The 112,608-nt window shown below is 75.3% G+C and carries 92 protein-coding genes and 1 pseudogene (1 of these 93 only partly in view); 44 read left to right on the top strand and 49 right to left on the bottom strand.

Annotation, left to right across the window (positions count from 1 at the left end):
- Positions 1 to 231, bottom strand: the start of a protein-coding gene (locus ACZ6Y7_RS22865) for a GNAT family N-acetyltransferase (protein ID WP_465759768.1). The gene continues 516 nt to the left of window position 1, outside the view; the window shows 231 of its 747 coding nt (coding positions 1-231); the start codon lies at positions 229 to 231; its stop codon lies off the left edge, out of view.
- Between the two features lie 291 nt (positions 232 to 522).
- Here ACZ6Y7_RS22865 and ACZ6Y7_RS22860 point away from each other — a divergent pair, with 291 nt between their 5' ends.
- From ACZ6Y7_RS22860 to ACZ6Y7_RS22850, 3 genes are all read left to right on the top strand, one after another.
- On the top strand, positions 523 to 4,533 hold the full coding sequence (locus tag ACZ6Y7_RS22860; RefSeq protein WP_465759767.1) for an amino acid adenylation domain-containing protein: 4,011 nt from the start codon (positions 523 to 525) through the stop codon (positions 4,531 to 4,533).
- Between the two features lie 107 nt (positions 4,534 to 4,640).
- Positions 4,641 to 4,880, top strand: a complete 240-nt coding sequence (locus ACZ6Y7_RS22855) for a hypothetical protein (RefSeq protein ID WP_465759766.1) — start codon at positions 4,641 to 4,643, stop codon at positions 4,878 to 4,880.
- A 77-nt stretch (positions 4,881 to 4,957) separates the two neighbouring features.
- Positions 4,958 to 5,626, top strand: coding sequence for a hypothetical protein (locus tag ACZ6Y7_RS22850; RefSeq protein ID WP_465759765.1), 669 nt, complete (start codon positions 4,958 to 4,960; stop codon positions 5,624 to 5,626).
- Positions 5,627 to 5,645: 19 nt separating this feature from the next.
- Here the strand turns inward: ACZ6Y7_RS22850 and ACZ6Y7_RS22845 are convergent, their stop codons facing one another.
- From ACZ6Y7_RS22845 to asnB, 4 genes are all read right to left on the bottom strand, one after another.
- Positions 5,646 to 6,059: a hypothetical protein gene (locus ACZ6Y7_RS22845; RefSeq protein ID WP_465759764.1), complete on the bottom strand. Its 414-nt coding sequence runs from the start codon at positions 6,057 to 6,059 to the stop codon at positions 5,646 to 5,648.
- Between the two features lie 77 nt (positions 6,060 to 6,136).
- Positions 6,137 to 7,588: a pyridoxal phosphate-dependent decarboxylase family protein gene (locus tag ACZ6Y7_RS22840; protein ID WP_465759763.1), complete on the bottom strand. Its 1,452-nt coding sequence runs from the start codon at positions 7,586 to 7,588 to the stop codon at positions 6,137 to 6,139.
- Positions 7,589 to 7,705: 117 nt separating this feature from the next.
- On the bottom strand, positions 7,706 to 8,815 hold the full coding sequence (locus ACZ6Y7_RS22835) for a hypothetical protein (RefSeq protein ID WP_465759762.1): 1,110 nt from the start codon (positions 8,813 to 8,815) through the stop codon (positions 7,706 to 7,708).
- 236 nt (positions 8,816 to 9,051) lie between these two features.
- The gene (gene asnB, locus ACZ6Y7_RS22830) at positions 9,052 to 10,911 is read right to left on the bottom strand and encodes an asparagine synthase (glutamine-hydrolyzing) (protein WP_465759761.1); all 1,860 of its coding nucleotides are present in this window, start codon (positions 10,909 to 10,911) and stop codon (positions 9,052 to 9,054) included.
- A 202-nt stretch (positions 10,912 to 11,113) separates the two neighbouring features.
- On the opposite strand from asnB, the gene ACZ6Y7_RS22825 reads away from it, so the two are divergent.
- Together ACZ6Y7_RS22825 and glmS are read left to right on the top strand one after the other, a co-directional pair.
- Complete coding sequence (locus ACZ6Y7_RS22825) at positions 11,114 to 11,389, top strand: hypothetical protein (RefSeq protein WP_465759760.1); 276 nt, start codon at positions 11,114 to 11,116, stop codon at positions 11,387 to 11,389.
- Between the two features lie 139 nt (positions 11,390 to 11,528).
- Entirely contained in the window at positions 11,529 to 13,355 is a 1,827-nt protein-coding gene (gene glmS, locus ACZ6Y7_RS22820; RefSeq protein ID WP_465759759.1) for a glutamine--fructose-6-phosphate transaminase (isomerizing), read from the top strand.
- Between the two features lie 151 nt (positions 13,356 to 13,506).
- Here glmS and ACZ6Y7_RS22815 read toward each other — a convergent pair whose 3' ends face one another.
- Positions 13,507 to 14,418 carry a glutaminase gene (locus ACZ6Y7_RS22815; RefSeq protein ID WP_465759891.1) on the bottom strand — a complete coding sequence of 304 codons (912 nt, stop codon included), beginning with the start codon at positions 14,416 to 14,418 and terminating at the stop codon, positions 13,507 to 13,509.
- A 295-nt stretch (positions 14,419 to 14,713) separates the two neighbouring features.
- Positions 14,714 to 15,496: a DUF3152 domain-containing protein gene (locus tag ACZ6Y7_RS22810; RefSeq protein ID WP_465759758.1), complete on the bottom strand. Its 783-nt coding sequence runs from the start codon at positions 15,494 to 15,496 to the stop codon at positions 14,714 to 14,716.
- 350 nt (positions 15,497 to 15,846) lie between these two features.
- Here ACZ6Y7_RS22810 and ACZ6Y7_RS22805 point away from each other — a divergent pair, with 350 nt between their 5' ends.
- On the top strand, positions 15,847 to 16,062 hold the full coding sequence (locus ACZ6Y7_RS22805) for a heavy-metal-associated domain-containing protein (RefSeq protein WP_465759757.1): 216 nt from the start codon (positions 15,847 to 15,849) through the stop codon (positions 16,060 to 16,062).
- A 71-nt stretch (positions 16,063 to 16,133) separates the two neighbouring features.
- Here ACZ6Y7_RS22805 and ACZ6Y7_RS22800 read toward each other — a convergent pair whose 3' ends face one another.
- Entirely contained in the window at positions 16,134 to 16,682 is a 549-nt protein-coding gene (locus ACZ6Y7_RS22800) for a DinB family protein (protein ID WP_465759756.1), read from the bottom strand.
- 100 nt (positions 16,683 to 16,782) lie between these two features.
- Between ACZ6Y7_RS22800 and ACZ6Y7_RS22795 the strand changes: the two genes are divergently transcribed.
- Positions 16,783 to 17,781, top strand: coding sequence for a helix-turn-helix transcriptional regulator (locus ACZ6Y7_RS22795; RefSeq protein ID WP_465759755.1), 999 nt, complete (start codon positions 16,783 to 16,785; stop codon positions 17,779 to 17,781).
- 130 nt (positions 17,782 to 17,911) lie between these two features.
- Here the strand turns inward: ACZ6Y7_RS22795 and ACZ6Y7_RS22790 are convergent, their stop codons facing one another.
- The gene (locus tag ACZ6Y7_RS22790; RefSeq protein ID WP_465759754.1) at positions 17,912 to 19,246 is read right to left on the bottom strand and encodes an aminotransferase-like domain-containing protein; all 1,335 of its coding nucleotides are present in this window, start codon (positions 19,244 to 19,246) and stop codon (positions 17,912 to 17,914) included.
- A 275-nt stretch (positions 19,247 to 19,521) separates the two neighbouring features.
- On the opposite strand from ACZ6Y7_RS22790, the gene ACZ6Y7_RS22785 reads away from it, so the two are divergent.
- A complete protein-coding gene (locus tag ACZ6Y7_RS22785; RefSeq protein ID WP_465759753.1) occupies positions 19,522 to 20,298 on the top strand; it encodes a crotonase/enoyl-CoA hydratase family protein in 777 nt (258 codons plus the stop codon).
- A 37-nt stretch (positions 20,299 to 20,335) separates the two neighbouring features.
- Here the strand turns inward: ACZ6Y7_RS22785 and ACZ6Y7_RS22780 are convergent, their stop codons facing one another.
- Complete coding sequence (locus ACZ6Y7_RS22780; protein ID WP_465759752.1) at positions 20,336 to 21,238, bottom strand: LysR family transcriptional regulator; 903 nt, start codon at positions 21,236 to 21,238, stop codon at positions 20,336 to 20,338.
- A gap of 151 nt (positions 21,239 to 21,389) precedes the next feature.
- Between ACZ6Y7_RS22780 and ACZ6Y7_RS22775 the strand changes: the two genes are divergently transcribed.
- Both ACZ6Y7_RS22775 and ACZ6Y7_RS22770 read left to right on the top strand, forming a co-directional pair.
- Positions 21,390 to 22,100: an SRPBCC family protein gene (locus tag ACZ6Y7_RS22775; protein ID WP_465759751.1), complete on the top strand. Its 711-nt coding sequence runs from the start codon at positions 21,390 to 21,392 to the stop codon at positions 22,098 to 22,100.
- Positions 22,101 to 22,138: 38 nt separating this feature from the next.
- A pseudogene (locus tag ACZ6Y7_RS22770) lies at positions 22,139 to 22,573 on the top strand (response regulator transcription factor); the annotation flags it as partial.
- Positions 22,574 to 22,680: 107 nt separating this feature from the next.
- Here ACZ6Y7_RS22770 and ACZ6Y7_RS22765 read toward each other — a convergent pair.
- Both ACZ6Y7_RS22765 and ACZ6Y7_RS22760 read right to left on the bottom strand, forming a co-directional pair.
- On the bottom strand, positions 22,681 to 23,172 hold the full coding sequence (locus ACZ6Y7_RS22765) for an HPP family protein (RefSeq protein ID WP_465759750.1): 492 nt from the start codon (positions 23,170 to 23,172) through the stop codon (positions 22,681 to 22,683).
- A 338-nt stretch (positions 23,173 to 23,510) separates the two neighbouring features.
- Positions 23,511 to 24,050, bottom strand: coding sequence for a GNAT family N-acetyltransferase (locus ACZ6Y7_RS22760; protein WP_465759749.1), 540 nt, complete (start codon positions 24,048 to 24,050; stop codon positions 23,511 to 23,513).
- Between the two features lie 396 nt (positions 24,051 to 24,446).
- On the opposite strand from ACZ6Y7_RS22760, the gene ACZ6Y7_RS22755 reads away from it, so the two are divergent.
- The 7 genes from ACZ6Y7_RS22755 (at position 24,447) to ACZ6Y7_RS22725 (ending at position 34,353) form a co-directional block, all read left to right on the top strand.
- Positions 24,447 to 25,682 carry a glycosyltransferase gene (locus ACZ6Y7_RS22755; RefSeq protein ID WP_465759748.1) on the top strand — a complete coding sequence of 412 codons (1,236 nt, stop codon included), beginning with the start codon at positions 24,447 to 24,449 and terminating at the stop codon, positions 25,680 to 25,682.
- A 298-nt stretch (positions 25,683 to 25,980) separates the two neighbouring features.
- On the top strand, positions 25,981 to 26,691 hold the full coding sequence (locus tag ACZ6Y7_RS22750) for a DUF6461 domain-containing protein (RefSeq protein ID WP_465759747.1): 711 nt from the start codon (positions 25,981 to 25,983) through the stop codon (positions 26,689 to 26,691).
- A gap of 995 nt (positions 26,692 to 27,686) precedes the next feature.
- Positions 27,687 to 29,264 carry an alpha/beta hydrolase gene (locus ACZ6Y7_RS22745; RefSeq protein WP_465759746.1) on the top strand — a complete coding sequence of 526 codons (1,578 nt, stop codon included), beginning with the start codon at positions 27,687 to 27,689 and terminating at the stop codon, positions 29,262 to 29,264.
- A gap of 99 nt (positions 29,265 to 29,363) precedes the next feature.
- Positions 29,364 to 29,999 carry a mycothiol-dependent nitroreductase Rv2466c family protein gene (locus tag ACZ6Y7_RS22740; protein WP_465759745.1) on the top strand — a complete coding sequence of 212 codons (636 nt, stop codon included), beginning with the start codon at positions 29,364 to 29,366 and terminating at the stop codon, positions 29,997 to 29,999.
- 210 nt (positions 30,000 to 30,209) lie between these two features.
- Positions 30,210 to 32,348 carry an ATP-dependent zinc metalloprotease FtsH gene (ftsH, locus tag ACZ6Y7_RS22735; protein ID WP_465759744.1) on the top strand — a complete coding sequence of 713 codons (2,139 nt, stop codon included), beginning with the start codon at positions 30,210 to 30,212 and terminating at the stop codon, positions 32,346 to 32,348.
- 170 nt (positions 32,349 to 32,518) lie between these two features.
- Positions 32,519 to 33,361, top strand: coding sequence for an ammonia-dependent NAD(+) synthetase (nadE, locus tag ACZ6Y7_RS22730; protein WP_465759743.1), 843 nt, complete (start codon positions 32,519 to 32,521; stop codon positions 33,359 to 33,361).
- Positions 33,358 to 34,353 carry an ADP-ribosylglycohydrolase family protein gene (locus ACZ6Y7_RS22725; protein ID WP_465759742.1) on the top strand — a complete coding sequence of 332 codons (996 nt, stop codon included), beginning with the start codon at positions 33,358 to 33,360 and terminating at the stop codon, positions 34,351 to 34,353. Before nadE ends, ACZ6Y7_RS22725 begins: the two co-directional genes overlap by 4 nt.
- Before the next feature lie 80 nt (positions 34,354 to 34,433).
- On the opposite strand, the gene ACZ6Y7_RS22720 is transcribed toward ACZ6Y7_RS22725, so the two are convergent.
- A complete protein-coding gene (locus ACZ6Y7_RS22720) occupies positions 34,434 to 34,961 on the bottom strand; it encodes an STM3941 family protein (protein WP_465759741.1) in 528 nt (175 codons plus the stop codon).
- A gap of 440 nt (positions 34,962 to 35,401) precedes the next feature.
- Here ACZ6Y7_RS22720 and ACZ6Y7_RS22715 point away from each other — a divergent pair, with 440 nt between their 5' ends.
- A complete protein-coding gene (locus tag ACZ6Y7_RS22715; RefSeq protein WP_465759740.1) occupies positions 35,402 to 36,760 on the top strand; it encodes a glycosyltransferase in 1,359 nt (452 codons plus the stop codon).
- Positions 36,761 to 36,911: 151 nt separating this feature from the next.
- On the opposite strand, the gene ACZ6Y7_RS22710 is transcribed toward ACZ6Y7_RS22715, so the two are convergent.
- The 3 genes from ACZ6Y7_RS22710 to ACZ6Y7_RS22700 form a co-directional block, all read right to left on the bottom strand.
- On the bottom strand, positions 36,912 to 37,646 hold the full coding sequence (locus tag ACZ6Y7_RS22710) for a hypothetical protein (protein ID WP_465759739.1): 735 nt from the start codon (positions 37,644 to 37,646) through the stop codon (positions 36,912 to 36,914).
- Positions 37,647 to 37,849: 203 nt separating this feature from the next.
- Complete coding sequence (locus ACZ6Y7_RS22705; protein ID WP_465759738.1) at positions 37,850 to 39,523, bottom strand: DUF885 domain-containing protein; 1,674 nt, start codon at positions 39,521 to 39,523, stop codon at positions 37,850 to 37,852.
- 398 nt (positions 39,524 to 39,921) lie between these two features.
- Positions 39,922 to 40,350 carry a DUF5997 family protein gene (locus ACZ6Y7_RS22700; protein ID WP_465759737.1) on the bottom strand — a complete coding sequence of 143 codons (429 nt, stop codon included), beginning with the start codon at positions 40,348 to 40,350 and terminating at the stop codon, positions 39,922 to 39,924.
- Between the two features lie 57 nt (positions 40,351 to 40,407).
- Between ACZ6Y7_RS22700 and ACZ6Y7_RS22695 the strand changes: the two genes are divergently transcribed.
- On the top strand, positions 40,408 to 41,244 hold the full coding sequence (locus ACZ6Y7_RS22695; RefSeq protein ID WP_465759736.1) for a LysR family substrate-binding domain-containing protein: 837 nt from the start codon (positions 40,408 to 40,410) through the stop codon (positions 41,242 to 41,244).
- A gap of 59 nt (positions 41,245 to 41,303) precedes the next feature.
- Positions 41,304 to 41,885, top strand: coding sequence for a DUF421 domain-containing protein (locus ACZ6Y7_RS22690; RefSeq protein WP_465759735.1), 582 nt, complete (start codon positions 41,304 to 41,306; stop codon positions 41,883 to 41,885).
- A 62-nt stretch (positions 41,886 to 41,947) separates the two neighbouring features.
- Here ACZ6Y7_RS22690 and ACZ6Y7_RS22685 read toward each other — a convergent pair whose 3' ends face one another.
- Together ACZ6Y7_RS22685 and ACZ6Y7_RS22680 are read right to left on the bottom strand one after the other, a co-directional pair.
- Positions 41,948 to 42,685 carry a rhomboid-like protein gene (locus ACZ6Y7_RS22685; RefSeq protein WP_465759734.1) on the bottom strand — a complete coding sequence of 246 codons (738 nt, stop codon included), beginning with the start codon at positions 42,683 to 42,685 and terminating at the stop codon, positions 41,948 to 41,950.
- A 149-nt stretch (positions 42,686 to 42,834) separates the two neighbouring features.
- Positions 42,835 to 44,178, bottom strand: coding sequence for a cytochrome P450 (locus ACZ6Y7_RS22680; RefSeq protein WP_465759733.1), 1,344 nt, complete (start codon positions 44,176 to 44,178; stop codon positions 42,835 to 42,837).
- A 315-nt stretch (positions 44,179 to 44,493) separates the two neighbouring features.
- Here ACZ6Y7_RS22680 and ACZ6Y7_RS22675 point away from each other — a divergent pair, with 315 nt between their 5' ends.
- Positions 44,494 to 45,897, top strand: a complete 1,404-nt coding sequence (locus ACZ6Y7_RS22675; RefSeq protein ID WP_465759732.1) for an amidase — start codon at positions 44,494 to 44,496, stop codon at positions 45,895 to 45,897.
- A 153-nt stretch (positions 45,898 to 46,050) separates the two neighbouring features.
- On the opposite strand, the gene ACZ6Y7_RS22670 is transcribed toward ACZ6Y7_RS22675, so the two are convergent.
- The gene (locus ACZ6Y7_RS22670) at positions 46,051 to 48,105 is read right to left on the bottom strand and encodes an FUSC family protein (RefSeq protein ID WP_465759731.1); all 2,055 of its coding nucleotides are present in this window, start codon (positions 48,103 to 48,105) and stop codon (positions 46,051 to 46,053) included.
- Between the two features lie 548 nt (positions 48,106 to 48,653).
- Between ACZ6Y7_RS22670 and ACZ6Y7_RS22665 the strand changes: the two genes are divergently transcribed.
- The 5 genes from ACZ6Y7_RS22665 to ACZ6Y7_RS22645 all read left to right on the top strand — a co-directional run bounded on the left by ACZ6Y7_RS22665 (position 48,654) and on the right by ACZ6Y7_RS22645 (position 54,418).
- The gene (locus ACZ6Y7_RS22665; RefSeq protein WP_465759730.1) at positions 48,654 to 49,838 is read left to right on the top strand and encodes a phytanoyl-CoA dioxygenase family protein; all 1,185 of its coding nucleotides are present in this window, start codon (positions 48,654 to 48,656) and stop codon (positions 49,836 to 49,838) included.
- Positions 49,820 to 51,157, top strand: coding sequence for a DUF6271 family protein (locus tag ACZ6Y7_RS22660; protein ID WP_465759729.1), 1,338 nt, complete (start codon positions 49,820 to 49,822; stop codon positions 51,155 to 51,157). Before ACZ6Y7_RS22665 ends, ACZ6Y7_RS22660 begins: the two co-directional genes overlap by 19 nt.
- 218 nt (positions 51,158 to 51,375) lie before the next feature.
- The gene (locus ACZ6Y7_RS22655; protein WP_465759890.1) at positions 51,376 to 52,578 is read left to right on the top strand and encodes a type III PLP-dependent enzyme; all 1,203 of its coding nucleotides are present in this window, start codon (positions 51,376 to 51,378) and stop codon (positions 52,576 to 52,578) included.
- A complete protein-coding gene (locus ACZ6Y7_RS22650) occupies positions 52,575 to 53,198 on the top strand; it encodes a GNAT family N-acetyltransferase (RefSeq protein ID WP_465759728.1) in 624 nt (207 codons plus the stop codon). Before ACZ6Y7_RS22655 ends, ACZ6Y7_RS22650 begins: the two co-directional genes overlap by 4 nt.
- A complete protein-coding gene (locus ACZ6Y7_RS22645) occupies positions 53,195 to 54,418 on the top strand; it encodes an MFS transporter (RefSeq protein ID WP_465759889.1) in 1,224 nt (407 codons plus the stop codon). Before ACZ6Y7_RS22650 ends, ACZ6Y7_RS22645 begins: the two co-directional genes overlap by 4 nt.
- 273 nt (positions 54,419 to 54,691) lie before the next feature.
- On the opposite strand, the gene ACZ6Y7_RS22640 is transcribed toward ACZ6Y7_RS22645, so the two are convergent.
- Together ACZ6Y7_RS22640 and ACZ6Y7_RS22635 are read right to left on the bottom strand one after the other, a co-directional pair.
- Entirely contained in the window at positions 54,692 to 55,102 is a 411-nt protein-coding gene (locus tag ACZ6Y7_RS22640; RefSeq protein ID WP_465759727.1) for a MerR family transcriptional regulator, read from the bottom strand.
- 17 nt (positions 55,103 to 55,119) lie between these two features.
- Complete coding sequence (locus ACZ6Y7_RS22635) at positions 55,120 to 56,139, bottom strand: MDR family NADP-dependent oxidoreductase (protein ID WP_465759726.1); 1,020 nt, start codon at positions 56,137 to 56,139, stop codon at positions 55,120 to 55,122.
- 345 nt (positions 56,140 to 56,484) lie between these two features.
- Between ACZ6Y7_RS22635 and ACZ6Y7_RS22630 the strand changes: the two genes are divergently transcribed.
- On the top strand, positions 56,485 to 57,225 hold the full coding sequence (locus tag ACZ6Y7_RS22630; protein ID WP_465759725.1) for a PIG-L deacetylase family protein: 741 nt from the start codon (positions 56,485 to 56,487) through the stop codon (positions 57,223 to 57,225).
- A gap of 1 nt (position 57,226) precedes the next feature.
- Here ACZ6Y7_RS22630 and ACZ6Y7_RS22625 read toward each other — a convergent pair whose 3' ends face one another.
- The 3 genes from ACZ6Y7_RS22625 to ACZ6Y7_RS22615 form a co-directional block, all read right to left on the bottom strand.
- The gene (locus tag ACZ6Y7_RS22625) at positions 57,227 to 57,928 is read right to left on the bottom strand and encodes a DedA family protein (RefSeq protein WP_465759724.1); all 702 of its coding nucleotides are present in this window, start codon (positions 57,926 to 57,928) and stop codon (positions 57,227 to 57,229) included.
- A gap of 65 nt (positions 57,929 to 57,993) precedes the next feature.
- A complete protein-coding gene (locus ACZ6Y7_RS22620; protein ID WP_465759723.1) occupies positions 57,994 to 58,188 on the bottom strand; it encodes a DUF1918 domain-containing protein in 195 nt (64 codons plus the stop codon).
- A 151-nt stretch (positions 58,189 to 58,339) separates the two neighbouring features.
- Positions 58,340 to 59,020, bottom strand: coding sequence for a TetR/AcrR family transcriptional regulator (locus ACZ6Y7_RS22615; protein WP_465759722.1), 681 nt, complete (start codon positions 59,018 to 59,020; stop codon positions 58,340 to 58,342).
- A 699-nt stretch (positions 59,021 to 59,719) separates the two neighbouring features.
- Here ACZ6Y7_RS22615 and ACZ6Y7_RS22610 point away from each other — a divergent pair.
- Both ACZ6Y7_RS22610 and ACZ6Y7_RS22605 read left to right on the top strand, forming a co-directional pair.
- Positions 59,720 to 59,842 (top strand): hypothetical protein, encoded by a 123-nt coding sequence (locus ACZ6Y7_RS22610; RefSeq protein WP_465759721.1) that lies wholly within the window; start codon positions 59,720 to 59,722, stop codon positions 59,840 to 59,842.
- Complete coding sequence (locus ACZ6Y7_RS22605; protein WP_465759720.1) at positions 59,830 to 60,693, top strand: TauD/TfdA family dioxygenase; 864 nt, start codon at positions 59,830 to 59,832, stop codon at positions 60,691 to 60,693. The genes ACZ6Y7_RS22610 and ACZ6Y7_RS22605 overlap by 13 nt, the downstream gene beginning before the upstream one ends.
- Before the next feature lie 202 nt (positions 60,694 to 60,895).
- On the opposite strand, the gene ACZ6Y7_RS22600 is transcribed toward ACZ6Y7_RS22605, so the two are convergent.
- Positions 60,896 to 61,612, bottom strand: a complete 717-nt coding sequence (locus ACZ6Y7_RS22600; protein WP_465759719.1) for a Tat pathway signal sequence domain protein — start codon at positions 61,610 to 61,612, stop codon at positions 60,896 to 60,898.
- Between the two features lie 242 nt (positions 61,613 to 61,854).
- Here ACZ6Y7_RS22600 and ACZ6Y7_RS22595 point away from each other — a divergent pair, with 242 nt between their 5' ends.
- Together ACZ6Y7_RS22595 and ACZ6Y7_RS22590 are read left to right on the top strand one after the other, a co-directional pair.
- Positions 61,855 to 62,496, top strand: a complete 642-nt coding sequence (locus tag ACZ6Y7_RS22595; RefSeq protein ID WP_465759718.1) for a P-loop nucleotide/nucleoside kinase family protein — start codon at positions 61,855 to 61,857, stop codon at positions 62,494 to 62,496.
- Between the two features lie 80 nt (positions 62,497 to 62,576).
- The gene (locus tag ACZ6Y7_RS22590; RefSeq protein ID WP_465759717.1) at positions 62,577 to 63,503 is read left to right on the top strand and encodes an NAD-dependent protein deacetylase; all 927 of its coding nucleotides are present in this window, start codon (positions 62,577 to 62,579) and stop codon (positions 63,501 to 63,503) included.
- 52 nt (positions 63,504 to 63,555) lie between these two features.
- On the opposite strand, the gene ACZ6Y7_RS22585 is transcribed toward ACZ6Y7_RS22590, so the two are convergent.
- Positions 63,556 to 64,332, bottom strand: a complete 777-nt coding sequence (locus ACZ6Y7_RS22585; protein WP_465759716.1) for a hypothetical protein — start codon at positions 64,330 to 64,332, stop codon at positions 63,556 to 63,558.
- Positions 64,333 to 64,680: 348 nt separating this feature from the next.
- On the opposite strand from ACZ6Y7_RS22585, the gene ACZ6Y7_RS22580 reads away from it, so the two are divergent.
- Both ACZ6Y7_RS22580 and ACZ6Y7_RS22575 read left to right on the top strand, forming a co-directional pair.
- Positions 64,681 to 65,661: an SMP-30/gluconolactonase/LRE family protein gene (locus ACZ6Y7_RS22580; RefSeq protein ID WP_465759715.1), complete on the top strand. Its 981-nt coding sequence runs from the start codon at positions 64,681 to 64,683 to the stop codon at positions 65,659 to 65,661.
- Positions 65,662 to 66,459: 798 nt separating this feature from the next.
- Positions 66,460 to 67,305, top strand: coding sequence for a hypothetical protein (locus tag ACZ6Y7_RS22575; protein WP_465759714.1), 846 nt, complete (start codon positions 66,460 to 66,462; stop codon positions 67,303 to 67,305).
- A gap of 347 nt (positions 67,306 to 67,652) precedes the next feature.
- On the opposite strand, the gene ACZ6Y7_RS22570 is transcribed toward ACZ6Y7_RS22575, so the two are convergent.
- The 4 genes from ACZ6Y7_RS22570 to ACZ6Y7_RS22555 all read right to left on the bottom strand — a co-directional run bounded on the left by ACZ6Y7_RS22570 (position 67,653) and on the right by ACZ6Y7_RS22555 (position 70,759).
- Positions 67,653 to 67,862: a hypothetical protein gene (locus ACZ6Y7_RS22570; protein WP_465759713.1), complete on the bottom strand. Its 210-nt coding sequence runs from the start codon at positions 67,860 to 67,862 to the stop codon at positions 67,653 to 67,655.
- Positions 67,859 to 68,305, bottom strand: coding sequence for a hypothetical protein (locus ACZ6Y7_RS22565; RefSeq protein WP_465759712.1), 447 nt, complete (start codon positions 68,303 to 68,305; stop codon positions 67,859 to 67,861). The genes ACZ6Y7_RS22570 and ACZ6Y7_RS22565 overlap by 4 nt, the downstream gene beginning before the upstream one ends.
- Before the next feature lie 142 nt (positions 68,306 to 68,447).
- Positions 68,448 to 70,001, bottom strand: coding sequence for a sensor histidine kinase (locus tag ACZ6Y7_RS22560; protein ID WP_465759711.1), 1,554 nt, complete (start codon positions 69,999 to 70,001; stop codon positions 68,448 to 68,450).
- 8 nt (positions 70,002 to 70,009) lie between these two features.
- Complete coding sequence (locus ACZ6Y7_RS22555) at positions 70,010 to 70,759, bottom strand: response regulator transcription factor (protein WP_465759710.1); 750 nt, start codon at positions 70,757 to 70,759, stop codon at positions 70,010 to 70,012.
- Between the two features lie 257 nt (positions 70,760 to 71,016).
- Between ACZ6Y7_RS22555 and ACZ6Y7_RS22550 the strand changes: the two genes are divergently transcribed.
- Positions 71,017 to 71,463, top strand: a complete 447-nt coding sequence (locus ACZ6Y7_RS22550) for an SRPBCC family protein (protein ID WP_465759709.1) — start codon at positions 71,017 to 71,019, stop codon at positions 71,461 to 71,463.
- Between the two features lie 285 nt (positions 71,464 to 71,748).
- Positions 71,749 to 72,513: a D-Ala-D-Ala carboxypeptidase family metallohydrolase gene (locus ACZ6Y7_RS22545; RefSeq protein ID WP_465759708.1), complete on the top strand. Its 765-nt coding sequence runs from the start codon at positions 71,749 to 71,751 to the stop codon at positions 72,511 to 72,513.
- Positions 72,514 to 72,561: 48 nt separating this feature from the next.
- Here ACZ6Y7_RS22545 and ACZ6Y7_RS22540 read toward each other — a convergent pair whose 3' ends face one another.
- The 5 genes from ACZ6Y7_RS22540 to ACZ6Y7_RS22520 all read right to left on the bottom strand — a co-directional run bounded on the left by ACZ6Y7_RS22540 (position 72,562) and on the right by ACZ6Y7_RS22520 (position 77,355).
- Positions 72,562 to 73,413 (bottom strand): anti-sigma factor, encoded by an 852-nt coding sequence (locus tag ACZ6Y7_RS22540; protein WP_465759707.1) that lies wholly within the window; start codon positions 73,411 to 73,413, stop codon positions 72,562 to 72,564.
- Positions 73,410 to 73,970, bottom strand: a complete 561-nt coding sequence (locus tag ACZ6Y7_RS22535) for a sigma-70 family RNA polymerase sigma factor (RefSeq protein ID WP_465611664.1) — start codon at positions 73,968 to 73,970, stop codon at positions 73,410 to 73,412. Before ACZ6Y7_RS22535 ends, ACZ6Y7_RS22540 begins: the two co-directional genes overlap by 4 nt.
- Before the next feature lie 57 nt (positions 73,971 to 74,027).
- Positions 74,028 to 75,038 carry a DUF1996 domain-containing protein gene (locus tag ACZ6Y7_RS22530; RefSeq protein ID WP_465759706.1) on the bottom strand — a complete coding sequence of 337 codons (1,011 nt, stop codon included), beginning with the start codon at positions 75,036 to 75,038 and terminating at the stop codon, positions 74,028 to 74,030.
- Between the two features lie 71 nt (positions 75,039 to 75,109).
- Positions 75,110 to 75,826 (bottom strand): hypothetical protein, encoded by a 717-nt coding sequence (locus ACZ6Y7_RS22525; RefSeq protein ID WP_465759705.1) that lies wholly within the window; start codon positions 75,824 to 75,826, stop codon positions 75,110 to 75,112.
- A gap of 179 nt (positions 75,827 to 76,005) precedes the next feature.
- Positions 76,006 to 77,355, bottom strand: coding sequence for a glycosyltransferase (locus ACZ6Y7_RS22520; RefSeq protein WP_465759704.1), 1,350 nt, complete (start codon positions 77,353 to 77,355; stop codon positions 76,006 to 76,008).
- 349 nt (positions 77,356 to 77,704) lie between these two features.
- On the opposite strand from ACZ6Y7_RS22520, the gene ACZ6Y7_RS22515 reads away from it, so the two are divergent.
- Complete coding sequence (locus ACZ6Y7_RS22515) at positions 77,705 to 79,846, top strand: glycosyltransferase (protein ID WP_465759703.1); 2,142 nt, start codon at positions 77,705 to 77,707, stop codon at positions 79,844 to 79,846.
- A 1-nt stretch (position 79,847) separates the two neighbouring features.
- On the top strand, positions 79,848 to 81,077 hold the full coding sequence (locus ACZ6Y7_RS22510; protein WP_465759702.1) for an NAD(P)/FAD-dependent oxidoreductase: 1,230 nt from the start codon (positions 79,848 to 79,850) through the stop codon (positions 81,075 to 81,077).
- A gap of 149 nt (positions 81,078 to 81,226) precedes the next feature.
- Here ACZ6Y7_RS22510 and ACZ6Y7_RS22505 read toward each other — a convergent pair whose 3' ends face one another.
- Together ACZ6Y7_RS22505 and ACZ6Y7_RS22500 are read right to left on the bottom strand one after the other, a co-directional pair.
- Entirely contained in the window at positions 81,227 to 81,973 is a 747-nt protein-coding gene (locus tag ACZ6Y7_RS22505) for an anti-sigma factor (protein ID WP_465759701.1), read from the bottom strand.
- Entirely contained in the window at positions 81,970 to 82,554 is a 585-nt protein-coding gene (locus tag ACZ6Y7_RS22500; RefSeq protein ID WP_465759888.1) for a sigma-70 family RNA polymerase sigma factor, read from the bottom strand. The genes ACZ6Y7_RS22505 and ACZ6Y7_RS22500 overlap by 4 nt, the downstream gene beginning before the upstream one ends.
- 313 nt (positions 82,555 to 82,867) lie before the next feature.
- On the opposite strand from ACZ6Y7_RS22500, the gene ACZ6Y7_RS22495 reads away from it, so the two are divergent.
- The 3 genes from ACZ6Y7_RS22495 to ACZ6Y7_RS22485 all read left to right on the top strand — a co-directional run bounded on the left by ACZ6Y7_RS22495 (position 82,868) and on the right by ACZ6Y7_RS22485 (position 87,368).
- Positions 82,868 to 84,361, top strand: coding sequence for an SDR family oxidoreductase (locus ACZ6Y7_RS22495; RefSeq protein ID WP_465759700.1), 1,494 nt, complete (start codon positions 82,868 to 82,870; stop codon positions 84,359 to 84,361).
- Positions 84,362 to 84,857: 496 nt separating this feature from the next.
- Positions 84,858 to 86,600 carry a molybdopterin-dependent oxidoreductase gene (locus ACZ6Y7_RS22490; RefSeq protein WP_465759699.1) on the top strand — a complete coding sequence of 581 codons (1,743 nt, stop codon included), beginning with the start codon at positions 84,858 to 84,860 and terminating at the stop codon, positions 86,598 to 86,600.
- A gap of 99 nt (positions 86,601 to 86,699) precedes the next feature.
- Complete coding sequence (locus ACZ6Y7_RS22485; RefSeq protein WP_465759698.1) at positions 86,700 to 87,368, top strand: fasciclin domain-containing protein; 669 nt, start codon at positions 86,700 to 86,702, stop codon at positions 87,366 to 87,368.
- Positions 87,369 to 87,619: 251 nt separating this feature from the next.
- Here ACZ6Y7_RS22485 and ACZ6Y7_RS22480 read toward each other — a convergent pair whose 3' ends face one another.
- Positions 87,620 to 89,803 (bottom strand): HAD-IIB family hydrolase, encoded by a 2,184-nt coding sequence (locus ACZ6Y7_RS22480; protein WP_465759697.1) that lies wholly within the window; start codon positions 89,801 to 89,803, stop codon positions 87,620 to 87,622.
- Between the two features lie 40 nt (positions 89,804 to 89,843).
- Positions 89,844 to 90,809: a carbohydrate kinase family protein gene (locus ACZ6Y7_RS22475; protein ID WP_465759696.1), complete on the bottom strand. Its 966-nt coding sequence runs from the start codon at positions 90,807 to 90,809 to the stop codon at positions 89,844 to 89,846.
- 345 nt (positions 90,810 to 91,154) lie between these two features.
- Here ACZ6Y7_RS22475 and ACZ6Y7_RS22470 point away from each other — a divergent pair, with 345 nt between their 5' ends.
- A complete protein-coding gene (locus ACZ6Y7_RS22470) occupies positions 91,155 to 92,492 on the top strand; it encodes a GH1 family beta-glucosidase (protein ID WP_465759695.1) in 1,338 nt (445 codons plus the stop codon).
- Between the two features lie 71 nt (positions 92,493 to 92,563).
- Here the strand turns inward: ACZ6Y7_RS22470 and ACZ6Y7_RS22465 are convergent, their stop codons facing one another.
- A complete protein-coding gene (locus ACZ6Y7_RS22465) occupies positions 92,564 to 94,819 on the bottom strand; it encodes an MMPL family transporter (protein WP_465759694.1) in 2,256 nt (751 codons plus the stop codon).
- 141 nt (positions 94,820 to 94,960) lie between these two features.
- Between ACZ6Y7_RS22465 and ACZ6Y7_RS22460 the strand changes: the two genes are divergently transcribed.
- Positions 94,961 to 95,665 (top strand): TetR/AcrR family transcriptional regulator, encoded by a 705-nt coding sequence (locus ACZ6Y7_RS22460; protein WP_465759693.1) that lies wholly within the window; start codon positions 94,961 to 94,963, stop codon positions 95,663 to 95,665.
- A gap of 179 nt (positions 95,666 to 95,844) precedes the next feature.
- On the opposite strand, the gene ACZ6Y7_RS22455 is transcribed toward ACZ6Y7_RS22460, so the two are convergent.
- From ACZ6Y7_RS22455 to ACZ6Y7_RS22440, 4 genes are all read right to left on the bottom strand, one after another.
- On the bottom strand, positions 95,845 to 96,249 hold the full coding sequence (locus tag ACZ6Y7_RS22455; protein ID WP_465759692.1) for a hypothetical protein: 405 nt from the start codon (positions 96,247 to 96,249) through the stop codon (positions 95,845 to 95,847).
- 57 nt (positions 96,250 to 96,306) lie between these two features.
- Positions 96,307 to 99,498: an AfsR/SARP family transcriptional regulator gene (locus ACZ6Y7_RS22450; protein WP_465759691.1), complete on the bottom strand. Its 3,192-nt coding sequence runs from the start codon at positions 99,496 to 99,498 to the stop codon at positions 96,307 to 96,309.
- Positions 99,499 to 99,627: 129 nt separating this feature from the next.
- The gene (locus tag ACZ6Y7_RS22445; protein ID WP_465759690.1) at positions 99,628 to 99,951 is read right to left on the bottom strand and encodes a hypothetical protein; all 324 of its coding nucleotides are present in this window, start codon (positions 99,949 to 99,951) and stop codon (positions 99,628 to 99,630) included.
- 145 nt (positions 99,952 to 100,096) lie between these two features.
- Positions 100,097 to 101,683: an AfsR/SARP family transcriptional regulator gene (locus ACZ6Y7_RS22440; RefSeq protein ID WP_465759689.1), complete on the bottom strand. Its 1,587-nt coding sequence runs from the start codon at positions 101,681 to 101,683 to the stop codon at positions 100,097 to 100,099.
- A gap of 266 nt (positions 101,684 to 101,949) precedes the next feature.
- Between ACZ6Y7_RS22440 and ACZ6Y7_RS22435 the strand changes: the two genes are divergently transcribed.
- Positions 101,950 to 103,608 (top strand): beta-1,3-glucanase family protein, encoded by a 1,659-nt coding sequence (locus ACZ6Y7_RS22435; protein WP_465759688.1) that lies wholly within the window; start codon positions 101,950 to 101,952, stop codon positions 103,606 to 103,608.
- 189 nt (positions 103,609 to 103,797) lie between these two features.
- On the opposite strand, the gene ACZ6Y7_RS22430 is transcribed toward ACZ6Y7_RS22435, so the two are convergent.
- Positions 103,798 to 106,584, bottom strand: a complete 2,787-nt coding sequence (locus tag ACZ6Y7_RS22430) for an ATP-binding protein (RefSeq protein WP_465759887.1) — start codon at positions 106,582 to 106,584, stop codon at positions 103,798 to 103,800.
- Positions 106,585 to 106,734: 150 nt separating this feature from the next.
- Here ACZ6Y7_RS22430 and ACZ6Y7_RS22425 point away from each other — a divergent pair, with 150 nt between their 5' ends.
- Complete coding sequence (locus ACZ6Y7_RS22425; RefSeq protein ID WP_465759687.1) at positions 106,735 to 107,292, top strand: TetR/AcrR family transcriptional regulator; 558 nt, start codon at positions 106,735 to 106,737, stop codon at positions 107,290 to 107,292.
- A 157-nt stretch (positions 107,293 to 107,449) separates the two neighbouring features.
- On the opposite strand, the gene ACZ6Y7_RS22420 is transcribed toward ACZ6Y7_RS22425, so the two are convergent.
- The 4 genes from ACZ6Y7_RS22420 to ACZ6Y7_RS22405 all read right to left on the bottom strand — a co-directional run.
- Positions 107,450 to 108,595: an NADH:flavin oxidoreductase gene (locus ACZ6Y7_RS22420; protein ID WP_465759686.1), complete on the bottom strand. Its 1,146-nt coding sequence runs from the start codon at positions 108,593 to 108,595 to the stop codon at positions 107,450 to 107,452.
- A 151-nt stretch (positions 108,596 to 108,746) separates the two neighbouring features.
- Entirely contained in the window at positions 108,747 to 109,706 is a 960-nt protein-coding gene (locus ACZ6Y7_RS22415; protein WP_465759685.1) for a GNAT family N-acetyltransferase, read from the bottom strand.
- A complete protein-coding gene (locus ACZ6Y7_RS22410) occupies positions 109,703 to 111,187 on the bottom strand; it encodes an MFS transporter (protein WP_465759684.1) in 1,485 nt (494 codons plus the stop codon). Before ACZ6Y7_RS22410 ends, ACZ6Y7_RS22415 begins: the two co-directional genes overlap by 4 nt.
- A gap of 165 nt (positions 111,188 to 111,352) precedes the next feature.
- The coding region (locus ACZ6Y7_RS22405; protein ID WP_465759683.1) for a thioesterase domain-containing protein at positions 111,353 to 112,608 on the bottom strand (1,256 nt) is incomplete at its 5' end.

Below are 112,608 nucleotides of genomic sequence, written 5' to 3'. Positions count from 1 at the left end.
CGGGGCCTCCGGCGCCCGGCCGGCCGGGGCGTGCGGGGCGTGCTGGCCGTGCGGGGTGTGCCGGGCGTCCTGCGGGTGCGGGGCGTGGTGCGGGTGCGGCCGGGCGACCCGGGACGGGCCCTCGGCGAGCGCGGGCGGCCCGGCGTGGCCCTCGGGCACGACGCACCTGCGGTCCGACCTGCGGAAGGGCCGGTGCCAGAGCCGTTCGGGGCGAGTGTGCGAAGCCGTCATGCCGCTGACGCTACCTACGCTTCGCTTCCGATCGGTTACGTGATCGTGAACGCGTGAATGCCCGGGCGGGGAGCGGGACCGGCCGGGGCCGGTCCGGGCCCGGATCGGGACCCCTGCCCGGGACCGCCCGGGCCGGCGCCGGGACACCGGGGCCCCGGGCCCTGCCGGGCGCGGCACAGGTCCAGACCGGTGCCTCAGGCGGGCGGGACAGCGGGCGGCCGACGGTGGATCCGTGCCCGGCGCTCCCGTGAGCAGTCCGGGATCCCCTCCCCCGTACCGAAGGCCCTTCCCATGCGCATCACGCCGTCCGCCTCCACCGGCACCGAGACCACCACCGCCCCCGCCGTCCCGCACGCCCGCCGCGCCCCGGTCGGCACCTCGCTGACCGCCCTGCTCGACCGGCAGGTGCGCACCCGGCCGACCTCCACGGCCGTCATCGGCGAGGGCGGCCACCGCCTCACCTTCCTGGAACTGTCCGACACCGCCCGCCGGCTGGGCGCCGAGCTGCGCCGCCTGGGCGCCCGCCCCGACACCTGCGTCGGCCTGTACGTCGAGCCGTCGGTGGAACTGGTCGCCGCGGCCTGGGGCGTGCTGTACGCCGGGGCCGGCTACCTCCCGCTGTCGCCGGAGTACCCCGAGGAGCGGCTCCGCTACATGATCGAGGACAGCGGCACCCGGATCGTGCTCACCCAGGGGCACCTGCGCGAGCGGCTGGCCGCGCTGGCCCCGTCCGGCACGGCCGTCCTCGCCGTCGAGGACGCCCCGGCGACCCACGCCGTCGCCGAAGGCACCGAGGACGCCGAGGACGCCGAGGGCACCGGCGACACCGAGGGCACCGGCGACACCGAGGGCACCGGCGAAACCGAAGCCGCCGACGTCGCCGCGCAGGGGGAGCGGCCGGAGTCGCTGGCCTACGTGATCTACACCTCCGGCTCCACCGGCCGCCCCAAGGGCGTGATGATCGAGCACCGCGCGGTGGTCTCCCAGCTGCGCTGGATGCTCGACGCCGGGCACCTGGACCCCGAGACCACCGTGCTGCAGAAGACCCCGATGAGTTTCGACGCCGCCCAGTGGGAGATCCTCGCCCCGGCCGTCGGCGCCCGGGTGGTGGCCGGCACGCCCGGCCTCTACCGCGACCCGGAGGCGCTGGTCGCCGCCGTGCGGCGGCACGGCGTGACCGCGCTGCAGTGCGTGCCCACCCTGCTCCGGGCGCTGCTGGACACCGAGGGCTTCACCGACTGCACCACCGTGACCAGGCTGTTCTCCGGCGGCGAGGCGCTCTCCCGGCGGCTCGCCCGGGAGCTGGGCCTCGCGCTGCCCGGCGCGCGGCTGGTCAACCTGTACGGCCCGACCGAATGCACCATCAACGCCACCGCGCACGTGGTCGACCCGGCCGAGCTCGGCGACGGCGCCGGTTCGGTGCCGATCGGGCGGCCGGTCGACAACACCCGGTGCTTCGTCCTGGACGAGGCACTGGCGCCGGTCGGGGCCGAAGGCGTCGGCGAGCTGTACATCGGCGGCGCGCAGCTGGCCCGCGGCTACCTGAACCGGCCGGAGCTGACCGAGGAGCGGTTCGTCCCCTCCCCGTTCGCCCCCGGTGAGCGGCTCTACCGCACCGGTGACCTCGCCCGGTGGAACCCGGACGGCACCCTCCAGTTCGCCGGCCGGGTCGACAACCAGGTCAAGCTGCGCGGCTACCGGGTCGAGCTGGACGAGATCGCCCGCGCCATCGAGGAGCACAGCTGGGTGCGCCGCTCGGCGGCGGTCGTCACCGGCGACGACGGCACCGGCCGCCGGGACCTGGTCGCCTGCGTCGAACTCGACCCGCGCGAGGCCGCCCTGATGGACCAGGGCAACCACGGCGGCCACCACCAGTCCAAGGCCAGCAAGCTGCAGGTCAAGGCCCAGCTCTCCGACCCCGGCGTGCGCGACCGGGCCCGGCTGGCGGGCCGCGAGCGGCTCGACCTGCCCGGGCGGCGGGAGAGCGCGGCCCAGCGCCGGGAGGCCTTCGCCCGCAAGACCTACCGCTTCTACGACGGCGGCCCGGTCACTCGTGAGGACCTCCTCGCGCTGCTCGCCCCGCGCCCGGTCGGCGGCTTCGGCCGGGACCTGGAGCTGCTGTGCTTCCCCGAACTCGGCCGCGTGCTGCGCTGGTTCGGCCAGTTCCACAGCGAGGAGCGGCTGCTGCCCAAGTACGCCTACGCTTCGCCGGGCGCGCTGTACGCGACCCAGCTCTACCTGGAGACCGGCGGCCTGGACGGGCTCGCGGCCGGGCTGTACTACTACCACCCGGCCGAGCACGCCCTGGTCCGGATCGGCCCCGCCGAGGCCCGCGAGGAGGCGTACCTGACGCTGCACTTCTCCGGGAAGCACGGCGCCATCGAGCCGGTCTACCGGAACAACATCCGCGAGGTGCTGGAGTTCGAGACCGGCCACATGCTCGGCGTCTTCGAGGAGGTGCTGCCCGAGTACGGGTTGGACGTCCGCCCGATCGGGCTCGACCCGGCCGTCAAGGACCGGCTGGACGTCGCCGGGGAGGACCACTACCTGGGCGCCTTCGCGGTCGTCCGGGGCGGTGGCCCGGCCCGCGCCGGGTGCACCGAGCTGTACGTCCAGGCCCACGGCGACCGGGTGGACGGCCTGCCGGGCGGCCTCTACCGGTACGCCGACGGCGAGCTGCTGCCGGTGTCGGACGCGGTGGTGGAGCCCCGCCACGTGATCGCGATCAACCAGGCCGTCCACGCCCGGGCCGCGTTCGGCATCACCGCCGTCAGCCGGGCCGAGGAGGAGTGGCTGGAGTACATCGCCCTCGGCACCGAGCTCCACCACCTCCAGCGCAACGGCCTGGGCCTGGGCTTCATGTCCTCCGGCTACAGCTCCAAGTCCGGCCACCCGCTGCCCGCTTCGCGCCGCATCGACGAGATCCTCGCCGACCGCGGCATCGCCCCCGGCCCGTCGTACTTCTTCCTCGGCGGCAAGGTGAGCGAGGAGCAGATCCGCAGCGAGGGCATGCACGAGGACACCGTCCACATGAAGGGACCGGCCGAGATCGTCAAGGACGAACTGGCCAACCTGCTGCCCGACTACATGCTGCCCAACCGGGTGCTGGTGGTGGACGCCCTGCCGCTCACCGCGAACGGCAAGGTCGACCTCAAGGCGCTGGCCGCCTCCGACGCCGTCCGCACGGCCGGGGTCCGCAGCGAGTACGTCGCCCCGGGCACCGAGCACGAGCGGTGGCTCGCGGAGGTCTGGGGGCAGGCGCTGAAGTACGAGGAGGTGTCCGTGGCGGACGAGTTCTTCGCCGTCGGCGGCAACTCGCTGATCGCCGTGGCCCTGGTCCACCGGATCAACCGCGAGTTCGGCATCAGGCTGCCGCTGCAGGTGCTGTTCGAGTGCCCGAAGCTGGGTGACCTGGCCGCGCGCATCGCGCGGGCCCGCGGCGCGGACGGCGAGGGCGACGGCGACGGCGCGGCGGAGGCCGCCGGCTCCCGGCTGATACCGCTGCACCCGGGCGAGTCCGGCCGGCCGGTGTTCTGCTGGCCCGGGCTGGGCGGGTACCCGATGAACCTGCGCCTGCTCGGCCGCGGGGCGAGCGACGGACGCGCCTTCTACGGCGTCCAGGCGCACGGCATCAACGAGGGCGAGACGCCGTACCCCACCATCCGGGAGATGGCCGCCGCCGACATCGCCGAGCTGCGCCGGATCCAGCCCGAGGGCCCGTACACGCTGTGGGGCTTCTCCTTCGGCGCCCGGGTCGCCTTCGAGGCCGCCTGGCAGCTGGAGCAGGCCGGCCAGCGGGTTGAGCAACTGCTGCTGATCTGCCCCGGCAATCCGAAGGTGCGTCAGGACGACGGCCGCCGGTGGGGCCGCGAGGCCTCGTACGCCAACCCTGCCTACGTGACCATCCTGTTCGGGGTGTTCACCGGCCGGATCAGCGGACCGGAGCTGGAGCGCTGCCTGGCCGAGACGGTGGACGAGGCCACCTTCGTCGCCTCCGTGCACCGGACGCTGCCGGAGCTGGACGAGGAACTGATCCACCGGATCACCGGCGTCGTCGCCGAGACCTACGAGTTCGAGTACAGCTTCCGCGAGCTGGCCGAACGGCGGCTGGACGCCCCGGTGACCGTCTTCAAGGCCGCCGGCGACGACTACTCCTTCATCGAGGGCAGCTCCGGCTACTCCGCCGCCCCGCCGGCCGTGGTCGACCTGACCGGGGACCACTACGGGGTGCTGAAGGAGCACGGCGTGGCCGAACTCGTCACCGCGATCCGGGCGCTGGAGCGGACGGGCGACAGCCGCTGACGCGGACACGCTCACGGATGGCCCAGAATCCACGAGCGGGGGACCCCCTTCGGATAGGGATGGCTCGGCTTACCGCCGATCCCACCTCCTGTTCGAAGGGATTTCCCGTGTTCAAGACCTCCGTACGGGCCGTCGCGGGGTGCGCGCTGCTCCTCGTCGCGCCGCTCGCCGCCGCCCAGTCCGCCGCCGCCGTCTCCACCTCCACCGTCACCTCCTCCGGCAACAACGGCCCCAAGACCCCGCAGGAGGCCGCCGCCTGCAAGTCCGTCACCAGCGCCCTCCTCGGCGGCTTCGGCTCGATGCTGGGCAACGCCGTCTGCGTCGTGCAGCCCGCCGACAAGGGCTGAGCGGCCCGCCTGACACCCGTCAGCGCACGGATGCCCCCGGAGGGAGGCGTCCGTGCGCTGACGTAGGATCCGGCGCCATGACGATCAAGGACGAGACGGCCGGAAGACCGGGCGGTCGGCGGGTGTTCCGGGTGGACACCCCGGAGCCGGCTCCGCCGCCCCGAGAGCGCGGGAGGCCGCGCAAGGCCGTGATCACGGGGGCCGTGGTCGTGGGCCTGGCCGCGGCACTGACAGTGGCGATCGTGATCGGGGCGGGCGCCTCGCCGCGTCACCGGATCGTGCTGGTGGACCGGATCGGTGATGACGTGCGGCTCCCGGACGACGGGACCGTTGACCTGAAGCGCGCCGATTACCAAACGCAGATGACGGCTTCGAGCCCGTACCGGGAGCTGACGGTGGCCGGCTACGGCAACGCCGGCAGGGGCCGGACCACACTGACCGTGATCGGGTTGACCGGTAGTTTCTCCGAACCGTCGCGGGAGTTGACGAAGTACTTCCAGAGCTACGCCAGAACCAACATCGGCTACCCGGTCATCGACCTTCGGGACCACGCGCCCGGCCCGCTCGGTGGCAGGCTGCAGTGCGCGCTGCTGGGCCTCCCGGGAATCAACGGGACCACTTGCGCCTGGGCTGACGGCAGCACCGTCGGCATCGTCATCGACAGCGCGGGAGGGACCCCGACGGCGGACCTGGCCGCACGCACGCTGGTGATCCGCGCCGCCGTCGAGGTCGAGGTGAAGGACTGACCCTCGCGCCGTGTGCCGGTCAGACGATCCGGGTGGGGGTGTCCTCGACCGAGTGGCCGGTGGTGGTGAGGAGGGCGGCGAGGTCCGTCGGGGTGACGGAGTGGGGGGTGCGCAGGAAGAGCTCCTGGGGGTGGAGCGAGACCAGGGTGATGCGGTGGTCGGCAAGGGTGGCGGGGGTGTGGGCGAGTGCGGTGGTGCGCACCCGCCAGAGCGTGGTCGGGGGCGGCGCGTGCGGTGACCACCAGCTGTGCAGCAGCGCGGTGGCGAGCAGGGCGAGGGCGGAGGCGCCCACGACGGCCGGGCCGTCGGGCCCGTGCACGACGAGCTTGGCGATCAGGTCGGCCGCCGTGACGGAGAGGAAGACCGCGGCGAGCTCGACGGTGTCGCGGCGCCAGCGGTGGGCACGGTGGGAAGAGGGCTTCGAATGCTCCATGGCCTCCACCGTGCCCGACCGGTGTTTCCCGACCACGAACCGGCCGTGACCTGCCGGTTACGGTCCGCTCGGGCCTGTTACGGGAGGAGATCACGGGCCGCGGCCCTGACCTCGTCGACCAGGAGGCGCAGGTCGTCCTCCGTCGTGGCGGCGTTCAGCAGGCAGGCGCGGAGCATCTCCTCCTCGCCGAGGCGGGCCCCCGTGACGAAGACCCGGCCGCGCCGCTGGACGGCGGCGGGGAGGTCGCGGTTGAGGGCGTCGCGGGCGGCCGGATCGAGACCGGGGGCGCGGTGACGGAACGCCACGATCGAGGTCTGGACCTCGGCCAGCAGCTCCAACTCCGCTTCCGCACCGATGAGTTCGCCGAGTCGACGGGCCAGCGCGGTGCACCGGGCTATGTCCCGGGAGAGGCCGGTGCGGCCCCGGTGGGCGATCGTGGCCCAGACCTTGAGCGCGCGGAACGGGCGGGTCTGCTCGGTGCCGTACTCGGAGAACCAGCCGAGCGCGCCCGCCGCCTCGTCGCGCAGGTAGGAGGGGACGAGGCTGAAGGTGCCGCGCAGCTCCCCCGTGTCGCGGACCAGGGCGCAGCCGCAGTCGACCGGGACGCCGAGCCACTTGTGCGGGTCGAGGGCGAGCGAGTCGGCGCGCTCCAGGCCGGCGTAGCGGTGCGCGATGGCCGGGTCCAGTCGGCCGAAGGCGCCGTACGCGCCGTCCACGTGCAGCCACAGGCGCTGCTCCTCGCACAGGTCGGCGATCGGGTCGAAGGCGTCGACCGCGCCGGTGCCGACGGTGCCGGCCGAGGCGACGACCAGGAAGGGCAGCAGACCGGCGGCGCGGTCGCGCTCGACGGCCGCCCGCAGCGCGCCGGTGTCCAGTCGGCCGTCCGGCCCGGTGGCGACGGTGCGCAGGTGCTTGCTGCCGAGGCCGAGCAGTTCGGCGGCCTTGCGGACGCAGGAGTGGGTCTCGCCGGTGACGTAGCCGACCAGCGGGGGCAGTCCCGCCAGGCCGTCCTCGCGGACGTCCCTTCCGGCCCGGCGGGCGGCGCGGTTGCGGGCGGCGGCGAGGCAGACGATGGTCGCCATCGAGGTGCCGGAGGTGAGCAGTCCGCCGCCGGCCGGGTGGGGGAAGCCGACGAGTTCGGCGATCCAGCGGACCACGGCGCGCTCCAGGTGGACGTCCGCGTGGTCGCCGCCGGCCGAGCTGGGGTTCATCGCGGAGGCGGCCAGGGTGGCCAGCACCCCGGCCGGGGCGGGGGCGGAGTTGACCCAGCCGAAGAAGCGCGGGTTGCCGTTGCCCATCGGGTGGGGGAGGACTTCGCGCCCGATGGCGTCGACCAGCTCGGCGAGCGGGCGGCCGTCCTCGGGCAGCGGGGCGTCGAGCAGGGCCTGCCGGGCGTCGGCGTCCATGGGCTGCCAGACGGGGCGCGCCGGCAGCTCGGCGAGGTAGTCGGAGACCAGGTCGGCGGCGGCGCGGGCGGCGGCGCGGAAGTCGTCGTCGGCGCGGTCGGCGCGGAAGTCGTCGGTGGCCATGCGGGGAACTCCAGGGGCCGGGGGAGGCGCGGCGTCCTCGGCGCACCGTGTGATCAGCCGATGGTACGGAAAAGGACCCGCACCGTGCGGCGCGGGCCCTCCCGGTGGGACGGCGGGTCAGTCCAGCGAGGTCGACAGGCCGCCGGCCGAGCGGCAGTAGCCCTGCATCTCCTTGTTGGTGATCTTGGCGCAGAGCCGGCCGGCCGCGCCGCCGTCGGTGTAGTTGACCGTGTAGTAGCTGACCAGGCCCTCCGCGCACGCCTTGCGCTGCCAGCCGTCGGCGGCGGTGGCGCACTGCTGGGCGGCCCAGTCCTCGCGGTCCAGGTTGTACTTCATCGTCCGCGAGCCGACCCCGCGGCTGCAGTCCACCGCCCCGCCGCTCGCCTTGCCGTTGAGGCACCACTTGAGGGCGTCGGCGTAGACCTCGGGGTGGTTCGGGTAGTCGTGCGAGGAGAGGTAGAAGGTCGGGGCGTAGAAGAAGCAGGCGGACTGGAACAGGGCCGGCTGGTCCTTGCACGGGTAGAGCGGGTCCTGGGCGAGCTTGTCGGCGGGCAGGTTGGCCTTGGCCTGCTCGTCCTCCTCGTCCGGGCCGAAGAGCTGCATGAACAGGCCCTCGGAGCAGCGGATCCGGTTCTGGTCGGTGGGGAACTTGTTGCACAGGTCGCGCGCCTTGGCGACGTCCTGCTTCGCCACGAACATGGTGCCGTGGCCGACGCCGTGGATGCAGGGGCCGGTGTTCTTGGGCGCGCAGAGCTTGAGCAGGTCCACCTCGGGCTGGGTGGAGGCGTTCAGCATCTCCTCGACCGCCCCGTGCAGGTAGCCGGCCGCGCAGGTCTCGTGCGGGAAGGAGATGACCTTCTGGAAGTCGGCGTTGAAGCGCTTGACCGCCGCGTGGCCGAGCTCGTGCGCGATCGGGTGGCAGAAGCGCACGGTGTACGGCTTCTCCTTGGTGATCTTGTCGAGGTCGGCGAGCGCGACGCCGGGGTCGGTGGCGTCCATCTCGGCCATCATCTTGTTGCGCAGCGTCGAGCGGGTCCACACCGCCGGGTCACCGGTCGGGGCGGCGCTCGCGGGGCCCGTCGCCGCCGGCTGCGCCCCGGCGGCGGGGGCCGCGGCGGCCGGCGTCGAGGTGGCCGCCGCGGGCGACCAGTCGGTGACGGCCACCGACCCGAGGCCCAGGACGCCCAGGAGCAGGGCGGTGAGAATCGCGAAGACTCGCGGCTGCATGACGGGATCCCCCGGCGGATCGAGGTGAACGGTTCGCTCCCATCCTGACGGCACGGTGGCGGGAATCCGCGATTTCGGCCGCCATTCGGGAGGTGTCGGCGACGCTACCGCACGGTGCGACGCCCGGAGGCGGCGGGATGGTTCCCCGCCGGGTGCACCCGGACGGCGGAGCGGCCGGGGTGCGGGCGGGCGCGTCGCGGTGCGGGCGGCCGGGCCGGCGCCGGGCCGACGGCGGGTCAGAGTTCCAGCGTCACGCGGTACTCCGCCAGCCAGGCGTCCAGGTCGAGCGCGAGGTCGAGGCCCAGCCGGACGGACTGCGGGTCGGTGTCCGGGGCCAGCGCGTCGGCCAGGCGGCGCCGGTCGAGCAGGTCGAGCGCCGGGGACCGGCCGTCGGCGGCCAGCCGGGCCAGTTCGGCGCGCAGCCGCTCCGGATAGTGCGGGTCGTCGGTCACCGGGTACGGGCTCTTCGGCCGCTCGGCGACCGCCGCCGGCAGCACGTCCCGGACGGCGGCGCGCAGCAGGCTCTTCTCCCGTCCGTCGAAGCTCTTCAACGCCCACGGCGTGTTGAACACGTACTGGACCAGCCGGTGGTCGCAGAACGGCACCCGGACCTCCAGGCCGTTGGCCATGCTCATCCGGTCCTTGCGGTCGAGCAGGATGCGGACGAAGCGGGTCAGGTTCAGGTAGGAGATCTCGCGCATCTGCCGCTCCAGCGGGTCGGCCGCGGCCAGGTGCGGGACCTCGGCGATCGCCTCGCGGTAGCGGGTGCGGCGGTAGCCGGCCAGGTCGAGCTTGCGCAGCAGTCCGGCGTCGAGCAGCTGTTCGCGCGGGCCGGAACCGCCGCCGGCGATGGCACTGAGACCGGCCGCCCAGGGGAAGTCGTCGGTGGCGATGCTGGTCGGGTCGTGGAACCAGCTGTAGCCGCCGAACAGCTCGTCCGCGGATTCGCCGGACAGCGCGACGGTGCAGTGCCGGCGCACGCCCCGGAAGAGCAGCAGCAGTGAGACGTCCATGTCGCCGACCCCGCCCGGCAGGTCGCGGGCGCGCAGCGCGGCGGAGCGCCGGGCGGGGTGGGCGAGCTCGGCGGCGTCCAGCTCGACCACGCTGTGCTCGGCGCCCACGTGGTCGGCGAGCAGCCGGGCGTACGGTCCGTCCTCGGTCCGCCGGACGGCGTCCCCGTGGAAGGAACCGCTGCGGCCGGTGAAGCCCACGGAGAAGGAGCGGATCGGGCCGCTGCCGGCCGTGCGCAGCGCCCGCGCGGCGAGGGCGGTGACCGCGCTGGAGTCCAGGCCGCCGGAGAGCAGCGAGCAGAGCCGGACGTCCGCGTCCAGCTGGCGGTGGACGATGTCCTCCAGCAGGGCCCGGACGGTGGCGACGGTGTTCGCCGGGCCGTCGCGGTGCTCGCGGGCCTCCAGCGCCCAGTAGCGGCGCTCGGTGACGCCGCCGCGGCGCACCCGCACCAGGTGCCCGGGCCGGACCTCGTGGACGCCCCGGTAGGGCGTCAGGCCGGGGGTGCGGGTGTGGCCGAGCAGTTCGCGCAGCCCGTCCAGGTCGACCACCGGGCGGACCGCGGGGTGCGCGAGCAGGGCCTTGACCTCGGAGCCGAAGACCACGCCGTCGGGGGTCGGGTGGTAGTGCAGCGGCTTGACGCCCATCCGGTCGCGGACCAGCAGCAGCTCCTCGCGCCGGGCGTCCCAGACGGCGAGGGCGAACATCCCGTTGAGCCGCTCGGCCAGGCCCTCGCCCCACTCCAGGTAGCCGTGCAGGACCACCTCGGTGTCGCTGCGGGTGCGGAAGCGGTGCCCGGCCGCCGCCAGGTCGGCGCGCAGCTCGCGGTGGTTGTAGACCTCGCCGCTGTAGCTGAGCGCGGCGAGCAGCCGGCCGTCCCGCTCGACCGTCATCGGCTGGGCGCCGCCCTCGACGTCGATCACCGCGAGGCGGCGGTGGCCGATCGCGGCGTGCGGCTGGACGAGGACGCCGCCGGCGTCCGGGCCGCGGCGGAGCTGGGTGGCCGTCATCGCGTCGAGGACCTCGGCGGCCCCCGGGTCGGCGGTGAGGTCGCGGTCGAAGGCGATCCATCCGGTGATCCCGCACATCAGCAAGCCTCCGGTCTTCCGCTTCGTGTTCGGAGGATCACGCTACGTGTGGCCTCGGTGGCGCTTCAAGGGTTCGGAAGCGGACGAACACCTCGCCGACGGGGTCGGTCCCGGGCGGGTCTGGGCCGAAAGTCGCAATGTCTGCCCGATTTCGGGCAGGAACTTTGGCTTCGCCGGGGATTCGGGCCTAGGGTGATCACTCGTGTCGAGCTCACCCCACCCCCACGAAGACCTCCTCGCCCATCTGACCCGGACCAGCCCGCTCGGGCCCCGGGAGGCGGCGCGGGTCGTGGCGGAGGTGCTGGCGTACTTCTCCGAGAGCACCGAGGAGTACGTGCGCCGACGCCACGGCGAGCTGCAGGCACGCGGTCTGACCAACGAGCGGATCTTCGCCCGGCTCGCCGAGGAGCTCCCGCAGCGCCGGGTCTCGGCGCCCGAACTGTCGGCCCGCCAGTTGCGGCGGATCGTCTACGGCTGACCGGCGACGCCGAACGGGGGCACTGCCGCGGCCGACACCACCGACGCCCCCACGCGCCATCGCCCCCACCACCGACGCTCCCCACAGCAACGCCCCCCACCACCCACGCCCCACGCCACCACGAACGAGGAGTCCACGCATGTGCGGAATCGTGGCCTACATCGGCCCCAAGGACGCCACCCCCTTCCTGCTGGAGGGGCTGGCCCGGCTCGAGTACCGGGGCTACGACTCGGCGGGCGTCGCCGTCACCGGCCGCAGCGGCGGCATCAAGCTGCGCAAGGTGAAGGGCCGGGTCGCCGACCTCGCCGCCGACGTGCCGGCCCGGTTCAAGGGCACCACCGGCATCGGCCACACCCGCTGGGCCACCCACGGCGTCCCCAGCGACGCCAACGCCCACCCGCACCTGGACAACGCCGACCGGATCGCCGTCGTCCACAACGGCATCATCGAGAACGCCGACGAGCTGCGCGCCAAGCTGGCCGCCGAGGGCGCCGTCTTCCGCTCCGAGACCGACACCGAGGTGCTCAGCCACCTGATCGCCGCGCACGCCGCCGAGGGCGTCGAGCTGGAGGACGCGGTGCGCGCCGCGCTCGGCCGGGTCGTCGGCACCTACGGCATCGCGGTGATCGACGCCGGGCAGCCGGACCGGATCGTGGTCGCCCGCAACGGCAGCCCGATCGTGCTCGGCATCGGCGAGAAGGAGATGTTCGCCGCCTCGGACGTCTCCGCGCTGGTCCGCTACACCCGCCAGGTCGTCCACCTGGAGGACGGCGAGCTGGCCACCGTCCGCGCCGACGGCTTCCGCACCTTCACCGCGGACGCCCGCGACACCCACCGTCAGCCGTCCACCGTGGACTGGGAGATCGACTCCTTCGACACCGCCGGCTACGACCACTACCTGCTCAAGGAGATCCACGAGCAGCCCGGCTCGGTCGAGCGCACGCTGAGCGGCCGGCTCGACGAGCGCTTCGCCACCGCCCACCTCGGCGGCCTCAACCTGGACGCCCGCGAGCTGCGCGAGATCCGCCGGGTCAAGATCCTGGGCTGCGGATCCGCCTACTACGCGGGCGAGATGGGCGCGCAGCTGATCGAGGAGCTGTCCCGGATCCCCGCGCACAGCGAGCCGGCCTCGGAGTTCCGCTACCGCAACCCGGTGATCGAGGCGGACACCCTGTACGTCGCGGTCAGCCAGTCCGGCGAGACCTACGACACGCTGGCCGCCGTCCAGGAGATCAAGCGCAAGGGCGGCCGGGTGCTCGGCGTCGTCAACACCGTGGGCAGCGCGATCGCCCGCGAGTGCGACGGCGGGATCTACCTGCACGCCGGGCCGGAGGTCTCGGTCGCCTCCACCAAGGCGTTCACCTCCACCGTGGTCGCCTTCGCGCTGCTCGCCCTGCACTTCGGCCGCATCCACGACCTCTCGCCCGCCGACGGCCGCCGGATCGTCTCGGCCCTGCAGGCCCTGCCGGACCAGATCCGCGAGGTGCTGGACCAGAGCGAGGCGATCGCCGAACTCGCCCGCGAGTACTCCGAGTCGGCGGGCATGATGTTCATCGGCCGGGTCCGCGGCTACCCGGTGGCCCGGGAGGGCGCGCAGAAGCTCAAGGAGATCTCCTACGTGCACGCCGAGGCCTACCCGGCGAGCGAGCTCAAGCACGGCCCGCTGGCGCTGATCAGCCCCGAACTGCCCACCGTGGCCCTCGTCCCGGACGACGAGCTGCTGGACAAGAACCTCACCACCCTGGGCGAGATCAAGGCCCGCTCCGGCCGCGTCATCGCGGTCGCCCACCGCCGCCCGGAGGAGAAGCTCGCGGACCACTGCATCCTGGTCCCCAAGAGCGAGCCCGAGCTGGACCCGCTGCTGCTCAACATCCCGTTGCAGCTGCTCGCCTACCACGCGGCCGTCGCGCTCGGCCGCGACGTGGACAAGCCGCGCAACCTGGCGAAGAGCGTGACGGTCGAGTAGCCGTGACGGTCAGGTGGCCGTGACGGTCGAGTGGCCGTCACGGCCGTCGCGTGGGACGTCGGGCCCCGGTCGCCGTGCGGACGACCGCGGCCCGGCCGCGGGCGGAACGGGCGTGCCCGCCGGACGCGTGGGGTGCGCCCCGGGCGGCCGGTCAGAAGACGGAGCAGCCGGAGAGGGTGGTGAGGGTGTCCAGGGCGGTGACGGCGGCGACGGAGTTGCCGGCCTGGTCGAGGCGGGGGCCCCAGGCGCAGACGGTGGCGCGTCCGGGGAGTATGGCGAGGATGCCGCCGCCGACGCCGCTCTTGCCGGGGAGGCCGACGCGGAAGGCGAACTCGCCGGCGGCGTCGTAGGTGCCGCAGGTGAGCAGGACGGCGTTGATGCGCTTGGCCTCGCTGCGGGACATCAGGCGGGTGCCGTCGGCGCGCAGGCCGTAGCGGGCGAGGAAGGCGCCGGCCAGCACCAGGTCGCGGCAGCTCGCGCTGAGGGCGCAGTGTGCGTAGTAGTGCTCCAGGACGGTCTCGACCGGGTTCTCCAGGTTGCCGTGGCTGGCGATGAAGTGCGCCAGCGCGGCGTTGCGGTGGCCGTGCTCGGCCTCGGAGGCGGCGACCACCGGATCGGTGTCGAGCGCGGGGTTGCCGGACTCGCGGCGCAGGAACTCCCGTACCGCGGCGGAGGCGTCGCCGGTCATGGTCTGGAGGCGGTCGGTGACCACGAGGGCGCCCGCGTTGATGAACGGGTTGCGCGGGATGCCGTGCTCGCTCTCCAGCTGTACCAGGGAGTTGAAGGGGTTGCCGGACGGCTCCCGGCCGACGCCCCGCCAGAGCGCGTCACCGCCGTAGGCGACCGCGAGGGCCAGCGAGAACAGCTTGGACACGCTCTGGACGGAGAACGGGCGCTCCCAGTCCCCGACGCCGTACAGCTCGCCGTCGACGGTGGCGACGGCCATGCCGAAGGCCTCCGGGTCGGCGGTGGCGAGGGCCGGGATGTAGTCGGCGACCCTGCCCCGGCCGCTGGTCGCGCGGGCGGCCGACTCCGCGGCCTCCAGCAGCGCCGGCCAGTCCAGGCTCTCCTCGCCGGGCACACCGTTCAACGTTCTTCCTCCACCGACACGACACCGGGCACGGACACGATCCGGACCGGGCGCGCGGTGCGGGCGGCGTCCGGTCCGACCAGGATTATCCGTGTTTCGGGAGGGTGTTCGGTACGCGGGTCCGGTCCGGGGCCGGTTCGGGGCTGCGAACCGGGTGCGGTGCGGGGCTGCGTACCGGGTGTGGTGCGGGGCTGCGTACCGGGTGTGGTGCGGGTCGCGGTACGGGGTGTGCGGTGCGGGATCGCCCCAGGGGCGGGGGAGGCGCCGGTCAGGGCGCGCCGGTGGGGGCCTGGACGGGCGGGCCGGTCAGCAGGGTGCCGGTGTCGGAGTAGGGCCAGCCGTTCGGGACGCAGCCGTGCAGTCCCTTGATCTGCTGCATCATCACCGGCGCCGGGGCGCCCGGGGCGGGGCAGTCCACGTGGCCGTTGCCGAGGATGTGGCCGACCTCGTGGTTGACCGCGAGCGCGTGGTACAGCTCGGGCTTGCCCCGGTAGAACTCGGAGAGCTCGGTCCAGCGTTTGAGGTTGATCACCACCTGGTGGGTGACGCCGCAGTTCACCGTGCCGCCGGTGTCCAGCCCGTACTGGCCGCAGATCCGGTCGGTGGACCGCGGCGTGGCCAGGTAGACGGTGAAGTCCACCGGGTCGGCGGGCATCCGCTGGAAGGCGGTGGTGCCGTCGGCCGCCCAGCCGTGCCGGACGTCGCCGAGGACGGCGTCCACCTCGGCGGCGAACGTCTCCGGGCTCTCCGCGATGCCGTCCTCCACCCGGACCTTGTAGCGGTACAGGTGGTCACCGGTCCCGAAGCGGGCCGAGCCGCCGGGCGCGGTGGTGAACGCGAGGTCGTGCCGCTGCGGGGGGCTCCACGGCTGCCACCAGAGCAGGCCGGCGGTCAGGGCCGCGACCACCGCGAGGGCGAGCACGCCGTGCCAGGGCCTCCAGGGGCTCCGGCGCCTGGGGGCCTGGCGGGCCTCGCCGGGTACCCCGGCGTGGGGCTCCTGGGTGCGGGGCTCGGGCGTGTCGGGCTTCCGGGTGCGGGCCTGTCCCTTCACCGGCGGCTCCCGAGGCGGCCGGCCGGTCGGGCGGGTATCGGGACCTGTGCGGACATGGTGGTGCGGCTCCGGTACGGGATCGCCGGCCGCATCGGTCTGCGGCGCGGTTCTACGAGGTTCTCCTGGATCAACGGACGGGGACCGGCGGTGGTTCACAGGGGGCGCCCGGCCGGCCGGAGCGGGGTCCAGTCGGACGACGGGCCCGGGCGGTTCCCGGAACCGCTCGATGGTGTCACCCGCCCGGCGTGTCCCTGGGGTCGGGCGCCGGAATCGGGTGTGGTGGTGCGGGCCGGTCCGTGGGGTTGTCCCGGACCGGTTCCGTCCCCGAGCACTCCATGGGAGGCACCGTCATGTCCACCACCGCCGTCTTCACCGTCGAGGGGATGAGCTGCGGCCACTGCGAGCGGACCGTCAGCGCGGGCCTGTCCGTCCTGCCGGGCGTCACGGACGTCGTCGCCGACGCGGCGAGCGGCCGGGTCACCGTGGCCTCCGCGCAGCCGCTCGACGAGGCCTCCGTGCGCAGTGCGGTCGACGGGGCCGGGTTCACGCTGGTCGGGCCGGCCTGAGGGCGGGGTCGGGCGGGGTCCGTCGGTGGCAGTCGGCGGCCCCCGCCGTCGTCCGGGTCGGCCCGTCCCGGTCAGCCCATGCTCTTCGCACCGTCCAGGGCCTCGCGGATGATGTCGGCGTGGCCCGCGTGCTGGGCGGTCTCGGCCACGATGTGCAGCAGCACCCGACGGGCCGACCACGCGGCGTCCTGCTCGAACCAGGGGGCCTTCGGCAGCGGCTGGGTGGCGTCCAGGTCGGGCAGCGTGGCCACCAGCTCGTCCGTACGGCGGGCGACCTCGTCGTACGCGGCCAGCACGTCGGCCAGCTTCTCGCCGGGCAGCATCCGGAACTCGTCCGCCCGGCGGGCGAAGTCCTCCTCGGTCATGGCGCTGAAGTCGGGCATCGCGGACGGCCCCGCCACGATGAACTCCGCCCAGAGCCGCTCGACCGAGGTCACGTGCTTGACCAGGCCGCCCAGGCACAGCTCGCTCGCGGTGGTCCGCAAGCCCGCCTGCTCGTCGGTGAGGTCGCGGGTGGTGAAGCGCAGGAAGTGCCGCTGCTTCTCCAGCGCGACCAGGAGGTCGGCGCGCTCGCCGGTGACGGGGGTGGCGGCGGCGTGGGCGGTCGTGGTCGTGGTCATGGTGCTGGCCTTCCGTTCGGTTCCTGCTTCCTCGGACAAGAACAACGCTACGGGCCATTGCGGCCACTTCCTGTCCTGAATTCCGGACAGAATCGGAAGCATGGCGAACACCAGCACCAGGACGCTGCGACTGCTCTCCCTGCTCCAGACCCACCGCTACTGGCCCGGTGACGAACTGGCCGACCGGCTCGGCGTCTCCGTGCGGACCCTGCGCCGCGACATCGACCGGCTGCGCGAACTCGGCTACCCCGTCGAGGCGCAACGCGGCGTCGACGGCGGCTACCAGCTGGCGGCCGGCGCGGCGCTGCCGCCGCTGGTCATCGACGACGAGGAGGCGGTCGCCCTGGCCGTGGGCCTGCAGGCGGCGGCGGAGAGCCCGGTGGAGGGTGTCGCCGAGGCCTCGGTGCGGGTGCTGGCCAAGGTCGTCCAGGTGATGCCGGGCCGGCTGCGCCGCCGGGTGGAGGCGCTGCGCGCGATGACCGTGCCCGCCGACTGGGGCAACCGGGAGGGTGCGGGCGTCGACCCGGACGTCCTCACGGTGGTGGCCCTCTGCTGCCGGGACGACGAGCGGCTGCGGTTCGACTACACCGCCGCCGACGGGCGCGGCACGCGACGGCACGTCGAACCGCACCGGCTGGTCTGCCTCAACCGGCGCTGGTACCTCGTCGCCTACGACCTCGACCGCGCCGACTGGCGCAGCTTCCGCCTCGACCGGCTGGCCGCCCCGCAGGGCAGCGGGGCACGATTCGCCCCGCGCGTCCTCCCAGCGGCCGACGCGGCGGAGTTCGTCCGCGCGGGCCTCAACGGCATGCCCCGCCCCCACCGGGTGGAGGCGCTGGTCGACGCGCCCGCCGATGACGTCCGCGCCCGGGTCGGCCGCTGGGGCACGGTCGAGCCGGTCGCTCCCGGGCGCTGCCGGCTGCTGATGACCGCCGACTCCCTCGACTGGCCCGCCATGGCGCTCGGCTCGCTGGGCGCCGAGTTCGAGGTGGTCGCGCCGACCGCGTTGCGCACGCTGCTGGCGGACTGGAGCGCCCGCTTCGGGCGCGCCGCGGGGGAGGGGGTGGCTCCGGGAGGGGTGGGGGAGGGGGCGCAGTAGGAGGTCGGGCGGGTCGACGTCCTGTACGGGGGCGGCGGGTCCGGGTGTCGGGGGTGGGTGGCGTGGGTGGCGTGGGACGTCGGGTGGGTCGACTTCCGGTGCGTGCGCGGTGCGTTCGGGTGGCGGGGCGTCAGGGGGCGAGGGTGTCGAGGGTGGTGCGCAGGAGGGCGAGGGCGGCGGGGAGGTCCGCGAGAGGGGGCGTGGCGAGGGCGAGGCGGAGGGCGTGGGGGTGGTGCGGGGTGGTGGCGAAGGCGTCGGCGGTGGAGACCAGGATGCCCTCGGCGGCGAGGGCGGCGGCCGCGTGGTCGGGGCGCTGGTGCGGTTCGAGGGCGAGCCAGAGGACGTACGAGGTGGGATGGGCGGTGGTGGCCAGCCCGGCCAGGGCGGTGCGGGCGAGGGCCTGCCGGGCGGCGGCGTCGGTACGGCGCTCACGTTCCAGGCGGGTGACCGTGCCGTCCGCGAGCCAGCCGGTGGCGAGGGCGGTGATCAGGCCGGGCGCGCCCCACGCTGCCGTGCGCAGGCGGCCGGTCGCGGCGCGCAGCAGCCCGTCGGGCAGGACGGCGAAGCCGAACCGCAGACCCGGTGCCACGTTCTTGGAGAGCCCCGCCACGTAGCAGGTGCGCCCGGGCGCCAGGGCGTGCAGCGGCGGGGGCGGCGCGGCCTCCAGGAAGGCGTACGTGCCGTCCTCGATCAGCGTGCAGCCGTGTTCCGCGGCGAGGCCGGCCAGCCGGTCGCGCTGCGCCCGGTCGAGCACCCAGCCGAGCGGGTTGTGGACGGTCGGCATGGTGTAGACCGCGCGCACCGGGCGGGCACGGCAGAGCCGGTCGAGGGCGTCGAGGTCCGGCCCCGCGGGGGTGACCGGGAAGGGCGCCAGGTCGAGCCCGTGCGCGGCGGCGAGCAGCTTGATGCCGGGGTAGCTCAGCGCGTCCACGGCCAGGACGTCGCCGGGCCGGGTGAGGGTGCCCAGGACGCAGTCCAGCGCCTGCTGCGCCCCGTTGGTCAGCAGCACGTTCTCCGGTGCGGTGTCGACGCCGCGGTCCAGCAGGTACCGGGCCACGGCGGCCCGGTCGTGCCGGTGGCCGCCCGGCGGGTGCTGGCGCAGCAGGGACTCGGCGTCGCCGGAGGAGGCGAGGGCGCGCAGGGCCTGCCGGAGCAGGTCGCCCTGGTCGGGGGAGAGCGGTTGGTTGAAGGAGAGGTCCGCCACCCGGGGCACCGGGAGCGCGCGGGAGGGCTCGAGGCCGTCGTAGCCGGAGCGCAGCCGGACGAAGGTGCCCCGGCCCTGCTCGCCCACCACCAGCCCGGCGGCGGCCAGTTCGGCGTACGCGCGGGTGGCGGTGGCGAGCGCGACGCGCCGTTCGCGGGCGAGGGTGCGGTGGGTCGGCAGCCGGGTGCCCGCCGGGAGCGCGCCGGAGCGGATGGCCGCCGCGTACTCGTCGACGATGGCCTTGTAGGAGGGCGGTCGCACGGGTCACCTGCCGGGGCCTGGGGGTGGTGGGTGGTGGGTGGTGGGTTGGGTGTAGCGGGGGCGCGGGGGAGCCCGGAGTGTATCCAGGACAATAACTGGATTGTCCTGCACCGGTGTTCCTAGCCTCGAACCACCCGGGGCGTCCGGGGAGTCCGAGAGTCCGGGGAGCCCGAGAGTCCGGGGAGCCCGGGGAGTCCGGGACCGGGGAGCCCGGGGAGTCCGGGACCGGGGCGTCCGGGAGTCCAGCGGCGAAGCCGGGAACGGAGCACGCGCCCATGACCATCCGCAGCGAGCGGGACCACCACGTCGTCACCCTCACCATCGACCGCGAGGAGAAGCTCAACGCCCTCGACTACCCGACGATCGACGCGCTGCTCGCCGAGCTCGACCGCATCGACGCCGACGACACCGTCCGCGCCGTGATCCTCACCGGCGCCGGGCGGCGGGCGTTCAGCGCGGGCGCCGACATCCCGTCCCTGGCCGCCAGCATCGCCGGCGGGCCCGAGCGGGCGCTGCGCGAGTTCGTCCGGCGCGGCCACACCCTCACCCGGCGGATCGAGGAGTTCCCCAAGCCGGTCATCGTCGCGGTGAACGGCCTCGCCTACGGCGGCGGTTGCGAGGTGACGGAGGCCGCGCCGCTGGCCGTCGCGGCCGCGCACGCGAGCTTCGCCAAGCCGGAGGTCTCGCTCGGCTTCCCGCCGCCCTTCGGCGGCTCGCAGCGGCTGCCGCGCCAGCTGGGCCGCAAGCGCGGCCTGGAGCTGATCCTCACCGGCGACCCGATCCCGGCGGCCCGCGCCGCCGAGCTCGGCCTGGTGAACGCGGTCGTGCCGGCGGACGAACTGCTCGACACGGCAAGGGCGTTGGCCGGACGCATCATCCGCCACGCCCCCAGCGCCGTGGCCGCCTGCCTGCGAGCGGTGACCCGGGGCATCAACCTCCCGATCGACGAGGGCCTCGCCGTGGAGGCGGCGGCCTTCGCCGCGACCGTGCCGACCGAGGGCGTACGGGACGGTGTGCGGCGCTTCCTGGAGCGGACGGCCGCCTCCCGCTGAGCCGGCGGACGGGTGCTCAGCGGCGGGCAGTGGCAGGTCAGGGGGCCGCCGGTTCGTCGGCGCAGTGGGCGGCGACGGTGTCGGCGAACGCGCGGGCGAGCGGGCCGAGGCCGTCCCAGTCGCGGACGGCCCAGCCGGCGGTGAGGGCGGGCAGGTCGGGGAGCGGGAGCAGCCGCAGGCCCGGGTGACCGGGGCCCTGCCACTGGGGGAGGGCGGGCACGACGGCGTGGCCGAGGCCGAGTTCGGCGAGCAGGATGGCGGTGTCCCAGTCCGCGACGCTGGTGTCGAAGACCGGCCGGATGCCCGAGGCGCCCAGCCAGGCGTCGAGTTGGGAACGGGCGACGGAGTTCTGCGGCAGTCCGATCAGCCGGGCGTCCTGGAGGTCGGCCGGGGCGATGCGGGCCCGGGCGGCGAGCGGATCGCCCGCCGCGACGGCCAGCACCCACGGCAGCTCGACGACCGGCCGTTGGCCGATGCCGCGGACCGGGGCACCGAGAGTGATCCAGGCGAGGTCGACCCGGCCGGCGGTCACCGCCTCCAGGCAGCTGCGGCTGGAGACCTCGGTCTGGAACTCCAGGCTGACCTGCGGGAAGCGGCGGCGGAAGGCCACCACGGCCGCCGACATGAAATGCCGGATGCTGGTGGCCCCGGTGGTGATCCGGACGGATCCGCCCTCGCCGCGCCCGAGTTCGGCGATCCGGTGCAGGGCGTGGTCGATGCCGCCCAGCCCGGTGGCGACGGCGGCCTGGAGCAGTCGGCCCGCTTCGGTGGGCACGACCCCGCGCGGGTGTCGTTCGATCAGCGAGAGGCCGAGCTCCCGCTCCAGCCGCTTCACGTGCTGGCTGACCGCGGACTGGGTGCAGTGCAGCTCGCGGGCGACGGCGCTGAGCGAGCCGGCCCGGCACACCGCGGCGAAGACGCGGAGGTCGTCGATGGTCACGGGGACCCAAGGTATCGCTTGGGGGTGCCCCAGCAAACCGGTGGATTGACTTGGGTGTTCGGCGGGCTCGATCATCGGTTCCGGGCCCAGGGCGGCAACCCGCCCGCTGTCCCCGCGGCGTTCCGGACGCCGGGGCGGGGGTGGCGGGCGGGTGTCGACCCGCGATGATCGACCCTGCGGACGCCCGGGGCGTCCGCAGTACGAGCGACGAGCGACGAGCGACGAGCGACGAGCGACGAGTGACGAGCAGCACAACGAGCAGTACGAGCAGTACGACGAGCAGTACGAGCAGGATGAGCGAGGGGGAACGGAAATGCGCTACGCCGACGGTCCGGGGGCGGTCTGCGAGGTCTTCGTCCAGGCGCCGGTCGACCGGGTGTGGGAGCTGGTGACGGACATCGAGCTGCCCACCAGGCTCAGCCCCGAGCTCCAGCGCGTCGCGTGGCTGGACGGCGCGGACGGCCCCGCCGTGGGCGCCCGCTTCGAGGGTCACAACCGCCGCGTCGACATGCCCGATTGGCGGACGGTCTCCGAGATCACCGAGCTGACCGGCCCCGCCGGCGCGGCCGGTGTGCGTGCCTTCGCGTGGGCCGTGATGGACGCCGACGGCCGCTACGGCGAACCGGTCTCCGACCCGGCCGGCTCGCTCGCGCGGTGGCGCTTCGAGCTCACGCCCGAGGACGGTGGCACCCGGCTGCGCCAGTCGGTGGAGATCGGCCCGGGCCGCAGCGGCGTCAGCGCCTACATCGACGCCAAGCCGGAGATCGAGGAGAAGATCGTCGACTTCCGGCTGGGCGAGCTGCGCAAGGGCATGACGGCCACCCTCGAAGGCGTCAAGTCGCTCGCGGAGCAGGGGGAGTAAGCCCCGAACCGCCGGAGCCGGCGGATGGGGCCACCCCCCGACCGGCCCGGCGGCTGCGCGCCGAGGACCCGCGGCTGCCCGTCCTGGTGCTCAGCCAGTACGTCTCGCAGGGCTACACCGCGGAGCTGATCGCCTCCAGCGGCCAGGGCGCGGGCACCGGGTACCTGCTCAAGGACCGGATCGGCGAGGTGCAGGAGTTCGTCTCCGCGCTCGCCGCCGTGGTCGAGGGCGGCACGGTGGTCGACCCGGAAGCGGTCCGCCAGCTGCTGACCCGCCGTCACAACCCGCTCCAGCGGCCGAGCCCCGAGGAGCGCGAGGTCCTGGGACTGATCGCCGAGGGCCGCTTCAACGCCGCGATTGCCCGTCGGCTGGTGGTCACCGAGGCCGCGGTGTCCAAGCGGATCGCGAGCATCTTCACCAAGCTCGACCTGCCGCAGGCGCCGGACGACCACCGCCGGGTGCTGGCGGTGCTCACTCTCTGGGGTCCTGACCGTGCCCGGGGTCCTGACGGGGCGGGGGTTCGGGGGCCGGGGATCCGGAGGCCGGGGTCGGGCTCGGGGCCGGGGTCGGCTGTCGGCGATCACCAGGACAGGGGGTAGCGGACCGGATGCCTGCCGATCCGGCCGGGCAGCAGGCCGATGAGGACCAGGAGCCCCGTGGCGAGCAGCAGCAGGGGGAGGAACGGCACGGGGTGCGGCGCCTGCAGGACGACGATGACGGCGGTGGCTGCGGCCGGGGAGTGCGAGAGGTGGGTGAGCATCATCGCACCGAGCGAGAGCCCGGCGGCGACGGCCGCACCCCAGCCGGTGCTGCCGGTGACGGCGAGGGTGGCGAAGCCGATCAGGGCGGACATCAGCTGACCTCCGACCAGGTTCCGCGGCTGGGAGATCGGCAGCCCGGGCGCGCCGTGCACCAGGGCCGCGCTGGCCGCCAACGGCGGGATCAGCAGCGGTTGGTGGAGCAGCACCCCGACCGCGACCAGCAGGAGCAGGGCACCGATGGCGAAGACGGTGGCCCGCAGCACGTGCAGTGGGTGCGGTCTGGGCGTGGCGGCGGGCGGCGGCGTGGGCATGCGTGCGTGCTCCGGCTGGAGGGACGGGGACCTGGAGATGATAAACAGATTGTTGAAAAAAGCTGGGACGTTTTGCCTGCTGGGCAAAGCCCGACGGGTGTCGGACGGGGTGATCCGCGCGGTCGTCGAGCGTGCGGTCGTCGAGCGTGCGGGCCGGATCACGATGCCCACTCCGGCGGACGCGCACCTCCATCCGGCCAGCGGGCGGGAGGCTCCGCGCTGGGCGGGGTGATCGCCCGGGGGCGGACCGCTCGCGAGCTGATCGGCCCCGAGCGCGCCAGGGGGGCAGGCCCGACGCCGTGGACGGGCGGGCTCCCTCCGCAGGATCCGTCGCGGACTCAACCGGACGCTGTGGCCGGGCCCCACTCGCCGAGCCACTGCTCGGCGCCCCAGGCCTCGAACCGCTCCACCTCGGCGAACCCCAGCGTCGCCGCGAGACGCATCGAGCCGAGGTTGGCGCTCTGGGTGGTGAGCACCACCGGCTCGCCGGGAAACGCACCGGCGAGCCAGCCGAGCGCCGCCGCGCACGCCTCGGCGGCGTACCCGAATCCCCACGCCCGCGGCAGGAACAGGTAACCGAGGTCGATTTTCCCCGCGGCAGCCGGGCGGCGCTGCCCGGTTGCCCTCCTCAGCAGGATCTGCCCGATCATCGACCCGTCGAGCTCGACGACGAAGCTCCCGGGCCACCGCTCGGGCACCCCGGACAGCTCGCGCTCAAGCCGGTCACGCGGCCGGGGACCGCCGAGATAGGTGTGCACCTCCGGCGAGGCGAGCAAATCGACGAACGCCGCACGGTCCCGGGTCTCGGGCTCGCGGAGCACGAGTCGCTCGGTCCTGATCGGCTCGGGTGGCCAGGCTATGGGCCCCAGATCTTCCATCCGCGCACGCTAACAGGTGGTCAACCCGGACGAACGACAACTGTGTTGCCGTATCCCGGCGCCACGCAGGCCGAGAGTTCGGCGAGCAGTCCGGGGGCTGCCAAGCGGAGCGGGCTGGGAGCGGATCAGGCCGGGGCGCGGAGCACCGTGCCTCCGCGGTCGGCTAGGGCACGGGCAAGGGTACGGGCACGGACGCGGCGCGGAGTCGGGCGGCTCCGCACCCCGTCCAGGGCTGCGCCTCGGGCCGGCCCGACCGCCGGGCATGGAAAAGGCAGGGAGATCGCTTTCCCTGCCACTACCAAGCTATACCGCACCGGGGGGCTTGCGGCAAGGCCCCCGTCCTGCCGCAGAATCGACGGTCTCAACGCCTTGACCTGCGGAAACGGGAGTCGTGACATGCGTGTGTTGTTGACGAGCTGGGGATCGCGCGGAGACGTCGAACCGGTGGCGGCGCTGGCGGCGGCCCTGCGGGACCTCGGCGTGGAGGCGCGCGTGTGCGCGCCGCCCGACCAGGACTTCGTGGACCTGCTGGCGAGGACCGGGGTGCCGCTGGTGCCGCTCGGTCCGACGGTGCGCTCGATCGTCGCCGGCCCGAAGCGGCCGACGGCGCAGGACGCCTTCCGGCTGGCCCCCGAACTGGTCGCCGCGCGGTTCGAGACGCTCACCGCGGCCGCCGAGGGCTGCGACGCCCTGCTGGCGACCGGCCTGATGCCGGCCGGAGCGCCGGACGTCGCCGAGTACCTCGGCATCCCGTACGTGCTCGCCTGCTTCCACGTCTTCGGGCTGCCCTCGCGGCACTTCCGGCCCGGCGCGCGGCCGGGCACGCCGTCCCCGCAGGAGGAGACCGACCCCCGGGTGCTGTGGAAGCAGGACGCCGAGCGGGTGAACGGGCTGTACGGCGAGGCGCTCAACCGCCACCGGGCGGAGCTCGGCCTGCCGCCGGTGGACAACGTCCGCGACCACGTGCTCACCCGCCGGCCGTGGCTGGCGGCGGACCCGACCCTCTGCCCGTCCGAGGGCATGACCGAGCTCGACCTGGTGCAGACCGGGGCGTGGATCCTGCCCGACGACCGCCCGCTGCCGGCCGACCTGGAGGCCTTCCTGGACGCCGGTGAGCCTCCCGTGTACGTGGGTTTCGGCAGCATGGCCTCGCACGCCCCGGACGGCATCGCCAGGGTCGCGACCGAGGCGGCGCGGGCCCACGGCCGCCGGGTGGTCCTCGCCCGCGGCTGGGCCGGTCTGACCCCGGTCGACGACCGCGACGACTGCCTGGTCATCGGCGAGGTCAACCAGCAGGCGCTGTTCCGCCGGGTGGCCGCCGTCGTCCACCACGGCGGAGCCGGCACCACCACCACGACGACCAGGGCCGGTGCGCCCCAGGTGGTCGTCCCGCTGATCGCGGACCAGCCGTACTGGGCCCGCCGCGTCGCCGAGTTGGGCATCGGCGCGGCCCACCTCGACCCCACGCCCACCGTCGACTCCCTGTCCGCCGCGCTGGCCACGGCCCTGGCCCCCGAGACGCGGACACGGGCACGGGCCGTGGCCGCGACCATCCGCACCGACGGGGCGACGGTGGCCGCGAAGCTGCTGCTCGACACCGCGGCCGGCCGTGGGCCGCACGGGCCGTCCTGAGTCGGGCGGACGCCGAGGGGGCGGCCGGGCTCGGACTCGGGGTGGGGGTGGGGCGCATCGCGCCGCCGCGTCCCGAACCGAGGTGCGTAGCTGAGCACGTGGGGTGAGGGGGACTCCCGGATCCTCCTCCCTTCGATCGGACGGCGATGCGTGCCGGCCCGGACGGGCCGTGCTCCGGCAGCGGCTTCGGGGACCGGGCAGTCGGGCTCCGGGCGTCGGGCTCCGGGCGTCGGTGGCGTCGGTTAGGGTGCCCACCGGCGCGCCCGGCCACCGCGGGCCGGCGCGAGGGGAGGGCGGCATGACCAACGGTGTGCACGAGGAGACCGTGCGGACCGGCGACGGCATCCAGTGGCTCGCGGAGGTCGGCCGACCCGGCACCGGGCTGTCGGGAACGGGCGGGCCCGACACGGACGGCGAGGTCGGCGGAGTGGTGTTCGCCCGGGGGATCCCGCCCGAGGAACTCGCCCGCCGGATGGGCGCCGACCCGACCGCCGGGACGGAGCCGATCAGCGCCACCGAGCTCCGGGACCTGGACATCGAGGTCTACCGCCCCAGCGACGACGGCGACGGCGTGATCCGCGTCGGCGAGTGCGGCGGCTGGTCGTTCGCGATCGAGTACGGCGACTCCACGGGTGGTGAGTTGCTGACCGAGATAGCGCGCGACGGCGTCGAGGTCGTCCACTTCCGCCCGATGCCCGAGCAGCCGCCGGCCCTGATCGACTACGCCCACGACGGTGCCGTGCTGTGCGGCTTCGGCCTCGGCGAGGAGCGCTGGCGCTGGGGCCAGGAACCGGACCTCCTCGTCCCGGACCTGATCACCGCCGGCGTCCTGGAGCCGGACGGCGTCACCCCCCGGCCACCCGAGGGTGACGGAAGCGCGGCCGCCCACCGCCGCACCCTCGGCGCCGTCGAACGGCGCTTCGGCCTGAGCCTGCCCCGAGCCGCCCTCGACGGCCTGCGCCTGCCGGCCTACGCCGTCCGCGGCACCCCGGGGATGGCGCCCCGGTGAACCGCGGGCGCCGGCGACCGGCGAGGCGATGACGGACGGAGCCAGGCCGGGACCGGCGGACAGCAGCAGGGCAAGAGCGGCGGCCAGCGTGAACAGGCCGGACAACGCGAACAGGCTGGCCAGCGCGAACAGGCCGGAAAAAGCAGACAGGCCGGCCGGCGCGAACGGTTCAGACGGAACGGTCATGGTCGGGATCCCCTCCCGGGCCCCCGGCGGGGCCCGACGACCGTCATCCTTGCGCTCTGCCGCTGCTCGCACATGTGCCGATCGGGAGGTTCCCGGACCGGGACTCCCGGTGGGACCCTGCCGATCGGCAGGGTTCGCTCCCTGCCCGCCCAACCGGACTCGCCCGGCGGGAACCGGGCGTTCCGAACAGGCCGTCCCCGACGTCGCCCCCGGACACCGGCGACGCGGCCCCACCGGCCCGGCCGGGGGCTGCGGCACGACCCGCGGCGCGCCCCCACCCGGCCGATCGCCCTGGCCGATCGCCCTGACCGATCGCCCTGGCCATCGCCCCGGCCATCGCCGTGCCGTTCGGCCGCCCGGGCACCCGCCTTCCCCGCCGCGCGCTCGCCGCCCCCGGGCAACCCGTCCCAGCGGTCGGCCGAACGGCCCCGCGCCTGCCTCGCCCCGCCCAGCGCGGCGCCCCGCGTGAACACCCCCACGCCGTGAGGGCGAGGCCGGTCGCACGAGCCCAGGAGCCCAGAGCCCTACGGAGGGCGTCAGGACGGTTCGTCCGGCGCCCCGCCCGGACGCCACGGGGCACCAGGCGGTGAGGAGTTCGGTGAGAGCGCCACCGGGCGGGCCGGCTGCCCCCTCACCCGGGTGGCCGGTGGCAGGCTGGGCGGCGCGCGCCCCCGTCCGGAGGTTCCGGGCAGGCAGGCCGACCGGCTGGCGCCTAGGGTCGGTGATGCGTCGACCGGGCCGCGCGTCGGGCGTACGCCGTCCCGCCGCGCGCCGGGGCGACCGGCCGACCCGAGAGGTGGACCCGCCCCATGCACACCGTCGTCCGCGGCGCCGGAGCGCTCGGTCTGGCCGCACTGCTGCTGACCGCCACCAGCGGCTGCCAGGGCGACGGTTCGTCCGCCGCCGAGCCCGCGCCCACCTCCCCGGTCACCGGGGGCTCCGCGAGTGCCACCGGCTTGGCCGCCCAGCAGCTCGACTGGCACGCCTGCACCGCCCCCAGCGCCGCCCAGGGCGGTGGCACCGCGCCCGCCGCCGACTGGCAGTGCGCCACCCTCAAGGCGCCGCTGGACCACGCCAAGCCGGACGGGCCGACGATCGACCTCGCGCTGATCCGCAGCCGGGCCAAGGACGAGCAGCACCGGATCGGCTCGCTGCTCTTCAACTTCGGCGGCCCCGGCGCCTCGGGGGTGGCCACCCTGCCCGCCCTCGCGCCGAGCTACGCCTCCCTCAACACCCGCTACGACCTGGTGAGCTTCGATCCGCGTGGGGTCGGCGCGAGTGCCGGGGTGACCTGCTTGGACGACCGGGCCATGGACGCCAGTGCGGCCGTCGACGGAACCCCGGACGACGCGGCCGGGGTGAAGGCCCTGGACGACAGCAACGCCCGGTTCGTCGCCGCCTGCGAGCACAACTCCGCTCCCGTGCTGCCGTACGTGGACACCGAGAGCGCGGCCCGGGACATGGACCTGATGCGGCAGGTGCTGGGCGACCCGAAGCTCTCCTACTTCGGCATCAGCTACGGCACCCAGCTCGGCGGCGTCTACGCGCACCTGTTCCCGCAGCAGGTCGGCCGGCTGGTGCTGGACTCGGTGGTGGACCCGACGAAGGACCCGCAGCAGTCCGCGCTCGGTCAGGCCCAGGGCTTCCAACTCGCCCTCGAGGACTTCATGAAGGCCTGCGCCGCCCAAGCCGGCACCTCCTGTCCGACCGGGGCCGGCGGCGGCGAGGGCACCGCGAAGGTCGCCGCGCTGCTGCAGCGGCTGGAGCAGTCGCCGCTGCCGGCCAAGGACGGGCGGCAGCTCACCGAGACGCTGGGCGTCACCGGCATCGCGGGCGCCCTGTACAGCCAGGAGACCTGGCCGGTGCTGGCGGCCGGGCTCACCGAGGCGATGGAGCAGGGCACCGGCACCACGCTGCTCCAGCTCGCCGACGCGCTGAACGGGCGCGACGCGCAGGGGCACTACAGCAACCTGAACGCCGCGAACCGGGCGATCAGTTGCGTGGACGCGCGGCAGCGCTACTCCGACCAGGACGTCCAGCAGCAGCTGCCGCAGTTCCAGGCGGCCTCACCGGTGTTCGGCGCGTTCACCGCCTGGGGCCTCACCGGCTGCACCGGTTGGCCCGTCCCGGGCAAGGGCGACCACCCGGAGGTCGCCGCGGCGGGCGCGGCCCCGATCCTGGTGGTCGGCACCACCGGGGACCCGGCCACCCCGGTGGAGGGCGCCCGTACGATGGCGCAGCAGCTCGGCGCGGGCGTCGGCGTCACCGTCACCCTGCAGGGCGAGGGGCACGGCGGGTACAACACCGGAAACCCCTGCTTGAAGCGGACCGTGGACGCCTACCTGCTGGACGGGACGGTGCCGGCGGACGGGACGACCTGCAGCTGAGAACGGGCGGACGAGCCCGCAGGCCCTCTCAAGTGGACCAGCGAAAGTGGTCCGAATTGGCCCTGTGGAATGGGCCACTTGGCCGCTAGGCTCGTCGTCGTGACGAACACCGAGACCGACCACACGACGAAGCCCACCAAGGTCGACTTCTACTTCGACCCCGTCTGCCCGTTCGCCTGGATCACCTCCCGGTGGATCCTGGAGGTCGAGCGCCACCGCGAACTCGACCTGACCTTCCGGGTGATGAGCCTGTCCGTCCTCAACGAGGGCCGCACCGACCTGCCCGAGCGCTACCAGCGCCTGATGACCACCGGCTGGGGCCCGGTCCGGGTCTGCATCGCGGCCGCCGAGAAGTACGGCCAGCACGTCCTGCGCGACCTGTACACCGAGCTCGGCACCCGCTTCCACGACCAGGACCGGCCGGCCGACGACGCCGTCATCCGGGAGGCCCTGGTCGCGGCCGGTCTGCCCGAGGAACTGGCGGAGGCGGCGAACAGCACCGCGTACGACATCGCGCTGCGCAAGAGCCACCACGAGGGCATGGACCCGGTCGGCGAGGAGGTCGGCACGCCGACCATCCACGTGGACGGCGTGGCCTTCTTCGGCCCGGTGCTGAGCGCGATCCCGCGCGGCGAGGACGCCGTACGGGTCTTCGAGGGCGTGCGGCTGCTGGCCGGGTACCCGAAGTTCTTCGAACTCAAGCGGACCCGGACGGGCTCGCTCGACTTCTCCTGAGCTCCGGCCCCCGCTCACCCGCGCCGCCGCCGGCTCCCCCGGGCCACGGCCCCGCTCACCCGCGCGCCGCCCCCGCCTCTCCCGAGCCCCGCCCCGGCCTCTCCCGAGCCCCGGCTCCGGCAGGCCCGTCGGCCTTCGGGCTCCCGTCCGGACGCGGAGCGTCCGACCATGGAGACGGAGGCCCGGTGCCTCGAGAGGCGGTGAGCGCGGATGATCGTACGGACACGGCTGCACGCTGCCCGCCACGGCGCGACGCCACCCGGTCCGGGCCCGGAGCCCGACACCGGGTCGAAGCCGGGCTCCGGGCCGAACCAGGGCTCCCATCCGAACCCGGGGCCGAACCCGGGGCCGAACCCGGGCCGGGGGCCGGAGCCCGGCCCCGGCTGGAACCTCGGCCCGGGCCGGCGCCCGCCCCAGGCCCCCGGCCGGCAGCAGCGCCAGGGCCCCGGCGGTCCGGGTGGTCCCGGCGGCCCGGCCCAGCCCCCGCCACCGTCCTGGCGCCGCTGGCTGCTGCCCGTCGCCGTCCTGGTGACGCTGCTCCTGCTGGTGCTCTTCTCCCACGCGGCCAAGCCCGGCACCCGCTACGGCTACACCGACTTCGTGAACCGGGTCGACACCGGCCAGGTGCAGACGGTGGACGTCAGCGACACCGGCGGGGTCAGCGGCACGCTCAAGGACGGCACCCACTTCACCACCCAGATCCCCACCGCCCTGGACACCTCCCAGCTCAGCCGTTCGCTCAGCGACCACCACGTGACCGTCACCGGCAGCCGCTCCGGGGGCAGCTCGCTCTGGTCCACACTGCTGCTGTTCCTGCCGCTGCTGATCTTCGGCGGGCTGTTCCTCTGGTCGGGCCGGATGGCCGCCCGCTCGCTGGGTGGCGGCCTGAGCGCCATCGGCCGCTCCCGGGCGAAGATCATCGAGGCCGAGCGGCCCGCCACCGGGTTCGCCGACGTCGCCGGGTACGAGGGGGTGAAGCAGGAGGTCAGCGAGGTGGTCGACTTCCTGCGCAGCCCCGAGCGGTACGCCGCCGCCGGCGCCAAGGGGCCGCGCGGGGTGATCATGGTGGGGCCGCCGGGCACCGGCAAGACCCTGCTGGCCCGGGCCGTCGCGGGCGAGGCCGAGGTGCCGTTCCTGTCCGTGACCGGCTCCGGCTTCGTGGAGATGTTCGTCGGCGTCGGCGCCTCCCGGGTCCGGGACCTCTTCGAGGAGGCCCGCAAGCGCGCACCGTCGATCATCTTCATCGACGAGATCGACGCCGTCGGCGGCCGCCGCGCGGGCGGCACCCGGATCGGCGGCAACGACGAGCGCGAGCAGACCCTGAACCAGCTGCTCGCCGAGATGGACGGCTTCGACCAGAGCACCGGCATCGTCGTCATCGCCGCCACCAACCGGCCCGACGCCCTCGACCCGGCGCTGCTGCGCCCCGGCCGCTTCGACCGCCAGGTCACCGTGCCGCTGCCCAACCAGGCCGAGCGGGCCGCCATCCTGGCCGTGCACACCCGGGGCAAGACCCTCGCCCCGGACGCCGACCTGGACCGGATCGCCCGCGGCACCCCCGGCTTCTCCGGCGCCGACCTCGCCAACCTGGTCAACGAGGCCGCCATCTACGCCGTCCGCGCCGACCGGGCCACCCTGACCGCCGCCGACCTCGACGCCGCTCGCGACCGGGTGCTGCTCGGCCGCCGGGAGTCCTCCAACGCGCTGCTGCCCGACGAGCGGCACGCCGTCGCCGTGCACGAGTCCGGGCACGCGCTGATGGCCGCGCTGTGCGAGCACGCCGACCCGGTCGCCAAGGTGACCATCCTCCCGGCCGGTGTCGCCCTCGGCGCCACCGAGCAACTGCCCGAGGCCGAGCGGCACCTGTACAGCGAGGGCTACCTCACCGACCTGCTCACCGTCCAGCTCGGCGGCCGGGCGGCCGAGCTGGTGGTCTTCGGGGAAGGCTCGACGGGCGCCGCCAACGACCTGGCCAACGCCACCACGGTCGCCACCCGGATGGTCCGCGAGTTCGGCCTCTCGCCCGAACTCGGCCCGGTCGGCTACTCCAGCGGCAGCCCGCACTACCTCGGCGACAGCCCCGAGGACCTGCTGCGCCGCCCGTACTCCGAGCAAACGCAGCGCGCCGTGGACGAGGCGGTCGCCGCGCTGCTGCGGCGGGCGGAGCGCCGGGCGGTCGGCCTGCTGACCGAACACCGGCACCACCTGGACGAGTTGGCGGGCCTGCTGGTCGCCCAGGAGACCGTGGACGGCGCCGTGGTCCTCGACATCCTGACGCACCCGAGGACCTCGGAGCACCCGCAGGTGCCGGACGGCCCGGTGTCGCTGACCAAGCCGCGCGGGGACTAGGGAGACGGCGGTACGATCGTCGGCCGTATCCTCGTCCCCGAGCCCGTCTCCGACCTCACCTTCGGCGGCCCGGGGAACAGCCGTCTGTTCACCACCGCCACCACCGCGGCGCACTCCCCGCTGACGTCGACGACGGGCACCCGCCGCGTCACCTGCCCCGAGGAGTCGGAATGCCCGAGCCCCTGACAGCCGATCTCCAGCGGGAGATCGCCCACGCCCTCGGTGTCGCCCCCGTCGCCGACCCGCTCCGGGAGGCCGAACGCCGCGTCGCGTTCCTCGCGGAGCAGCTCCGGACCGCGGGCGGCCGCACCCTGGTGCTCGGGATCAGCGGTGGCGTCGACTCCACCACCACCGGACGGCTGTGCCAACTCGCCGTCGAGCGGCTGCGCGCCGAGGGGTACCAGGCGGCCTTCTGCGCGATGCGGCTGCCGTACGGGGTGCAGGCGGACGAGGACGACGCCCAGCGGGCGATCGCCTTCATCGAGCCGGACCGGCTGCTGACCGTGGACGTCAAGCCGGCGACCGACGCGGCCCTGGACGCCCTGCTCGCCGCCGGGCTGACGTTCACCGACCACGCCCACGAGGACTTCGTCCGGGGCAACGTCAAGGCGCGCCAGCGGATGGTGGTCCAGTACGCGGCGGCGGGCGCCGAGGGCGGCCTGGTCGTCGGCACCGACCACGCGGCGGAGGCGGCCGTCGGCTTCTTCACCAAGTACGGCGACGGCGCGGCCGACGTGATGCCGCTCTCCGGACTGACGAAGCGTCAGGTCCGTTCGCTCGCCGAGGCCTTGGGCGCACCGGCCGAGCTGGTCAAGAAGACCCCGACCGCCGACCTGGAGGACCTCGCCCCCGGCCGCCCGGACGAGGAGGCCCTCGGCGTCAGCTACGACGCGCTGGACGACTTCCTGGAGGGCCGGCCCGTCGACGAGCAGGTCGTCGCGACCGTCCTCGGCCACTACCGCCGCACCGCGCACAAGCGGGCCCTCCCGGCCGTGCCCGGTCCCGCCCGATGACCCCGGCCCCGGGCGCGGGCGGGTACGCGGGAACGGGCGCGAGCACGGACCCGGCCCGGCGCGATCGCGCCGCCGGGGCCGTCCTGGGTGCCGCGGTGGGCGACGCCCTCGGTGCCCCGTACGAGTTCGGACCGCCCGGCGCCTTCTCCGCCCGGTTCCCCGCCGGCACCCCGGGCGAGCTGGTCGCCGGCGGCGGCCGGGAGCGCGGCGAGGCCACCGACGACACCCAGATGGCCGTCCTGGTCGCCCAAGCCCTGATCGAGCGCGGAGGGTTGGACCTCCCGGACCTCTTCGACCGGTTCCGCCGCTGGGCCGCCGCGGACCCCAAGGACATCGGCATCCAGACCGAGGCCGTCCTCACCGGCGACCTCCCCTGGGACCTCGCCGCCCCCGTCCACTTCAACACCACCCTGCGCGCCGCCGGCAACGGCGCCCTGATGCGCGCCTCGACCTCCGCCGTGGCCTTCGCCCGCGCCGGACGGCGGGCCACCATGGACGCCGGACGCCGGATCGCCGCCCTCACCCACGGGGACCGGGCGGCCTGGGAGGGCACGGCGATCTTCCACGAGCTGGTCCGCCTCGCCCTGGACGGCACCGACCCGCTCGACGGCATCCCCGAGGCCCTGGCCCATGTCGACCCCGACCACCGCGAGCGTTACGCCACCGTCCTCGCCCCCGACTGGCACCCCGACCGGGCCACCGAGGCCAACGGCGCGGTCTGGCCCTGCCTGGGCTCGGCGGTCTGGGCGCTGCGCGGCACCGACGGGTTCGAGGCCGCGCTGCGGGCCGCGATCGACCTCGGCGGTGACACCGACACCGTCGCCGCCGTCACCGGTGGCCTGGCCGGGGCGTGGTACGGCGCGGCGGCGGTGCCCGCACGCTGGACCGGGCCGCTGCACCTGACGCTGCCGGGCTTCGGCGACCGGGTGTGGCGGGCGCCCGACCTCCTCGACCTGGCCGACCGGCTGACCGCCCTGGACCTGATGCCGTGACGCCGTGACGCCCTGACGCCCTGACGCCGTGACGCCGTGACGCCCTGACGCCCTGACGGGAGGCACCGGCGACCGGCGCCTCAGGCCGCGACGACCAGGGCCGGGTGGTGGTGCCGCATGGCGGCGATGACCGCCTCGGGGCCGACGGGCAGGGTGGTCGTGGCGATGTTCGCCGGGCCGCAGCCCATGCCGCGGTTCGCGGCGGCGGTCGCCCGGACGACCCGCGGGGCCCGGGCCAGGTAGCGGGCGGGGTCGGTGAGCACCAGCTCGATCATGCGCTGGGTGGCGCCCCTGACGGTGATCACCCGGATCCGGACCGCGGCGATCTCGTGCCAGGGGATCCGACCGAGCTGGACGTGGTCCAGCCCGGCCGCGTCCAGAACCAGCTCGGGTCGGCCCCGGACGAGCCGGTTGGCGCACACCACGGCGCAGAGTCCGAAGAACAGCACGCCGAGTCCGCCGGCGAGCCGGTTCTTCAGCGATTCGTCCCCCGTCAGGAGGGACGCGCCCATCGCCACGAAGGCCAGCGAGCCGAGCAGGACGAGGACCATCCGGAGCGGGGAGGAGCGGTACACGGTCGGCGGCACGGCCGCGGTCTGATCGGTCACGCCGGACAAGGTACCGACCGTGGTCGGTCCCGGCCCCGGCGGGTCCTGCCAGGGGAGGGTGACGGTCGGTGGGGTGATCGTGAACCAGGCGGCCAGGAGCCTCGGCGGCGCCGGGCGCCCGCGGAGCGCGCCGAGCCCCGCGCAGTGGCGGTGGGCCTTGCGGGGTGGACCACGGCCCGGCGACGGCCGCGCCCGGCGGGGCCCCGGACAGGACCACGGCGATCAGGCCGACGGCCTGGTCGGCCCGGCCGGGCGCGACCGCCGACGTGGCCGAGGCGGCGGCGCACCCGGCTCCCCGGCCTGCGGGCGCGTCACCGGGCGGGTCCTCGGCGTCAACGGCGGTGTGGCCCCGGGCCGCTGACGCGCCGATCGGCGGGCGCGTGCTCCGGCGCGGCCGGCGGCGCTCCCCGGCGGCCGCGTTCATCGATTGTCAACCAGCCGTGCCTACCGTGAGCTCCGACCACGAACCGCGTCCGACCAGGGAGCCTCCGCTGACCAGGATCATCACCACCGCCCTGCCCGCCCACGGCCACACCAGCCCGCTGCTGGCCGTCTCCGCCGATCTCGCCGCCCGCGGGCACGAGGTGGTGTTCCTCGGCGGCTCGCGCTTCGCCGCGGCGGCGGAGCGGGCGGGCGTGGGCTTCGTCGCGCTGCCCGCCGGAGCGGACTTCGACGACCGCGACCTCGACGCGAGCTTCCCGGGGCGGTCGAGCCTGCCGCCCGGTCCGGAGCGGCTCGCCTTCGACGCGCGGCACGTCTTCGTCGACCCGATCCCGCTGCAGTACCGGGCGCTGCTCGCACTGCTGGCGGACTTCCCGGCGGACGCGGTGCTCGCCGACGCCTTCCTGCAGGGCGCGCTGCCGCTGGCGCTGAGCCGGCCGCGCGCGGAGCGCCCGGCGCTGATCGGCATCGGGGTCACCCCGTCGATGCTGCCGAGCGTGGACACCGCACCGTTCGGGTCCGGACTGCCACCGCTGCCGGGGGAGGAGGGCCGGGCCCGCAACCGGGCGCTGCAGGAGGAGGCGGACCGGCGCGGCGAGCCGCTGCGGCAGTACGCCGAGAAGGTGTACGCGGAGCTGGGCGTCCGGCTGCCGGAGGGGCCGCGCGGACTGGCCATGGTGACGGTGCCGGACCACTTCCTGCAGCTGACCGTGCCGGGCTTCGAGTACCCGCGCAGTGACGCGCCGGCCGGCTACCGGCTGATCGGCGCACTGCCGGGCCTGGTCGGCAGCGAGCAGCCGCTGCCGGCCTGGTGGGACGAGGTGGCCGGCGCGCGGCCGGTCGTGGTGGTGACCCAGGGGACGCTGGCCAACGGCGACCTGGGGGAGCTGATCGCCCCGACCGTCACCGCCCTGGCGGAGCGGGACGTGCTGGTGGTGGCCGCCACCGGCCGCCCGGACGGGCCGGGGGCACTGGCCGGGCTGCTCGGCGGCACCCTGCCCGGGAACGTGCGCGCCGCCGGCTACGTCCCGTTCGAGCGGCTGCTGCCGCACACCGCCGTCCTGGTCAGCAACGGCGGCTACGGCGGGGTGCAGACGGCGCTGCGGTACGGGGTGCCGCTGGTGGTGGCCGGGGCGAGCGAGGACAAGCCGGAGGTGGCGGCCCGGGTGCAGTGGTCGGGGGTGGGGCTGGACCTGCGGACGGGCCGTCCGGCGCCGGACGAGGTCGGCGCCGCCGTCGACCGGGTGCTCGCCGAGGACCGGTTCCGCACCCGGGCCCGCGCACTGGCCGCGGAGCTGGCGGAGCACCGGCCGTTCGACGCCATCGCCGAGCTGGTGGAGTCGCTCGGGCGGCGCTGAGGTCCCCGCGGCGAGCGGCGAGCGGCGAGCGGCGAGCGGCAAGCGGCAAGCGGCGAGCGGTAGGCGACAGGCGGCGAGCGGCGCGCCAGCCGTTCCCCCCGCCGCACCGCGCCGCGCCGCCTGCCGGAACGATCCGTCAGCCCGCGTCGGATCAGTCCCCGTCGGCGTCGGGCTCGGTGGTCGGCGTACCGCCGGACCTGATGCCGAGCTTGACCTCGGCCGTCGTCCAGTCGGTGGCGATCGCCTGCTGGGCTGCGGCGAGGGTGATCTGGCCCTTGCAGATCGCGGTGTGCAGGTGGGTCTCGATCGAGTCCTTGGGGTTGTTCGGCCCCTTGCCCGGGACGTGGCCCGGGGAGGGCGGCTGGATCCAGAGGTTGCGCGCGTCGTTGGGGTCGCCGCCGAGCTGGAGGCTGATCAGGTGGTCGTACTCGGCGTCGCCCATCGGGCCGGTGTAGCCGTAGGACTTGGCGTTCTCGGCCTTCTCCTTGCCGGTCAGGCCGGCCGGCGGGCGGATGGTCGAGGTGTAGCCGCCCTGCTTGCAGATGGTGTCCTTGAGGTTGTCCTGGGTGACCGCCGGGCTGATCGCCCCCGGGGTGCAGTTGGGGTCGGGCAGCGGCTGCTTGTCCGCGGTGTAGCGGTAGTGGCAGCTGCCCGGCGCGGGCTGCGGCTGGACCTCGTACGAGCTCTTCGGGCCGGGGCCGGTGACGATCGCGGCCGGCGCGGGCTGGGCGGCGTCACCGCCGGCCGCGGCCGGGGCGGAGCTGCGGCCGGCGCCGCCCTTGGCGGCGTGGCCGCCGCCGGACGAGCAGCCTGCGGCTGCGGCGAGCAGGACGGCCGCGGCCACGGCCAGGGCACGGCGGGCGGGAGCCGGCACGGGTTCCTCCATCGGGGTGTGCGTGAGCAGCGGTCACCCGGGTGTCGGCGGCCGCGCCAGCGGACACTACCGTGTCGACAGGGCCGGACGGGTGACGGCGCGTCCGGGCGCGGGAGGCCTTCGCCGGGCGCGCGGAACCGTTTCCGCACACACCCGGCCCCGCGCCCGGTCGCCGCGCGCCCGAGGCACGCCCGCAACGCCCCTGCCGGCGCGGGCTACTGCCCCGCGATCCAGTCCGAGACCAGCTCGTCCAGCACCCCCAGCGGGAGGCTGCCGTGCCCGATCAGCTGGTGGTGGAACTCACGGACGTCGAACCGGGCCCCGAGCGCGGCCTGTGCCCGCTCGCGGTGCCGTACGAGCTCCCGACGGCCGATCAGGTAGGCGGTGGCCTGACCCGGCCAGGCCAGGTAGCGGTCGATCTCGTTGCGGACGTTGGCCTCGGTGGTGGCGGTGTTGTCCCGCATGAAGGCCATCGCCCGCTCCCGGGACCAGCCGTAGTGGTGCATGCCGGTGTCCACCACCAGGCGCACCGCGCGCAGCGCGTCCAGCGAGAGCATGCCGAAGCGGGACAGGTCGGAGCCGTACAGCCCCATCTCGTCCGCGAGCCGCTCGGTGTAGAGGCCCCAGCCCTCGACGTGCGCGGTCAGCTGGCCGCTCGGCTTCTGCCGGAACAGCGGCAGGTGGTGCAGGGTCTGCGCGACGGCCAGCTGCAGGTGGTGGCCCGGCACGCTCTCGTGGAAGGCGATCGCCTCGTACTCGTAGGTGAACCTGGTCTCCGGGCGCAGGGTGTTGATCCAGTGCGTGCCGGGCCAGCCGCCCGGGCCCGGCGGCTGGTAGTAGGCGAGCGGCGCGGTCTCCGCCTCGATCGGGTCGATCTCCCTGGTCACGCAGTCGGCGATCGGGTACGGCCGGAACCAGTCGGCCGAGGCGCGGCGGGCCCGCTCCAGGGCGCCGTCCACCAGGGCGACGATCTCGGCCGCGCTGCCGAAGCGCAGCGAGCGGTCCTCGCGCAGGGCGGTCAGCACTCCGGCCGGGTCGGTGGTGCCGAGCACCTTGCCGCCCAGCTCGGCGAACTCCTCGCGCAGCGCCGCGACCGCGTCCAGGCCGATCCGGTGGACCTCCTCGGGGGTGAGCCCGGGCCTGGTGAAGCGGGCGACGGCGTCGGCGTAGCCCTCGGTGCCGCCCGGCACGTGGCAGACGCCGGCCCGGTCGTCGGGCCGGGCGTCCGGCGCCAACCGCTCGGCCAGCCCGGCCCGGTAACGGGCCACCGCCGGGCGGACGGCGTCGCGGACGATCGACCGGGCGCGCTCGTACTCCGGTCGGCCGCGCAGCGGGCGCAGCAGGACGTCGTCGTCCGGGGCGGTCGCGAGGTGGGCGTCCAGCTGGGCGACGGCGGCGTCGACCCCGCTGCGCAGCGGGTGGCGGCCCTCGGCGGCGGTGTCCACGGCGGAGCGCAGGGCGGCGTCGAAGTAGCCGGGCAGGCCGGCGAGCCGTTGCAGGTAGGCGCCGGCGCCCTCGTGGTCGACGGGGGCCATGGTGAGCGAGGTGAAGGCCTCGTTGTGCCGGGCGACGATGGTCGCCGAGACGCTGAAGTCGGCGAGCCCGTGAGTCAGTCGGCCGATGCCGTTGTCGATCAGCCGGGCGAGGGTCCGGTGGGTGGTGCGGTCCTCGCCGTTCAGCCCGTCCAGCGGGATCGCGGCCAGCCGGGAGCCGAGGCGCTCCAGCACCTCGCGGTGGTGCCGGTCCGCGGCCCGCGAGGGGTCGGGCAGCAGGTGGGCGTAGCCCTCGACGCCGCTGAGCGTGGCGTCGAAGGGCTGGTGGGTGTTCTCGGCGTCGAAGTACTCGTCGGCGAGTGCGGCGAGTCCGGCGTGGTGCGGCTGCTCGATCACGGATCCCCCTGGTCCGGTGCGGTCGGTGCGGCACGGGATGCCCGGGGCGCCCCGATCCCGCCGATTATTCGGAGTGATCGGCGGCGCGGTCAACACGCCGGGACGCGGGGGGAGTTCCGACCGCTGCCGCCGGAGGCGGGGCGCCCGGGCCGGGGCGGTCGGCGGTGGGCCCGCGGGGCGGTCGGTCTGCCCGCGTCCGTCACCTCGACCAGGCGGCGCCGGGCGCGGGGCGGCCGCCGTCCCGGTCGGTGAAGCCGTACCGTCCCGCCGGCTCCCGGAAGTCCGACCCCGCGCACGACGGTGCCGACGCCCGTGGGAACGGACGCCGGCACCGTCGTTGCGCAGGGCCTCTGACGATCCCCGCCGAGGGAGTCCCGGGACGGGACCGCCGGGTGGGGTCAGCGGGCCTGGGTGGCGTTCGCCTCCTTGGCGGCCTTGGCGGCGGCCTCCTTCTCCTGCTTCTCCTTGATCCGCACGGCCTCCTTGCGGACGTCCACCTGGTTGGCGCGCTCGTGCTGCAGCCAGAGCGGGTTCTCGGCCTTGATCGCCTCGATCTGCTCGGTGGTGAGCGCCTCGGTCACGCCGCCGCGGGCCAGGCCGGAGATCGAGACGCCGAGCTTGGCGGCGACCACCGGGCGCGGGTGCGGGCCGTTCTTGCGCAGGTCCTGGAGCCACTGCGGCGGCTCGGCCTGCAGCGCGTTGAGCTCCTCGCGGGAGACCACGCCCTCCTGGAAGTCGGTCGGCGCCGCGGCGAGGTAGATCCCCAGCTTCTTGGCCGCCGTGGCCGGCTTCATGGTCTGGCTGGTCTTCTGCTTGAGCGATGTCATGGGACAAGGGTAAGGGAGTGCGCGGGCCCTTCCGGTCACGGTCGGTAGCCTTGCCCTGTGACAGACATGCAGGTGAACCCCACCTTCCGGCTCGTGTACGTCCCGGGCGTGACCCCCGGCAAATGGGTGCGGGTCTGGGGCGAGCGGCTCCCGGACGTCCCGCTCGACCTCCTCGCCGTCCCCTCCGGCGACGGCGAGCGCACCCTGCGCGAGGGCGGCGCGGACGCCGGGCTGGTCCGGCTGCCGGTCGACAAGGACGTGCTCAGCGCGATCCCGCTGTACACCGAGGCCACCGTCGTGGTCTTCCCGAAGGACCACTGGTTGGCCGCCGCCGAGGAGGTCGCGCTCGACGACCTCGCCGAGGAGGTGGTCTTCCACCCCCTCGACGACACCCTCGGCCTCACCGCCGACACCCTGCCCGGGCGCCCGGCGATCGCCCGCCCGGACACCACGGCGGACGCGATCGAGCTGGTCGCGGCGAACGTCGGCGTGCTCCTGGTGCCGCAGTCCCTGGCCCGGCTGCACCACCGCCGGGACCTCACCTACCGGCCGGTGGCGGAGGGGGCGCCGCAGTCGCAGGTGGCGCTGGCCTGGCCGCAGGAGCGGACGACCGAGCTGGTGGAGGAGTTCATCGGGATCGTCCGGGGCCGGACGGTCAACAGCTCGCGCGGGCGCGGGGCCGGGCAGGCGGCGGCCGAGGCGCAGCCGAAGAAGGCGGCGGCGGCCCGGCGCACGCCGCCGCAGCAGAAGGCGGGCGGCGCGAAGGTGGGCGGGGCGAAGGCCGGCGGCGCGAAGGCGGGAGCGCCGAAGGCGGGCGGGCAGAAGCCGAGGCCGTCGGCGGGCGGCCGGGGTGCGGCGGCGGCGCGGCGCGGCAAGCCCAAGCGCCGCTCGTAGGGCGTAGCGTCGGCCCCGTTCCGCCGAGAGTCGGTGGGCACGGTGGGAGGAGCGGGGCCATGTGGCATGACCTGGTGGTCGTCCAGATGCCGATCGTCGAGAAGATCCTGCGCACGGTGGCGGTCTACGCGCTGGTCCTGGTCCTGTTCCGGATCGCCGGGAAGCGCGGGCTGGCGCAGCTGAACACCTTCGACATGGTGGTGGTGTTCCTGCTCTCCAACGTGGTGCAGAACGCCGTCATCGGCGCCGACAACAGCCTGCTCGGCGGGGCGATCGGGGCGGTCACCCTGGTCGCGGTGAACGCCGTCGTCACGCGCTGGCTGGCTCGTGACCCGAGGGCCGCCAGGATCCTGGAGGGCACGCCCACCACCGTCGTCCGGGACGGCGAACTGCTGCCCGACGCGCTGCACGCCCTGACCCTGCGGCCGTCCGAGCTGGAGCACGCGATCCGGGTCCAGAACGGCGACTCGGTGACCGAGGTCGCCCGGGCCCGGCTGGAGCCGGACGGGCAGCTGCTGGTCACGCTCAAGCGGGACGAGCAGAGCGCCACCCGGGCCGACGTGGCGGAGCTGCGGCAGCGGCTGGAGACGATCGAACGGCTGCTGGTGGACCTCGCCGACGGGCGGCGCCCGCCGCGTTGAGGGCCTGCGTCCGCCGCGTTGAGGGCCTGCGTCCGCCGCGCTGAGGGCCGGTGCCCGATGGGTCAGGGGCGGGCGTCGGCCGTGGCGGGCGCCTCGGCCCCGGCGTCGGGTCCGGTCTCGGCCCGGCGACGGCGCGCGGTGGCGACGGCCAGCCCGAAGCCGAGGCCCGCGGACAGCAGGTGGCCGACGGTGGTGAAGTCCGGCAGCGGGCCGGGCCAGTCGACGCCGCCGGAGAGCGGCCAGGCGACCACGAAGGCGGCCCAGGGCAGCCGGGCCCACCGGGGCACGGCGAGGGTGGCGAAGGCGAGGGAGGTCTGGGCGCCGTAGCTGATGCCGTAGTCCAGGTCCTGCCGCACGCTCTCCGGGTACCAGCCGTGCCGCAGGGCGAGCAGGATGACGGCGGCGGTGATCAGGGTGGCGCCGATGTGCCCGCCGAGGAGGACGGCGGTGGCGCGCAGCCTGCCGTAGCGGCGCTCGGCCCAGGCGAGGCAGCAGCAGATGCCGAGGCCCAGGGTGATCAGGGTGCCGCCGAAGCCGGTGGAGGCGATGTCGGTGAGCGTGCCGTCGAAGAGCAGCGCGCTGCCGAACAGCGCGGTGACCGGATGGTCGTGCAGGTTGTCCAGGTTGGTGCTGATGTAGGCGCGGACGGCGTCCGCGCGGTCGGCGGAGGTGTTCTCGACCCAGATGTGCCCGAGGACGAGCAGGAGGACGTAGCAGAGCGTCAGCGGTGAGCGGCGCGGGTACGTCCGGAGCGCGCGGAGCAGCCGGGACGGGAGCCCCCGCGGTGATCGAGCGTTCATGTTCCTGATGCTGTCCCAGTCGAGCCGATAGTCCGACCGGCTCAACCCCGCCGGCCCCCGCCGCGACAGTACCGTCCCCGGCCGGATCGGTGCTCGGCACGCGGGGGCGTGGTGCTCGGCGTGCGGTGCCCGGCGTGCGGTTCCCGGCCCTAGCGGCGGGAGAGCGTCGCCGTGAAGGGGCGCGGGGAGAGGGAGGCGCTGCGGGCGGGGCGGACGGGGCGGCCCCGGGTGGGGGTGATGGTCCAGCGGGTGGCGATGGTGGCGATGGCGAGGACGGCCTCGGTGGTGCCGAAGGCGTCGCCGATGCAGCGGCGGGCTCCGAGGCCGAAGGGGGCGTAGGTGCCGGGGGCGGGGCGGGCGGTGGTGAGCCAGCGGTCGGGGTCGAAGCGGTCGGGGCAGGTGAAGACGTCGGCCCGGCGGTGCAGCAGGTACGGGCTGTAGAGCAGGGTGGCGCCGGCCGGGAGGTGGTGGCCGCCGAGCCGGGTGTCGGCGGTGACGGTACGGCTGAGGATCCACACCGGCGGGTAGAGCCGCAGCGTCTCGCTGACGATCCGGGCGGTCAGCGGGAGGGCGGGGAGGTCCTGGTGGCGGGCGGGACGGCCGTCGAGGACGGTGTCGAGTTCGGCGTGCAGGCGCTCGCGGACGGAGGGGTTGGCCGCGAGCAGGGTCCAGGCCCAGGAGAGGGTGGCGGCGGTGGTCTCCATGCCGGCCAGCAGGAAGGTGACCACCTGGTCGTGGACCTCGGTGTCGGACAGGCCCTGCCCGTCCTCGTCCGCGGCGCCGAGCAGCACGGAGAGCAGGTCCCGCCGGTCGGTGCCGGCCGCGCGGTAGTCGGCGATCAGCCGCTGGGTGATCTCCCGCAGGTCCTGCCGGGCGCGCCGGAAGCGGCGGTTGCCCGGGGTGGGGAGGCGGTCGGCGCCGGGCAGCGGCAGCATGACCCGCCGTCCGACCCCGCCGGCGATCACGCCCATGCTCGCGTGCACCGGCAGCGAGCCGGCCCGTTCGTGCGCGGCGAACAGGCAGCGGGCGGTGACGGCGGTGGTCAGGCGGTACATCGCGGCCGGCACGTCGATGGTGTCGCCGTCGCGCCAGGGGGCGGTGGTGCCGGCGATCTCCTCGGCCATCATCGCGGCGTAGCCGGGCATCCGGTCGCGGTGGAACGCGGGCTGCAGCAGGCGGCGTTGACGCCGGTGGTCGGCGGCGGGGCACGTGGCGAGGCCGTTGCCGAAGACCTCGCGGGCTTTGTCGAGGAGGATCCCGCCCTTGTCGTACGCGCGGTCCTCGGTGAGCAGCCGGCGGACCAGTTCGGGGTGGCAGACGACGTACGCGTCGAGCGGGCCGAGCCGCACCCGGACGAGGTCGCCGTGCGCGGGCAGGCCGGCCACGAAGGCGAGCGGGCGGCGCAGGAAGGCCGGGGCGTGGCCGAGCAGCGGGACGCCGCCGGGGGCGGTGGCGGCGGTGAACGAGGTGGTCGGGAAGGAACGGGTCGGCACGGGCGGCACCTCGGGTCGGGCGGGTGGGACCGGAACGGTTCGTGCTCGGGGGGTCTTTCCAAGCCGCCGTCCGCGAAACGATCGTGGACGGGCGGGTGGAGTGAACGCGGGGGCGCATGCCGAACGCCCGTGCGCCCTCGATGATCGGACGGGTCGTCAACCTCGCGGCGGCACGGGTGGTCCGGCGGTGCCGACGGGTGCCTACACTCGGAGGTCCTGTGGGACTACCGGTCGGTAGCATCGGGCGGAACGACCGCCCCGGCCCGGCCGGCGCGATGGCCGGGGTGGAATCCCGGCAGGGAGTGGGGAGTTCGGATGACCGACGAGCGGGTCCACGCGTACACCGACGACGCCCTCGGCTCGTACGACGCGGTGGCGCTGGCCGCCCGGGTACGGGCCGGCGCGGTCAACCCCCGGGAGCTGGTCGCCGCGGCCGTCGCCCGCGCCGCGCGGGTGGACCGCGGTCTGCTGCCGGTCGCCCACGCCTCGTACGACCGGCCGCGGATCAGCCGGGAGGGCATCGGCGGGCCGCTGTGGGGCGTGCCGACGTACCTCAAGGACAACGTCGACCTGCGCGGACTGCCGACCGCGATGGGCAGCGAGGCCTTCCGCGCCCGACCGGCCCGCCGCAACGCGCGGTTCACCGACCAGTTCCTCTCCACCGGCCTCGCCGTCCTCGGCAAGACCCGGCTGCCCGAGTTCGGCCTCAACGCCTCCACCGAGTTCGCCGGGGCCCGGCCGGTGCGCAACCCGTGGAAGCCCTCGCACTCGGCCGGCGCCTCCTCGGGCGGCGCCGCGGCCCTGGTGGCCTCCGGAGTGGTGCCGATCGCGCACGCCAACGACGGCGGCGGCTCGATCCGCATCCCGGCGGCCTGTTGCGGCCTGGTCGGACTCAAGCCCACCCGGGGCCGGCTGGTCGCCAACGCGCAGGGCGCCAAACTGCCGATCGACCTGATCACCGACGGCGTGCTGACCCGCTCGGTCCGCGACACCGCCGCCTTCTTCGCCGCCGCCGAACGGCACCGCCGCAACCCCGAGCTGCCCCCGCTCGGCCTGGTCGAGGGCCCGGGCGACCAGCGGCTGCGGATCGGCCTGGTGGTGGACTCGCCGATCGCCAAGACCGACGACCCGACCCGCCGGGTGGTCGAGGAGACCGCCGCCCGCCTGGAGGCGATGGGCCACCTCGTCGAGCCGACTTCCCTGCCCTTCGGCGAGGAGTTCTCCCGCGACTTCGTCACCTACTGGGGCTACATCGCCTGGGCGATCGCCGCCACCGGCCGGCTGCTGATCGACCCGAGCTTCCGGGCCGACCGGCTGGACGGCCTGACCACCGGGCTGCGCCGCCGGTTCCGGGCGGAGTTCCGGCAGACCCCGGGCGTACTGCGGCGGCTGCGCCGGGCCGAGGGGGTGTACGAGCGGATCTTCCGCCGGCACGACGTGATCCTCTCCCCGGTGCTCGCCCACACCGCCCCGCCGATCGGCCACCTCAGCCCGAACGTGGACTTCGACGAGCTGATGGACCGGCTGATGCGCTACGTCGCCTTCACCCCGGTCAACAACGTGACCGGCGGCCCCGGCCTCGCCCTGCCGGCGGGCTCGGCGCCCGGCGGCCTGCCGGTCGGCGTGCACCTGTCGGCGGCGCACGGGCAGGAGAGGGTGCTGCTGGAACTGGCCTTCGCACTGGAGGCGGAACAGCCCTGGCGGCGGATCCAGGACTGACGGCGGGACGGGGCCCGGCGGCGGATCCGGGCCGGGCGGCGGATCCGGGGCCGGCGGGCGGGGCGGGGCCGGAAGGGCGCCGGCGGGCGCGGCAGGGCCGGAAGGGCGCCGGCGGGCGCGCGGGGCCGGGGCGCCCGGACCGGCCACCGCCGCTCAGGCGGCCTTCGGTGCCACCACCGACCGGGCCGCGTGCACCTCGTGGTGCAGCAGGGCCAGCGTGCGGCCCGGCGCCGGCGTGTCCGGCGCCACCTCCGGCAGCGACCGGCCGGTGCGCAGCGCCTCGGCGAGGTCGGCCAGCTCCCTGGTCACGGTGCGGACCTCGGCCGCGGTCGGCACCGGCGCGCCGTGCTCGATCCGGACCCGGGCGGCGGTGGTGGCGTCCACGATCCGTTCGACCGCGATCACCAGCGGCCACCACGCCTCCGCCCGGGCCCCGACCGGCGGCGGTTCGGTGAGCGCCCGCTGGAACTCGCTGCGCACCGTCGACAGGTCCCGGTAGAGCCGCCGCCGGTACCGGGCCCGGGCCGGATCGTCCCGTCCCCGCCCGGTGGTGAAGGCCAGCGAGACGTACGTGGCGGTGTCCTGGACGGCTTCGGCGAGGCGGTCGCCGATCCGGGTGTGCCAGGACTCCGGCCACAGCAAGTAGCCGGCCAGCAGCGAGATGGCGCAGCCGATCAGCGAGTCGTAGAGCCGGGGCAGCACCAGGTGGAAGCCCTGGTGGTTGAGCAGGTCGGAGAGCAGCAGGATCACCGGGGTGATCGCCGCGGTCTGGAAGGCGTAGCCCTTGGCGGACAGCGCGGGGATGAGCGCGGCCAGCGCCGCCATCACCGGCACGTCCCACCAGCCGCGCGGCACGGCGGCCAGCACGGGGGCGGCGATCAGCAGCCCGGCCGCGGTGCCGAGCGCGCGCAGCACGGCGCGGGAGAACACCGAACCGAAGTCCGGCTTCATCACGAAGGTCACGGTCAGCGCCACCCAGTACGAGCGGGGCACCGCGATCACCGAGACCAGCACCTGGGCCAGGCCGATGCACAGCGCCAGCCGCAGCCCGTACCGCCAGGAGGCGCCGGACAGCAGCAGCGCCCGGGCGGCCCGGCGGGCCCGGACCTCCAGACCGGCCGGACGGCCGAGCCGGTCGTCGACGGCGTACCGCCCGGGCCGGGCCTCCCGCACGACGGCGGCGGCGTGCCCGATGGACTCGGCCAGGGCGCGGGTGGACGGCCCGGCGGGCTCCGGCAGGTCGGGTGCGGGCGCCGGCCCGGTGCGGCCGCCGGGGCCGGCCCCGGCGTGGCCGCCGGCGTGGTCGCCGGGACCGGCCTCGGTGCGGTCGTCGGGACCGGCCTCGGTGCGGTCGTCGGTGCGGCCCCGGTCGACCGCGTCGGCCAGGGCGCGGACGGCGGCCGGGTAGTCGGCCGGCAGCGGGCCGTACCGGGCCGGGCGCAGGTGCACGGCCGCGGTCGCCTCGACCACCGGGATCACCGCGTTGAGCTGGGCGAGCAGCCGCACCAGGGTGGGGGAGCGGCCGTGCCGCCGGGCCCGCCGGGCGAGCAGCACGTCGTAGGAGTGGTTGAGCGACTGGGTGAGCTGGTGGCGCCGCTCGTCGTACCCGGGGGTGCCGGCCGCCTCCAGCAGATCGGCGACCGAACGGTAGGTGGCGGCCACCACCGCGCGTTCGGGGACGCCCACCCGCAGCGGCCAGGCGAGCAGGGTCAGGGCGAGCACCACCGCGCCGCCGAGGAGCAGCAGTCCGGGCGGCAGCCACCAGGGGGAGGGCAGCGGCAGGCCGGCTCCGACCACCGCGTTGAGCAGCAGGAGCAGCCCGGACACCGAGGCGACCGCCCCGATCGAGGAGATCATGCCGGAGACCAGCGCGATGACGGTCAGCACCGCGACGGCCGTCCAGCCCGAGCCGTGCACCCGGGCGCCGAGCAGCACCCCGAGGGCCCCGAACAGTTGGGGGACGGCGATGTTGAACACCCGCATCCGGTAGGCGTCGGCGGTGTCCCCGATGACCGCGGACAGGGCGCCCATCGACACCAGGGCGCCGTAGGCCGTCCGTCCGGTGGCGGTGCCCACCGCGAGCGGAGCGGCGAGCGAGACCGAGGCGCGGGCGACCGCCGCCCACGGGATCGGAGCCGACCGGGGCCGCAGGCTCGCGGTCAGCCAGTCGGGCGGGGCGAGCCGGGCGGCACCGGCGGGTCGTGGCATGGGCCCAACCTACGACGGGGCCCGCGATCGGGGCCCGGTGCGACACCTCCGGGGCGACGGGCGTGCCGCGACGGGGGCGCCGAGAAGGGGGGCGCCGCGACGGCCCGGGCGTGACGCCTCCGGCGCAACGGATCGCGGGCCGGATCGGTTCACCCGCGGTTATGTCAATTCCCGAAACATACCCCGTCTTATGTCCGTCTCCGAAACATAAAGCGAACCGCGAGAGGCGCCGTGAACTGCGCCGATTTCCCAATCGGCAACCCGTTGGAAAGGGTTGACACCATTAGTTGGTCTAGTCCAGTGTGTGGGGAGCGTGGTTCGGCACGGGCTGATGTGAGATGAGAGGCCTTGCCGGACGGGCGAGTTGACCCCCTGACGTGGCGCTGAGACGCGGTCGGGGGTCGAGTCAAGAAGGAGCGTGTGCGGACCGCCGCCGGTCCGCGGGGGGAATTCCCGGCCCGGCCGGAGACCGGTCGAGCTGCCCGCCGTGTCCGCACTGCCCGCCGAATCAAGCGCTGCGTCGACTACGAACCGTGGAGTGACTGCCCATGCCGAGCCCAGACGGACAGGCCGAGGAGTATCTGTACCGAGCCGCCTCGGAGCGCCCCTACTTCAGCGCGGACACCGAGACCTACCTGGCCCGCACCGCGCTGCGCGAGATCCGCAAGAGACACCCGCTGCGGGTGCTCTCCGAGGAGGACTTCGCGTTCTGGCAGACCTACGGTTACGTCGTGGTCAAGCAGGCGATACCGGCCGACGCCGCACGGCGCCTGCTCGACTTCGCCTGGGACTTCCAGGGCCTGTCACCCGACCGCCCCGAGGAGTGGTACCGCGAGCGCGAGTACCGCGACGAACTCGACCAGCACCTGCACATCTACGGCTTCGTCGAGGCCTACCACCACCAACTCATCTGGGACAGCCGCCAGTCGCAGCGGGTCTACGACGCCTTCGTGGACGTCTGGGACTGCGAGGAGCTGTGGGTCACCCTCGACCGGCTCAACCTCAACCCGCCGAACGTCCGCAACCGCGACCGCGCGCTCATCGAGCCCACCGACCGCGGCTTCGACATCGAACTGCACTGGGACGTCGACACCACCCGGGGCGTGCTGCCGCAGCGCGTCCAGGGCATCATCGCGCTCGACGACACCGCCCCCGACCACGGCGGCTTCCAGTGCAACCCGGAACTGTTCCGCCGCTTCAACGAGTGGCAGGCCACCCAGCCGGCCGACCGCGACCCGATCCGCCCCGCCGTCGACCGGGACGAGTTCCCCGTCGTCCGGCCCGAGTTGAAGGCCGGAGACCTGCTGATCTGGAACGGCCTGCTCGCCCACGGCGTCGAGCGCAACACCTCCGAGCGCGGGGTGCGCGCCGTGCAGTACCTGTCGATGATGCCCGCCCTGGAGGAGGCCGAGCCGCTGCGCCGCTCCCGGGTGGAGTCCTGGCGCACGCTCGCCACCCCGGACTGGAACCGCACCCTGGTCGGCGACGCCACCCGGCCCGAGGCGCAGCGCTACGGCCGGGCCGAACTCACCGAGCTGGGGGAGAAGCTGCTCGGGCTGCGGTCCTGGAGCGGCAAGCCGTTCGACGAACCAGGCGACCCTGTCGTACCCGGCGACTCCGGCACCGGCGAACCCGGTGACGCCGGAGACCGCGGTGACGCCGGAGACCGACCGGCCGCCGCCGGCGGCGAGCTGCACGCCACGGGGGAGCGGGAATGCGCGACGTCTGCCTGACCCTGCCCACCAACCGCGAGTGCGCGGACACCATCACCGCGGTCGGAGCCGAAGCCGCCCACGCCGTCCGGCGCTTCGGTGTCCGGGTGCACCTGCTGGTGCTGGACTCCGCCGACCCTGACGCCCGCGCCCGGCACGCCGCGTCCGTCGCCGCCCTGCCCGCCGTCGACGGCCTGCTCGTCCACCACCTGGACGAGGTCGCCCAACGCACCTTCCTGCGCGGGGTGATCGCCCGCTCCGGCGCTCCCGACCCCGACCGGCTGCTCGACCTGATGCTGCCCGACGCCGTCTCCTACGGCGCCTGCACCAACCGGGCGTTCCTGCTCGCCGCGGCCCTCGGCTGCAGTTCGGTGCACCGGCGCGACTCCGACAGCCGCTACCAATGGCTGTACGGCGAACCGGTGTTCCCCATCGAGCACGAGCTGGCCACCCTCGGCCTCAAGGCCGCCGACGCGGTCGCCGCCGTCACCGAGCACAGCCTCGCCCCGGAGCAGGCGGACAAGCCCGTCGCCCTGGTCGGCGCCTCCTTCGTCGGTGAACTCTCCGTCGACCTCGGCGAGATCCGCGACCTCGACCCGGAGGTCTACCACGACGTGGTCGCGCTCTGGGCCCCCACCGGCGCGAGCGAGCGGGAGCGGCGCGAGCTCGTCGCCGAATCCTTCATCGGCGGGGGCACCGAACCGTTCACCGCCGACCGCGCCGTGCTCGGCCGACCCGACATCTGGCACATCGACATGTGCAACATCGCCCTCGACCACGAGGTGTACGAACGCGTCCCGCTGCCGCCCGCCACCGACACCATCGGCAGCGACTACTTCCTGCACCACCTCGTGCACGACGCCACCCTGCCCGGCGTCACCCACAACCGGCACATCGTCAACTACTACACGCCCGAGCGGCGCACCGGTCCCGGATTCACCGCCTACCAGCTGCGCTACGCCAAGTTCCTGCTCTCCATGCTCTACCTCCACCCGGTCTACGCCGACCTGGAGGCCGCCGGCCCGGCCCTGCTGGACGAGCAGCACCACGTCCGCCCCGAGCCGATCGCCGACTCCGCCCGCCGCAGTGCCGCGACGGACCGCGCGGAGAACCACCGCCGACTCGCCGAACTCGACCGCTGCTACCGGCGCCTGGGCGGCAAGTACGCCGAGTTCGCCGACCACCTGGCGCCCCGCCGGGAGCAGTTGCTCGACGAGGCGCAGTCGGACATCGAGGACTTCGCCCTGCTGATCGACGCGTGGGGCCCGCTGGTGCGGGCGAGCAAGGACACCCCCGCCGACCGGCTGCCGCACCAGCCGGAGAACCGGAACACCACGTGACACACCGGACGACACACCCGCTGCCGGGCCCCTGCCCGACGCCTCCGCCCCGCCGGGTACCGAGCCCTTCGCCGGGCCCGGCGCCGAGCCGGATCCCGAGCCCGGCGCCCCGCCACCGCGCCCCGACCGGGACCGCCGTCCACGGCCGCGCACCCGGCCCCGACCCGCACGACCGCACCGCGCTCCGGGCCGCGCTCGCCGCCGCCACCGACGACCGGATCATCTACGACCTCGACGGCATCGGCCGCCAGTACGCCGCCCTGTGCGCCGAACTGCCCGGTGTCGCCGTACGGTTCGCGATGAAGGCGTGCCCGGTGGACGAGGTGCTCGACCACCTCGCCGGGCTCGGCTCCGGCTTCGACGCGGCGAGCCCGCAGGAGATCGCCCAGGCGCTGCGCACCGGCGCGGCCCCCGAACTGATCCACTACGGCAACACCGTCAAGTCCGACCGCAACATCGCCGAAGCCCACCGGCTGGGCGTGCGGGACTTCGCCACCGACAGCCTGGAGGACGTCGCCGCGATCGCCGAACACGCCCCCGGGTCACGGGTGTTCTGCCGGATCGCGACCACCGGCGAAGGCGCCCTGTGGGGCCTGAGCCACAAGTTCGGCTGCTCGCCCGAGGACGCCCTGCGGGTGCTCGGCGAAGCCCGTACCGCCGGACTGGTGCCCGCCGGCCTGTCGGTGCACGTCGGCTCCCAGCAGATGACCGCCGAGGCCTGGGGCGCCGCCGTGGACTCCCTGGCCGCCGTGCTGGAGGCGCTCAACTGGCGCGGCATCACGCCCGACCGGATCAACCTCGGCGGCGGCCTGCCCGCCCTCGGCGTCCTCGACCGGCGCGGACGGCCCCTCGACCCGCCGCTGGACAAGATCTTCGCGGTCATCCGCGAGGGCATGGAGCGGCTGCGCGCCGTCAACGCCGGGCCGCTGGACTTCCTGCTGGAACCGGGCCGCCACCTCGTCGCCGACCACGGCGCGATCCGCGCGCACGTCGCCCGGCTCACCTCCCGCCACCGCCTCGACGGCACCCGGGAGGACTGGCTCTACCTCAGCTGCGGCAAGTTCAACGGCCTCTACGAGATGGACCAGTTGCAGTACCGGCTGGAGTTCCCCAGCCACCCCGGCGGCCAGTTCGTCAACGCCGTGGTGGCCGGGCCGACCTGCGACAGCGACGACGCCTACGCCCAGGAGGGCGGCCTGGTACGGGTCCCGCGCGCGGTCGGCTCCGGCGACCCGGTCTGGATCCACTCCTGCGGCGCGTACGCCACCGCCTACGCGACCCGCGGGTTCAACGGCTTCGCGCCGCTGCCGTACACCTGCATCGGCGGGAACGGCGGCGGGAACGGCGCGGACGGTGGCGGGAACGGCCCGTACGACGCGCACGGCCCGCACGGCCCGCACGGCGAGGGAGAGGACGCATGAACGAGTTCCGCATCCGGCTGCTCCGGGACGAGGACTGGGACGACGTGGTCGCGCTGGAGGAGCGCGCCTACGCCGCCAGCGGCCTGTCGGAGGGCCGCGAGGCCCTGCAGTCCCGGCACCGGGCCTCGCCGGACACCTGCTTCGTCCTGGAGCACGCGGGCCGCCCCGGCGGCTACCTGCTCGCCCTGCCGTACCCGCTGTCCCGCTGCCCGGACCTCAGCCGCAGCGAGGACGGGGACGGGCCCGCCGGCGGGGGCGGCGCCGACGGCAGGGAGGACCGCGTGGGCCGTGAGGACCGCGTGGGCGTGCGGCCGGGCAACATGCACGCCCACGACCTGGTCATCTCCGAGGCACTGCGCGGCCACGGCCTGTCCCACCGGATGCTGCGCCACCTGGCGGAGACCGCCCGGGCGGCCGGATACCGGACCATCTCGCTCGTCGCCGTCCGCGGCTCGCACGTGCTGTGGACCCCGCTCGGCTACCGCGCCCTGCCCGAGGTCGAACTGCCCGCGAGCTACGGCTCCCGCGCGGTCTACATGGCGATGCCGCTCGACCCCGCCGACCCCACCCCGCCGTCCGATCTGATCCCCGGGCCCCGACCCCGAGCCGAAGTGGGCTGATGCCGCACATGACCCCCGTTCGCGACGAGTTCCGCCGCTCCCAACTGGCCATCGGCACACTGTTCTTCGTCCTCGGATTCCAGTACGCGACCTGGGTCTCCCGAGTGCCCGCGCTCAAGGCCCGGCTCGACCTGGGCGAGGCCCAGATCGGCCTGCTGCTGATGACCTGCGGGATCGGCGCGGCCGTGTCCTTCCCGCTGGTCGCGGTGCTGATGCGGCGGCTCGGCTCGCGGCTGCTGTCGGTGCTGTCGGCCCTCGCCCTCGGCGCGGTCCTGCCGGCGCTGTCGGTGGTGCCGAACTACCCGGTGACGCTGCTGGTGCTGTTCTGCGACGGCGTCGCCGTCGGCTGCCTGAACGTCGCGATGAACGCGCAGGGCGCCGCGCTGGAAGCCCGCTTCGCTCGGACCACCATGTCCCGGCTGCACGCCACCTTCAGCGCCGGCTCCCTGCTCGCCGCGCTGCTGGCCTCGGGCGTCAACGCCTTCACCGGCTCCCTGGCCGTGCACTTCGGGCTGGCCGCCGCGCTGTCGGCCGTCCTGGTCCTCGCCGCCCGGCCGGCGCTGCTGGCGGACGGACCGGTCGAGCGGAGCGCGGAGGCGGAGGCGGCCGGGAAGAAGCGTCGCGGCCTCGTCCTGCCGACCGCCGTGACGCTGTGGATGGGCCTGGCCATGGTCTTCGGCACCGTCACCGAGGGCGCCATGAACGACTGGTCGGCGCTCTACCTCAAGGACGTCGTCGACGCCGGAGCCGGGCTGGCCCCGATGGGCATCGCCGTCGTCTCGGTGATGATGGTCTGCGCCCGGATCTTCGCCGACGGCTGGCGCACCCGCTTCGGCGACGCCCGCATCGTCCGCACCGGCAGCCTGCTGGCCGGCCTCGGCCTCGCGCTCGCCCTACTGGTCGGCGGCGTGGCCCCGACCCTGCTCGGCTTCGCCTGCGTCGGCCTCGGCGTCGCCGCCGTCACCCCCTGCGTCTACGTCGCGGCCGCCCGGCAGGGCTCCGACGCGCTCTCCCTGGTCGCCGCGATGGGCACCACCGGGCTGCTCGCCGGCCCCGCCGTGATCGGGTTCATCGCCGGCGCCACCAGCCTGGTCTGGGGCATGGCCGCCGTCGCCGCCTCCGCCGCCGTCGTGTCCCTCTGCGCCACCCGCATCACCTGGCCGGCCCCGGCGACGACGGCCCCCGCCCCCGACCCCCACCTCGCCCCCGACGCCACCTGAGCCGCCCGCCCCGCAGCCTCGCCCGGCACCTCGCGCCGCCCCTGTCGGGAGGTGCCGGGCGAGCCCTCCTGGGCTGGCCCTGGCGGGCTCAAAGGCGGGTGGAGGGTGGGGGGTGTGAGCGTCGCGCCCTTCCCGCGGTGAGGTGCCGGGCGAGCCCTCCCGGGGTGGCTTCGGCAGGCTGGAGGGCAGGTGGAGGCGGGGCGGCTGTGCCGGGAGGGGTGCGGGCCTCGCGCCAGGCCGGGCCCTGCCGCCCGGCGGCGGGCCGACGGCGCGTCACCCGGGTCGTCCGGTGGACGGCGGGTGCGGGATGTCCGCACCGCCGGTGGCGATGTGGTGGGCGAGTTTGGTACGGACGGCGGTGAGGCGGGCGATCTCGGCGTCGAGGTGGGCGAGACGGGCGCGGACGACCGGGGCGTAGGTCTCCGGTCCGGGGTCGGCCGTGCAGCGGCGCGGCGGGTCCTCGGTGAGCAGGGCCAGCCGGTGCGGCCGACTGGCCAGGTCGTCCACCGTCAGCCCCACGGCGAGGAGTTGGCGGATCACCCGGACCCGCGCGAGGTCGGCCGGGCCGTACTCGCGCTGGCCGGAGGCGGACCGGGCGGGCGGGGGCAGCAGCCCGCGCTGCTCGTAGAACCGCAGTGCCCTGGGGGTGGTGCCCGCCGCTGCCGCCGCGTCCCCGATCCGCATGCCCGCCCCTTCCGTTCTCAGAGCTCCACGATGGTCGCCCCGAAGGTGTCCCCGGTGAACAGCCGGGACAACGCCTGCGGGGCCTGATCGATGCCCGTGACCGGTGTCCACGGGAAGGTGATCTCCCCGCTGCGCAGCCAGCCGCCGAGGCGCTCGCGCCATTCGGCCTCCAGGTCCGGGTGGTCGAGCAGGGTGAAGCCCTGCAGGCGCAGGCCCAGGGCGACGACCCGGAAGCTGTCGATCACCGCAGCGGAGGTGGCACCGGGCAGGGCGGGATCGAGCTGCCCGGACAGCGCGCCGACCACCGCGAACCGGGCGCCCCGCCGGGCCGCGTCCACGGCGGCGGTCAGCTGCTCGCCGCCGACCAGGTCCAGCACCACGTCGACCCCGTCCGGCGCGGCCTGCGACAACAGCTCGGCGAACGGCCGCTCGCCGGGCACCAGCACGGCGTCGTAACCGAGTTCGGAGGTCAGCCGCTCGGCCTTCCCGGGGGAGCGGGTGGTGCCGATGACCTTCGCGGCACCGAGCAGCCGGGCGATCTGTCCGGCGAGCGAGCCGACCGCGCCCGCCGCGCCGGTCACCAGCACCACGTCGCCGGGCCGGACGTCGGCGCAGCGGGTCAGCGCGCCGTAGCCGGCCGAGGCGGCGGAGGCCAGGGCCACCGGCAGCGGGAAGTCCGGGTCGACCGCCGTGAACCGGGCGGCGTCCGCGACCGCGTGGTCCCGCCAGCCGTCCAGGTGCGTGACCAGGTCGCCCGGGCGCAGCGGCCCGCCCTCCGGGGCGGCCAGCACCTCCCCGAGGGCGGGCCCGAACAGCGCCTCGCCGGGCTTGACGTGGGGCACCGGCAGGCCGGTGCCCGTGCCGCCGATCACCGTGCGCAGCGCGGGGAAGACCAGGAAGGCCCGGTTGCGGACCAGTACCTGCCCCGGGCCGGGCGTCGGCAGCGGCTCCTCGGCGACGGTGAAGTCCTCGGGGACGGGCAGTCCGCGCGGCTCGGCGGTCAGTCGGACGACCCGGGCGGTGGTGGGCAGGGGCATGGCAGCGCTCCTCGTGCGACAGGGGGTGCCCCGTGGTGGGGCGCCCGGACGCTAACCCTTGACCCATGCGTCAGGGGCAAGTCCCGCGGCCGGAGGGGAGCGGCGGCGAGTCGTCCTGCGCATCGAACCCGCCGGTCACCGGGGACACGATGCGGAATTCCTGACGAGGGCGACGGCCTCCACGACGAGCGGGTGAGCGCGGCGGACAGGAAGACGGGTCGGATCCGGGTCGTCTGCCGGAGAGGCCGTCTGACGCACGGTAAGTTCCCTGTCGGCCGCCGGATCCTGGCGCGGCGGCCGGGTACGACCGGACGACCGTGCGCCGCACCGAAAGGGATGAACAGCATGACCGAGCAGGCCCCCGCGCCCTTCGAGCCCGTGGACGAGGACTGGCAGACGGCGCTCGCGATCGTCGCGCACCCCGATGACATGGAGTACGGCGGCGCCGCCGCCGTCGCCCGCTGGACCTCCCAGGGGAAGAAGGTCGTCTATGTGATGGTCACCAGCGGCGAGGCCGGCATCGACTCGATGGACCCGGCCGAGTGCGGGCCGCTGCGCGAGGCGGAGCAGATCGCCTCGGCGCGCGTGGTCGGCGTGGACACCGTGGAGTTCCTCGGCTACCCCGACGGCGTGGTCGAGTACGGGCTGCCGCTGCGCCGGGACATCGCCCGGGTGGTGCGGCGGCACCGGCCGGACATCGTGATCACCGGCAACTTCCGGGAGACGTACGGCGGGGTGTTCCTCAACCAGGCCGACCACATCGCGGTCGGCCGGGCCACCCTGGACGGTGTCCGGGACGCCGGGAACCGCTGGGTGTTCCGGGAGCTGGTGGCGGAGGGGTATGAGCCGTGGAACGGCGTCCGGCAGATCTGGGCGGCGGCCTCGCCGGAGGCCAAGCACGCGGTGGACACCACCGACACCTTCGACCGGGGCGTCGCCTCGCTGGAGGAGCACAAGGCGTACCTGGCCGGGCTCGGCGGGGCGATGGCGGACGCCCGGGAGTTCCTGGAGGGCTTCGGCCGGGGCGCGGGCAGCCGGCTGGGGACGCGCTTCGCGGTGCCGTTCGAGGTGTTCCCGCTGAGCTGAGCTAGGGATCCGGCGGGGTGTCGGTGTCGGGCCCCGACCCCGGCCCGTCCTCGGTCCCGGCGCCGGTGCCCTCGCGGCGCCGGCGCCGGTACCGCAGCACCTGGCGGAGCAGGAGGGCCGCGACCAGCACCCCGAGCCCGATCGCGAACCAGACCTGGTAGCGGATCGCCGTCCGGTACACGGTGCCGATGTTGGCCCCGGCGAGGTAGCCGAAGGTGCCCCAGACGCCCGTCCACAGCACCGCGCCGAGCACGTTGAACGGCTGGAACCGCCGCCAGGGCATCTCGGTCGTCCCGGCGATGATGCCGTTGGTCTGGCGCAGCCCGTCGACGAAGCGGGCCACGGTGACGACCTTGCCGCCGTGCTGGGCGAAGAAGCCGTCCGCGCGCTCCATCCGGGCCGGGGTGAGCAGCACGTAGCGGCCCCAGCGGTGGACGAAGGCGCGTCCGCCGGTGTGGCCGATCAGGTAGCCGAGGCTGTTCCCGAGGACGGCGGCGACGGTCGCGATCACCAGCACGGCGGCGAAGTCGAGGTGCCCGGTTCCCGCGTACACCGAGGCGAGCACCAGGATGGTCTGCCCGGGTACCGGGATGCCGCAGTTGTCCAGCAGCACGAGCAGCGCCACCGCCAGGTACCCGTAGTGGTCCAGCAGTGGCGCGAGCCCGGCGAGCGCCCCGGGCAGCGGCGTGGTGGGGGAGGACACCGCGCCTCACCACCCCGCGCGCGGCCGCGGAGGGGACGCGGAGCGCGGGACGGCGGGGGCGTCGGTCAGCGCTCCGCCAGGCGCGGTTCGATGTTGCAGTCGGGGCCCGGGTAGATCAGGCCCTCGTGGCCGTCCTCGAAGCGGACCACGTACGGCGGCTCGCCGTTGACGCCGCGCACCTCGATGATCTCGCCCTTCTGGTCCACCATGCCCACCGACCTGCTGTGGATGTGGAGCTGGTCACCTACCGCTGCGTGCATGGTCTGCTCCCTCGGTCCTCGGGGTCGTCGGGGCCGCCTCCGCGGCCGCTCCGCTATCCACTGTGCTGCGGGGGCGGCGGGCTCGCAACGGCTCGGGCGGACGGGGCCCAGGGGGTGTGCGGGCCGGAGCGTGCCCGACACGTCCCGGGGGTCAGCGGGCGGGCAGCTGCTGCGCGAGGTAGCCGCGGACCAACCGTTTGCATTCGGCGATCAGCCGCGGGTCGCCGTTCGGGTCGCTGCGGAAGGCCAGTTTGAGCACCGCGTCGGCGGCCTCCAGGGCGACCCGGAGGGTGAGCGTGAGGCCGTCGGGGTCGCCGGTCCGGAACAGGTCGCCGCTGAGTGCCTGCAGGCGCAGGGCGACGGCGGTGTTGTTGTCGACGCCCGCGTCGAGCAGGTGCCGGTCGTCCCGGACTCCGGCCGGCACGAGCGGGCCGGTCAGGCCGAAGTCGAGCTGGCCGAAGCCGGGCACGGTGCGCTTCATCGCCACGAACTCCTCCACCGCGAGGTCGGTGAAGGCGGCCGGGTCGACCGGGGCGGCGGCGGCCAGCCGGGCGTCGAGGCGCTGGAGGTACCGGTCGAGGTTGCGGCCGGCGAGCGCGGCGAGCAGGTCCTCCTTGCCGGCGAAGAACTGGTAGAGGGTGCCGATCGGCACCTCGGCCCGGTGGGCGACCTCCTTGGTGGTGAGCGCGGTCGCCCCGACCTCGTCCAGCAGCCCCGCGCAGGCGTCGAGGATGCGGCCGTACCGCACCTGGCTGCGCTGCTGGACCGGGCGCCGGCGGGCCGACGGGGTGGCCGGGCCGGTGGTCCGGGGGCTGCGGATGTCCGAACTCATGGGCCCACTCTGCCGCATCCGCTGTTCCGTCGGCGAATCACCGGGGCGGAAGGCGTCCGGTGTTCCCCGTGGGGAGGGAATCGACCGGTGGCCGGAGCTGAACGGCACGGTGGCGGGAAGGTGTCCACGGGTTGGCATACGTCTTGTCGTGGACGCGGAGACCGGTTCATACTCCTGAGGCGGACTACCTTGCGTGATCACCCCATGCCTCTTCGTTGTGATCGCGATTCAGTCGTGGCGGCCGTGGCGGCCCTGACGGACGCCCGCCGCCGCCCGAGGTCCGGAGGGAACCCGTGTGCCTCCCCGCTCGCGCCACGTCCCGTTGTTCGTCCCGCAGAACGGAAGGAGGGGGTCGGTCCGGTGGCGCTGCACTTCGGAGGGCGTGGGGCTCCTGTTGCGGACACTGACCCGGCTGCTCGGGCCGTCCTTCGCGTTCCACCACCTGCGCGGCGACCGCCAGGCCCCGGGGATGCCGGGCAAGCCCCGGCGCCACGACGGCGAGCCGTACGACCGCTTCGACCCGTTCCTGCCGCCGGTCCACGCGCTGCACTACCTGGGCGGACCGCACGAGAAGGTCGGCAGGCCGCCGGAGAGTTCTGCCGGCCCGACGGCTCCCCGGCCCCTGAGGCCGCGAAGCGCGCCCGGCAGGCGGCCGCCGAGCACGGCCTGCTGCTCCTGCTCCGCGGGATCCACCCCAACGTGCTCCGGACGGCCCCCGCGCGGGTGGTCACGGCCGGGCAGATCGACGAGGCGCTCGAACTCTGGACGAAGGCCGTCGCGGCCGGCGGTCGGCGGGAAGCGGAGGACACATGGACGCGGTGAAGGAAATCGGCTGGAGCAGCCTGGAGTTGGAGGCCCGGCGGGCGCTCTGGTCGCTCCCGCTGGGGGAGGTGGAGCGGCGGCTGCTGTGGGCCGACGCGCGGGCCGGGCGGTGGGGTGCGGCCGGGCCGGTGCGCGAGTGGCTGCGGGACTTCGTCCGGGACGCCGTCGCCTCCGTCGGCGTCACCCACGTCGGCGGCCTGGTGGACCCGGCGCACCCGGAGGAGGAGATCATCGAGGTGCTCTCCTTCCTGCTGCGCGACTACGGCCGGATCGTGCCGCAGAACGGGCGCGGCGACCTCGCCTCGGTGCTGTGCGACCAGGACGGCGACGGCAACACCGAACTGGGGTTCCACTGCGACACCTGCGACCTGCTCGTGCTGCTGTGCCTGCGCCCCGCCTTCGACGGCGGCGGGCTGACCAAGCTGGCGAGCGCGCGGTACGTCCACGAGCTGATCGCGCGGGAGCGGCCCGACGCGCTGGCCACGCTCCGCGAGGACTGGACCTTCGACCGGACCGGCCGGGCGGGCCCGCAGCTGGTGGTCACCCCGATCCTCTACGACCGGAAGGACGGGACGGTCGGCTGCTACTACCAGACCCGCACCGTCCGCTCCTCCCCGGACCGCGGCGGACCGGAACTGACGGACCGTCAGTGGGAGGCGCTGGGCGTGCTGGACGAGGTGCTCTACCGCCAGGAGATCGCGTTCGGGCTGCCGATGGCCGCCGGGGACCTGCTGATCATCCGCAACAGCCGGGTGCTGCACGGGCGTTCGCCGTTCGTCGACGAACCCGGTCGGTACTCCCGGCGGATGCTCCGGATCTGGGTGAACGAGGGGGAGGAGTGGGCGCGCTGACCGCACCCCGCGGAAGGCCGCACCGGACGGAAAGGCCGTGCTCTCCTGTGCGCACTTCCGGGCGTCCGCGCGGACGGCGCCGCCGCTTGCCGAGGACCGGGTGCGGTGGCGGCACCGGGAGGCACCGGCGGGGAACTGACGGCGCTGTGGTGCCCGCGGACCGGCGGTCTGCGGGCACCGCAGAACGTCCCTTTCCCGCAGGTCAGTTGACGTAGACCGCGGGGCCGCCCGGCTGCGTGGTGTCGGTGACCGGGCCGTACGTCGCGGAGAAGTACCCGTCGCCCGGGCAGAGCCCCGAGCCGCCGCTCTTGGTGAAGTGCTCGTTGCGGAAGGCCAGGCTGTGCGCGCCGTTGTCGGCGGCGCCGGTGAACGCGCCGGTGAGCTGATAGGTGCAGGTGATGGTGCCGAACCAGCTGTTGAGCACGGCGGTGGCCTGGATCGGTCCGGCGGAGCCGCCGGTGAGGGTCACCGGCAGCCCCGGGCCGTCGGAGAGGGTCACGCCGTACGGGGTGTTGCCGACGGTCAGGCTGCGCACCGAGGTGACACCGGTGACGTTGCTGGTGCAGGAGCCGAAGGTCAGCGCGGTGAGCGAGCCGGTGGCCGAGCCCGGGGCCGCCGGGTTGGTCAGCACCGTCCCGCCGAACTGGGCGACGGCGCAGGTCACCCCGGTGGTACTGGTCGCGGTCGAGTAGAAGGTGGCGACGGTGCCCTTGGCGAGCGGTGCGGCGAGCGCGTCGCCGGGGGCGACGGCGGTGCCGCCGGCGCCGCCGGTGGTGAGCACCGGGCCGGCGGCGACGGAACCGGGCATGGTGTGCTCGGGCGTGGCGGCGGCCGGCGCCGCGACGACGGCGAGCGCGGTGGTGGCGGCGAGGGCCGCGACGGCGGCGGCGGGGACGGCAAGGCGGCGGCTGAAGCGCATGGTGGGAAAGCCTCTTCCTCGGTGAGGGGCGAGAAGACGACCTTTCGCGGCTCGCGAGCGGTGGGGGGCCGGGGGAGCCGATACGTTCCAGAGCTGTTGTAGGGCGGTGACGGTGTGCCGTCAAGGCGATGGGCGCAAGTTGCTGACTTTTCGTCAACAAGGCTCCCGGGGGCGCGGCCGGGGCTGGGGTCGGAGTTCGGCGGGCGTCCGGGACCGGGCCCTCTGGAGGAGAATTCCGTGGCGTGACCTCATCCGGCGAACCCGTCGCGTCCGTCCCGCCCGGCGCACCCCGCGCACCCGGTGAGCCCGGCAGCCCGCGGCGCCCGACCCTGGTGGCCGTCAGTGAGCCGCCCGGCGCGGGCAAGACCACCCTGGCGCACGCCCTGGCCGACGCGCTCGGCTGGCCGGCGGTCTGCCGGGACGAACTCAAGGAACGGATGGCCGGCGCCGGCGGCTCGGCCTTCGGTGGGGATTCCGGCGCGGATTCCGGTAGGGACCTGGACCTGCGGACCTACGAAGCGTTCTTCCGGACCCTCGGAGACCACCTCGCGGCGGGTACCAGCCTGGTGGCGGAGGCCGCCTTCCAGGACCGCCTGTGGCGTCCGGGCCTGGCGCCGCTCGTGGGCCGGGCCGAGCTGCGGGTCGTGCGCTGCGTCGTCGACCCCGAACTCGCCCGTCGGCGCATCGCCCGGCGGGCCGCCGACCTGCCCGCGCGGGCCGTCCACGCGGACGCCGCGTTCCTGCGCCGCATCGCCGCGGGGGAGCGCCCGATCGAGACCTGGGTGCCGATCGGGCTGGACGTCCCCCGCCTGGTCGTGGACACCGCGGAGGGCTGGCAGCCGCCGCTGGCGCGGATCGTCGCCTTCGCCGCCGGAGAGCCGTAGCCGGCGGTACAGGTTGCGCAGGCGGTGGGGGCGATGCGGGCGGTGCGGGCGTGTCCGGTGCCGGAGTTACCCTCGGCGGTATGGACGCGTCCCAGACCCCCGCCCGGGTGGCGCAGAGCGCGGCGGCGAGGGCCGCGGCGAAAGCGGTGGAGCGCGCGGCAGGCCCGGTGGGGCCGGCGGGTTCGGCCGCCCTCGCGGACCTGGTCCGGCTGCTGGACCGGCGCGGCGTCGTGGTGCTCAGCGGCGCGGGCCTGTCCACCGAGTCCGGCATCCCCGACTACCGCGGGGCCACCGGCCGTCGCCGGACCGGCACCCCGATGACCTACCAGGAGTTCACCGGCAGCGAGGCCGCCCGGCGCCGCTACTGGGCCCGCAGCCACACCGGTTGGCCGGCCTTCGCCCGGGCCCGGCCGAACGCCGGTCACCGTGCGGTGGAGCGGCTGCGCCGGTCGGGCCACGTCACGGCGGTCATCACCCAGAACGTCGACGGACTCCACCACGCGGCCGGCACCCGGGAGGCCGTGGAACTGCACGGCGGGCTCGACCGGGTGGTCTGCCTCGACTGTCGCCGCACCAGCTCCCGCGCCGAACTCGACCGGCGCCTGGACGAGTTGAACCAGGGCTTCCGTCGGCCGGGAGCCGAGCTGCGCCCGGACGGCGATGCGCTGCTCGGGCCGGACCTGGTGGCCGGGTTCCGGGTGGCGCCGTGCGCGGCCTGCGGCGGCGTGCTCAAGCCGGACGTGGTCTTCTTCGGCGAGAACGTGCCCGCCGCCACCGTCGAGCGGTGCTACGAACTGGTGGACTCCGCACGGTCGTTGGTGGTCCTCGGCTCCTCGCTCACGGTGCTGTCCGGCCTGCGCTTCGTCCGCCGCGCCGCCCGGGCGGACCTGCCCGTCGCCATCGTCAACCAGGGCTCCACCCGCGGCGACGAACTCGCCGCCCTCCGCCTCGACCTCCCGCTGGGCCCGACCCTGACCGAGGCCGCCCGACTACTGGGCGCTGGGTGAGCCCTTCCTCGACGTCGCGTGTGCGGGCGCCGGTACGGGTCGCGGGCGCCGGTCAGCCCGCCGGCTGCCAGGGGCGGCCCGGCACCCACAGCGGCGCGGGGCCGCCGCGATGCATCGCCCGGGCCGCGTCCTGCTCCAGCCAGCGGCAGACCCGCGCCGGGTCGTTGTCGCACAGCTCGACCAGCGCGGCCGCCGCGATCCGGGTGCAGCCCAGCACCAGGGCCAGGGTGTCCTGGCGGCGGTGCCGCTCGCGTACATAGGCCTCGACCCGCTCGGTGATCCGGTCCCCGTCGAGCCCCTCCGGGGCCGCGCCCCCGCCCGCGGCGACGTGCGCGTCCGGGCCGTCGTTCGGACCGTCCGCGCAGCCGTCCGGGCCGTCGTCCGCGCAGCCGTCCGTGCGAGCGTCGCCGGACGGTTCGGCCCCGGCGGCCAGCGCCTGGACGGCGTGCCACACCAGGGTCAGCGCGCAGGGCTCGGCCGGGTGCGACACCTCGTCCCGGCGGGCCTCCTCGCGGGCCTCAGCCGACCGCTGCCCCAGCCACTCCAGGGCCGCCGCCTCGTCGTCCGCGCAGGCCCGGACGACCAGCTGCGCGGCCCGCTCGGCGACCGCCCGCAGCGCCGCCTCCGCCGGCACCCTCAGGCCGGGCGCCGCCGGGTCGGCGAAGGCCAGCCAGGCGTCCGCGAACGAGGCCGCCCGCAGGCCGCCCACCCAGGCGGGCGCACCGCTCGCCGTGCCCAGCCACTCCTGCGCGCCCAGCCGGACCAGTCCGACGGCGACCAGGTACGCCGCGTCCCCGTCGAGCCTCGACGGCCGTCCGTTGCGCCTCACACACACCACCCCCACCAGCGGTCATCACCCCGAGACGGCACATCCCATCACACCGGAGCGCGAACGAACTAGACAGGGCCACGTCACATTCCGGAACCGGTTCGGTGCCGCCCCCCGCCGGGCCGTCGGCGCAGGTGGGGCGACCGACCGGGGGATGTTGCCCCGGGCGCGGGGGTCGCTCGGGGTGAGGTGCAGTCAGGAGTGTTCTGCTGGCGGGCAGGCGGCCCGTGGGGGCCGTCCAAGCCCCGGCGGCCGTGCCGGCCGGCCCCGCCCGTCGATCATGCCGGTCCGTGTCGGTCGTGCCGGCATCCGGCCCTCGGGTCCAGCAGAGTCGATCAAGGAGAGACCATGACCCGCCCGTCCGCCAGCCGTCCCCGCGCCCGTGCCCGACGGGCCGCAGGCGCCGTCTCCGCCGCCTGCGCCGCCCTCGCCCTGCTCGGCGTGACCCCGGCCGTCGCCGTCGCACCGCCGTTGTCCGACCCCCGGATCGTCGCGCACTTCGACCTGGCGCAGGGGCAGCAGCCGGAGAACATCGCCCTCGAACCGGACGGCTCCGCCGACCTCACCCTGTCCTTCGCCCGGCAGGTCGGCCGGGTCGACACCGGCGGCCACCTGACCGTGCTCGCCACCCTGCCCGCCCCCGCCCACCCGGCCACCCCGCTGATCGGCGCCGCCATCGTCACCGGCATCGCCCGTGCCCACGACGGCACCCTCTACTTCGGCTACGCCACCGGCACCGAGGACCTCCATGGCATCTGGCGGCTCTGCCCCGGCGGCACCCCCGAGCGGATCGCCGCGCTGCCCGTCACCGGCTTCCCCAACGGCCTCGCCCTCGACCGGCACGAGAGCCGGCTCTACACCGCCGACTCGGCGCTGGGCGTCGTGTACGCCGTCCCGACGGACGGCGGCCCCGCCACGACCTGGTCCGACGACGCCCTGCTCAAGCCCGCCACCGCGTTCGGCGCCAACGGCCTCAAGGTGCACCACGGCGCGGTCTGGGTCGGGAACACCGACACCGGGAACGTGCTGCGCATCCCGATCGGCGACAACGGCACGGCCGGCCCCGCCGAGGTGCGGGCGAGCGGCCTCGCGGGCATCGACGACTTCGCCTTCACCGGACGCGGCGACGCTCTGATCGCGGCCCTGAACGGCCCGAGCCAGGCCGTCTACGTCGCCGGCGACGGCAGCCACCACACCGTGCTCACCGCCGCCGACGGCCTGTCCAACCCGACGTCGGTGGCCGTGCGCGGCGGGGAGGTGTACGTCCCGAGCGCGGCGTACTTCACCCGGGTGGACCCCAACCTGCTGCTCGCCCACCTGCAGCGCTGACCGGCGCCCCGCGCCCGGCGCCGTACCCCCGCCCGGCCCCCGTGCCCCCGCCCGCCCGCCGGGCTTCGGCGCGGCGACCGAGCGGGGGCGTTCCCGGGCCGTTCCCGGGCCGTTCCCGGGTTTTCCCGGGCGCCGTCGGGTCGTCCGGGCGCCCGCCGTCGGGCCGTCCGGGTGCCCGCGGCCAGGCCGTCGGGGTGCTCTCGGCCCTGGCGCGTGCGGCGCCGATCCGGGCGTGGGCGTCGGCCCAGGGGGCGGGGGGCAGCGTCAGCGCCACCAAGGAGGTCCTCGGCGCGGTGGCCGCCCACGCGGGCGAACGCCACCAGGTCCTCGGGCCGGTCCTCGGCGCCCGCCCGGTCGACGAGGACGCCGAACCGGCCCCCGGCGCGCCCGAGGTCGACGCCCTGACCGGCGAACTCGGCTGGCAGGTCTCCGAACACGCACCCTCCCGCGCCGTCCTCGGCGAGACCCTGGAAACCCTCCGCTCCCTCGGCGAGGAGATCTCCCCCGACGCCCTCCTCGGCTACGCAGCCCTCGCCGAACGCACCGCCACCCTCGACCTCGACCAACTCGACCCGCACGCAGACCCCGTCGACCAGGCCGAGAACGCCCGCCCTGCTCCGCACCGTCCTGCTCGAACCCGCCCTGCTCGAACCCGCCCTGCTCGCCCTCCGCCGCCTCGCCCAGGAGAACGAATCCGCCCGCCGCAACAGCTGACCGGCGGGCACGGGCCGCGGCCCGGTGCCGGGGCGACGGCGTGCCAGGTGATCGGCGCGGGGGTCAGGGCCGTACGGTCGGCGCATGTTCCTCGGCCTGGTGTCCGCTCTTCTGGCCGCGCTGCTCACCGGCTCGGCCACCGTGTTGCAGGCGGTCGGTGCCCGCCGTGCCGCCCCCGGGCGGCCGACGGCGGGGGAGGCGGCCGCGCTGGCCGGTGCGCTGCGGCAATGGCCGTTCCTGGCCGGGATCGGGATGGACATGTGCGGCTTCGCCGCCGAGCTCGTCGCCCTGGAGCGGCTGCCGCTCTACGTGGTCGAGGCCGCGCTGGCCTCCGCGCTCGCCGTGACGGCCGTCGGCGCGGCCCGGGTGCTGCGGGTGCGGCTGCGGCGCAGCGAGTGGGCCGGGGTGGTGGCGGTGTGCGCGGGGCTGTTGCTGCTGGCGTTGAGCGCCGGGCGGGACGGCCACGGCACCGGCGACGACGCGCTGCGCCTGGGGGTCCTGCTGGGCGCGGTGGCCCTGCTCGGCGCGGGCTGGGCGGTCGTGCGCTACGGCGGTGCCCGCCGCGCCCCGCTGCTCGGGCTGGTCGCGGGGCTGCAGTTCGGCGTGGTCGGGGTGGCCGTGCGGGTGCTGCCGGAACCGCGGCTGCCGCAGCTGCTGACCGAGCCCTCGGCGTACGCGGTCGCGATCGCCGGACTGGGCGGTTTCGCCGCGCTGACCTGGGCCATGCAGCACGGTTCGGTGACCTCCGCGACGGCCGCGATGGTCCTGGGCGAAACCGTCGGCCCGGCGGTAGTCGGCGTCCTCGTCCTCGGCGACCGCACCCGCCACGATCTCGCCCCGGTCGCCGTCCTCGGCTTCCTGGCCGCCGTCGCGGGGGCCGTCACCCTTGCCCGTTTCGGTGACGCCGAGCAGCCGGCCGCCCCGGCCTGAGCGGGGTCGGGGGCGGAAAGGGGGCGGACCCCGCGCGGGTGGGCGGGGTTCCGGGGGGTCAGCCGCCGTGCGGGAGCCGTCATCCTGGTCGGCTTCGGTGACGCCGGACAGGCGGTCAGCCGGGCCTGAGCGGGGGTGAGGGCGGGAGGAGTGTGGACTGGGCCCGGGGGCGGGGTTCGGGGGCGGGGTTCGGGGGCGGGGTCGGGGCGAGGTGAGCCGCCGTGGCGGGGCTGTCACCCTTGCCCGTGTCGGTGACGCCGAGCAGTCGGCCGCCCCGGCCTGAGCGGGGTGGGGGCGAAAAGGGGGGTGGACCCCGCCCGGGTGGGCGGGGTCCGGGGGCCGGGGCGTCAGTTGTCGTCCGTGGCCGAGTCGGTGTCGGCCTGGGTGGCTGCGGTGTCGGCGGCGTCGAGCTTGTGCTGCATGTCCTGGACCTGGCTGCTGTCGGCGGTGCCGGGGGCCGGGTGGTCGGCGGGGCCGCCGCAGGCGGTGAGGAGGGCGGCCCCGGCGAGGGTGAGGGCGAGGAGGGCGGCGCGGAGGGCCGGCGGACGGCGGGTCACTTGGACGTGCCCTCGTTGTGGGCGGTGCACCAGGTGGCCACGGCGTTCAGGTCGGCCTGCCGGGTCTGCAGGGTGGTGACCAGGCCCTTGCGGGCGGTGAGGCGGTCGTTGAGGAGCTTGGCGATCTCGGTGTGGCCGGCGGCCTTGGCGTTGTCGGCACGCTGCTGCAGGCGGGCGACCGACCCGGCCACGGTGGCGTCGCCTTCCAGCCGGGTCAGCGCCTTGGTGACGTGCTGCTCGGTCTTCGGCAGCCGCTTGCAGATGGCCTTCGCGCCGTCACCGGTGGGCGTGGACCCGGCGGACGGGGACCCGGCCGCTCCGTCGGCCTGGGCGGGGGCGGCGGCGAGCAGCGAGCCGGCCAGGGCGAGGGCGCCGAGGGCGGCGGCCCGGCGGCCGGTGAGCCGGCGGCGGACGGACGTGGCGGACGTACGGGTGGCGGACATGGGCGTCCCTTTCTGCCGTGGACGGTCGCGGAGACCGGGCCGGTGGTTGCGGGCCCGGCCCGGCCCGGTCGACGGGAGCGTAGGACGGGTTCTTGTGGATTCCTTGTGGAACGGGGAAGCGGCGACAGGGGAGTGGGGCGCCTCAGCGCTCCTCGCCGGCGATCCAGTCCCGCCGGACCGGCAGGGCGAGGGTGGGCCGGTCGGCGTCCGGCAGGGGCAGGCGGACCTCCAGCCGGCAGCCCGTCCCGTCCGGCGGTTCGGTGATCCGGACGGTGCCCCGGTGCAGCGCGGCCTGCTGGGCGACCAGGGTGAGCCCGAGCCCCGAGCCGGGGCTGTCACGGCGACGGTGGAAGCGGTGGAAGACCGTTTCGCGCTCGGCCGGCGGGATGCCGGGCCCGGCGTCGTCGACGGTGAGCAGCGCGGCCGTGCCGGCCGGGGCCAGCCGGAGCGTCACCCGGGCCGGACCGCTCCGCTCCGGGCCGCCGCGGCCGTGCACGGCGGCGTTGACCAGCAGGTTGACGAGCATGATCCGCAGGCCGGGCTCCCAGCCGAACACCTTCAGCTCCGAAGGGAGTTCCACGGTGAGGTCGGCGTCGGGGTGGCGGCGCCGGGCGTCGTCGGCGGCCGCGTCGGCGAGTTCGGCGAGGTCGACCGGGCCGAAGGAGTCGACCTCGACGAGGTCACCGCGGGCGAGCGTGCCGAGCGCGGTGAGCAGGTCCAGCAGCCGCGAGTGGTCCTCGCGCAACTCGTCGACGATCTCGGCCCGTTCGCCGGGCGGGAGGTCCGGGTGGGCGGCCAGCACGTCGAGGTTGGTGCGCAGGCTCATCAGCGGGGTGCGCAGCTCGTGCGAGGCGGCGGAGGAGAACGAGCGCGCCGTTTCCAGGGCCTGGGCGGTGCGCAGCGCCTGCTCGTCGTAGCGGCAGAGCAACAGGGCCAGGGCGGAGGCGAGTTCGTCGACCTCGGCGGTGCCGCTGCGCTCCGCCGCGAAGGCCGCGGAGGCGCTGGGGCCGCTGGGGCCGCTCGGGACGATCGGGCCGGGCGGGCCGGCCGATCCGGTCGAGGCGCCGGGGGCCGCCCAACCGGCCGGCGCCGCCGGGTCGAGTTCGGCGGCGCGCCGGCTGAGTCGGCGCAGCGGTGCGGTGGCACGCTCGGCGAGGGCGAAGCCGATCAGCGCGGAGACCGGCGCGGCGATCGCCGCCACGAGCAGGACCCGTCGGCGCACCGCCGCCGTCTGGTCGCCGGCCAGGCCGCCGGGCTCGCTGACCCAGAGCGTGCCGGTGCCGCCGTTCGCCCCGGTGCCGGCGACCCGGACGGTCAGCACCCGCCAGGCCGCGCCCCGGTCGTGGACGGTGGCGGGCCCGCCGGGCGCGGTCGGGAAGGCCCGGTCGTCGGCGGGCTGCGGTCCGACGGACAGCAGGACGGTGCCGTCCTCGGCGGTGACCCGGACGCCCGAGTCCAGCGCGGCGTCCACCACTTTGCGCTGCTGGTTCTGCTCGACCTTGGGCTTGCCGCGGGTGTCGGCGGCGATCAGCGTCCGCACGCCCGGCAGGACGGCGGCGGCCCGCTCGTGCAGCCGGGCGTCCTGCTGGTGCCGCAGGTCCCGGCCGACCAGCGGCAGCAGGAGCAGTCCGGCCAGCGCCACCAGGACGGGCACCACGGCGGCGGCCCACAGGGCGATTCGGGTGGAGAGCTTCACGGCGGCCGCTACCCGTTCCCGCCGGGCAGCCGCAGCACGAAGCCGACGCCCCGGACGGTGTGGATCAGCCGGGGCCGGCCGTCGGCCTCCAGCTTGCGGCGCAGGTAGCTGACGAAGGTGTCCACGGCGTCGCTGCGCACGTCGAAGTCGTAGCCCCAAACGCGTTCCAGCAGCAGTTCGCGGGAGAGCACGATGCCGGTGTTCCGGGCGAATTGCGTGAGCAGCTCGAACTCCCGCCGGGTGAGGCGGAGTTCGTGCCCGTCCAGGTGGGCCTGCCGGGTGGTGGGGTCGATCGCCAGCGGCCCGGCCAGGACGCGGTCGGTGGGCTGCGGCGGGCGGCGGCGCAGCAGGGCGCGCAGCCGCAGCACCAGCTCCTCCAGGGCGAAGGGCTTCACCAGGTAGTCGTCGGCCCCGGCCTGCAGTCCGGCCACCCGGTCGGCGGACTCGTCCAGCGCCGAGAGCATCAGCACCGGGATGTCGTCGCCGTGGGCGCGCAGGGTGCGGCAGACCTCGGTGCCGCTGACGCCGGGCATCGAGACGTCGAGCACCAGGACGTCGGCGGCGGCCGGTGGCGGGGCGTCCGCTTCGGCGGGCAGCAGCCGGGCGAGCGCCGTCTCGCCGTCCTCGGCCAGCGCGACGGTGAACCCGCTGAGCCGCAGGCCGCGTTCCAGGGTGCGGCGGATCGCCGCGTCGTCGTCCACCACCAGGACCCGGCCACCGCCGGGGCCGACCGTACCGGCGGGCCCGTTCCCGTGCATCGGCTCCTCCTCGCGTCCGGACAGGCTTCGGGGCCGCCGACTCTCTCACACCCCCCGGACCGGGCCGCCGCGGGGGTGCGGGTGGTCCGCGGGACACGGGCGGCGGGTGGGGGCGGGGTGAAGCGGGCAAGGGGGAAGCGGGTGGGGGAACGCGGGCGGGGAAGCGAACACGGGTGCATGCCGGGCGGGGAACGGGGCACGCGGAAAACCGGGGGCCGTGCCCGGGGCGGTGGGGCCCCGGGAGGAGAGGAGGAGCGATGGGCAGGATCGAGGAGTCGGTCGAGGTGTCCGCGCCGCTGGACACGGTGTACGAGCAGTGGGTGCGGTGCGAGGAGTTCCCGCGGTTCATGCGGGGCGTGGTGAGCGTCGACGTGGACGGCCCGGGCGGCAGTACCTGGGTGGTGCGGACGGCCGGCGGCCGGCGGGAGTTCGAGGCGGTGACCACGGAGGTCGTCCCCGGCGAGCGGGTGGCCTGGGACGGCGGGGACGGTCCGGTGCGGCACTCCGGGGTGGTGACCTTCCACCAGGTGGACGAGCGGAGGACCAGGCTGATGTTCCAGTTGGAGATCGAACCGCACGGCCTCTGGGAGCACGTGGCCGAGGCGCTGGGCTTCGTCGACCGCCGGGTCATCGACGACCTGGCCGACTTCAAGCGCCACGTCGAGGAGACCGCGGGCCCGGCGGGAGCGCGGGAGGTGGCCTGACCGACCGCGGGCGGGGAACGCCGGCGGGGTGGTCGGCGGAGCTCCGGCGGGCGGGACGTCGTCGTGTGGAGCGCCGTCGGTCGAGGAGCCGTCGGTCGAGGAGTCGTCGGTCGCGAGGTCGTCGGTCGCGGGGCCGTCGGTCGAGGGGCCGTCGGTCGGGAACCGTCGGGGGAACACCGTTGACCGTGGACCGCTGAACGGGCACCGTGGAGCCGGCACCGTGGAGCCGGCACCGCTGATCATGCACCGTACCCGACCCGTTCGAACTCCTCGAAGGATCAGGACATGAACAGATCGTCCCTCGACCGCCGTTCACTCCTGCGCTACGGCACCGGGGCCGTGGCCGCGGCCGGGCTCGCCGCGGTCGCCGAGGTCGGCCTGGCCCGGCCCGCCGCGGCCTACGGGTGGTCCGGCCCGCTCGGCCAGGGCTCCTCCGGCGCCGCCGTCGCCGAACTGCAGATCCGCGTCGCGGGCTGGGCCGCCGACTCCGCCTCCCAGACCTACGTGGCCGTGGACGGCTCCTTCGGGCCCGGCACCGCCGCCGCCGTGCGCCGGTTCCAGGCCGCGTACGGGCTGAGCGCCGACGGCGTCGCCGGACCGCAGACCTTCGGCGTGCTCAACTCGCTGGAGAAGTCGGACGGTTCCACCGCCCACTTCGACTGGTCGGAGTTCACCAGCCACGACGGCGCGGGCTTCGGCGGCGGCAACGTCGGCTCCGGCGAGGTCCGGGAGAACGTGCGCCGCACCATGTACAAGCTGGAGGCGCTGCGGAAGAAGGCCGGCGGCCGCGCGATCACCGTCAACTCGGGCTTCCGCAGCACCGCGTACAACGCCCAGGTCGGCGGGGCGTCGAACTCCATGCACACCTACGGGGTCGCCGCCGACATCGCGGTCTCCGGCCTGTCCACGCTCTCCGTCTACCGGATCGCGGAGACCTGCGGCTTCTCCGGTCTGGAGACCTACACCGTCTCGTGGCAGCACGTGGACAGCCGGGTCGAGCACGGCAACTACGGCTCGGGCTCCTGGTGGTGGCAGGACGGCGTCGCGTGACGACGCCCGCCGCCCGCCGGACCCCGGGTCCGGCGGGCGGCGGTTCCCCTACACCGGGACGGTCACGAAGGTCTGGCCGGACTCGTTGACGACCGAGACCGAGACCACGTCGTCCGGCGCGACGATCGCCGAACCGTCCAGCGTGGTGCCGGACGTGGCGCCGACGGCGGAGACCAGCCAACTGCCCGCGTCCGCCGTCGCCCCGCCCCTGGCGTTGACCACCAGGTGGCAGCGCTGGCCGGCCGGGATCCCGGTGACCGCCGCGTTCACCCGCACCCAGCCCATCGCCGGGGTCATCGTCAGCGTCATCCGGGCACCGGTGGCCGGATCCGTCACGGAGCCGGTCCGGGTCCCGGCCGGGGGCGGGGTGACGGTCGCGGTCGGCGCCGCGGTCGGCACCGGGCCGGCGGCCACCGGCGGTCCGGTGACCGTGCCGCGGCCCACGGCGATCCCGAGGATCAGCGCCGCCGCCGCGGCGACGGCCGCGACGGCCCCGATCCTGGTCCGGCGCCGCAGCAGCGACGCCCCGCGTTCCGCCCGTGCCTGCCGCAGGGTGCGCTGCAGCAGCAGGTCGCCGCCCGGGGGCGGGCCGTCCACCAGCAGCTCGGGCGGCACCTCGCCCAGAGCCGTCTCCAACTCCCGCAACTCGGCCACCTCCTGTCGGCAAGCGGGGCAGTCGGCCAGGTGCCGTTCGACCGCCGCCGACTCGTCCGGATCGAGCACGCCCAGCACGTGGGCGCCGAGGAGTTCGGCGATCCGGTCGTGCGGCACCGGACCGGTACCCGCCGCGCCCGTACCCGTCGCGCCCGTGCCGCCCGTACCCGTGCCGTCCGCACCCGTACCGTTCGTGTTCACGTCGTCCGTGCCCATGCCGCCCGTACCCGCGTCGTCCCTGGTCACACCGACACCTCCTGCCACGTCCCCGTCCTGTCGGTGTACGAGCGCCGGAGCGCCCGGAGCGCGTAGTGCGCGCGGGACTTGACCGTCCCGGCGGGTATGCCCAGCTGCTCCGCGGCCTCGGTGACCGACAGCCGCTGGAAGTAGATCGACCGCAGGACGTCGCGGTGCTCGGGCGAGAGGCGGTCCAGCGCCTGCGACATCACCAGCGTCTCCACCACGCCCTCGGCGTGGTCGCGTTCGACCGGCACGGTGGCCGTCGCCTCGGAGACCTCCGCCACCTCGGCCGGTCGGGCGGCCCGGGCCCGGAACCGGTCGGTGATCAGGTTGCGCTCCACGGTCAGCAACCAGCCGCGCACCGATCCCCGGGCCTCGGTCAGTGCCTCCGGGTTGCGCCAGGCCCGGATCAGCGTCTCCTGCACGGCGTCCTCGGCCGCCGCGCGGTCGCCGGTGAGCCGGACGGCGTAGGCGAGCAGTGCGCCGCCGTGCTGCTCGTAGAGCGTTCGGATCAGTGCCTCGTCGGCGGCGTCCTGCCGTCCGCCCGGTCGTGTCCTCGCCATCCGCCATTCCTCCGTCGTCGGGTGCCACGTCCAGCACGTGCGCGGCGGCCGTCCGGTTCAACCGGATTCCCGACAGGCGCGGTTCTCGTTCAGGCAGGCCACCACGGAGGACATCTGCCGGTCGGTCATCAGGCCGATGTACACGGCGTGGTCGGTGAGCGGGCTGTGCCGCTGCTCGGGGAAGGCGTCCAGGGCGAAGGCCCGGGGCGGGGGCGGGCGGTAGCCGACGGTCACCCGCAGGTGCGGGATCGCGAAGGTGCCGTGCGGGCAGAGGCCGCCGGCGGCCGGGAACCGCACGTGGGAGCGGTGGCCCGGGCTGTCGGTGCCGCGGCCGTCCCAGCAGCTGGGGAAGTCCAGGGTGCGGGTGAGCAGGCTGCCGGCGGGGCAGAGCGGGTAGCGGTCGGTGGTCGCGCGGTCGGCGAATCCCGTACAGCCCCAGCGGGCGCCGGCCTCCGCGCCGCCGTCGGTGGCGGCGGTCGGGTCGCCTTCCAGGAGCCGGAGGAAGCGCGGCATCGGCACGACCTTCGACCACGGATTGCCGAGGTACTCGATGGAGACCCGCTCGGGAGCGAGGATCTCGCCGGTGTCGTCGTGCCGGTCGTCGGAGGGCGCCGCGGCGGTGCTCGGCGCCGGGGCGACGCGGTCGGTGCGGCGCAGCACCGGCCAGTAGAACGTCGAGCGGTCGCCGTCGGTGCAGGTGGTCGGGGCCGCCGCGAGGCTGTCGTCGGTGGAGTCCGCGTCCGTGGAGAGGTTGCCGACGTAGTCGTGCACGTGGTGGGCGCCGCCCACCGTCCCTGGGGAGACCACCACGTTGTCGGCGTTGCGGTGGCCCTCCTGGTTGCGTCCGCAGTCCTGCGCGTACGAGCCGCCGGAGGCGTCCGGGCCGACGGCCGCCGGCGCGGGCGCGGTGGCCGCCACCGCGGTGATCTCGACGAACGCGGACGCCTGTTCCGGCCCGCCGGGCCGGGACCGGAGCGCCGACAGCGACAGCCCCAGGACGAGGCAGAGCAGGACGCCGACCGGGAGGACGACGCCTCCCGGCCCGTGGTGATCGCGGTTCCGGTGCACCGCGACAGTCTGGGTGACGGTCCCGGCACGGGCAAGGCGGCGCCGGCCGCCTCGCCGCCGTGCACGGCCGGTCAGTAGCCTCCGGAGTAGCCGCCGCTCTGCGTGGCGCCCTGCGTGGCGGTGGGTGCGGCGGTGGGCGCGGCGGTCGGCGCCGCGGCCTGCCCGGTGGTGCCCGGCGCCTTCTTCCCCTCGGGCGTGCTCGCGAACCACGTGCCGCCGACGCCCTGCCCGTTGGTCTGCCCCGGCGCGGTGTCCCCGGCGAAGCGGTAGAGCGGCCAGCCGTTGAGGGTCACCTGCTTGGTGCCGTCCGGGCGGGCCACACTGCCGACCAGGGCGGAGTCCACGCCGGTGACCTGGACCGCGTCCTGGGCGGTGAGCGGCGGCCACTTCGCGGCGCAGGCGTCGACGCAGGTGCTCGCGGACGGCTTGGCGGTGTCCTTGTCGAAGCGGTAGAGGGTCCGGCCGGCGGCGTCGGTGACGACCGGCCCGAGCGTGGCCGACTTCACCGCCACGAGCCTGACCCCGCCGGTGCCGCCCGTGCCGCCGGCGGCCGGAGCCGACGAGGTGGCGGCCGCCGCCGGAGGGGCGGCGGCGGACGTCGCCGCGCTCCCGCCGGAGCCGTCGGCCGTGTCCGGCCCGCAGGCGCTGGCGGCGAGCGCGAGCACGGCGACACCGGTGGCGGCGAGCATCCGGCGCGCGGTGAACGGGCGCGCGGTCAACCGGGGCGCGCTGGACCGGGGCGCGCTGAACACGGACGTGGAGAACCGGGGCGTCGTGAACTTCGGCATGGCGAACTCCCTTGGGGGCATGGGTCTTTGACGGCCAGGGCGGTGTTCGCCCGGGCACCTTCCACACGAGTCCTGCGGGGGAACGGTTCAACGTCGCCGGAAGTTTTTTCTCCGCCTCCGTCCCGGCCGGGTCACGGCCTTCGTCTCCTGGGGCCTGGACCGCCGTGCCGCGTGGTGGGTCAGAGGCGGGCGGACATGCTCCTCAGGAGTGCGGCCGCCGTCCGGTCGGGTCCGTGCGCGCGAACGCGCCCGCCGAGGTCCGTGGTGCCGTCGGCGCCCGAGGAGAGGAGGCCGGCGACCGCGGTGCCGGCGGATTCCGGTGTGAGGGTGTTGGGGTCGAGGCAGCGGCCCAGGGCGGCGCGCTCCACGTCGTGGGCGATGGCGAACTGGTCGCTGGAGAACGGCAGGACGAGTGCCGGCACACCGGCGTGCAGGCACTCGGTGAAGGAGTTGTTGCCTCCGTGGTGGACCATGGCGGTGGTGTGCCGCAGGAGTTCCTGCTGCGGGACGGTCGGTGCGACGTGCAGCCGTTCGGGCACGACCTCGCGCAGCAGGGGGTGGCCCGCGACCTCGGTGACGCGGTCGCCGGCGGCCACGATCACGGAGGCCCCGGTGTGGCGGAGGATTCCGGCTGCGGCCGTCGCCAGCACGTCGTGGCGCGCCGACAGGAACGTTCCCAGGGCGACGAGCACCAGCGGGCGCTCGCCGGCCGTCAGACGGGCGAGCACGGCCCGCCAGGCGCCGTCCAGTGCGGTGGCGCCACCGGGCGGCACCAGGTGGCCGGCGTAGAGGGCCTCGGGGCCGCTCGGGGCCGGCGGCAGCCAGGGCAGCCGGGGGTAGTTGAAGACCACGGCGTGCGGTGAGCACAGGGCGAAGGCGCGCTCGGGTGCGGGCGCGTCGGGCGCGTGGCGGCGGGCCGTCGCCCTGAAGGCGGCGGTGAACGCGGCGTCGTTGGCCGCGACCGCCGCGCGCAGCCGGTCGAGGTCGGCGGGGGCCGGGGCCAGGGCGGCGGGCCACGCGTAGGGCAGGCCGAAGTAGGCGTCGGGGGTGGCCGGCAGGTAGCTGGGGTGCCCGGGGCAGAACGTGGCGTAGGGCAGGCCGAGGCAGTGCAGGGCGAGGGTCGCCGCGTAGGCGAGCTGGTCGACGAGGTACCAGTCCGGTCGCAGGCGCGCGTCGAGGGCCGCGAGGTCGCGCAGGACGCGTTCGGGCTCGGCGAGCATGTCGTCGCCGCGGTGGCGTGCCTGGGTGAGCAGGGTCGCCGTCGGCCCGTCGAACGTCGCGTCGAGGAACTCGCGCAGGCGCTGTGCCTCGGAGGGGTCCTGGCGCGTGCTTTCGGCGACGCCGTGGTTGGCGTTGCGGGTCACGGCGAGCTCGGCGAAGCCCAGGCCGCTGCCGGTGGCGAGGTCGCGGAAGGCGGGGGTGCAGGCGAAGTCGACGCGGGCACCGTGTCGTGCCAGTGCGGCGCCGAGCACCGCGAGCGGCCGGGCATGGGAGTGGAAAGGCGGGCTGATCACGGCGACGCGGGCCATGGTGTCCTCCGTCGACGGCGTCGGATCGCGGGTGGTGTCCGATCATGCCAGGCGCCCCGGGGAAGCCGCGGCTGGACGCCGGGGGCCGCGACCCCGTCCCGTCCGGTGCGGGTACGGCGCTCCCGGCGCGGTCGGGCGGTCCCGGGCGCTCCCGGCGTGGTCGGGCGATCCCGGGTCGGTTACGGCGGTCACGGCGGTCATGGCGCTCCGGGCGGGTTCCCGGGCGCTCCGGGTCGGTCACGGGCCTTCGTAGGCGTTGCCGGCGCTCCCCGGCGTCCGGTGGGCCAATCCATTGCGGCCGCCGTCTCCGAATGCGCCCGTGACCCCTCGGTGGCATGGAGGAAGACCGATGACACACCGCGTCACGCCCGTTCCGGCCGCACCAGCGCCCCAGACCGGTGCCGCGGGCGCCGGGTCCCTCGCCGCCTGGCGGCGATTCCACTGGACCCAGGACATGGGCGCCGTCACCGGCGGCGACCTGCTCGGACGCCTGGCACGGGCCGAGTACGGGGGCGCCTGGGCCCATCCGGACTCGCTCCTGCCGCGACCGGACCGCCGCGCCGCGCGGCTCCGCCAGCTGGCCCGGCGCGAACGCGCGCTGCCGGCGTGGGTGCTGGCCTCCGCGGGCTCGTCCCCTGACCTGGAACCGTGGGAACGGATCGCTCTCGCCGAGGCATGGGAACGCAGCTGCGCTCCCGACGGCGGGCTCAGCGCGACCGCCGAGATCCGCCGACGGCTGCTCGCCGCTCCCGGCCCCGCCGAGACCGCCTTCCTCCTCGACACGGCGGACGCCAACGGCCTCCGGCCCCTCTCGGTCCCGGAAGCCGTCGGGCTCCACCCCACCGGACGGACCCCGAGGCATGCGCTCTGGCGCTACCTCTCGGGCGTTCCGGGCGGGGACCTCGGGCTGCCGGATCCCGGTGCGGCCGGGGACGACTACGAACACCTGCTTCTCGCCGCCTGCCACGACCGGGCCCGCCCCGGGGCACCGAGCGGGCAGCGCTTCCGGACGGCCTTCGGCGCGCTGGCCGAACCGGTCGGCGCCCGTCCGGTGATCGCCCAATCGATGCTGCTGGGCCGGCTGGAGGAACCCGGAGCCGGGCTCAGCGGCGGCATGAGCGTGCTCCTGACCGCCCTGGGCGAAGCCCTGACGACCCACGCGCGCGCCGCCCGGGTCCTCACCCTGACCACCGCCCCGACCGCGGAAGGCCCGACCGCGGAAGCCCCGACCACGGGAGCCCCGACCGCGGAAGGCCGGCACGCGGACCTGGTGGACCGCCTGGGGACGGCACACCTGCTGGTCCGCCTCCCGCTGGACTCACCGGAAGCACTCGACCCGCAGAACGCCGCCACCCATCACCCCGCGCTGGCCTGGTGGACGGCCCGGGTCTTCGAACTCCCCGGAGCGCGACCGGACATCACGCACGTCAGGTTCGCCGACGACGCCTCGCTCGCCGTCGCCCGGGCCGCCCGCCGAGCCGGCGGGAAGCTCGCGTTCACCGTCACCCCGGATCCTCACCGGACGATGGACGAACGGCACGCCGGCCTGCCTCCGGGGCAGACCACCGGTGCCGGCCGCACGCTGCGCCTGGACATGCACCGGATCTTCGTCGCCGACCGCCTGGTGGACCGCGCCGACCTGCTGGTCGCCATGCCCGGGCGGCACGGGGCGCGGGAACTCATCGACCACTTCCCGCAGTTGGAGACGAGGTCGGTCCACCTGCAGCCCGAGGGCATCGCCCCGTTCCGACCCGCTCCCGACGACGTCGCGGCGGGCCGCGGGATGCTGGCACGCCTGTTCCGCGGCGGTGACGACACCGACGGCCTGGACGCGACCGACCGGGGCCTCCCGCTGCTGCTGTGCGTGGGACGGCTCCACCCCGTCAAACAGCAGGAACAGCTCGTCCACGCGTGGCTGCGCGCCGGCCTGCACCACCGCACGACCCTGCTGCTGGTCGGCGGGTCACCCACCGACCCGACCAGGACCGAAGCGGCGGTCCGCACCAGGGTCACCGAACTCCTGGCCGCCGATCCGGTCGCCCGGCGGCGGGCGGCCCTGTGGCCCGCTCTGCCCAACCGGGAGGTCCGGCTCCTGGAAAGGGCCTTGGCGCGGGGTGGACCGGGATCCGCGCTCTACGTGTGCCCCAGCGCGAAGGAGGAGTTCGGGCTCGCCGTCCTCGAGGCCATGGAAGCCGGCCTCCCGGTGGCCGCCCCCCGGCGCGGCGGCGCCCCCCACTACCTCCGCGACGGCGTCAACGGTCGGCTGCTGGCCACCGAGTCGGCAGACCTGCTGGCCGAGGGCCTGCGCTCCTTCGTCCTCACCCCCGCACCCGAGCTCGCCGCGATGGCGGCGGCCGGGTCGGCGACGGTCCGCGAGCGCTTCGGCATCGACGCGATGGCCGCGTCCCTGGCCGCCGCCTACCGGGCCGCCTGCCGCCGGGAACCCCCGCGCCGGGAGCGGACCGGCGCCGACCGGGAAGGCGACACCTGACATGCCGGCGAGGGAAGCGGCAGCGGAGGTCGTGGTGGTCGGCGCGGGCCTGGCGGGACTGGCCTGCGCGCTCGACCTGACCGCGGCCGGACGGGACGTCCTGGTCGTGGAGGCCGCCGACGGGGTGGGCGGACGGATGCGCACCGACGTCGTCCGGGGCTTCCGGCTCGATCGGGGCTTCCAGGTCTTCAACACCGCCTACCCGCAGGTCAGGCGACGGCTGGAGCTGGGCGCGCTGGGGCTGCACCCCTTCACCCCCGGGTTCCTGGCGGCGGACGCCCGCGGCGCACGCCGGATGGTCGATCCGATCAGGCGGCCGGGCCAGGCCGGCGACCTGCTGCCCGGCCGGCTGCTGCCGCTGCGGGACCTGGCCGCCCTGGGCCTGCTGGGAGCGGGAGACGCGGTGCTGCCCGCCGCCCTGCTCAAGCGCCTGCCGGAGACCGACACCGCCCGGGCACTGAGCCGGGCCGGGCTCTCGCGGCGCACCGTCGACACGGTGCTCGGCCCGTTCCTGGCCGGGGTGTTCCTGGAGGCGGGTCTGGAGACCTCCAGCCGGCTGTTCCACCTGGTGTGGCGCAGCATGCTGCGCGGGACCCTGTGCCTGCCGAAGGACGGCATCGGGGCCGTGCCGCGCCAGTTGGCGGCCCGGTTGCCGGCGGCCCGGCTGGTGCTGGGCACCCGGGCGGAAGGGGTGACGGCCGACGGGGTGGCACTCGCGGACGGTCCGGTGCTGCGCAGCCGCGCCGTCGTCGTGGCGACCGGGATGGCGCAGGCCGCCCGGCTGCTGCCTGGCCTGGAGGTGCCGGTGGCGCGGGCGGTGACGACCTTCTACCACGCGGCGCCGGTCAGCCCGTTGCCCGAGCCCACGCTGGTCGTGGACACGGACCGGCAGGTGCTGAACACGGTGGTGCTCTCCGAGGTCGTTCCCGGCTGCTCACCCGACGGGCGGGCGCTGGTGTCGACCTCGGTCCTGGGGACGGACGCGGACGAGCGGGCGGCCCGGGTCCGGGCCGGGGAGCTGTACGGGGCGGACACCTCGGCCTGGGAGCAGCTGGCGGAGTACCGGATCGCCGAGGCGCTGCCGGCCGCGCCCGCGCCGCTCCAGCTCAGCCGGACCACCCGGTTCGCGCCGGGCCGCTACGTGTGCGGGGACCACCGGGCGACCGGCTCGGTGCAGGGAGCGCTCGCCTCGGGCGCCCGGGCGGCCCGGGAGGTGCTGGCGGACCTGTGAAAACTCGGCCGATCCGTGAAGGGTGGTGTTCCGGCCCTCGGGGGCAGGCCGGAACACCACCGGTCCTGGGGTGATCTGAGGAGGTTCCTGGGGTGATCTCAGGAGGTCTCAGGCGGGCTCAGGCGATCTCAGGCGTGCTCAGGCGGGGCTCAGGTGAACATCAGCAGCATGACCGGTGCCGAACTCGGGTGCTCGGAACCCCCGGCCGGCTCCACGGTCACGCCGACCCCCGTCGCCCCGTCCAGCGGCCCGGACAGCAGCACCCCGCCCTCGCCGCTCGGGAGCAGCCCGGCGGATCGCATCGACCCCGAGTCGTCGAACCACAGCTGGTAGGTGGTCCCCGCCGCCGGGGCGGGCATGCCGGAGGCGAGGAAAGCCGCCTGGCCGCGGCCGCGGGACCACACCACCGTCCCCGCCCCGGGCCCGCTCGCCGCGGTGCCGGTGGCCGTGCGCGCGTCGGGCGCCGTCAGCAGGGCCGCCAGCCGGTCCGCCTGCGACTGCACCGCAGCCGCCCGGGCGCGGGCCCGGTCGGCGTCCCGGTGCTGCTGCACGGCGACGCCGCCGGCGCCCGCGGCGATCGCCAGGCAGGCGGCCAGGGCGAACCTCGTCCACCCGCCCGCCCCGCGTCCGGACCGCGATCCCCGGCCGGGTGCGGGGGCGATCCGGGGCCCTTCCTGGCGCACGCCGGGCAGCGCGGCCATCACCCGGGCCTTGAGGGCCTCGGGAGGCACGACGGCCTGCGCGGCCCCGAGCCGGGCCAGGGTCGCGGCGAACTCGGTGACCTCCAGCGCACAGGCCGCGCAGGAGGCGAGGTGGCGTTCGAACTCGGCGCTTTCGGCGGGGTCGAGCGCGTGCGCGGCGTAGGCGCCGGTCAGGGTGTGCAGGTCGGCGCTCACGCTCCCACCCCCAGGCAGTCGCGCAACCGGATGAGCCCGTCGCGCATGCGGGTCTTGATCGTGCCCAGTGGCGCGCCGAGGACCTCGGCGACCTGGGGGTAGGTGTAGCCGCGGTAGTACGCGAGGGTCAACGCCTCCCGCTGGAGTTCGGTGAGCATGCGCATGCACCGGCGGACCTGTTCGCGTTCCAGCCTGCCCTCCACCTGTTCGGCGACCTCGTCGAACGCCGGGGTGTGGGAGGCCTCCGCGACGCGCTGGTCACGGTCGGCCGCGGCCTGGACGGACCGCACCCGGTCCACCGCGCGGCGGTGGGCGATGGTCAGCACCCACGGCATGGGCTCGCCGCGCTCGGCCCGGTAGCGGGCGGCGGTGCGCCACACCTCCAGCATGACCTCCTGGACCACCTCCTCGGACTGCGCCGGATCACGCAGGACCCGCCGCACGAGTCCCAGGACCGGGCCGGCCACCGCGTCGTAGAGCGCCGAGAACGCCTCCTGATCGCCACGCGTCACCCGGGCCAGGAGTTCCTTGAGGTCCGGGCCTGGCCGACCGGGGCCGGCCAGGTGGACGACGGCGCTCATCCGCCCGTCCGTTCGCAGCCGGCGGGCGAGCAGCCCGGTCGTCGGACGGCACACATCGAGGGCCTCCCCGTAGTCGTGGCAGCACCGCCGTCCGGCCTCGGCCGGACGGACGGCTGGGACATCACACCGTTCCTTCGGAGCACCCGAACGGTCGGATTGGCCGGCACCCCTGCTGATCCGCCCGTTCGCGGGTTCCGGACGGTCCGGCCGATCCGCCCGGTCGCGGGCTCCGAACGCTCTGCGCGATCCTGATCTCGCCGTTCCGGCCACCGACGGGACGGAGCGGCCCGGCTTGGCGCGACGAGGAGCCGAGATGAGAACGTTGCGAACCGAACCGAAGCGCTGCCTGGTGACCGGCGCGACCGGCTACATCGGCGGCCGCCTGGTGCCCGAACTGCTCGCCCGCGGACACTCCGTGCGCTGCCTGGTGCGCAACCCGCGGCGACTGCGGGACCAGCCGTGGCGGCCGGACGTCGACGTCGCCGTTGGCGACGTGAGCCGGCCCGCGACCCTGGCCGGAGCCTTCGACGGGATCGACGTCGCCTACTACCTGGTGCACTCCCTCGGCACCGGCCCCTCCTTCGAGGCCACCGACCGGGACGCCGCGCGGGCCTTCGGGGCCGCCGCAGCGGCCGCGGGCGTCACCCGGATCGTCTACCTGGGCGGTCTCGTCCCCGACGGCGTCGACGAGGCAGAGCTCTCCCCCCACCTGCGGTCCCGCGCCGAGGTCGGCCGCCTCCTACGCGCCGGCGGCGTGCCGACCGCCGAACTGCGCGCCGCCGTCATCATCGGCTCGGGCAGCGCCTCCTTCGAGATGCTCCGGTACCTCACCGAACGCCTGCCCGCGATGGTCACCCCCCGCTGGGTGTCGACCCGGATCCAGCCGATCGCCGTCCGCGACGTCCTGCGCTACCTCGCCGACGCCGCCGGCCTGCCGCCGGAGGTGAACCGCTCCTTCGACATCGGCGGCCCCGACATCCTCACGTACCGGCAGATGATGCAGCACTACGCCCGTCAGGCCGGACTGCACCGCCGCCTCATCGTCTCCGTACCGGTCCTCACCCCGGGGCTGTCCAGCCACTGGGTCGGCCTGGTGACCCCGGTGCCGAACTCCATCGCCCGCCCCCTCGTCGAGTCGCTGCGCCACGAAGTCGTCTGCGGCGAGCACGACATCGCCCGGTGGATCCCCGACCCGGCCGACGGACTCACCGGCTTCGACCAGGCCGTGACCCTCGCCCTGCGCCGGATCAAGGACGCCGACGTCGCCACCCGCTGGTCCTCCGCCTCCCTGCCCGGAGCCCCGAGCGACCCGCTGCCCACGGACCCCGACTGGTCGGGCGGCAGCCTCTACCAGGACATCCGGCAACGCACCGTGCCCGCGCCACCGGCCGCCGTCTGGCAGGTGATCGAAGGCATCGGCGGCGACAACGGCTGGTACTCGTTCCCCCTGGCCTGGGCCCTGCGCGGCTGGCTCGACCGCCTCGTCGGAGGCGTGGGCCTGCGCCGGGGACGCCGCGATCCCGCCCGTCTCCGGGTCGGCGACTCCCTCGACTTCTGGCGCGTCGAGGAGATCGACCCCGGACGGCTGCTCCGGCTGCGGGCCGAGATGCGCCTGCCCGGCCTGGCCTGGCTCGAACTCTCCGTCACACCGGACGGCCCGCTCGGAGCCTGCTACCGGCAACGCGCCCTGTTCCACCCGCACGGCCTGGCCGGCCACGCCTACTGGTGGGCCGTCGCGCCGTTCCACACCGTGGTGTTCGGGGGCATGGCCCGGAACATCACCGAACGCGCCCAGCGCGCCGATTGAACGGCCCGGCCCTCCGGACGCCCGCACCCCCGGGCGGCCCCGGCCGGCACGGCCGTGACCGCGGCCCGGCAGCCGCTGCGCGAGCGGGCCCCGGCTGATCCCGGACGGCCCGCGGGAGGGCCACCCGGCTCGGCGGTGCGAGGTCCGCCCGGACGGCCGGGGGGAGGTCCGCCCGCCTTGCCGGTGCGAGGTCCGCCCGGGGGTGCGGGGGGAGGTCCGCCCGCCTTGGCGGTGCGAGAGCCGCCCGGACGGTCGGTGCGAGGTCCGCCCGGCCCGCCGGGGGCAGGGTTCCGGCCCGCCGGCCTTTCGCGGACGTGTCCCGCATCTGGCCGGGCACCTGTCACCGCCACCCTGCGGGCCGATACGGCTCCTCTCGGGCGCGCCGTGTCCCTGGAGAGCCGCAGACCGGGCGGTCCGGCACTCCGCCGAACCTCCACCCATCCGGGCCGGACGAACTTCCACCCATCCGGGGCCGGACGGCTCCCGAATACGGGATGTGACCAACGAAGCACACCAGTCGCCGCAGCGGTCCGGCCCTCTCCTGGAGCGGATCCTCCGGGCCGGCACGGCCACCGCCACCGGATGGGCCGCGGCGGCCGTCGCGCTCGGCGCCGGTGAACTGGTCGCCGCCTTCACCGGACCCGACAGCGCGCCGGTCATCGCGGTCGGCTCGGCGGCCATCGATCTGACGCCGACTCCGCTGAAGGAGTACGCCGTCCGCACGTTCGGCACGGACGACAAGCCGGTGCTGCTGGGCGGGATCCACCTGACGATGGCCCTGCTCGCCGCGCTCGCGGGCCTGCTGGCCGCGCGCCGCCCCGGGTACGGTGCGGCCGTCTTCGCCGCCTTCGGCCTCCTCGGCGCCTGGGCCGCGCTCTCCCGGCCCGCGGCCGACGCCGCGGACGCCGCGCCCGCCCTGGCCGCCGGTCTGCTGGGGGCCGTCACCGTTCTCGCTCTGGCACGCATGCTGCGCGCCTCCGACCGCACGACGGATCCGGCCGCGTCCGGTCCGGAACCGGAGCAGGACCTGACGGCCGAGGCGCACACCGACGGAGAACGCCCCCGCCCGGGACACGCCGACCAGGGACAGGCCGGCCAGGACCACGCCGACCAGGGACACGCCGGCGGGGGACATCCCGGCGAGGACCACGCCGACGGGGCCCAGGGCGCCGGCCGGCGCGCCGTCCTGGCCGCCACCGGGGGGGCGCTCGCCCTCGGAGCCCTCGCCGGATTCGGCGGCCGCGCGCTGTCCGACGCCCGCTACGACATCGGCGCCGCCCGGGCCGCCGTGCGGATCCCCCCGGCCGCCAGGCCGCTGCCGCCGCTGCCCGCACCGGTGCACCCGAACGTGCCGGGCCTGCCGCCGTTCGTCACCCCGAACGCGGACTTCTACCGCGTGGACACCGCGCTCACCCTTCCCCGCATCGACCCGAGGCGCTGGACGCTGCGCATCCGCGGCCTGGTCGACCACCCCCTGCTCCTCACCTTCGACGACCTGCTGCGCGAACCCCTGGAAGAGCTCGACCACACGCTGTCCTGCGTCTCCAACGAGGTCGGCGGCCCCTACGTCGGCACCACCCGCTGGCTCGGCGTCTCCCTGCCGGCCCTGCTGCGCCGCGCCGGCGTCCGCCCCGGGGCGGACCAGCTCGTCGGCCGCTCGCAGGACGGCATGACCATCGGCACTCCGCTCGAAGCCGTCCTCGACGGGCGTCGGGGGTTGCTGGCGGTCGCGATGAACGGCGAGGCCCTGCCCGTCGCGCACGGCTTCCCGTGCCGCAGCGTGGTCCCCGGGTTCTACGGCTACGCCTCCGCCACCAAGTGGCTCGTCGACCTGGATGTCACGACGTTCGCCGCGTACGACCCGTACTGGGTCCGGCGGGGCTGGGACCGCACCGGCACGGTGCGCACCGCCTCGCGCATCGACGTGCCCGCCCCGTTCGCGCGGGTGCCCGCCGGGGACGTGACCGTGGCCGGGACCGCGTGGGCGACCCACCGCGGCATCGCCGCCGTCGAGGTCCGCGTCGACGGCGGCCCCTGGCAGCAGGCCGTGCTCGCCGCGGCCGGCGGACCGGACCTGTGGCGGCAGTGGACCCACACCTGGACGGGCGCCGCCCCCGGCACCCACCGCATCGAGGTCCGCGCCACCGACGCCGCCGGCGCCGTCCAGACCGAGAACCGCGCCGCCCCCTACCCGGCGGGCGCCACCGGCTGGCACAGCACCGTCGTCACCGTCACCTGACCCCCCGATCCACCTTCACCCACCTTCACCGCCGGGCCCAGTGCCCGGCGCGGTCCGCCCGCCGGGCGGGCCGTACCACCTCACAAGGAGATCCGTCCCATGTCCGTCACCGTTCGCTGCCGCAACACCGTCGCCGCCCTGCTCACCGCCACCGCGCTCGCCGTCAGCCTGGGAGCCTGCAGCAGCGGCGGGTCCGCGACGTCCGCCGAGTCCAAGGCCGCCGAGTCCAAGGCCGCCGGCGCCCCGTCCGCGGCCACCGGCACCGCAACGCCCGCCGGCGCGGTGACGAGCGGCGAGCAGCCGTTCGGCACGGCCTGCGCGGCCGTGCCGAAGGACGGCGCGGGCTCCTTCGCGGGCATGGCCAAGGACCCGGTCGCCACCGCCGCGTCCAACAACCCCCTGCTCTCCACCCTGGTGACCGCGGTCAAGCAGGCGGGCCTGGTCGACACCCTCAACTCCGCGCAGAACATCACCGTCTTCGCGCCCACCAACGACGCCTTCAACAAGATCCCCAAGGCCACCCTGGACGCCGTCCTCGCCGACAAGGACAAGCTCACCAAGATCCTCACCTACCACGTCGTCCCGCAGCGCCTCGCGCCGACCGCGCTCACCGGCGCCCACAAGACCCTGGAGACCGACACCCTCACCGTCACCGGCACCACGCCCGACTTCACCGTCGACACCACCGCGAAGGTGCTGTGCGGCAACGTGCAGACCGCCAACGCCACCGTCTACATCGTCGACACCGTCCTGATGCCCGCCTCCTGACCCGCAGCCCAGCGCCCCGCCGACGGCCCGTCCCCCCCCCCGGGGGCCGTCGGCGGGTCCTCCCGAGCGCCCATTGGTGTTCCGTCGGGCCGTCGCTAACATGAGGCCTCCTCATGTTTTGCCTCGGGAGGCCCACCATGCAGAACCGCTTCGACCTTCCCGCCGGATTCCGGTGGGGTGTCGCCACCGCCGCCGACCAGATCGAGGGGGCGGCCGACTGGCCGCAGCTGACGAAGCTGGGTTGACCAGGATCAAGCCCGGCCGGCCGGGGACCACGCAACGACATCGGTGATACCCCGGGACGGGAAGACGGTCCGTGTCCGGGGTGCTCGTGGCCGGCACGCTGTTGGCGGCGCGACGTCGGTGCCGCTGCCGTGGATCTCGTGCACGATGCGGGTCGCCCAGTCCGCGGGCCGCTCGTGGCCGAGGAGGCCGGAGAGCCGGTCCATGCGGGCGCGGCGCTCGATGGGGCTGAGGTCGAGTGCTCGGGACAGGACGGTGCTGAGGTCCTCGATGGAACGGGGATCGGTGAGCAGGGCCGCGTCGCCGAGTTCGCCGGCGGCGCCCGTGTAGCGGGAGAGCACCAGGACGCCCGGCGCTCCGCCGCGTTGGCGGGAAGCGGCAGCCTGAGCGGCGATGAACTCCTTGGCCGTCAGGTTCATTCCGTCCTGGAGTGAGGTCACCCAGAGCACGTCGGCGGCCAGGTACTCGTCGATGACCGCCGGGACGGGCAGGTTGTGAGGCTGGTAGTCCACAGGCTGCCAGCCGCCGGACTGCCAGGTGTCGTTGACTGCGCCGATGCGCTGTTCGAGGAGGCGGCGGGTGGTGTCGTAGGCGGTCAGGCCAGGCTCGGGTGGCGGGCAGATGAGCCGGAAGGTCAATCGTCCGCGCAGTTCGGGCCGCCTGGTGAGGAGCCGGGCGATGGCGTCGACCTTCTGAACGGGGGCCTTGGCGTAGTCGAGGCGTTCGACGGACAGCACGAGCCGACCGGTGGCCGGCCGGTGCAGGCGGGCGCGGTGTCGGGCGAGCGCCTCGATGGCGGGCCGGTCGATGCCGAGCGGGTGGACGGCGGTGCGCGGGCGGTCTGGCGGCCCGGCCAGGGTTCGCCGGAAGCGGTCGGCGAACGTGGCGGTGTGGAATCCGGCCCAGTCCAGACAGGCGAGGGAGGCGCGCAGCTCGGCGGCGACCGGCAGCGTGGCGAACACCTCCGGAGGCGGGAACGGCGTGTGGTGGAACAGCCCGGTCCTGAGGTCGGGGCGGGTGACGCGCAGCAGGCCGGGCACGAGCCAGAGGTTGTAGTCGTGGAGCCAGACGGTGGCACCTGGGGCTGCTTCAGCGCTGATCCGTTGTGCGAAGCGCGCGTTCACGGCGCGGTAGTGCGTCCAGGCGCGTTGGTCGAAGACCGACCGGTCGGCTTCGGACATGAGCACCGGCCACAGCGTCTCCTTGCAGGCCCGGTGGAAGTAGCCGGTCCACTCGTGGGTGGTGAGCGGCACGGGGGACAGCGGCAACCCGGGGGGCTGCGTGCGGGCGGCCTCGGGGTGCTCGCCGACCAGGGCCGTGACCCAGGTGCCCGGCAGTCCGTCGGCGAAGGCGCTGGTCAGGGTCGGCAGTATGCCGTTGGGGCTGGCGGGTGGCTGCCAGCTCGCTCCGGTCCAGTGCAGCGGTGGGCGGTGGTAGCCCACGACGAGTGCGTGACGCCCGGTGGGCTCGGTGTCCGGATCCACCCAGCCGAGGGCGTGAAGTGCTGTCAGGATTCCGGCGGCGCCGCGCCCGTCGGCGTGGTGGACCAGGGGTTCGTCGGCCACTGCGGCGAGCAGGGCGGGTTCGGCGTCGCCGACGACCACCGCGTGTGTGCCGAGCCGGAACAGTGACAGGTCGTTGAGCGAGTCCCCGGCGACGAGGATGTCCTCGGCCGGCCAGCCCAGCTCCGCCGCCAGGGCTCGCAGCGCGCTGCCCTTGGAGGCTGCTGCCGGCAGCACGTCGAAGTACCGGTCTGCGGAGTAGGTCCAGCTGCAGCCGAGGGCCTCGACTGCGGCGGTGAGTTCGTCGGTCAGCTGGTCGGGGGCCAGGTGGTACGAGCAGCGTCCGTCCTGGACAACGCCGTGCTGGTAGGCGAGCCCGGGGAAGCGGCGTAACGCGCCCCGGACGAGTTCTGGCCCCGGCCAGCCGGCACGCAGTTGTTCCTGCAGCGGTTCGACGGCGGAGAAGTCGGTGCCATCGAGGACGGTGGCGCCGACGTCCGCGATGATCCACCGTGGCGTCGGGACGAGCGGATCCCGCAGGAGCTGCCGGATCGAGGCCAGTCCGCGGCCGGTGGCGAAGACCACGGTCAGGTCGGGGTGGCGGGCCAGCGCGTCACGCAGTCGGCGGCGTTCCTCCGGACCGCCGCCGAGTAAGGTGCCGTCCAGATCGGTGACCAGAACCTTCGACATCCGACGGACGCTAACACGATCACCCAGCGCCGTGAAGTGCTCACCTGACGTACGGTCGGCCGTGCGCGCCGTAGAGCCGGGAAGGGGAGATCCGGCCCTGGCGGAGATCGAGGTCCTCGGCGCGCAGGGCGGCACCGGAGCCCGGGCCCGTGGTCGACGCGGCTCCGCAGGCCGCTGCGACGGCCAGACAGGCGGGCAGGTCCCAGCCGGCGAGAAGTCCGTGGACGAATCCGGCGTTGAAGCAGTCGCCCGCGCCGGTGGTGTCCACGGCTCGCACGGGAACAGCGGGTACGTCGTGACGCTTGCCGTTCCGAACAGCGGTGGCACCCGCCGCACCCCGCTTGACCACCAGGGTCGGTACCAGCGATGCGAGTTCGGCGATCGCCTCGTCCGGATCAGCGGCGCCGCTCACCCGCAGGGCCTCGGCGGCGTTCGGCGTGAAGACGTCGACCCCGGCCAGGACGCGGCGTACTGCCGGATCGTCGAGAGTGGCGGGCGTGTCGTGGCAGTCCATGACCACCAGCGTCCCGAGCCGCCGAGCCGCGCGCACGGTCTCCAGCACCTCGGCGTCCCAACGCAGTTGCGGCAGCATCAGGACCTGCGGCCGGTGCCGGTGCAGCAGCGGGGCGAGCGGCTCCGGATCGACCGGGTCCTGAAAGCTCACCATGGCCCGGTCGCCGGGGGAGGACAGGGCGACTGTCACGCTCCTCACCGGGAAGGGGTGGTGGCGGAACGCCGTTTCGTCCAGCCCTTCCGCACGGGCGGCGGCCAACACCTCGCCGCTGAACAGGTCCGTGCCGAAATCTGCGCTCCACAGCACGTCACGCCCGAGCCGGTGTGCTGCCATGGCCAGCGTGTAGGCGCCGCCGGGTACGAGCGCGAAGCCCTCGGCGAACACCTCGCCGCCGGGCCGAACCTCGCGTGGCAGGCCATGGAAGACCAGATCCGCGAAGTACGCTCCCGCCACGAGCACTTCGCACCGGCGCTTGCTCACGTTCGTGTCCATCCGACGAGCATATGGTCGCCCTGCGGCATTGCGCCGAAGGCGGCCGGCCGGATCCTGGCAGACTCTGCGAGCCGCGGTGCCCTTGCCGGGCGATGCCGACGCCGGCGAGGGTGAGCAGTTCGGCGGTGGCCGTGACCTCGGGCTTGATGCTCGGCCCGAGGACCAACGAGGTGCCGGGGGTGCGAGCGGCCGGCAGCATCGCGGCGACGGTCGCTCCCGAAGCCCTCGCGGTCGAGTTCCCCGACCCTGTCGCGCCGCTGCCCCTCTCCCGTCAAGGACGTCTGGTGCTTTGGCGCAGCGTCAGTAACATGAGTTCTCCTCATGTTCTGTCGGGAGGATGCTGCCATGCCGGACCGCTTCGACCTGCCCGCCGGATTCCGCTGGGGTGTCGCCACCGCCGCCTACCAGATCGAGGGGGCGGCCGACGAGGACGGGCGCGGTCCGTCCGTCTGGGACACCTTCACCGCCCGGCCTGGGGTCATCCGCGACGGGCACACCGGGGCGGTGGCCTGCGACCACTACCACCGTTATCCCGAGGACATCGCGCTGATGCGCGAACTCGGGCTGGACGGGTACCGCTTCTCCATCGCCTGGCCGCGTGTGCTCCCCACCGGCTCGGGGGCGCTCAACCCGGCCGGTCTCGGCTTCTACGACCGCCTGGTGGACGGGTTGTTGGAGGCGGGCATCACCCCGCTGCCCACCCTCTTCCACTGGGACCTTCCGCAGGCCCTGGAGGACGAGGGCGGCTGGCTCAACCGCGACACCGCGTACCGCTTCGCCGAGTACGCCACCGTCGTGGCCGACCGCCTCGGCGACCGCGTCCCCGCCTGGATCACCCTCAACGAGCCCTTCGTCCACACCGTCTTCGGCTACGCCCTGGGCACCCACGCGCCGGGCCGCGCCCTGATGTTCGAGGCCCTGCCGGCCGCCCACCACCAGCTCCTCGGCCACGGGTTGGCGGCCTCCCTGCTCCGCGAGCGTGGCCTGGAGGTGCTGCTCTCGAACAACCTCACGCCGGTCGAGCCGGCCTCCTCGGCTCCCGCGGACGCGGCCGCAGCCGAGGCCTACGACGCCCTGCACAACCGGCTGTTCACCGACCCCGTCCTCCTCGGCCGCTACCCCGACCTCGCCCCCCTCGGCGTCCCCGACGACATCTACGGCGCCGTGCGCGACGGCGACCTCGACCTCATCCACGCCCCCGGCCTCGACGGCCTCGGCGTCAACTTCTACAACCCCACCCGCGTCGCCGCCCCCACCGACCCGGCCCTCCCCTTCGACCTCGTCGACATCCCCGACGTCCCCCACACCGCCTTCGGCTGGCCCGTCGTCCCCGACGCCCTCCGCCGACTCCTCCTCGGCCTCCGCGACACCTACGGCAAGGCCCTCCCGCCCGTCACCATCACCGAGAACGGCTGCTCCGTCGACGAGTCCACCGACCCCGACCAGCCCCGCATCGACTACCTCGCCGCCCACCTCGACGCCCTCGCCCGCGCCGTCGCCGAAGGCATCGACGTCCGCGGCTACTACACCTGGTCCCTCCTCGACAACTTCGAATGGGCCGAGGGCTACCACCAGCGCTTCGGCCTGGTTCACGTGGACTTCGACACCCAGAAGCGCACGCCCAGGGCCTCGTACGGCTGGTACCGCGACCTGATCGCCGCGCAGCGGGCGCGGAGCGCGTAGCCGGGGTCGGGGGCGGGGCGGCGGGTGGTGGACCGCGGGCGTGGTGGGGCGCCCGCGGTCCGGTGGTGGGGTCAGCCGACGGCCGCCGGGGAGCGGGGCGCTTCGGGGGCGGCCTGCGGCCGGTAGGACTCGGTGTGTCCTTCGACGTGGAGGTGGGGCAGGCGGCGGTCCAGCCAGGCGGGCAGCCACCAGTTGCCGCGGCCGAGCAGGTGCATCACGGCCGGTACCAGCAGGAGCCGGACCAGGGTGGCGTCGATCAGGATGGCCGAGCCCATGCCGACGCCGATGACCTTGATCGGCAGGTCGGGTGACGGGACGAAGGCCGCGAACACGGCGACCATGATGGCCGCCGCGGCGGTGATCACCCGCGCGGTGCCCGCCAGTCCGCGGACGATGGACTCCGCGTTGTCGCCGGTGCGCAGCCAGGCCTCGCGCATCCGGCTCACCAGGAAGACCTCGTAGTCCATCGAGAGGCCGAAGAGGACGGCGAAGGTCAGCACCGGGACGAAGGCGGGCAGCGGGGTGGGGCTGTCGATGCCGACCAACCGGCCGGCGGTGCCGCCTTCGAGGACGAGCGCGACCACGCCGTACGCGGCGCCGACGGAGAGCAGGTTCATCACCGCGGCCTTGAGGGCGACGGCGAGGCTGCGGAAGGCCACCAGGAGCAGCAGCATCGACACCGTGACGACGCCGCCGACCAGCAGCGGGATGCGGCGGGCGATGTTGTCGGTGCTGTCGATCGCGCTGGCGGTCGCCCCGCCGACGTGCACCCGGACGCCGGGGCCGACCGCGGCGGGGACGACGCGGTCGCGGAGGTCGCGGACCAGGGTCTTGGTGGCGCTGGACTGCGGACCGCTCTCCGGGATGACGGTGAGCAGCAGCGAGCGGCCGTCGGAGCCGGGCAGCGGAGGGGTCACCGCCGTGACGCCGGGCACCGCCTTCAGCGCGGCGGGCAGCGTGGCGGTCGCCTCGGCCGGGGTGCCCGGCGCCAACTCGGCGACCAGGACCAGCGGTCCGTTGCTGCCCGCTCCGAAGCCGGCGGCCACCGTGTCGTACGCGAGCCGGTTGGAGCGCCCGGCGGGGTCGTTGCCCGCGTCGGGGAAGCCGAAGCGCACACCGAGGAACGGCGCCGCGAGGGCCAGCAGGACGACGACCCCGGTGAGGGCGCCGAGGACGCGGTGCCGCTCGACGAGCCGGCTCCAGCGCAGCCAGCCGGCGCCCACCGGGCTCTCGCCCCGGGCGGCGCGGCGCCGGGGCAGGGGCAGCCGGAGGCGCTCGATGTGCCGGCCGAGGTAGCCGAGCAGGGCGGGGAAGAGGGTGGCGGACGCGGCGATCACGACGAGCACGGAGAGGATCGCCGCGACCGCGGCGCCGCGCATGAACGACAGGCCCATCGCGAACAGCCCGAGCATGCTGACCACCACGGTCAGGCCGGCGACCACGACCGCGCGGCCCGCCGTGTCCAGGGCGGCGACCGTGGCGGCCTCGGGTTCGAGCCCCTCGGCGCGCCACTCGCGGAACCGGGTGACCAGCAGCAGCGCGTAGTCGATGCCCACGCCGATGCCCAGCATCGCGGCCAGCGAGGTCGACCAGTCCGGGACCGGCATGATCGCGGCGAGGACCGGCAGCAGGGCGCTGCTGACCGCGAGCCCGCCGAGCGCGGTGAGCATCGGCAGGCCGGCGGCCACGACCGAGCCGAAGGTGATCACCAGGATCACGGCGGCGGCCGCGATGCCGATCGCCTCCGAGCCGATCGCGCCCTGCTCGGCCTGCTGGACCGTCATGCCGCCGAGGTGGACGCGCAGGCCGCCGTCGACGGGGCGGGCGAGGTCGAGCAGCCGCTGGGTGTCCGCCTTCGGCATGTCGGGGGCGGCGGAGACGTCCAGGTGGATCTGCCCGAGGGCGGTGCGGCCGTCGGCCGACACCCTGCCGCGCGGGCCGTACGGGTCGTCGATGCCGCTGACGTGCGGTACCTCGGCCATCCGGGCGAGCAGGTGGGTGACCCGCTCGCGGGTGGCGGGGTCGGTCACGCTGCCGTCGGAGGTCAGCACCAGGCTGATCGATTCGCCGCCCAGCCCGGGGAAGTCCCGTGCGAGCAGCTGCTGGGCCTGCTTGGAGTCCGAGCCGGGCGCGGAGTAGTCGGCGCTGTACTTGGCGCCGAGGCCGGCCGAGAGGCCGAAGGCCGCGCCGGCGGCGAGCAGCCAGAGCAGCACGGTGCGGCCCCGGTTCCGGAAGCTCCAACCGGCTATTCGGCCGAGCGGGCCGGGCCTGTGCGGCCCGCTCGGCCCGGCGGCTGTCCGCCGGTCCACGGGCGGTCCCTGGGACATGTGGTCCTCCGTACGTCGTCGGGGCCCCCGTCCCCCGGCAAAAGCGTTACGCTTCATCACGCGTCTTATGCTGCGTAACGTTTCCCTCGACGGGTACGGATTGTCAACGCGGTGCGGGCACGGCGAGCCGACGGAGGTGCCATGACGGGTGGATCGACCGGGGAGAGCGGCGGGCGGAGCCGCCGTGAGCGGCTGCGCGCCGGCACCGTGGAGGAGATCAAGCGGGCGGCCCTGGGCCTGATCGTCGAGCGCGGCGCCGCGAACCTCCGCTTCACCGACATCGCCCGCAGCATGGGGATGACCCCGCCGGCGCTGTACCGCTACTTCGCCGACCGGGACGAACTGCTCACCGCCCTGGTCGCCGACTCGTACGACAGTCTGTCGGACGCGTTGACGGCGACCCGAGGGACGGTGCCGCGGGACGACCTGGACGGTCGCTTCGTCGCCACCTGCACCGGCTACCGCACCTGGGCGCAGCGGAATCCGGAGCGCTTCGCCCTGATCTTCGGCTCCCCCGTGCCCGGGTACGCGGCCCCGCCGGACGGACCGACCGTGGTGGCCGGCCGGCGGGCGATGGAGCACATGGTCGAACTGGTCGCCGACACGGCCGACCGCGGTCGGCCCGGCAGCCCGCTGGTGCCCGACGCGGGGGAGGCCCTGATGCTGGCCTGGGCCACCGTGCACGGGTTCGTCACCCTGGAGGCGCACGGGCACTTCCAGGGGCTCGACCAGGACGCGCGGGACCGCCTCTTCGCCGTCCAGGCGGGCGTCGCCGCGCGCACCGCGGGCCTCACGCCGGCGGGGGCGGAGCGCGGGGGCGGAGCGCTGATCGGGGCGGAGGGCTGATGGGGGGCGGAGCGCTGATCGGCGCGGAGGGCTGAGCGGGGCCCGCGCGGCGGCGGGACGCGGGGGAGTGCGGAGCCGGTGGACGCAGAGGCGTCCCGCCCCCGTGAGTGCCGGGAGCGGGACGCGGTGCGGGCTCAGGACCCGCGGGGGTGGAGGGCCGTGTCACTAGGCCCGGTGGCTCAGTACCAGAGGTCGGGGCTCAGCTGGTAGTCGTAGCCGTTGCCGGGCTGCCAGTAGAAGCGGGCCTCGGCCTTGTAGTCGTGGCCGGGGGTCGGGTTGGTCAGGGTGTAGGTGTAGGAGTACTGGCCGGAGCGGCAGGGGAACGAGGTGGAGAGCGCCTGGCTGCCCGTGGTGTAGTCCCAGATGATGATCTGCTCGGTGCAGTTGTTGCCGCCGAAGTTGGTGTTCACCTGCGCCGTCACCTGCCCGCCGCCGGCGCTGATGCAGGTCTGCTTCCAATCCGGGCCGGCGCAGCCGCCGCCGCTGGACGCCGACGCCGTCCCGGCACCGGTCAGTGCGATCCCGCCGGCGAGCGCGGTGGTGGCCAGGCCCAGGACGACCCGGCGGATTCCCTTGACGGACATGTGCATTCCCTTCCTGTCGGCCCGATCCGGTTGACCGGGCCACGGCATGAGGCTCGGTCAGGACGATGGACATTCGATGAGCACGCCGAGCAGCCGCTCGGTCTCGGCGGCGTCGGCGTCGAGGTCCAGCCGACGGAAGAGCTCGCGCGCCTGCCCGAGGCAGGCCCGGGCCCGGCCGCGGTGGCCCAGCTCCGCGAGGGCCTGGCCGAGGGCGCGCAGCACGGTGCCCTCCACCATCCCGCCGACGAGGCGGGCCTGCGCGAGGGCCTCCTCCGCGGCCCGGACGGCCGCCGTCGGCCGCCCGGCCGCGAGGTGGATCTGGGCGATCAGGCCGCCGGTCGCGGCCCGGAAGGCGGGCAGGCCGAAGGAACGGAATCGGCCCAGGGCGGCCTCCGCCCGTTCCAGAGCCGGTGCGAGGTCGCCGCAGAGGTGGAGGATCCGGGCCAGGTAGTAGCTGCCGACGGCCGAGGAGATGGACACCTCGCCACCCGTCAGCCCGGCACAGCGCTCGCCGGCCGCCCGGGCCCGGGCGAGGTGGCCGCACCTGGCGTGGTTGTACCCGAGCTCGCCGAGTGCGAGGCCCTCGGCGGTCTCGTCGGCGAGCTCGTGGAACAGCGAGGACGCCTCGTCCAGCGGGCCGATCGCCGCCTCGAAGTCGCCCAGCACCCGCGCGTTCGCCCCGAGCAACTGCAGGACGTTGGCGCGCAGGCGGCGCAGCTCCGGCCCCGCGCACAGCGGCAGGCAGCGGCGGAGCTCCTCGCCCGCCGCCGCGTAGGAGCCGGCGTGCCAGAGCATGCTGCCGCGGACCGAGCGGGCGAGCGCCTCGGCGGTCCGTTCGCCGCGCGCCGACGCGGCCCGGGCGACCCGGGCCGCGAGGTCGCCGACCGCCGTCGCGTAGGCGCGGCCGAACAGGATCGAGCCCATCTTGTCGGTCAGGTCGGCGGCCTGGGCGAGTGAGAGGACCGGGTCCTGGCAGGCCCGGCGGATCACGGCCCGGTGGACGTCGGTCTGCTCGCGCAACCAGGCGGCGGCGTCCTCCACCCTGTCGAAGGTCCTCCCGGAGGCGGGGGCCTGCGCCCCGATCAGGCTGCGACGGGTGTGCTCGACGTGGTGCGCGGTCGCCTCGGCGTTGCGGGCGGTGGCCAGGCAGGAGGCGAGCAGCCGGGCGTACCCCGCCGAGACCTCCGCGGGGTCGTCCTCGTCGGCGCTGCGCCGACGGGCGAAGACCCGCAGCAGGTCGTGGAGCCCGTACCGGTCGGTGGCCGGTGAGGTCAGCAGGTTCAGGTCGACCAGCGTCTCCAGGAGTTCGCGGGTGTGCTCCGGAGTGCGGTCGAGCAGGGCGGCGGCCGGGTCCAGGCCGAGCACGGCGGTGTCCGGGAGGGCGAGCAGTCTCAGGGCGCGGGCCCGTTCGCCGTCGAGGCCGGCGTAGGAGAGCGCCAGGACCGGCTCCACCGCCGTGTGCCGGTGGGCGAGTTCGGCGAGCCGGGTCTGCTCGTCGGCCAGCGCGGAGGCCAGGACGGTCAGGGACTGCGCGGGGTCGGCGGCCAGCCGGGACCCGGCCACCCGGACGGCCAACGGCAGCAGGCCGCAGGCCGCGACGATGGCGGTGGCGGCCTCGGGCTCGGCCTCGGTCCGGGCGCGGCCCGCGACCGTGGCGAGCAGGTCGAGCGCCTCGGCGGGCTCCATCGCGTCGAGGTGGAGGTGGTGGGCGCCCGGGAGGCAGGTCAGCCAGACCCGGCTGGTGACCAGGACCGCGCAGGTCCGGGCGCCGGGCAGCAGCGGGGCGGCCTGCTCGGCGGAGGCCGCGTCGTCGAGCAGCACCAGGAGGCGGCGGCCGGCCACGGTGGTGCGGTAGAGCGCGGCCCGTTCGGCCGGGTCCGCCGGGATCTCCCGGTCCGCGACGCCGAGCGAGGCCAGCAGCGTGCCGAGCGCCTCGGCCGGGTCGAGCGGGTCGGCGCGGGTGCCGCGCAGGTCCAGGTACAGCCGGCCGTCGGGGAACCGTGCGCGCAGGGCGTGGGCGGCGTGCACGGCCAGACTGGTCTTTCCGGAGCCTCCGATTCCGTTGATCGCCGAGATGACCGTGGAGCCCGGGTGGGGCCGGCCGAGGACGGCGGTCAGCTCGGTGACGGCGCTCCGCCGCCCGGTGAAGTCGGCCAGGGCGGGGGGAAGTTGTTCCGGGACGGCCGAGCCGCCGGAGTCCGTCCCCCCGTGACGGGGCGGCCGGCCGGGCGCGGCGGTCGAACGGCTCACAGGACGGCTCACAGGACGGCTCACAGGACGGTTCACGGGACGGCTCGCGGTGCCGAGGGTGGGGTCGGCGCGTTGGATCCGCGCGTGCAATGCGTCGAGCTCCCGGCACTCCAGCCCCTCGGCGCGGTAGTGGCGCCGGGCGTCGGCGTGGACGGCCCGCGCCTCGGCCGGGCGGTTCGCCAGGTGGTACTCCAGCATCAGCAGGGCGCGGAACCGCTCGCGGAAGGGATGGGCGAACACGGCCTGGTCGAGTTCGACCAGACAGGACGGGTTGTCCCCCAAGTCGACGTCGAGGGCGAGCTTCGCCTCCAGGGCCGTGACCCGGCGTTCGGCCAGGTGGCGGCGCAGCTCGACGGCATGGCCGCCGGGTAGTCCGGCCAGCGGCTCGCCCTGGTGCAGGGCCAGCGCCCGGGTCAACAGGTCGCGGGCCCGCGGCCGGTCGGCGGAGAGGTCCCGCGCCTGCGCGACGAGGCGGTCGAAGACGACGGAGTCCAGCGACCCGGCGGGGACGTCGAGGCGGTAGCCGCCGTCGACGGTGACCAGGAGGTGGTCGGCGTGGTGGTCGCGCAACACCCGCCGCAGCCGGTAGGCGTGCGTGGCCAGGACGGACTTGGGGCGCGCCGGGGGGTTGTCCTCGTCGAAGACGCCCTCGGCGAGGCGCGCGGCGCTCAGGGGCCGGCCCGGGTGGGCGAGCAGCATGGCGAGGAAGGCCTGCTGCTGGCTGCGGCCCAGGTCGAGGCGGCGGTCGCCGGCCCGGGCGGCGAGGGGGCCGAGCAGCCGGAAGCGCAGGTCGGGCGGGCTGGCGGGGGTGCGTTCGCCGGCGGGGGCAGGGGCAGGGGCAGGGGCGGTGCCGGGGACAGGGGCAGGGACGGTGCCGGTGGCGGGCTCGGGGGCGGGGGCAGGGGTGGGCTCGGTGGCGATGACGGCTCTCCCGACGGCTCGTCGGTCCCCGGGCGGGAGGGCGGCCGGGGCTGGTGGATGGCGGTGGCGCGCGGGCATCCGCCGCGGGCTCACGCCCGGGACCGGTGCCGGGACCGGGGCCGAGGGCCGGGACTGGGGCCGAGGGCCGGGACTGGGGCCGAGGGCTGAGGGCCGGGCGCGGGGCACCGGGGGCACGGCGTGCGGGGCTCAGTGGTTCCGCGGCACCGGCCGGACGACGTGGGGGCTCTCGGTGGAGCCCGGGCCGGCGTTCCTGCCGGGGATCCGACGGGTGGCGCGCCCGACCGGCCCGGTCGCGTGACGGGTGTCCGGCCCTGACGCTCGGGTCGCGGAACGGGCCGGCCGGGTGGGCCGGGCGGCCATGGCGGGCCGGACGGACCGGGCGGACCGGTTGCTGCCCGAGGCGTCGTGGGTGGCCGGGCGGCCGTCGCCCCGCCCCCTCGGACGCCCCGCGCCGTGCTCGACGGCGAGGCCGGCCGGCACCCGGTCGATCCGCATGACGGTCCCACTCATCAGTTCGTCCTCTTCCCATCGTCGGAGATTCCGTGCGGCGCACGGACCGGAGGGTGATCACGGTCACCGACGGGATTGTGGGAGGGGCCGGTTGACGAGGGGTTGACTTCCGCGTTTATGCGTAAACGGACGGTCCTCGCGGGGGCTACGAGAGGAGGGCGGAAACCGGCCAGGCGGGACGGCCCACCAAGCGGCTCGCGGCCAGCCGCAGAGCGCGTGGCTGATGGTCGCACGCGGCGACCAGGGCGCGCGCCGCGTCCGGCTCCCGGGCCAGGCGTGCGCTGCCCAGGGCGCGGGACAACAGCTCGATGCCCTCGTCCGGCGCCATCCGGCCGACGGTGACGGTGTGGCCGCCGGGCAGCGGGCGACCGGCGGTGACGATGGCCGCGCTCCCGGGCTCGGCCGGCAGCAGCGGGCGGACCTGTGCGGCGTCGACGGCGCCGTCCAGCAGTACCAGCACCCGGCGTCCGGCGAGCAGCCGGAGGTAGAGCGTGCGCAGGTCGGCGAGGCCCGGCGGGACGGCGTGCTCCTCGACGCCCAGGGCCCGCACGAAGGCGGCCAGGACGGCGGCCGGAGCCGCGCCCGGTGCCGTCCCGCCCAGTTCGGCGTGGAGCTGGCCGTCGGGGTGGCCGGGGGCCAGCAGGTGCGCTGCGTGGAGGGCGAGCGCGCTCTTGCCGTAGCCAGGCGGCCCGGTGACGGTGACCCAGCGGGGCCCCGGCCCCGGCTCCGGCCCGGCCAGGGCGTCGGCGAGCTCCGTCAGCAAGGCCGCGCGGCCGGTGAAGTCCGCGGCGTCCGGCGGGAGTTGGAACGGCCGGCGAACCGGTCGAGGGGCCGTCCGGGAGGCCCAGGGCGTCCAGTCGGCCAGGTCCGAGGGCCGCCCCCGGAGGCGTGCGGCCAGAGCCGCCGCCTCGCCGCCGCCGACGCCGCCGGCGAGCAGGGCCAGGGCCTGTTCGGTGCGGCCCGCCCGGGCCAGCGCGAGCGCGTGCGGGACGACGGCGGTCTGCTCCGGGCCGGGTTCCGCCGGGAGCGGCAGTCCGAGTTCGACGCGGAGTTCGAGCCGCGCCAGCCGGGCCTCCTCCCGGCGCCCGGCCAGCATCCGGCGGTCGTGCTCGGCGAACGGGCCCGGTACGCCGTCCAGGGCCACCGGTGCGGACCAGCGGCCGAGCGCCGCTGTGAGCAGGGCGTGGGCCCGCTCGGGCTGCCGGTTGCGACGGGCGGCGGTGGCGGCGGCGATCTCGGCGAGGAACACCGTGCGGTCGATGGCGGCCGGATCCACCTCCAGCCGATACGCCTTGCCGACGTGCCGCAGGACCCGGCCACCGGCGGCGGCGCCCCCCGCGGCGCTGCCACCGGCGGCGCCGCCAGGCGAGGCGCTGCCGCCCGCGACGGTGCCGTCCGCGCCGCTGTCACCCCGGACGGCGTCGTCCGCGCCGGCCAGGGCGTTGCGGAGTCGGTACATGGTGGCCGGCAGACCCCTGGCCCGGTCCGGTGCCCCGTCCGCCTCGTCGCCCCAGACGCCGTCGATGATCTCCGTCACGGGCACCGGCCGCCCCGCGTTCGCGAGGAGGACGGCGAGCACCGCGCGGTCCCGGGCCCGGTTCAGCCGTAGCTCCCGGTCGCCGCGCCGCGCCCTGAGCGGTCCGAGCGTGCTGAAGTACAGCTCCAGCGGGGTCCTCCCTATGCGACCGAATTCGACCTCCGGCCATGCTACGGAGGCGGTGGCCGCCGACAAGGGGGCAGGTCGGTATCCCGCCATCGATCGCCGGACGCGACGGCAGGCCCGCTCCGAGGGCCGGACGGGGGCGGCACGGACCTCGCCGCCCGGGGGAGGCCCGGTCGAAGCCTCCGACCGTCCGACCGTCGTTCAAGAAATCAACCGATGCAGGCTTAAGGGCCGCTTATGGCTACAGGTATTGACGTGTCCTCGCCCCAGCGGGACCGTGAGGCCGGGCGGCGCAGTCCGCGCCGCCGACCGCCCCCGCCGCCCCCGGAGCCCTTGTGATCACTCGCCGGACCCTGCTCGGAGCCAGCGTCGCGGCCCTGACCGCGCCCGCGCTGTTCGCCCTGTCACGGACCGCTGAGGGCAGCACCACGCCCCAGCGGCTCGACGTCGATCTGGTCAACACCGTGCCGTCCCAGCCGGTTTACGCCTACGTCCTCGGCCTGGACCCGGCCCAGGGCGGCAGTTGGGCCTTCCTGCGCTCCGACGGCAGCACGCTCTACCACCCGCCCTCCCCGGCCGGGCCGGGTGCGCCGCTCGGCGCCGACTGCGCCATCGCCCTGGGGCCGGCCGGCGGCACCCCGCGGCGGATCCGACTGCCGTACCTCTCCAGCGGGCGGATCTACTTCTCGATCGGTCGCGAACTGGTCTTCCTGATCAACCCGGGCCCGGGCATCGCACTGCCCTCGGTGAGCAATCCGAGTGACCCCAACATCGGCACCTCCTACGGGTTCTGCGAATTCACCTACGGGCCGGACCAGTTGTACGCCAACATCAGCTACGTCGACTTCGCCGCCGTCCCGATCGCGTTCGACCTGACCACCGGCGCCGGGCGGCAGAGCGTCAGCGGCCTGCCCGTCGGCGGCCTGGAGTCCGTCGCGAACGCGCTGCGCACGCAGGCCGCCGCCGACGGCGGTGACTGGGCCCGGCTGATCGTTCCGGACCCGGCCGGCCGGACCCTGCGGATCCTCAGCCCCAACACGGCGATCAGTGCCGACCCGTCGCTGTTCCGGGGCTACCTCGACGACTACCTCGCCGCCGTGTGGCAGAAGTACCGGAGCACCGACCTGGTGGTCGACACCCAGGCCGGCTGGGGAACCGTCACCGGCCGGGTCACCGACGGCGTGCTCACCTTCCCCGGCGTCGGCGGCTTCGCCAAGCCCTCCACCGCCGCCGTCTTCAACTGCAGCTCGGCGCCGTTCACCACCGGCAACGACCTGATGGGCAACCTGAGCGCGCGGCTCGCCGCGGCGCTCAACCGCACCACCCTGCTGGACGATCCGCGCCAGCCGGACGGCGAGAACCCGGCCGCCTTCTACACCGCGGCGCGCACCAACCACTACGCCCGCATCCTGCACGCGACCAACCCCGACCACCTCGGCTACGCGTTCCCGTACGACGACGTCCACCCGGCCGGGGTGGACTTCGAGGGCAGGGTGCAGTCGGCGAGCCCCACGCTGCTGTCCGTCACCGTCGGGGGCGCCCGCGGCCCGGTCGACCCCGGGCCCTCGCCGCAACCCGGCGGCGGGACGAGCGCGTTCGGCACCATCCAGGCCGAGTCCTACGGCTCGCAGTCCGGGACGGCCTCGGAGAACTGCTCGGACACCGGCGGCGGCCAGGACGTCGGCTGGATCGGGAACGGCGACTGGCTCTGCTACCCGGGCGTGGACTTCGGCGCCTCCGGCGCGACCCGCTTCCTGGCCCGGGTCGCCTCCGGCGCCGCCCCCGGGGTCAGCGGGCTGGTCCAGGTGCGCTTGGACAGCGTGACCGCGCCACCGGTCGGCAGCTTCGCCGTCGCCGACACCGGCGGTTGGCAGAGCTGGCGGACGGTCCCCGCCGACATCGCCCGGACCACCGGCACCCACACCGTGTACCTCACCTTCGCCAGCGGCCAGGCCGCCGACTTCGTCAACCTCAACTGGTTCACCTTCGGGTAGCGCCCGTCCCCCGGATCCGTGCCGGGCTCACGGCGTCCCGGCACGGGGCACGTACCTCGCCCGCGCTGTCGTCGGTCGCCCCACGGCCGGCCCGCGCCCCGGCTGGAGTGTCCGCCCGCGCCCCGGCCGGAGTGCCCGGCCGGCGCGTGGTCACGGGGCGTGGTCACGGGGCGCGGTTGCGGGCCCCGGTCAGGGGGCGGCGGAGTGCTGGCCGATGCGGGTGAGGGCGTCGCGCAGCGCCGCGCGGGTGGTGATGCCGAGCTTGGGGAAGGCGCGGTAGAGGTGGGCGCTGACCGTGCGGGGGGACAGCCGCATCTGCTCGCCGATCTCCTTGTTCGTCAGGCCGCCGGCGGCCAGTTCCGCGACCCGGCGTTCCTGCCAGGTCAGCGGGCCGGCGGCGGGGGCCGGGGTCTGCGGGTGGGGCGCGACCCCGGCCGCCCGCAGTTCGGCGTGGGCGCGTTCGGCCCAGGCGGCGGCGCCGAGCCGGTCGAGGGTTTCCGCGGCCCGGGTGAGGACGCTCCGGGCCGCCGCGCCGCCCCGGACGCGGCGTAGCCGGATCCCGTGCGCCAGCCGGATCCGGGCCAGCTCGAAGGGGAAGCGGTCGGCGGCGGGGTGGGACTGGGCGCGGGCGAACAGGTCCGCCGCCTCGTTCTCGTCGTCGGCCGTCATGGCGAGGGCGCCGTAGGTGATCAGGGCCAGCCGCGGGGAGAGGTCGGGGAGGCCGGTGTCCCGGGCGGCCAGGGCGTGGGCGCGGGCCTGTTCGGCGCGTCCGGTGTGCAGGGCCGCCTCGACCAGGTCGAGCAGGGTGCGGGAGGCCTGGTAGGCGTACGGCCGGAAGGCACCCGGTGCCGTGATGCCGATCGCGTAGAGGAACGCGGTCTCGTAGTCGCCGGCGCTCAGCGCGGCGGTGGCGCCGACGGCGTCGGCGATCTGGGTGAGGAATCCGAGGCCGCGCGGGCGGGCCCAGGCGTCGACGGTGGCCTGCAGGTCGCGGGCCTCCTGCGCCCGGCCGCGCACGGCGGCGAGTTGGGCCAGGTAGGCCCGCGTCTGGTGCGCGAACAGCGCGTGGCCGCGTTCGGTGGCCAGGGCGAGCGTGCGGTGTCCGGTGAGCTCGGCGGCCTCCCACTGACCGATCGCCATCTGGTCGAGCATGATCAGGTGCAGCATGACGATGCCGCTGGACATCGCGCCGGTGTCCAGTTCGCGGTCCACGACCCGCTCCAGGTACGGGCGCAGCGGGCTCAGCACGTCGAGGTGGTAGGCCGACACGGCCAGCCGCGTGACGTCCCACGGGTCCTGGGCCTCCAGGCACGCCGCCGCCCGCTCCACCCGCTCGGACCAGCCGGCGCCGTGCCGCACCACGTCGCTCCAGGTGCTGCCGTACAGCCACGCCCGTTCGGTGCCGAGGCCGCCGAGGGAGGCGAGGACCTCGTGGGTGCGCTGCCACGCGGTGCGGCTCCCGGCGTACTGGCTGACGGCGAGCAGCAGGCTCACCAGCCGGTCGAGCACCGGGTCGTCGGGGGCGGGGCCGCTGTCGCGCAGCCGCTCGACCGCCGCAGCGACCTGACGGTGCGTGGCCCGGACGTCGCCGTTCTGGTACAGCGCCAGGTAGGCGTTGGCGAGGACGGCGGCGGGGTTCTCGTCCGAGCCGGGCGCGTTCGCGGCCAGGGCGAGGCTGCGGGCCTGGCCGAGGCGGTCCGCCTGCCCGGCGACGTACGCCGCGTCACCGAGCCGCCTGGCCCGGTCCGCCCGGTGCTCGCTCAGCTCCGCGGCGCGGGTCAGCCAGTCCACGGCGATCCGCGCGCCGCCGCGGCGGGTCGCCGAACGGGCGGCGGCCTCCAGGGCGGCGGCCACCCGCTCGTCGGGGTCGACGGTGGCGGCGGCCAGGTGGGTGGCGTGGCGTTCCGGGTGCTCCCGGTGGACCTGCGCCAACACCCGGTGGGCGGCCCGGCGTTGGTCGGTGGTGGCCAGCTGGACGATGCTCGACCGGACCAGCGGGTGGCGGAACGCGAGGTCGCCGGTGGCCGGTTCGACGACCAGCAGACCGCAGGCGACGGCCTCGTCGACGTCACGCATCCGGTACCGCGCGGTCGGGGCCGGGCCGTCACCGGGGCGGCCCGTCGCGCCGTCGAGGGCGCCGGTCAGCAGCTCCGCGCGGACGGTGTCGTCGAGGCGCGCGAGGCGGGCGGCGTAGATCGCCTGGATCCGCCGGGGCAACGGGACGCCGTGCGGGCCGAGCAGGTCCTGCGGCGCCCGGTCGCCGGGGCGGGACGCGAGGTGGGCGGTGATGTGGGCGGGCAGTTCCAGCAGGGCCAGCGGGTTGCCGTGGGCCTGGTCCAGGACGAGCCCGCGGACCTGCCGGTCGAGCTCCGGGTGGTGCCGGTCCAGCAGGCGGGCGGCGTCCGCCTCGGCGAGCGTGCCGACCGGTGCCTCCGGGAGCGCCGTGGTGTCGAACCGGGAGGCGATGTCGTCGCGGACGGCCACCAGGAGTTTGACGCCGGGGCTGCCGGCCAGTCGGCGGCCGACGAAGCCGCAGACGTCGGCGCTGGCGTCGTCCAGCCACTGGCCGTCGTCGAGCACGAGCAGCAGCGGCCGCTGCGAGGCCGTCCAGGACAGCAGGTTGAGCACGGCGATGCCGAGGGCCATGACGGGCGGCGGCGGGCCGGTCATCTCGCCGAAGACGGCGTCGAAGGCCGCGCGGGCGGCCGCGTTCAGCCGGCGGCCGGGCTGCCCGGGGCCGTCGTCCGGGAGCAGCGGGTAGAGCAGTTGGTGCAGCCCGGCGTAGGGCAGCTCGGTCTCCGCCTCGACCCCGGTGGCGCGGACCACCAGCTGGCCGTCCTCGGCGGCGAGCTGCGCGGCCAGGTCGAGCAGGGTGCTCTTGCCGACCCCCGCCTCGCCCCGCAGCACCAGGGCCTGCCCGTCGGGGGCCCGTACGAAGGCGGACAGTCGTGCCTGTTCGCCGTTCCGACCGACCATCACCGTGCCCGGTTCCACGCCCGGTTCCCTCCCCTGCCCCCGGCCGCTGCCTCGGCAGTTCGACCGCAACCGTGTCAACTGGACGGTTGGTTGATTACACTGTGCCCAGGTTGAAGCTGTCAAGTAAACGGTTAGTTAGGAGCTGGGGGCATGGAGCGCGACGCCGGAGCCACCAAGCGGAGACTCATCGCGGCCGGCCGGGCCGAGTTCGCCGCGCACGGGCTGAACGGCGCCCGCGTCGACCGCATCGCCGCCGCCGCGCGGAGCAACAAGGCGCAGATCTACCACTACTTCGGGAACAAGGCCGGGCTGTTCGAAGCGGTCTGGAACGAGCTGGTGGAGCAGATCATCGTGGGCGTGCCGCTCGACGCGGACGACCTTCCCGGGTTCGCGGCGAGCCTGAGCGACCTCTACGCCGAACACCCCGACATCCCCCGCATCATCACCTGGCAGCGGCTGGAGTACGGCGACACGCCCAACGAGCTCGGCATCGCCTCGGTGCGCGAGCGCAGCGCCGCCGTGGCCGAGGCGCAGGCCAGGGGCCTGGTCTCCACCCGGTTCGACCCCGAGGTGCTGTTCGCCCTGCTCATCCACCTCGCGATGCTGTGGCCCGCGGCCAACCCCGAGGTGCTGGCCGTCGCCGACGTCTCGGACCGGGCGCAGCGCCGCGAGCTGGTCCGCCGCATCGTCGCCGTCCTGACGGAATGAGCCCCGCGGGGCGTGCCGTCAGGGCCCGGCGGGCGCGCCGACCCGCCGGGAACGCGCAACGGCCCGCCGACGTCCAGCGTCGACGGACCGTCACGCGCTCCGAGGGCTCGGCTCACCCCGGTTCAGTTGAGCCCAGCCCAGCCCAGGCCGGCTCGGCTCAGCTCAGGGTGCGGACCGCGGCGGCGTCGTACGGGCGCAGCTCCTCGAAGCGGTCGGCCAGGACCTTGGCGGCCCACTGCGGGTCCTGCAGCAGGGCGCGGCCGACGGCGACCAGGTCGAACTCCTCGCGCTCCAGCCGGTCGAGCAGGTTGTCGATGCCCTGGACCGGGGCGCCCTCCCCGGCGAAGGCCCGGACGAAGTCGCCGTCGAGGCCGACCGAGCCGACGGTGATGGTGGGGCGGCCGGTGAGCTTCTTGGTCCAGCCGGCCAGGTTGAGGTCCGAGCCGTCGAACTCGGGGATCCAGTAGCGGCGGGTCGAGGCGTGGAAGGCGTCGACACCGGCCTCCGCGAGCGGGGTGAGGATCGCCTCGAGCTCTTCGGGGGTCTCGGCGAGGCGGGCGTCGTAGTTCTCCGACTTCCACTGCGAGTAGCGGAAGATCACCGGGAACTCCGGGGAGACGGCCGCGCGCACCGCGGCGACGAGCTCGGCCGTGAACTTCGTCCGGGCGACCGGGTCGCCGCCGTAGGCGTCGGTGCGGCGGTTGGTGCCCGCCCACAGGAACTGGTCGAGCAGGTAGCCGTGGGCGCCGTGCAGCTCGACGCCGTCGAAGCCGATCCGCTCGGCGGCCGCGGCGGCCTCGGCGAACGCGCCGATGACGGCGTCGAGGTCGGACCGCGTCATCGCCCGCCCCGCGCCCTCGGTGCCGTCCAGCCGGATGCCGGACGGGCCGATCGCGGGGGCGTCGGCGAACGGCGGGTCACCCTGCTTGCGCACCATGCCGATGTGCCACAGCTGCGGCACGATGGTGCCGCCCGCCGCGTGGACGTCCTCGGCGACCTTGGCCCACCCGGCCAGCTGCTCCTCGCCGTGGAAGCGCGGGACGCTGTCGCTCTGGCCGGCCGACTCGTGGCCGACGTACGTCCCCTCGGTGACGATCAGGCCGACGCCCGCGGCGGCGCGGCGGGCGTAGTACGAGCGCACGTCCTCGCCGGGCACGCCGCCGGGGGAGAACTTGCGCGTCATCGGCGCCATCACGATGCGGTTGGGCACGGTCAGCCCGTTGATGCGGGCGGGGCGCGACAGGATCCCGGCCGCGCGGGAGGCGGCGGGCTCGGCGGTCGGGGCGGGCTCGGTGACGGTCATGGGTTCCTCGCGGATGGTGATGTGCGCCGGGGCGGACACGGTTGCCCGTGCCAACCATTCCGGCGGCCTCCGCATTTCGCCCGCCGCGCGGAACCCGGCGTGATCCGCGTCACCCCGCCCGCCGCGGGGGCGGGGTCGGAACGCGCGGCCGTCAGTGCGCGGAGAGCACCAGGCGGCGGCTGTCGTTGCGGTAGCCGAGGCGGTCGAAGGCGGCGGCCATCGGGGCGTTGGCGAGGTCGGTGTCGGCGCGGATGCGCTCCGGGGAGGCCTCGGCGGCCAGGATCCGGGTGATCCCGGCGAGGAGGTCGTCGGCGTAGCGGCGGCCGCGGTGCTCCGGGAGGACGCCGAGGTAGCCGACGACGGGGAAGGCGTGGTTCCGGGAGGGGATGCCGAAGCCGACCGGCTCGCCGTCGGGGGTGCGGGCGACCCGCCACCAGGAGCGGTCGCCGAGCATGGTGTCGCGGTAGAAGGCGACGTCGGCACGGGCCTGGGCCTCCGCGCCGAGGCGTTCGGCCTCCTTGCGGGTGTCGGCGTCGAGGGTGCCGACGAGCACCCGGCGGAACAGGTCGACGAAGACCTCGTCATCGGGCTCGGCGGTGAGGAGGAGACGGCCGGACGGCTCGGGGAGGCCGGCCTGGGGCGTCCACTCGTAGCGCAGGCGTTCCACGCTCGCCGGCAGGCCGGACCGCCGGGCCGCCTCCCGGCGCCAGGCCACGGCCTCGGCCGTGTCGGGGCGCTCGCGCCAGTCGCCGGGCAGGAAGAGGTGGTAGTCCGGGGCGGCGTCCGCGCCGGCCGCGGCGTAGGCCGCGTGGGCGGCGGTGAGCAGTGCGGCGGCCGGCTCGGTGCGGTCGCCGGCCGGGCCCGCCGCGTCGCGCAGGTACAGGCCGTCGAGGGCGGAGGGCAGGTCGTCGTCCGGGTCGCCCCACCAGACGGCCAGTGCGAGCGGGGGGCCGTCGGGGTCGTCCTCGGCGACCCACGTCCAGTCGGGGCGGTACTCGCCGTCGGCGAGCCGGGCCCGGTAGGCGTCGGCGGTCAGGGCGGAGCACTGGTCGGGGGCGATCAGCGGAAGGACCCGGTCGAGGTCGGCGGTGACGGTCGGACGGATGATCACAGTGGCTCCGGGGCGGTCGAGTCGGCGGGGATCCTGGGCGGGTCGGTCCTTGCGGTTCTACCGCAGTCGACCGGTTCCCGGGGCGGAGGGGCGGTGGGCGGGCGAACGGTGGTCGCCACGCCGGTGTCCGGGAGGTCGGCGTCCGGGAGGTCGGCGCCCGGAACGGCGGTGTCCGGAACGGCGGTGTCCGGGAGGGCGGTGACGGTGTGACGGCGCCCGGCCAGGCCGACGACGGCCAGGAACAGGCCGGTGCAGCAGAGCAGCATGGCGCTGCCGCGGTCCCGGGCGGTGCCGAACAGCCGGCCGAGGGTGGAGCCGAGCGGGCCGCCGGGTGCCACCAGCGGTTCGCAGACCTGTGAGGCGAGCGGTCCGGCCAGCAGGTAGCCGAGCAGGGTGCCGCCCTGGGTGAACATCCGGCGCAGGGCGAAGACCCGGCCCTGGGCCTCGGCGGCGACGGCCGACTGCCAGAGCACCTGGGCGCAGCTGGAGACCACCGGCAGTCCGAGGAAGAAGGTGAAGGCGGCCGCCGCCAGCACGCCCGGCCGGGGGTGCAGGCCCGCCGCCAGCACGGCGGCGCCGCTGAGGACGGTGGCCGCGGTGACCCAGACGAGGGGCCGGCGCGGCCCCGACCAGATCGACATGGCGACACTCCCGGCCGCCAGGCCCAGGCCGCCGGAGGTGCTGACCATCGCGACCGCCGCGTTCTGCTCGGCGGCGGGGGTGCCGGCCAGGACCAGCGGCAGCAGCACGGCGGTGGCGGCGGCTTCGGCCCCGTTGAGCACGGTGACCACCCGCAGCAGGTGGCGCAGCCCGGGCTGGCCGGTGAGCAGCCGCCGTCCTTCGGCCAACTCGCGCATCCAGCTCCGGCGTTGGCCGGATCCGTCGGCGTCCCCCGGTGGTCGGGAGCGGACCGCCCGCCCGGTCGGCTCGGGGAAGCGGGCGACCAGCAGGGTCAGCAGCCCGAGGCCGAAGGACACCACGTCGGTCACCAGCACGGCGCGCAGTCCGCCCGCGCCGAGCAGCACGGCGGCGAGCATCGGGCCGAGCAACTGGGCCCCGGCCAGGGCGGTTTGGGTCATCGCGCCGGCCCGGCCGCGCTGCTCGGGCCGGACCATGCCGGTCACGGCGGCGGCGAGCGCGGGCCACTGGAAGGCGGCGCAGCAGGACTCCACGACGGTGGTCGCGTACACCTGCCAGACGGCCAGGTGGCCGGTCGTCTCGGCGGCTGTCAGAGCCACGGCGGCGAGCATCGCCGCCGCATCGGCGCACAGCAGGACGGTGCGGCGGCGATGGCGGTCCGCCAGGACGCCGGCGGCGGGGGCGACCAGCATGCCGGGAGCGAAGCCGAGCAGCAGACCGGTGGCGAACTGGGTGACGGAGCCGGTCTGTTGGTAGATCCACAGGCCGAGGGCGAAGCCGGAGATGCCGGAGCCGAGTGCGGTGAGCAGCCGGCCGGCCCAGACGATCAGGAAGGTGGTCACGGCAGCTCCGGAGGGGGTGGCGGAGGAGGGGCGGGGGGCAGGGGCACGGGCGGGCGGCCTCCGGTCCGGGGTGGTGGCGCATGGCCGGGGAAGGGTTGGTGGCGAACGGTCGGAGGAGGGTGGTGGTGCGGCCGGGGTCGGCCGCACCACCACCGGGGCGGCCGGTCAGCGCAGACGGGCGGCCAGCAGCGGGCCGATCACGTCCAGCGCCTCCGGTGTGGTCAAGCGGCTGTGCGGGATGTCCAACGGGTGGTTCTCGATCGGGCCGTCCACGTGCGGGGCCCACAGATCGGTCAGCGGCGCGCCGTCGGCGCCCCGGCCGGGCAGGGCCTCGAAGAAGAGCACCGGGCCCCGGTAGCGGCCGGGCTGTTCGCCCCGGGCCAGCGCGAGGTTGTTGGCGGTCACCTTGACCAGCCGGCCGAGCGCCGCCGGGTCCAGCCCGCCGAGCACGCTGCCGCGCTCCCGCAGCAGCTCCAGCACCGTCTCGGCGGAGGGGAGTCCGTCCCCCAGGGGCTCGGCGTCGGCGGCCGACGCGTCGGCGGTCGGCGCGTCGGCGGTCGGAGTGCCGGTGGCCGGAGCGCTGGCGGCCGGAGTGCCGGCGGCGAGGACGCCCAGCTCGTCGAGGTCGAGGCCGTCCAGCGCCAGCGAGAGGATCTCCGCGTCGCTGGGCCGGCCGGCGTGCCGGAAGCGGCCGGTGGGGTGCGCGTCGAGCATCGCCAGCAGCGCCACCTCCTCGCCCGCCTCCTGGAGTCGGCGGGCCAGCTCGTGGGCGACGGTGCCGCCGAAGGACCAGCCGAGCAGGTGGTACGGGCCGCTCGGCTGCACCTCGCGGATCAGGCGCAGGTAGTCGGCCGCCATCTCCGGGACGCTGCCGGGCAGTTCGCCGTCCGCGTCGAGGCCGCGGGCCTGCAGGGCGAACAGCGGCCGGTCGCGGTCGAGGTGGCGGACCAGACCGGAGTAGCACCACCCGAGGCCGCCGCCGGGGTGGACGGCGAACAGCGGCGGGCGGCTGCCGCCGGTGCGCAGCGGCAGCACCTGTCCGAGCCCGTCCGAGGATCCGGCGCCGTCCTCGGCGCCGCCGTGCCCGGCGATTCGCTCGGCGATCCGTTCGGCGAGCTGGGCCACGGTCGGGGTCTCGAACAGGGCCCGCAGGCCGATCGGGACGCCCAACTCGTCCCGGATCCGGGCGGTGAGCCGGGCCGCGAGCAGGGAGTGGCCGCCGAGGTCGAAGAAGTTGTCGTCGATGCCGACGGTGTCGGTGTTGAGGGTGGTGGCGAAGAGGTCGCGGAGGATCTCTTCGTGGGGGGTGCGGGGTGTGCGGCCGGCGGTGGTGGCGGTGGTGGTGGGGGCGGGGAGGGCGCGGCGGTCGAGTTTGCCGTTGGGGGTGAGTGGGAGGGTGTCGAGGAGGACGACGGCGGAGG

This window comes from Kitasatospora sp. NPDC053308 (assembly GCF_055585785.1).
The sequence above is the reverse complement of the archived record's forward strand: the minus strand, read 5'-3'. Positions and strand labels throughout refer to the sequence as shown.

What these genes read in the sequence shown, in the direction of transcription:
- ACZ6Y7_RS22860 (WP_465759767.1), top strand. Translation starts at nt 523, where the DNA reads ATGCGCATCACGCCGTCCGCCTCCACCGGCACCGAGACCACCACCGCC.
- ACZ6Y7_RS22850 (WP_465759765.1), top strand. Translation starts at nt 4,958, where the DNA reads ATGACGATCAAGGACGAGACGGCCGGAAGACCGGGCGGTCGGCGGGTG.
- ACZ6Y7_RS22845 (WP_465759764.1), bottom strand. Translation starts at nt 6,059, where the DNA reads ATGGAGCATTCGAAGCCCTCTTCCCACCGTGCCCACCGCTGGCGCCGC.
- ACZ6Y7_RS22840 (WP_465759763.1), bottom strand. Translation starts at nt 7,588, where the DNA reads ATGGCCACCGACGACTTCCGCGCCGACCGCGCCGACGACGACTTCCGC.
- ACZ6Y7_RS22835 (WP_465759762.1), bottom strand. Translation starts at nt 8,815, where the DNA reads ATGCAGCCGCGAGTCTTCGCGATTCTCACCGCCCTGCTCCTGGGCGTC.
- asnB (WP_465759761.1), bottom strand. Translation starts at nt 10,911, where the DNA reads ATGTGCGGGATCACCGGATGGATCGCCTTCGACCGCGACCTCACCGCC.
- glmS (WP_465759759.1), top strand. Translation starts at nt 11,529, where the DNA reads ATGTGCGGAATCGTGGCCTACATCGGCCCCAAGGACGCCACCCCCTTC.
- ACZ6Y7_RS22805 (WP_465759757.1), top strand. Translation starts at nt 15,847, where the DNA reads ATGTCCACCACCGCCGTCTTCACCGTCGAGGGGATGAGCTGCGGCCAC.
- ACZ6Y7_RS22800 (WP_465759756.1), bottom strand. Translation starts at nt 16,682, where the DNA reads ATGACCACGACCACGACCGCCCACGCCGCCGCCACCCCCGTCACCGGC.
- ACZ6Y7_RS22795 (WP_465759755.1), top strand. Translation starts at nt 16,783, where the DNA reads ATGGCGAACACCAGCACCAGGACGCTGCGACTGCTCTCCCTGCTCCAG.
- ACZ6Y7_RS22785 (WP_465759753.1), top strand. Translation starts at nt 19,522, where the DNA reads ATGACCATCCGCAGCGAGCGGGACCACCACGTCGTCACCCTCACCATC.
- ACZ6Y7_RS22765 (WP_465759750.1), bottom strand. Translation starts at nt 23,172, where the DNA reads ATGCCCACGCCGCCGCCCGCCGCCACGCCCAGACCGCACCCACTGCAC.
- ACZ6Y7_RS22760 (WP_465759749.1), bottom strand. Translation starts at nt 24,050, where the DNA reads ATGGAAGATCTGGGGCCCATAGCCTGGCCACCCGAGCCGATCAGGACC.
- ACZ6Y7_RS22755 (WP_465759748.1), top strand. Translation starts at nt 24,447, where the DNA reads ATGCGTGTGTTGTTGACGAGCTGGGGATCGCGCGGAGACGTCGAACCG.
- ACZ6Y7_RS22750 (WP_465759747.1), top strand. Translation starts at nt 25,981, where the DNA reads ATGACCAACGGTGTGCACGAGGAGACCGTGCGGACCGGCGACGGCATC.
- ACZ6Y7_RS22745 (WP_465759746.1), top strand. Translation starts at nt 27,687, where the DNA reads ATGCACACCGTCGTCCGCGGCGCCGGAGCGCTCGGTCTGGCCGCACTG.
- ftsH (WP_465759744.1), top strand. Translation starts at nt 30,210, where the DNA reads ATGATCGTACGGACACGGCTGCACGCTGCCCGCCACGGCGCGACGCCA.
- nadE (WP_465759743.1), top strand. Translation starts at nt 32,519, where the DNA reads ATGCCCGAGCCCCTGACAGCCGATCTCCAGCGGGAGATCGCCCACGCC.
- ACZ6Y7_RS22725 (WP_465759742.1), top strand. Translation starts at nt 33,358, where the DNA reads ATGACCCCGGCCCCGGGCGCGGGCGGGTACGCGGGAACGGGCGCGAGC.
- ACZ6Y7_RS22710 (WP_465759739.1), bottom strand. Translation starts at nt 37,646, where the DNA reads ATGGAGGAACCCGTGCCGGCTCCCGCCCGCCGTGCCCTGGCCGTGGCC.
- ACZ6Y7_RS22700 (WP_465759737.1), bottom strand. Translation starts at nt 40,350, where the DNA reads ATGACATCGCTCAAGCAGAAGACCAGCCAGACCATGAAGCCGGCCACG.
- ACZ6Y7_RS22690 (WP_465759735.1), top strand. Translation starts at nt 41,304, where the DNA reads ATGTGGCATGACCTGGTGGTCGTCCAGATGCCGATCGTCGAGAAGATC.
- ACZ6Y7_RS22685 (WP_465759734.1), bottom strand. Translation starts at nt 42,685, where the DNA reads ATGAACGCTCGATCACCGCGGGGGCTCCCGTCCCGGCTGCTCCGCGCG.
- ACZ6Y7_RS22675 (WP_465759732.1), top strand. Translation starts at nt 44,494, where the DNA reads ATGACCGACGAGCGGGTCCACGCGTACACCGACGACGCCCTCGGCTCG.
- ACZ6Y7_RS22670 (WP_465759731.1), bottom strand. Translation starts at nt 48,105, where the DNA reads ATGCCACGACCCGCCGGTGCCGCCCGGCTCGCCCCGCCCGACTGGCTG.
- ACZ6Y7_RS22665 (WP_465759730.1), top strand. Translation starts at nt 48,654, where the DNA reads ATGCCGAGCCCAGACGGACAGGCCGAGGAGTATCTGTACCGAGCCGCC.
- ACZ6Y7_RS22660 (WP_465759729.1), top strand. Translation starts at nt 49,820, where the DNA reads ATGCGCGACGTCTGCCTGACCCTGCCCACCAACCGCGAGTGCGCGGAC.
- ACZ6Y7_RS22650 (WP_465759728.1), top strand. Translation starts at nt 52,575, where the DNA reads ATGAACGAGTTCCGCATCCGGCTGCTCCGGGACGAGGACTGGGACGAC.
- ACZ6Y7_RS22640 (WP_465759727.1), bottom strand. Translation starts at nt 55,102, where the DNA reads ATGCGGATCGGGGACGCGGCGGCAGCGGCGGGCACCACCCCCAGGGCA.
- ACZ6Y7_RS22635 (WP_465759726.1), bottom strand. Translation starts at nt 56,139, where the DNA reads ATGCCCCTGCCCACCACCGCCCGGGTCGTCCGACTGACCGCCGAGCCG.
- ACZ6Y7_RS22630 (WP_465759725.1), top strand. Translation starts at nt 56,485, where the DNA reads ATGACCGAGCAGGCCCCCGCGCCCTTCGAGCCCGTGGACGAGGACTGG.
- ACZ6Y7_RS22620 (WP_465759723.1), bottom strand. Translation starts at nt 58,188, where the DNA reads ATGCACGCAGCGGTAGGTGACCAGCTCCACATCCACAGCAGGTCGGTG.
- ACZ6Y7_RS22615 (WP_465759722.1), bottom strand. Translation starts at nt 59,020, where the DNA reads ATGAGTTCGGACATCCGCAGCCCCCGGACCACCGGCCCGGCCACCCCG.
- ACZ6Y7_RS22605 (WP_465759720.1), top strand. Translation starts at nt 59,830, where the DNA reads ATGGACGCGGTGAAGGAAATCGGCTGGAGCAGCCTGGAGTTGGAGGCC.
- ACZ6Y7_RS22600 (WP_465759719.1), bottom strand. Translation starts at nt 61,612, where the DNA reads ATGCGCTTCAGCCGCCGCCTTGCCGTCCCCGCCGCCGCCGTCGCGGCC.
- ACZ6Y7_RS22590 (WP_465759717.1), top strand. Translation starts at nt 62,577, where the DNA reads ATGGACGCGTCCCAGACCCCCGCCCGGGTGGCGCAGAGCGCGGCGGCG.
- ACZ6Y7_RS22580 (WP_465759715.1), top strand. Translation starts at nt 64,681, where the DNA reads ATGACCCGCCCGTCCGCCAGCCGTCCCCGCGCCCGTGCCCGACGGGCC.
- ACZ6Y7_RS22575 (WP_465759714.1), top strand. Translation starts at nt 66,460, where the DNA reads ATGTTCCTCGGCCTGGTGTCCGCTCTTCTGGCCGCGCTGCTCACCGGC.
- ACZ6Y7_RS22565 (WP_465759712.1), bottom strand. Translation starts at nt 68,305, where the DNA reads ATGTCCGCCACCCGTACGTCCGCCACGTCCGTCCGCCGCCGGCTCACC.
- ACZ6Y7_RS22555 (WP_465759710.1), bottom strand. Translation starts at nt 70,759, where the DNA reads ATGCACGGGAACGGGCCCGCCGGTACGGTCGGCCCCGGCGGTGGCCGG.
- ACZ6Y7_RS22550 (WP_465759709.1), top strand. Translation starts at nt 71,017, where the DNA reads ATGGGCAGGATCGAGGAGTCGGTCGAGGTGTCCGCGCCGCTGGACACG.
- ACZ6Y7_RS22545 (WP_465759708.1), top strand. Translation starts at nt 71,749, where the DNA reads ATGAACAGATCGTCCCTCGACCGCCGTTCACTCCTGCGCTACGGCACC.
- ACZ6Y7_RS22535 (WP_465611664.1), bottom strand. Translation starts at nt 73,970, where the DNA reads ATGGCGAGGACACGACCGGGCGGACGGCAGGACGCCGCCGACGAGGCA.
- ACZ6Y7_RS22525 (WP_465759705.1), bottom strand. Translation starts at nt 75,826, where the DNA reads ATGCCGAAGTTCACGACGCCCCGGTTCTCCACGTCCGTGTTCAGCGCG.
- ACZ6Y7_RS22520 (WP_465759704.1), bottom strand. Translation starts at nt 77,355, where the DNA reads ATGGCCCGCGTCGCCGTGATCAGCCCGCCTTTCCACTCCCATGCCCGG.
- ACZ6Y7_RS22515 (WP_465759703.1), top strand. Translation starts at nt 77,705, where the DNA reads ATGACACACCGCGTCACGCCCGTTCCGGCCGCACCAGCGCCCCAGACC.
- ACZ6Y7_RS22510 (WP_465759702.1), top strand. Translation starts at nt 79,848, where the DNA reads ATGCCGGCGAGGGAAGCGGCAGCGGAGGTCGTGGTGGTCGGCGCGGGC.
- ACZ6Y7_RS22500 (WP_465759888.1), bottom strand. Translation starts at nt 82,554, where the DNA reads ATGAGCGCCGTCGTCCACCTGGCCGGCCCCGGTCGGCCAGGCCCGGAC.
- ACZ6Y7_RS22495 (WP_465759700.1), top strand. Translation starts at nt 82,868, where the DNA reads ATGAGAACGTTGCGAACCGAACCGAAGCGCTGCCTGGTGACCGGCGCG.
- ACZ6Y7_RS22485 (WP_465759698.1), top strand. Translation starts at nt 86,700, where the DNA reads ATGTCCGTCACCGTTCGCTGCCGCAACACCGTCGCCGCCCTGCTCACC.
- ACZ6Y7_RS22480 (WP_465759697.1), bottom strand. Translation starts at nt 89,803, where the DNA reads ATGTCGAAGGTTCTGGTCACCGATCTGGACGGCACCTTACTCGGCGGC.
- ACZ6Y7_RS22475 (WP_465759696.1), bottom strand. Translation starts at nt 90,809, where the DNA reads ATGGACACGAACGTGAGCAAGCGCCGGTGCGAAGTGCTCGTGGCGGGA.
- ACZ6Y7_RS22470 (WP_465759695.1), top strand. Translation starts at nt 91,155, where the DNA reads ATGCCGGACCGCTTCGACCTGCCCGCCGGATTCCGCTGGGGTGTCGCC.
- ACZ6Y7_RS22465 (WP_465759694.1), bottom strand. Translation starts at nt 94,819, where the DNA reads ATGTCCCAGGGACCGCCCGTGGACCGGCGGACAGCCGCCGGGCCGAGC.
- ACZ6Y7_RS22460 (WP_465759693.1), top strand. Translation starts at nt 94,961, where the DNA reads ATGACGGGTGGATCGACCGGGGAGAGCGGCGGGCGGAGCCGCCGTGAG.
- ACZ6Y7_RS22455 (WP_465759692.1), bottom strand. Translation starts at nt 96,249, where the DNA reads ATGTCCGTCAAGGGAATCCGCCGGGTCGTCCTGGGCCTGGCCACCACC.
- ACZ6Y7_RS22450 (WP_465759691.1), bottom strand. Translation starts at nt 99,498, where the DNA reads ATGCCCGCGCGCCACCGCCATCCACCAGCCCCGGCCGCCCTCCCGCCC.
- ACZ6Y7_RS22445 (WP_465759690.1), bottom strand. Translation starts at nt 99,951, where the DNA reads ATGAGTGGGACCGTCATGCGGATCGACCGGGTGCCGGCCGGCCTCGCC.
- ACZ6Y7_RS22430 (WP_465759887.1), bottom strand. Translation starts at nt 106,584, where the DNA reads ATGGTCGGTCGGAACGGCGAACAGGCACGACTGTCCGCCTTCGTACGG.
- ACZ6Y7_RS22425 (WP_465759687.1), top strand. Translation starts at nt 106,735, where the DNA reads ATGGAGCGCGACGCCGGAGCCACCAAGCGGAGACTCATCGCGGCCGGC.
- ACZ6Y7_RS22420 (WP_465759686.1), bottom strand. Translation starts at nt 108,595, where the DNA reads ATGACCGTCACCGAGCCCGCCCCGACCGCCGAGCCCGCCGCCTCCCGC.